The organism is Sphingobium yanoikuyae, assembly GCF_013001025.1.
Taxonomy (GTDB): Bacteria; Pseudomonadota; Alphaproteobacteria; order Sphingomonadales; family Sphingomonadaceae; genus Sphingobium; species Sphingobium yanoikuyae_A.
This window is the reverse complement of record NZ_CP053021.1, coordinates 1175301-1290643: the sequence shown is the minus strand read 5'-3', so window position 1 is coordinate 1290643 and position 115343 is coordinate 1175301. Positions and strand designations below refer to the sequence as shown.

Below are 115343 nucleotides of genomic sequence, written 5' to 3'. Positions count from 1 at the left end.
TGCGGCCTCGACGAGATGTTCGACATGGTGCGCGACCAGTTCTTCGCTTTGTCGAACGAGAAGGTCGCGCCCTTCGCCCATGAATGGCATCTCAAGGATGAACTCATCCCGCTGCCGCTGGTCCAGGAACTGGGCGAGATGGGCGTGTTCGGCATGACGATTCCAGAAGAGTTTGGCGGCCTTGGCATGGGCAAGACCGCGATGTGCGTCGTGTCGGAAGAATTGTCGCGCGGCTGGATCGGCGTCGGCAGCCTCGCCACCCGGTCGGAAATCGCCGCCGAACTGATCCTGACCGGCGGCACCGCCGAGCAGAAGGCCCATTGGCTGCCGCAGATCGCCAATGCCGCGATCCTGCCGACCGCCGTCTTCACCGAGCCTGACACCGGCTCCGACCTTGGCGCACTGCGCACCCGCGCGACGCTCGCCGACGGCGAATATCGGGTCAGCGGCAACAAGACCTGGATCACCCATGCGGCCCGCGCCGATGTGATGACCCTGCTGGTCCGCACCGATCCCGACACCCGCAACTATAGCGGCCTGTCGATGCTGATCGCGCCCAAGCAGCGCGGCACCGTCGACGTCCCCTTCCCCACGCCCGGCATGAGCGGCGGCGAGATCGAGGTGATCGGCTATCGCGGCATGAAGGAATATGAGATCGGCTTCGACGATTTCCGCGTGCCTGCCGCCAATCTGCTCGGCGGGGTCGAGGGCCAGGGCTTCAAGCAGTTGATGGCGACCTTCGAAAGCGCCCGTATCCAGACCGCCGCCCGCGCCATCGGTGTCGCTCAGGCAGCGCTCGACATCGGCCTTTCCTATGCGCTCGACCGCAAGCAGTTCGGCCGGCCGATCTTCGACTTCCCGCGCGTCGCCAACAAGCTGGCGATGATGGCGGCGGAGATCATGGGCGCGCGCCAGCTCACCTATTTCGCCGCCCGGCGCAAGGATGAGGACAAGCGGTGCGATCTGGAAGCCGGCATGGCCAAGCTGATCGGCGCGCGGGTCGCCTGGGCTGCGGCCGACAATGCGCTGCAGATCCATGGCGGCAACGGCTTCGCCACCGAATATCAGGTCAGCCGCCTGCTGGCCGACGCGCGCATCCTCAACATTTTCGAGGGCGCCGGCGAAATCCAGGCCCAGGTCATCGCCCGCCGCCTGCTCGACGAAGCCAATTGAAGGATCGGCCCTTCCCCGCCACCGGGGAAGGGCCGATCCATTCCCCTCAGAGCCGTTCCACGATCGTCACATTGGCCATGCCGCCGGCCTCGCACATGGTCTGGAGGCCATAGCGCGCGCCACGATCGTGGAGGGCACTGACCAGCGTCGCCATCAGCTTGGCGCCCGATCCGCCCAACGGATGGCCCAGCGAAATCGCCCCGCCATGCACGTTGAGCCGCGCCGGATCGGCGCCCAGCGCCTTGGCCCAGGCCAGCGGCACCGGCGCGAACGCCTCGTTCACTTCATAAAGATCGATCTCGCCCAGCGTCATGCCTGCCCGCGCCAGCGCCCGCTCGGTCGCCGGGATCGGCGCCTCCAGCATGATGACCGGATCATGACCCAGCACGGTCATTTCATGCACCCGCGCCAGCGGCGTCAGGCCATGGGTCTTGAGGCCCCGCTCATTGACGATCAGCAGCGCCGCGGCGCCATCGCAGATCTGGCTGGCATTGGCGGCGGAAATCACCCCGCCCTCGGTCAACAGCTTGACGCTGGCAATCTTCTCCAGGCTGGCATCGAAGCGGATGCCTTCATCCACCTTGTGGACCAGCGTTTCGCCCTCGGCGGTCTCGACCTCCAGCGGCACGATCTCCGCATCGAACTTGCCGGCCTGCGTCGCCGCCGCCGCGCGATGATGGCTCTCCAGCGCATAGGCGTCGAGCGCGGCACGGTCGAAGCCATATTTGCGCGCCATCATCTCGGCCCCGCCAAACTGGCTGAACGGCGTGTCGGGATAGCGCGCCTCGATCCCCGGACTGCGATAGGTGCCGAACCCATGTTTGGCCGCCAGCGTCCAGGGCAGCCCCATCGGCACGCGCGTCATGCTCTCGACACCGGCGGCGATCACCACGTCCTGCACGCCCGCCATCACCGTCGCGGCGGCGAAATGCAGCGCCTGCTGCGACGATCCGCACTGGCGGTCGACATGGGTGCCGGGCACGGATTCGGGCAGGCCGCTGGCCAGCACGGCGTTGCGGGCGATGTTCGCGCCCTGCTCGCCGCCGGGACAGGCACAGCCCATGATGACATCCTCGATCGCGGCCGGATCGATCCCGCTGCGGCCCACCAGTCCCGCCAGCACGCGCCCGGCCAGATCCGCAGGATGCACCCCCGCCAGCCTGCCGCCCCGCTTGCCACCGGCGCTGCGCGCCACGGCCGCAATATATGCCTCCGCCATCCGACTCCTCCAATTATATACCTAGATGCAATTTTATTGCCTTACCCCGCCCGTTCAGCAGAACCAAGGCAATTATGCACCAACGGAAAATATTTGGAGATGCTCGGGCAGGTCGACATCGTCGGCGAGACCGGGTCGCCGGATGACCGATACGCGATGTCCGGCTCGTTCGGCTTCCCCGACATGGGCAGCACAACTCTTCGGCCCGAAGCGCAGCGGAATGAGGCCGGGCCACTTCAGCAGCAGCGCGTTCGTCCCCTGCCCCTCACGATCGGTGGCGATCACCACATCGGCGGGTTCCTGCACCATCGCGCGCAGGTCCGCGGCCGCCAGCATCGGCAGGTCCGCGCTCAGGATCAGCACCGGGCGATCGGCCGGCAACGCCTGCATCGCCGCCATCAGCGCCGGCACATGGCCGGGTTCCCGCTCGGCCAGGACAGTCGCGCCCCGCTCGGTCGCGAAACCGCGCACCTCCGGGCAGGCGCTGACGACATGCACGGCCGAATCCGGGATCGCATCGCGCGCCACTGCCAGCACATGCCCCAATAATTGCCGGCACAGCGCCGCCCGATCCCGTGGCCCCAGAACCTGCGCCAACCGGCTCTTGCCCTGCGCGAAGCTCTTGGCCGGGATCAGGATGGACAGGGTCATGGCGCCGCGCGCCGCAAGGCTGCCGCAAAATCGATCATCTGAGCGGCCAATGCCCGCTGCTGATCGACATTGCGCATCAATATGTCGGCACTGCGCACCGCCAGACCATCGTCGGACCAGCCCGCCGCATCGGCACCGTCCACCATCAGCCCGTCGATCAGCCCGTCATAATGGCGGGCGATCGTCGCCGGCGTCGTCGGCAGGCCCAGTTCGGTCATGATCTTGGCCGCCGGCCCCTTGACCGCCTGTCCCGCGATGAACGGCGACAGCGCCACGCACGGCACGCGCCGCGCTGCCAGCCGGTCCCGCACGCCGGGCACCGCCAAAATCGGGTCGATCGACAGGATCGGGTTGGACGGACAGAGAATGATCGCCTCCAGCGCGGGATCATCCAGCGCCGCCAGCAGCCCGGCGCTCGGCCGCGCCGCTGCTGCGCCGTCGAACCGGATCGATTTGAAGCGCGGCCCGCATTGATGGCGCACGAAATAATCCTGGAAGGCCATTTCGCCCTGGTCGGTATCGATCATCGACCGGACCGGATCGTCGCTCATCGGCACGATCGCGGGCCCGATGCCCAGCCGCGCGGCGATGTCGGCAGTGACCGAAGACAACGTGCCCTCGCGCAGCAAGGCGGTGCGCAGCACATGGGTCGCCAGATCCCGATCGCCCAGGTTGAACCAGCTTTCGCCGCCCAGCCGCCTTGTCGCGTCCATGAAGGCCCAGCTTTCATCGGCCACGCCCCAGCCCCGCACGCTATCGTTCATGCCCGCCAGCGCATAGGTGACGCTGTCGATGTCGGGCGAGATATGCAGGCCCATATGGACAAAATCATCGCCCGTGTTGACGGCAATGGTCAGTGCGCCCGGCGGCACGACGCCGGCCAGGCCATTGGCCAACTTGGCGCCGCCGACGCCCCCGGCCAGGGCCAGCACGCTCATGGGAACAGGTCCATCGCCGGTTCGCGGATCAGTTCGGCCGCGCTGCCCTCATTGCGGCCCCGCGCAATGCCGCGCGCCACGACGATCGGCCGGCCTTCCCCGGCCTGCCCCATGATCAGCGAGGCGGCGGCCGCCACCTCGTCGGCCAGGCCCAGTTCGCTGGTCTGCAACGGCCGGCCATGCAGGTCCGGCGCGCCGCGCAGGTCGAGCAGGCCGCTCATTCCGGCCACGCCGATCGCCACGCCGCAGGTGCCCTTGCGCCAGGCCCGGCCCAGGCTGTCGATGATGACCACCGCGATATCGATCCCCAGGGCATCACGCACCGCCTGCCGCAGCGCCGCAGCGCTGCCATCGGGATCGAGCGGCAGCAGCAGCGCGACGCCATCCCCATCTTGCGCGATGTTGGACTGGTCGATCCCGGCATTGGCCAGCACCAGACCCAGCCGATGGCGCACGATCAGTACGCCCGGCCGGACCCGCATCAGCTTCTCGCTCTCCGACAGGATCAGTTCGACCAGCCGGGGATCCTTGTGGCATTGCGCTGCCAGGTCGATCGCCTCCTCCGAGGGCGACACGCTGGCCAGCGGCACTGCGCGTCCCTCCGCCTTGGATATGATCTTCTGCGCCAGCACGACGATGTCGCCATCCTGCAGCGGCAGGCCATTGGCATGGCAGGCCGACAGCAGCATGGCCGACAAATCGTCGCCCGGCGCAACCATGGGAACCCCGTTCAGGGCCGATAATGTGACGGCGGCCGGTGCGACTATCATGGATGCAGCTTACACTCCGGTGATGCGAATACCCGATCCGGGTACCTTGTACCGCCGATTGAGCGCAATCAAGACCGACGTAAGTCCTTCTGCAACAACCGAATTGCACAAGGGGCCGGCATTCCAGGCGCGCAGGCCGATTTCCTGCGCCAGTGCGACCACCTGATCCGCCGCCTCGCTGTCGTCGGCGCAGACCAGCACGTCGCACTCGATCTCCTCGTCCAGCTTGGTCAAATGATGCGCGCTGATATTCTGGAAGGCGGACACGACGCGGACGCCCTCGCCCAGCATCTTCTGCACCGCCTCGACCGCCGATCCGCCCTCGGGCAACTGCACCCGGCTGACCTTGGGCGGCACCAGCGGCACGGTCACGTCGATCAATATCTTGCCCGCCAGCGCGTCGGCGACATCCTTCACCGTCGATTGCTGCGCAGCATAGGGCACGGCCAGCACGATGATGTCGGCCTGCGCCGCCGCATCGGGATTGGCCGCGCCGACAACCGAACTCCCGCCCAGCGTCGCGTTCATCGCGTCGGCCGCTTCCTGCGCCCGCTCGGCGGTCCGGCTGCCGATGATGACCTTGTGCCCCTTGTGCGCCCAGCGCAGCGCCAGGCCGCCACCTTCCTTGCCGGTCCCGCCAAGCACGGCGATCGTCGCCAAAGCCTCATTCTGCATATTCAAACCTCTCCTGGTTCGTATCGGCCTCGCGCCGCCGCTTGCGCGGGGGCGTCAGGACCATGGGTGTCAGTTCCGCCGCGGTCATTCCGCGTGCGTGAATGTCTTCGCTTACGCCGCCATAGGCGGTGCTGCGCTGCCGGGGCGTGCGGTCGATCGACCGGATCAGCGCCTCCGTCGCGGCGGGCGGCATTTCCTGGCCATGCTGGGTGCCGGCCGCGCGCGAGATGCTCTCGTTCATCAGCGTGCCGCCCAGGTCATTGGCGCCGCCCTCCAGGCAGGCCTTCACCCCTTCCGGCCCCAGCTTGACCCAGCTGGTCTGGATCGACCGGATATGCGGGTGCAGCGCCAGCCGCGCGACCGCGTGCATCAACCGCACCTCGCGGAAGGTCGGGCCATGGCGCGACTGGCCGCGCACGCCCATCGGCGCCTCCATATGGACGAAGGGCAAGGGCACGAATTCGGTGAAGCCGCCGGTCCGCCGCTGCAGGTCGCGGATGCGGATCAGGTGCCTTGCCCAGTGGCGCGGCGTGTCGACATGGCCGAACATGATCGTCGCGGTGGTGGTGAAGCCGACGCGATGCGCGGTCTCGATCACCTCCAGCCATTGCGCCGTGTCCAGCTTGTCCGGGCAGATGATCGCCCGCACCTCGTCATCCAGTATCTCGGCCGCCGTGCCGGGCAGCGTGTCGAGCCCCACCGCCTTCAGCCGGCGCAGGAAATCCTCGACCGGCAGGCCCAGCGTCGCCGCCCCCTGCCACACTTCCAGCGGGGAAAAGGCGTGGATGTGCATCTCGGGCACCGCCGCCTTTACCGCGCGGGCCAGGTTCAGATAGGTGTCGCCGGTATAATGGGGGTGGATGCCACCCTGCAGGCAGACTTCGGTGCCGCCCCGCTCCCACGCCTCGCGGGTGCGGCGCACCACTTCCTCCAGGTCCAGGTCATAGGGCTTGCCGCGCAGCGCCTCCGCCTTGTCGCCCTTGGAAAAGGCGCAGAAGCTGCATTTATAGGCGCAGATATTGGTGTAGTTGATGTTGCGGTTGACGACATAGCTGATCGTGTCGCCCATCTCCTGCATCCGCAGCGCGTCCGCGCTGGCGCAGACATGCTCCAGGTCGGTCTCGCGCGCGGTGAACAGCGTCTCGATCTCGGCTTCTTCCAGCAGCGCCCCGGTCACCGCCCGGTCGACGATCGCCACGATCGCGGGATCGACGGGCAGCGCCGACGGGCGCGTGACGCGCGGCTCCAGCGCGATGCCCGGCGACCAGCTATCCTCGCGCGCAAAACCCATTGCATCGGCATGGGCCAGCACATGGCGAACCATCGCCTGGTCCTGCCAGCGGTCATTATCCTGCGCATAGGCCGGATAGACCGGCAGCCGGGCGACCAGCATCCGCCCTTCGCCCTCGGTCGCGGCGCGCAGCCGCTCGACCGCCGGCCAGGGCGCTTCCGGGTTCACATGGTCGGGCGTCACCGGCGACACCCCGCCCCAATCGTTGATCCCCGCCGCCATCAGTCGGGGGAAGTCCGCCGCCGACAGGTTGGGCGGCGCCTGGATATTCATCTCTGGCCCCAGGATCAGCCGCGCCACCGCAATCGTCCACAGCAGATCGTCCATGTCCGGTTCGGGCGCATTGGCCATCACCGTGCGTTCCTTCGCCCGGAAATTCTGGACGATCACTTCCTGGATATGGCCATAGCCATCCTGCAGGTCGCGGATCGCCTCCAGCGCCTCGATCCGTTCCTCGCGCGTCTCGCCGATGCCGATCAGGATGCCAGTGGTGAAGGGAATGGCCAGTTCACCCGCCAGCCGGGTCGTCTCCAGCCGCGCCGCCGGTTCCTTGTCGGGCGAGCGATAATGGGCGCCGCCCTTGCGGCAGAGCCGGTCGGACACCGACTCCAGCATCAGCCCCTGCGACACCGACACCCGGCGCAGACCGGCCATTTCCTCGCGGGTCATGACCCCGGCATTGATGTGCGGCAGCAGTCCGGTCTCGTCACGCACCAGCGCCGCCATTTCCGCCAGATAGGACAGGGTGCTGTCATGGCCCAGCCGCGCCAGTTCCTCGCGCGCGGCAGCAAAGCGCAGTTCCGGCTTGTCGCCCAGCGTAAACAGCGCCTCAGTGCAGCCCGCCGCCTTGCCGGCGCGTGCCACCGCCAGCACTTCCTCGCGCGTCATATAGGCATTCTCGCCCGGCCGGGGCGGCTGCGAGAAGGTGCAATAATGGCAGAGATTGCGGCATAGCTGGGTCAGCGGGATGAATATCTTGCGCGACCAGCTCTGCACCCGGCCATGGCCTTCGTCGCGCAGCGCCGCCGCCTGCGCCATCAGTTCGGCCAGCGGCATCGCCAGCAGCTCTGCCGTGCGCGCGTGCTCCGCTTCGCCAATCCTTTCCGTAACTGCCATCATCCCGCTCCGCTTGTTTCGTCTTCTATGTTCTGATTGTGATTGCGCCCCGGTTCAACCGACAGGGCCGGGTCGATCCGCAATAGCGCCGTCGCGTTGCCCCAGTTGCCTGAGCATCGCCGCCGGAAGATCCGCCGGCGCCTCCAGCAGCGCCACCAGCGTCTGCAGGAAATGCTCGACGCTCGCCTCGCTGCCCCACATCGGATGCGCCCGGCTCTCGTCGGCCAGCGCGCGCTGCCGGGCCGACAGCACGGCGCTCAGATACGCCCCCATGAACACGAAGCGCTGGTTCTGCAGCGCCACCGGCAAATCCGCCATCATGCCCCGCAAATGGTCCAGGCACCGGCCATAGGCATTGTTCCAGGCCGGATCGATCGCATCCAGCATCATGTCGCGATGGGTCATGGCAAAGATGACGATGAACTGGACATAATGGCTATCGGGCAGCGCCAGCACCGGCCGCACCAATATCTCCACCACTTCGCGGATCGTGCGCGGCCCACCCTGCGCCTCCAGCCCGTCGAGCGCCGCATTGCGCTCCCGCTCCAGCGCCATCGCCCCATCCATCACCAGCGCCCGGACCAGCGCCTCCTTCGACCCGAAATAGTAACTGACGGCACCGTGATTCTTCTGCCCCGCCGCCGCCGCAATCTCGCGCACGGTCACGCCATCGACGCCCTTTTCGGCGAACAGGCGCAACGCCACCTGCTTGATCTGCTCGGCAGCGGATCCGCGGGTGGCATCTTCGGCCTTGGCGAGTTGAAGTCTGACCATGAGTGCAATTTCTCATTGCAATGATGGTTCGTCAAGTGCATTATCCAATTGACCTAATCGACGGCTAACAGTCGAAAAAAGCGAGGGATGCCTAAGTGGAATCAGCGGTCGACATCGAGTCGCTGGCGACGTGGATGACGGATCAGGGGCTTGGCGCCGGTCCGATCGACAACGTGACGCCGCTTGCCGGGGGGACGCAGAATATCCTGCTGCGCCTGACCCGCGACGGCCGCGACTATATCTTCCGCCGTCCGCCGGCGCACCCCCGCCCCAACAGCAATGAAACGATGCGGCGAGAAGCACGGCTGCTGCGCGCCATCGCCGGCACCAATGTTCCCCATCCCGCGCTGATCGCCGATTGCGGTGATGAGGATGTGCTGGGTGTCGCCTTCTACCTGATGGAGCCGGTCGATGGCTTCAATCCGGTCGGCCAGTTGCCCATGCCCCATGCCGGGTCGCCCGCGGTGCGCCACGCCATGGGACTGGCCCTGGTCGACGGCATCGCCGCCTTGGGCGCGCTCGATCATCAGGCGCTCGGCCTTTCCGATTTCGGCCGGCCCGACAATTTCCTCGGCCGCCAGGTCGATCGCTGGCGCAGCCAGCTTGCCGGCTATGGCGAATTTTCCGACTGGACCGGGCCGCAGGCGCTGCCCAGCGTCGACGCCATCGCCGCCTGGCTGGAACGGCACCGCCCGGCCGATTTTACCCCCGGCATCATGCATGGCGACTATCATCTCGCCAATGTCATGTACCGCCCCGACAGCGGCGATCTTGCCGCGATCATCGACTGGGAACTGGCGACGATCGGCGATCCGCTGCTGGACCTGGGCTGGGTGCTCGCCACCTGGCCCGACGGCAGCGGCGCCAGCACCGTGTCGGTCACGCCGTGGGAGGGTTTCCCGACGCCCGCCGAACTGGTCGCGCGCTATAGCGCCGGCTCCGCGCGCAATCTGTCGGCGGTCGACTGGTATCATGTACTCGCCTGCTACAAGCTCGGCATCCTGCTGGAGGGCACCCATGCCCGCGCCTGTGCCGGCAAGGCGCCACGCGACACCGGCGACCGGCTCCACAGCCGCGCCATCCACCTTTTCGACCGCGCCCAGGCGCTGATCCGCTGACATGCAGGAAGGATGTTCCCCCTTGGGCAATGAACTGGACTTCACCGGAAAGACGGTGCTGGTGGTCGGCGGATCGAGCGGCATCGGCAATGGCATGGCCCAGGCCTTTCTGAAGCGCGGCGCCCACGTCCATGTCTGGGGCACGCGTGCCAGCGCCGCCGATTATGCCGGCGAGGAAGGATCGGATCTGGACGGCATCGGCTATACCCAGGTCGATGTCAGCGATCCCGCCGCGATCGCCGCCGCACCCGCCCCTTTCGATGCGCTCGATATCCTCATCCATTCGCAGGGCGCCGTCCTCTATCGCCGCCAGGAGTTCGAGGTCGACGGCTGGAACAAGGTGATGGCGGTCAATCTCGACTCCATCCTCCACATCTCCAACCGCTTCAGGGATGCGCTGGCCGCCACGAAAGGCGCCGTCATCGTCGTCAGCTCGATCGGCGGGTTCAAGGCAACCTTCGGCAACCCCGCCTATGCCGCGTCCAAGGCCGGCGCCGTCAATCTGGTCCGCGCGCTCGCCATCGCCTGGGCGGGCGAGGGCATCCGCGTCAACGGCATCGCCCCCAGCCTGGTCGATACCAAGATGACCAAGGTGACGATGGACAATGACGAGCGGCGCGATCGCGCGCTGTCGCGCATCCCGCTCGGCCGCTTCGGCTCGGTGGAGGAGATGGCGGGCGTCGCCCTGTTCCTCGCCTCCCCCCTCTCCACCTACATCTGCGGGCAGACGCTGATCGTGGACGGCGGCCTCACGCTGACCTGATCCCCTGGCCGCCTTCGCCCCATTTCCCAAAAGGACCGATCGCATGGATTTCGAATATTCCGACAAGGTGCAGGCGCTGCGGGCGCAGCTCACCGATTTCATGGACGCCCATGTCTATCCGATCGAGAAGGAACGGGATCATTTCCACCATGATCCCGCCCATCTGTGGCAGCGCTGGCCGGGCACCGAGACGATCAAGGCCAAGGCGAAGGAAGCGGGCCTGTGGAACCTGTTCCTGCCGCATGAATATGGGGCATGGAGTCCGGGCCTCACCAACCTCGAATATGCGCCGCTGGCCGAACTGATGGGCCGGGTGATCGGATCGTCGGAATATTATAACTGCTCCGCGCCCGACACCGGCAATATGGAGGTGCTCGCCCGCTACGGTACGCCCGAGCAGCAGGAGAAGTGGCTCAAGCCCCTGCTCGCCGGCGATATTCGCTCCTGCTATGTCATGACCGAGCCGGGCGTCGCCTCGTCCGACGCCACCAATGTCGAAACGACGATCGTCGCCGATGGCGACCACTATGTCATCAATGGCCGCAAATGGTGGATTTCGGGCGCGCTCGATCCGCTGACCAAAGTCTATATCCTGCTCGGTCGCACACCCAATGCGGACCGGCCGCGCCACCAGCAGCATTCGCAGATCCTGATCCCGGCCGACACGCCGGGGATAGAGATCGTCCGCCCGCTCGACGTGATGAACGCCGTCCATTCGCCCGGCGGCCATGCCGAAATGGTCTTCAAGGATGTGCGCGTGCCCAGGGAAAATCTGATCCTGGGCGAAGGACGCGGGTTCGAGATCGCCCAGGGCCGCCTGGGGCCGGGGCGCATCCACCACTGCATGCGCCTCATCGGCCAGGCCCAGCGCGCGCTCGAATATATGGCCCGCCGCGTCGACAGCCGCGTCGCCTTCGGCCGCAAGCTCGCCGATCAGGGCAGCATCCGCCAGGATATCGCCTTGTCCTTCTGCGAGATCGAGCAGGCCCGTCTGCTGACGCTCAAGGCTGCCGACGCGATGGACCGCCACGGCAACAAGGTCGCCAAGGATCTGATCGCCGCGATCAAGATCGTCGCCCCTCGCATGACCCAGACGGTCGCCGACCGGGCGATGCAGGTGTTCGGCGGCATCGGCATGGCCAGCGACTTCCCGCCTGCCGCCGCCTTCATGAATGCGCGCTACCTGCGCCTCGCCGACGGGCCGGACGAAGTCCACATGGCCCAGCTCGGCAAGCTCAAGATCGCCGAACTCAACGCATTGCCGCAACGCTGAGAGACGCAAAAGGGCGAAGGGAAGGATCATGCTGATGACCAGCCAGGAGAGAGCCCCGGACGGCGGCGATACCCAGCAACTGGGCACCGCCTGGTGGATGGTGGCCGTGCTGTTCGGCCTCTATGTCCTGTCCTGGGTCGACCGGCTGATCGTGTCGATGCTGGTCACGCCGATCAAGGCGCATCTGCTGCTCAGCGATGTCCAGGTCAGCATGATCACCTCGACCTCCTTCGCCATCTTCTACGCCATTTTCGGCCTGCCGCTCGGCTGGGCGGCGGATCGTTATTCGCGCCGCTGGATCATCTTCGGCGGCGTCGCGCTCTGGGCCGTCGCCACCACCGCCTGCGGCTTCGCGCAAAGCTATGAGGCGCTGCTGGTCGGCCGCATCTTCGTTGGCGTGGGGGAAGCGGCGCTGCTGCCCGCCGCTTATTCGCTGATCGCCGACGCCTTCCCGCCGCGGCTGCTGACCCGCGCCACCTCCACCTTCCAGATGGCGGGCAAGGTCGGCTCTGCGACAGCATTTGCCCTAGGCGGCGTCGCCATCGCCTTCGCCGCCGCGCATAGCGGCATCCATATTCCCTTCCATGGCCCGGCCCAGCCCTGGCAGCTGGTGATGATGATGGTCGGCGTGCCCGGCCTGCTCATCGCCCTGCTGGTCTTCACCTTCCCCGAACCGGGCCGCCGCGGCGCGACCAGGGCCGCGCGCCCGGTCGCGGAAAAGGGCGCGATCGCCGGATTCGTGCGCCAGAACTGGCGGCTGCTGGCGCTGATGCTGGTCGGCACATCCTGCCTTGCCATGTGCGGCTATTCGATGACCAACTGGGTGCCCGCCTATATCGAACGGCATTTCGGCTGGAAGCCGGTGCAATATGGCGTGGCGTTGAGCCTGATGAACATCGTGTCGGCCGTGTCGCTGGTGATCAACGGCTGGATCGTCGACCGCCTGTTCACGCGCGGCATGACGGACGCCCATCTGCGCTTCTACAGCTGGCTGATCCTCGGCTTCCTGCCGGTGATCGCCTATATGTTCTTCGCCACCAACGTCTATGTCTTCCTGGTCTGCTACTGCGTGGCGCAGTTCATCACCGTGCCCTTCATGGTCTATGTCTCCTCGATCATGGGGCTGATCGCGCCGGCGACGATCCGCGCGCGGATGCTGGCCTTCTTCCTGTTCGTCTTCACCATATTGGGCCTGGGCGCCGGCCCGGCGATCGTCGCTGCGCTCACCCAATATGTCTTCCGGTCGGAAGCCGCGCTGGGCCAGTCGCTGGCGGTGGTCGTCACCTTCTGCTCGGTCGTCGCCCTGCTCTCCTTCCGCATGGCCCTGCGCTACCTCGCCCCCACCATCGCCGCGCGTGCCATCCACGCGCCGGCCGCCTGAAAGGACGCTGCATGTCTCTCACCCTCCAGGCTGTCGCGCCCGACCGTCGCACCGACATGGCGCTGACGGACGAGCGTGTCTCGCTCGACTGGCTGCAACTGGATGACCTGCTGAACCGCGCTGCCAACGCCTTGAACGGCCTTGACCTGCACGAACGCCGGGTCGCCGTCTTCGCGCCCAACAGCGTCGAAACCGTGATCGCCTATGTCGCCTGTCTGGAGGCCGGCATTTCCAGCGTCCCGGTCAGCTTCCATCTCACCCCGTCCGAAGCTGCCTATATCCTCAAGGACAGCGGCGCCGTCGCGCTGCTGGTCGGCCCCGAAACGATGGAGGCGGGCCTCGCCGCCGCGGCCGAGGCGGGCGTCGCCACCGTCATCGGCTGGCGCTGCCCCGATCGCGAAGGCGTGATCCATTGGGAAAACTGGCTCGCCGCCGCCTCGACCGCCGAGCCCGACCCGAACGTCGCTCCGCTGCCTCATCTCCATTATACCTCCGGCACCACCGGCCGGCCCAAGGCGACCGAGACCCCGCCGCAATATTTCCCGCGGGTCGCCACGGTCCAGGCGCTGGCGGAAACGGTGCGCGCCCGCATCACGCCATCGCCCGGCATCGCCGTCGGCCCGCTCTACCATACCGGCCCGCTCGGCATGGCGCGCAACGTCTTCGGCGGCATGAGCCTCATCACGGTCGAGCATTTCGACGCGGAAAGGGCGCTGGCGCTGATCGAGAAATATCGGGTCGCCGGCTCGGTCATGGTTCCCACCCATTTCCAGCGCATGCTCGCCCTGCCGGAAGAGGTGCGCGCCAAATATGACGTCTCCAGCATCCAGCGCCTCGCCCATACCGGCGCGGCCTGCCCCCGCGCCGTCAAGCAGGCGATGATCGACTGGTTCGGCCCGGTGCTGGTAGAGGCCTATGGCGGCACCGAGGCCGGCTCCACCACCTTCATCACCTCGCCCGAATGGCTGGAGCGACCCGGATCGGTCGGCCGCGCCCTCGCTCCGTTCGAAACCGTCATCTATGGCGATGATGGCACGGTTCTGGGCGCCAACGAAGTTGGCCAGGTCTATTTTCGCGACACCAGCGGCCATGGCATCGTCTACCGCGGCGACCCGGAGAAAACCGCCGCCGCCCATATCGCACCCGGCATCTTCACCCTGGGCGAAATGGGCTATGTCGATGATGCGGGCTATCTCTTCATCACCGATCGCGTGTCCGACATGATCGTGTCGGGCGGGGTCAACATCTATCCGGCGGAATCCGAACATGTGCTGCTGCGCCATCCCAAGGTGGCCGACATCGCCGTGGTCGCCGCCCCCAATGCGGAAATGGGCGAGGAAGCCCGCGCGCTGGTGATCCCGCGCGATCCGGCCGATCCGCCGAGCGCCGACGAACTCAACGCCTTCTGCCGCGCCAGCCTTGCCGGCTATAAATGCCCGCGCGGCTACGAGATGGTCGATGACATCGGCCGCACCATCATGGGCAAGGTCAACAAGAAGGCGCTGCGCCAGCGCTTCTGGCCGTCCGACCGGACGATCGGGGGCTGATCTTCATGCGTCTTGCGTCCCTCACTCTGCCGTTTCTGGCCCTGCTCGCTGCCTGCGCGCCCTCCGGCCAGGCCCGGCGCGACGGCACCGACTGGCCCGGCTATGGCGGCATCGATGAAAATCACTACAGCCCGCTGAAAGACATCAACGACCGCAATGTCGACCGGCTCGGCCTCGCCTGGTATCAGGATATCGACGGCGGCGGCTCCAGCCTGACCGCGCCGATCGCGGTCGACGGCATCCTCTATTATGCCTCGGGCTACAGCATCGTCCACGCGGTCGACGCCGCCACCGGCCATGAACTATGGACCTATGACCCGCAAAGCTGGAAGGTCGCCGACCAGAAGATGCGCGGCGCCTGGGGCAGTCGCGGCATCGCCTATGACAATGGCGCCGTCTATGTCGGCACGATCGACGGCCGGCTGATCGCCATCAATGCCCGCACCGGGCACAGGCTCTGGTCGACCCAGACCATCGGCAAGGATGACGAGCGCTATATCAGCGGCGCGCCCTGGGTGTTCAACGGCAAGGTCTTGATCGGCCATGGCGGCGCCGATTTCGCCCCGATCCGCGGCTATGTCACCGCCTATGACCAGAAGACCGGCAAGCAGCTCTGGCGCTTCCACACCGTGCCCGGCGACCCGAAGCTCGGCTTCGAGAATAAGGCGATGGCGATGGCCGCCAAGACCTGGACCGGCGAATGGTGGAAATATGGCGGCGGCGGCACCGCCTGGAACGCCATGGCCTATGACCCCAAATATAACCGCATCTATATCGGCGTCGGCAATGGCTCCCCCTGGAACCAGAAGATCCGCAGTCCGGGCGGCGGCGACAATCTCTTCCTCTGCTCGATCGTCGCGCTCGACGCCGACACCGGCGAATATGTCTGGCACTATCAGACCAATCCGGGCGAGACCTGGGACTTCAACTCGGCGATGGACATGGAACTCGCCCGGCTGAAGATCGACGGACAGGACCGCGACGTGCTGATGCACGCGCCCAAGAACGGCTTCTTCTACGTCATCGACCGCGCCACCGGAAAGCTGATCTCCGCCCGCAATATCGTCCCGGTCAACTGGGCCAGCGGCATCGACGTAAAGAGCGGCCGGCCGATCGAAAACCCCGCCGCCCGCTATCCCGGCGGCAAGGCGGCGATCGTCTATCCCTCGCCCTTCGGCGCCCATAATATCGAGGCGATGTCCTTCAATCCGGGCAGCGGCCTCGTCTATATCCCGACGATGGACCAGGGCCGCGTCTATATCGACCCCGCCGAGCCACTAAAGGGCTGGAAGCATCTCGATGGCCAGCGCATCAGCGTTGGCACCGGCGCGCCGCCGCCCAGCGTCACGCCCGATCGCCCCGCTACCAGCTTCCTGCTCGCCTGGAACCCGGTGACGCAGAGCGAGGCCTGGCGCATCCCGATGCCCGGCCTGCGCGGCGGCGGCGGCACCGCGACCACCGCCGGCAACCTGCTGTTCCAGGGCAATGCCGGCGGCAAGTTCGTCGCCTATGCCGCCACCAGCGGCAAGCCGCTCTGGTCGTTCGACGCCCAGACCGCGGTGATGGCCCAGCCGATCAGCTATCGCGCGCGCGGCCGGCAATATGTGACGGTGATCGCCGGCTCCCGCTTCCCCAGCGCCATCGGCCTGCCGCGCGAATGGAATTACCGCACCCAGCAATGGCGCGTCCTGACCTTCGCCCTCGATGGCAAGGCCGCGCTGCCGAAAGTCGATCCCGTCGACATGCCGGTGATCGACGATCCCGCCTTCGCCGTCGATCCGGCCAAGGCCGCCATCGGCGCCACCGTCTTTGGCCAGCGCTGCTCCATCTGCCATGGCGCCAACGCCGTGTCGGGCGGCGCTGCGCCGGACCTGCTCCAGTCGGGCGTCCCGCTCGACACCGCCAGCATGAAGGATGTGCTGCACAACGGCATCCTGCGCGAACGTGGCATGCCGCGCTTCCAGGAACTGACCGACGACGAGATCGCCGGGCTCCAGCATTATTTCCGCCAACGCGCCCGTCAGGTGCTGGCCGCGCAGTCCGCCGGCCAGCCGGGTGCCCAAACGCACAGAGGCTTGAATGAAGGTCAATGACGTCGTCACCTATGCGGTGGAAGGCTCCATCGCGGTCATCACGGTCAACTCGCCGCCGGTGAACGCCCTCTCCAACGCCGTGCGCCAGGGCGTCGCCAGCGCGGTCGAGACCGCCATCGGCGATCCGGCGGTCGGCGCCATGGTGCTGATCTGCGAAGGCCGCACCTTCTTTGCCGGCGCAGACATCACCGAATTCGGCAAGCCGCCGGTCGAACCCACGCTGCGCAACCTGCAACTGGTGGTGGAGAGCGCCACCAAGCCGGTGATCGCTGCCATCCATGGCACGGCGCTGGGCGGGGGCCTGGAACTCGCGCTCGTCGCCCATTATCGCATCGCCGTGCCCTCGGCCAAGTGCGGCCTGCCCGAAGTCAATCTGGGCCTGCTGCCCGGCGCCGGCGGCACCCAGCGCCTGCCCCGCATCGTCGGTGTCGCAAAGGCACTGGACCTCATGACCGCCGGCAGCCCGGTCTCGGCGAAAGCCGCCAAGGATATGGGTCTGATCGACGAGCTAGCGACCGAAGGCCAGTTACGCGCCGACGCCATCGCCCTTGCCCAGCGCGTGCTCGATGAAGGCCGCCCGCTGCTCAAGGTCCGCGACCGCACCGAAAAGCTGGACGAGGTACGCGGCAAGCCCGAAATCTTCGCCGATTTCCGCAAGGCCAATACCCGCAAATTCCGTGGCTTCAACGCCCCCGAAGCGATCATTCGCTGCGTCGAGGCCTCCTTGGACCTGCCCTTTGACGAGGGCATGACCTTCGAGCGCCAGTTGTTCAACGAGCTTCAGGCCGACAGCCAGTCCGCTGCCCAGCGCCATGTCTTCTTCGCCGAGCGTCAGGCCGCCAAGGTCGACAGCCTGCCCGCCGACACCGCCGTCCTGCCGATCGCCAAGGTCGGCGTCATCGGCGCCGGCACCATGGGCGGCGGCATCGCGATGAACTTCGCCAATGCCGGCATCCCCGTCACCCTGGTCGAGACCAACGAGGACGCGCTGTTCCGCGGCCTGCGCATCATCCGCGGCAATTATGAGACGACCGCCAGGAAGGGCAAGATGAAGCCCGAGGATGTCGACACGCGCATGGGCCTGCTCACCGGATCGATCGCGATGGAAGATCTGGCCGATTGCGACCTCATCATCGAAGCGGTGTTCGAGCAGATCGACGTCAAGCGCGAGGTGTTCGCCAAGCTCGACAGGATCGCCAAGCCCGGCGCCATCCTCGCCACCAACACCTCCTATCTCGACATTGACGACATCGCCGCCGCCACCAGCCGGCCCGACAGCGTCGTCGGCCTCCATTTCTTCTCGCCGGCCAATGTCATGAAGCTGCTGGAAGTGGTCCGCACCAAGGACACGAAGCCGGAAACCATCGCCACCGCCATGAAACTCGCCAAGACGATCGGCAAGATCGGCGTGCTGGTCAGCAATGGCTATGGTTTCGTCGGCAACCGCATCCTCGCCGCCCGCAATGTCCAGGCGGACCAGTTGATCCTCGAAGGGGCCACGCCCTGGGCGGTCGACAAGATACTGTACGACTTCGGCTTTGCCATGGGCCATTTCCAGATGCGCGACCTGGTCGGGCTCGATGTTGGCTGGAACCCCAAGACCACCAGTTCCGCCAATGTCCGCGAAATCCTCAACGAAATGGGCCGCCACGGACAGAAGACGAAGGGCGGCTTCTACGACTATGACGACAACCGCAAGCAGACCCCCTCGCCGGTCGCGATGCAGGTGATCGAGGATTTCGCCGCGAAGCAGGGCATCACCCGCCGCGACATCAGCGACGCGGAAATCCAGGATCGCATCCTCTTCGCCATGGTGAATGAGGGCGCCCGCATCCTCGACGAAGGCATCGCCTCGCGCGCGTCCGACATCGATATCGTCTGGATCACCGGCTATGGCTGGCCGAAATATCGCGGCGGCCCGATGTTCTGGGCCGATCTCCAGGGGCTTCCCACCGTCCTCGACCGACTCCGGGCACTGGAGGCTGCACATGGCGCCGCCTTCACCCCCTCCCCGCTGATCGAGCGACTGGTGGCACAGGGCAAGGGGTTCAAGGACGCATGATGAAGGGCAACAAGATCGCCATCACCGGCATTGGCGAAACCGCTTTCCTGCGCAAGGGCGAGGAAACGGTGATGCAGATGATGACCCGCGCCAGCCTGGCCGCGATCGCCGATGCGGGCCTCACTCCCGCCGATATCGACGGCCATGTCAGCAACAAATATGTCGGCCATCCGTCGGAGGAGGTTGCCCATGCGATCGGCGCCGCGACCCGGCGCTTCACTGCCGTTGCCGACACGGCGGGCGGCACCGCCACCACGGGTGACGCGCTGCGGCTGGCGCAACTGGCGATCGAGGCCGGGCTCGCCCGCCATGTCCTCGTCCCCTATGCCATCCGCTCGACCAAGCCGGGCGGCGTCTATGGCTTCCACGCGCGCGAGCCGCAGAAGGCGGGGCTGGAAATGCCCGCCGGCTTCTTCGGCCAGCCCACCTATTTCGCGACCATGGCCAATCGCTATGCCCATGAATTCGGCATGAGCGAGGAGGAACTGGCCTCGGTCTCGATGACCTACCGCGCCTGGGCGGCGCTGACCCCCAGCGCCCAGAAGCGCGATCCGATGGACCTCGACGCCTATCGCCAGACGCCGATGATCTCGACCCCGCTGCGCGTCGCCGACTGCTGCCTCACCACCGATGGCGGCGGCGCCTATGTGGTGAGCGCGGTGGAGGCCGCCCGCGACCTGCCCCATCCGGTGATATCGGTGCAGGGCCTCGGCATCGGCTATAACAACTATCCCCATGGCGTGCTGTTCACCCAGAAACCCTGCACCTTCGACTATCCCGGCTGGGACTCGGCGGCGCAGGCCTATGCCATGGCCGGCGTCGATCCCAAGGATCTGAACCTGGCTCAGGTCTATGACGGCTTCTCCATCTCGGCGATCGTCCAGACCGAGATGCTGGGCCTGTGCGATCGCGGCGAAGGCGCGCGCTTCTACGCTGCCGGCCATGCGAAGCCGGGCGGCCGGATGCCGGTCAACACCAGCGGCGGCCATATGTCGGGCGGCTATGTCCCCGGCATCAACCTGCTGATCGAGGCGGTGCGCCAGCTGCGCGGGCAGGAGGGCGATCGTCAGGTGCCCGATGCCCGCCTCTGCGCCGTCGCGGGCCTGGGCGGCAATAATCATTCCACCACCATCCTTGCGAGGGACTGACCATGGGCATTCCCATCTATCCCGTCCATCTGGAAGACCCGCTGTTCCAGGGCTTTTACGACGGCCTCGATGCCGGCGAACTGCGCATCACCGCCGACGCCGAAACCGGCGAATGGGTCTGGTATCCACCCGAGGTCGTTCCCGGAAAACCCGATGCCGTGCTGGAATGGCGCCCGGTTTCGGCCGAGGGCAAGGCCTATAGCTTCACCACCGTGATCCGCAGCCTGCTGCCCGGCGACCACAAGGCTGAGGTCCCCTACACCGTCATCCTGTTCGAGCCCGACGATGCGCCGGGCGTGCGGATCGCGGGCATATTAGTCGATGATGAAGGCGTCGATCCGGCCTGCGGCATGAGCCTGCGCTTCCGCCCGGTCGAGGCGGGCGATCACCGCATCGCCGGCTTCGCGCCGGTGCGCTGAAGATGGCCGCTGACAGGGCGGTCGACCGGCGCACGGCCCTGCTCGGCGGCGCGGCACTCGCGCTCGCCGGCTGCACCCGCGCCGGCCCGTCGCGTGCCTCCACGGTCCCGGCGCCCCTGACCCCGGCCGATTTCAGCCTGGTCATCGACGGGCTCGACCATGCCGAGGGCGTCGCCAGCGCCCCCGACGGCCGCCTGTTCCTGTCCAACAGCGGCGGCGCGATCGGCGTTCTGGCGCCCGGCCAGCCGCTGCGGCAGGTTGGCGCCCCGCTCGCCGCCAATGGCGTCGCCGTCGATGCGCAGGGCCGCGTGATCGTCGCGAATATGGGCCTGCTCAAACAGCAGCCCGGCCCGCTCCAGCGCATCACGCTTGAAACCGGCGCGGTCGAAACGCTCGTTTCGGAACTGGAGGGGCGCCAGTTGGTCGCCTCCAACGGCCCCGCCACCGCGCGGGACGGCAGCATCTATTGCACCCACAGCAGTTGGGGTCCGGTCGCCAATATCGGCACCACCACGCCGGCCGGCTTCATCTACATGGTCCGGCCCGACGGCAGCGCCGCGATCGTCGCGCGCGACCTGCGCGGGGTCAACGGCCTCTGCCTCGACCGGGACGAACGCCATCTCTATGCCTCGCTGACGGCCGAAGGGCGCATCCGCCGCTGGCACCGCAACGCCGACGGCACCCTTGCCGACCCGCAGGATTTCGGCCCGCAACTCGGCACCGTCGTCCCCGACCAGACGGTCAAGGCCATCCTCGCGCTGCCGCCGCAGGAAAAGGCGGCGCTGGGTTATTGCGACGGCATCGCCTTCGACATGGCCGACAATCTCTGGATCACCCTGCCCTTTTCCAACCGGCTGGTCGCGCTGACGCCGCAGGGCCGGCAGATCGACATCCTGCATGATCCCGTCGGCGAAAAGATCGCCATGCCGACCAATCTCTGCTGGGGCGGGCCGGATCGGCGCACCCTCTATGTGGTCTCGCGCGGCAAGGGCATGATCGTCCAGGCCCGCACCGCCATCGCCGGCGCCCCACTCGCCAACTGGCCGGCCAGCTGACGCACCACTTTCCTACATGGCGCTTTTCTGCTCCATACTCCGCGATGGAATTGCCGATCTGCTTCAATGCCATGCGTGACCCAAGGGGCGCGTTCGTGTCGCGTCACAGACGCGCGGGCGTGACCCCAATGTCGCGTGACTGTCGCGTCGGCGTGACTTTGGCGGCGCGTTTGCGCCGCAAAACGCCCAAATTCTCGATGATCAACGGTGTGAACTTCGCGGCAATGACCTGAGCCTGACCCTGTGATGACCCGATCAGGCCATCTCGATCACCACCTTGCCCTGCGCCTTGCGATCCATGATCCAGCGGATCGCTTCCCGGCTCTCGTCAAAGGCGAACCGCGCGCCGATCGCCGGCCGCAATCCGCCCTGTTCATACCAGTCATAAAGCTGCGCCATATTGGCGGCATGGATGTCCGGCTCGCGCCGGCTGTGCATCCCCCATGTCACGCCGACGATCGACGCCGTCTTCACCAGCGGCAGGTTCAACGGGATCGCGGGAATGGTCCCGGCGGCAAAGCCGACCACCAGATAGCGCCCGTCCCAGCCCATGGTGCGAAAGGCCGGCTCGGCCAGATCGCCACCGACCGGATCGAAGATCACATCGACGCCGCGCTCCCCGGCCAGCGCCTTCACCGCCTGCTTGATGTCGACCTGCGCATAATTCACCGTCTCGTCCGCGCCATGCGCCCGCGCCAGATCCAGCTTTTCCGCGCTGGAGGCCGCCGCGATCACCCGCGCACCCATGCGCTTGCCGATCTCCACCGCCGCCAGTCCCACGCCGCCCGCCGCGCCCAGCACCAGCAGCGTCTCGCCGGCCTGCAACCGCCCGCGCTGGCGCAGCCCGTGCAGCGCCGTCGCATAGACCATGGTGAAACCGGCCGCGACGTCGAAGCCCATCGCATCGGGAATGATGCTGGTGCGGAAAGCCGGCGCCACCGCCTGCTCGGCAAACGCGCCCTGGAACGGGATCGCCGCCACCCGGTCGCCGATCCGAAAACCGCTGACGCCCTCGCCGATCGCATCGACCACGCCTGCCGCCTCGCCGCCGGGGATGAAGGGCAAGGGCGGCTTGGTCTGGTAGAGATTCTGGATCATCAGCGCGTCGGGGAAATTGACGCTCGCCGCCCGCACCGCCAGCCTGATCTCGCCCGGCCCCGGCTGGGGCACGGGTACATCACGGAACGCCAGTTGCTCGGGCGCGCCATGCGCCTCGCACATCAGCGCCCGCACGGATCAGCTGCCCAGAAACTGCTGGCGCATCTTGTAATAGTCGTCGCTCGGATATTTCTCGCTATGCTGTCCCGCCGGCCAGTCGGCATAGGACGTCTGCGCCGGTTCGGGCGGCGAGGTATAGTCGGACAGGCCCCGGCGACGGATGATCTTCCACACCCCGTTTCGCCGTTCCAGATCGTCGAGATAGCGGCCCTGGAAGAAGACATCCTCCTCGCCCCCGCCTTCCTTGCGGTCGCGCCGATGCTGCGCGAAATAATAGCATTCAGAAAAAGCCTTGTCCCCCTTCACATCGACCGAGACATTGGTGATGTGGTGGCAGGCATATTTCAGCGTCGACACGATCTTGAACGCGAAGCCGACGAAATCGGACGACTTGCCCTCGAACTTGCCATGCTTGTGCGTCGATTCCGGCCAGAAGAGCGATCGCAGCAGCGCCTCGTCCGCCCGGTCATTGGCCCGCGCATAGGCATAGAGGAGTTCGGTGATCGCCTGCCTGGACTCGATGATGTCCAGCCGCTGGGCCATGTCCATGCCGCTTGCCTTTCCCCTGGGCGCGGCGGCCGATGCTTCGGCAGCCGCGGCCATGCCGATCGGCAGCGCCAGCATGGCGGCCAGCGTGCCGCGACGATTGCGTTCTTCCATGCTCATTCTCCCGGATTTTCCAGCAGGCCCGGCTCGGCACGCAGGCGCGGCAGCACTTCCTTCTCGAACAGGCGCAGGCTGCGCCACGACACTTCGGGGTCCAGCCCGCCCAGCAGCGCGTGGAAGGTGACGGCGGTGCCCCGGCCCAATCCTTTCAGATATTCAAAACATTCGTCGGGCGTCAGCACCTTGATGTTAGGCATCGCCTTCAGCCCCTCGATCGTCTCGGCGGGCTGGTAGCGTGTCTGGCCGGTGCCGCGCTCCTTGGCCCATTCGGCATAGGCGTTGGTCGCATAGGCGACATGCGGCGCCACCAGCGGCCAGTCGCGGTCCGGATCGTCGGAGACATAGAGGAAGCTGGCCGCCGGCTTGCGCAGTTCCTCGGGCGGCGGGAAGCCGGCCTTTTCCCGCTCTTCCTTGTAGAGGGTGAAGAGGTCGGGATGGCCGGGGAAATATTGATAGCCACCCTTGGCCGCGCGGATCGCCGACTTGTCGGTCGACCCGCCCATGTAGATTTTCGGGCCACCCGGGCTCGCCGGGGCCGGCGTCACCCGCACGGTGCGCTCGCGAAATTCAAAAGGCTCACCTGTCCAGGCCTGCTTCAGCGTGGCCATCGCCTCGTTCATGATCGCCAGCCGCTTGCTGATGTCCTTGCCGAACATCTCGAACTCATGCGGGCGATAGCCCATGCCGGCGGTCAGCCACACACGGCCGGGCGCGATATTGTCCAGCACCGCCAGATCCTCGGCCAGCCGCAGCGGATCGTGCATGGTGACGACCAGTGCCGACAGATGCGCGACGATATTCTCCGTCGCGCCCAGGATCGACGCCGCCTGCACCATGGAGGACGGGCAATAGCCGCCCTCCGCACCATGATGCTCGGCCAGGAACACCTGCGTGAATCCCAGCTTGTCGGCCCATTGCGCCTGCTTGATCGCAGTGCGGTAGAGCACGGGATGCGGCGCGCCGAAATCCGGCCGGTTCATGTCGTAACGAAGGTTCAACTGCACCCTTTGGGTTCCTCTTCCCGATTATCTGTTGTTGGTTCAGGCGGCCGAGACGCGCGACTGGATACGGCCGGTCACGTCCGCCGCCTGCATCGCCTTGCCGCTGTCGATCAGCGCGTCGATCGCGTCCGGCGCATAGCCGATCTCGGCCAATATCTGCCGCGTATGCTCGCCCAGCCGCGGCGCGGACTTGCGCGCATGGCCCGGCGTATCGCTCAGATGGATGAAGCTGCCGAACTGGCGGACATGGCCATACATGGAATCGAAATTCTCGATCACCCGATTGCTGGCCATTGCCCAGTCCTGCCACAGCGCCTCGCGCACCCAGCTTTTCGCCGCCGGTATCTCGCACGGTACACCCGCCGCATCGAGCAGGGCGAAGGCCTCCGCGCTCGTCTTGTCGACAAACCAGGGCTCCAGCGCCGCGAGCAGCGCCGCGTCATGCAGCGACCGTTCCTTTGGCGAAGCAAAGCGCGGATCGTCGACTAGCCCGGCCTGACCGACCGCCTGCGCCAGCGCCGCGAAGCGCCCGTCCTGCCGGCAAGCTATGCAGATCCAGCCGTCGCTGGTGCGATAGAGCCGGTCGAGCGCACTATAGCCCGCCTGATCCTTGTCGAGGCGGAAGCCATAGACGACCTGCTTGTCGGCATCCAGGAAATGCTCGGACGTGGTCCACAGACTCGAATGGAGCTGGGGTATCTCCATATAGTCGCCGACGCCGCTGATCGCGCGCCGCTCCAGCCCCATCAATATGCCCGCCGCACCCAGGAAGCCGTTATTATAATCCTCATTGCCGAACACCGACCGGGTCGGCGGATTGCCCGCGCCGCCCCCTTCGTAAAGCAGGCCGGTCCAGCCCGACACCAAGGGCGCGAAGCTCTTGAGCAGCGACTTTGGCCCCTTGGAGCCATAGCCGGGCAGATAGACATAGAGCAGGCGCGGATTGATCTTCGACAGCGCCTCATAGCCGATGCCCAGCTTGTCGGCCTTGCCGGGGCGCAGATTATGGGTGACGACATCGGCCTCAGCCACCAGCTTCAGCGCCGCTTCCAGCGCCTCGGGCTGCTTCAGGTTCAACACGATGTCGCGCTTCCCGCGCTGTGCCGCGTCGAAACAGTCGGGCAGCGGCCGCATCTGGTCGCCGTCGGGCGTCTCCACCTTGATGACGTCGGCGCCCAGGTCCGACAGCAGCCGTCCGCCAAAGCCCACCGCGAAGAAGGAGGAGAAGTCCACCACCTTGATGCCTTCGAGCGGCCGGTCGAGCGGCTTGCCCGCCGCCGCCAGTTCGCCCCGCTTGCGCGCGATCAGATGGGCGAGCGCGCCATTGTCTGCGCCGATCGCCGGCGCCGGGCGCGGCGCGGCGCAGGGCGTGCGATCGAACCGCACGGCCGGTGCGGCCTGATAGATGGTGCCGAATTCCGCGTCCGGCAGCGCAATCCGCTGCCCGACAAACTCCACCTGCTCGTCCAGCAGCACTTCGGCCGGTTCCAGCACCGGCAGAGCCGCCACATCGGCCGCCTGGAACAGCGCGATCCATTCGGCGCGCGGCCGCGCCTTGAACGCATCGAAAATCTCGACGCGGGCGATATGATATTCGTCATCGCTCAGCGGTACCGACATTTCCGCCGCGCCCTTGACCACCGAGACCCGGTCGCCAAAGCCCAGCTGGTCCATCGCCGCCTTGAAACCGCCCTGGCCGCCGGTATGGATCTGCAGGAACAGGCCGTCGCCGCATTCGAACATGCCGGTCACCAGCCGGGTCCGGCCAAAGCGGTCGACCGCGCCGGAATCCCCTGCCTTGATGTAGGAAATACCGTCTTCCTGCCACCAATTGTTCATCGGAGACTGGGCCAGCATCGCGTCGAGCAGCGAGGATTCGACCTTCTGCCCCTTGCCGCTCGATCGTCGCGCACGGATCGCCGTCAGCGCGCCGATCACGCCCAGAAACGCCTGACCATAATGAAGCGCGGGATGCCCCAGATAGACCGGCCCTTCGCGGAACGGGCTGGACTTGTCGATCATCGTGCCCAGCAGCGCGGCCGCCAGCCCCTCGCCGCGCGGCCGGTCGGCAAAGGGCGTGTCCGCGCCATAGGCGGTCAGCGCCGACACGATCAGTTCCGGATAGTCGCGCGCCAGGCTCTCACCGTCCAGGCCAAGCGCCTTCGCTTCTCCCTCCTCCAGTGCATGGATGAAGATGTCCGCTCCGCCGAGCAGTCCGCGCAGCGCTGCCCGGTCGTCCGCATCGGCCACGTCTAGCTCGACACTGCGTTTGGACCGGTCCCAGCTCTTGCGGGTCAGCTCATGGGCGAAATAGGCGCCGCCCCTGGGCTCGACCTTCAGCACGTCCGCGCCATGGTCGGCGAGCAGCATGCCCGCGATCGCGACCGGCATTTCGGTCGACAGCTCGATAACGACAAGATGGTCCAGAGGGCCGGGCATCACGCACTCCTGTTTGGCGGTCTGCGCCGCCTCTTGTTCGGATCTGGCCGGTAGTCCGCGGAATCGCGCCTCCGACCTTTCCGTTGAAACAGACACGCTTTTTCCCGGCAGCGCAAGTAATATTGCACTATGGGTTCAAATTCATTCCTTGCCCGTCAGCCGTGCCGGATCATAGCGTGGCCGGTCCATCTGGAAACTGTCGCCGTTGCGCACATACCAGCCACTGCCATGGGTGCGGCCGATCAATTTCATCGCCGGCGTGTCGAAATAGACCCGCTCGCGATCGGTGATGAACTCGTCGCGGATATGCGCCATCACGATCTCGCCGATGATCACCGTCTGCATCGTGCCGATGTCCATCGCCGCGACCTTCCGGCATTCGAAGCTGACCGGGCTGCTGGCGATCAGCGGCGGTGCGACCAGCACCGACGGCGCGGTCTCGATCCCGGCATAGTCGATCTCGCTGACATCGGCCGGCGCATCGACGCTGCAATGGTTCATCTTCTCGGCATCATCCTCGCACACCAGGTTCACGACGAACTCGCCAGTGGCGACGATGTTGGCAGCCGTGTTCTTCAGGCCGCGCGATACCGGCTCCTTGAGCAGGCCCAGCGCTACCAACGGCGGCTCCGTGCCGACGCAGTTGAAGAAGCTGTAGGGCGCGGCATTGACCACGCCCGCTTCGGACCGGGTGGTGATCCAGGCGATCGGGCGCGGGGTGATGGTCGAATTGACGATCTTGTAGCGGGTCGCCATCGGCAGGCTGCGCATGTCGAACTGCATGACTTATTCCTTCGCCCCAGTTGCGCCCTTCGCGGCAGCCTTCGCCGCTGCGCGTGCCTTGAACGCCTCGCGGGCGCGGGGCACCTCCTCCCCCGCCTGGCAGGTATGGCAATAGACCAGTTCCAGCGCATGATTGGCCGACAGGTCGCCGCTTTCCGCCTGATCCAGCAGCCGCTTGGTCAGTTCGACCGCATGGGCGTTGCCGCCGCCAATCGTCGCGCCCAGCGCCAGCGCCTGCGCGACCGCCTCGCCCGGCGGCACCAGCCGGCTGACCAGCCCTAGGCTCAATGCCTCGGCTACCTCCAGCGTCCGCCCCGAAAAGATGATCTCGGCCGCGCGTGCCCGCCCCAATTGCCGGGTCAGGAACCAAGCCGCCCCGCCATCGGGCACCAACCCGAAATCCAGGAATGGCGCACCGAACCGCGCATTGTCGGCAGCGAAGATCATGTCGCAGGCCATCGCCAGGCTCCAGGAAACGCCGAAGGCGCCGCCCTCCACCGCCGCCACGGTCGGGATCGGCAGCGCGCGCAGCCGGCGGATGATCCGCTGCCCCATCTCCAGCCGAGCGGCGAGTCGCAACGCCCCCTCGCCCCGCGCCGGCGGCAGCTTCACGTCGCCGCCATTGCTGAAATAGCCTTCCGCCCCACACAATATCAGCATCCGCGCCGGCGTCGCATTTTCCAGCCGGTCCAACGCGGCCGAAAACTGCTCCCACATGGTGAAGGAGACGGTGTTCTTCGCGCGCGGCCGGTTGAGGGTGATGACAGCCACGCCATCCGCGCGCTGCTCGAACAACAGTTCGGGGTCTTCGCTCGGCGCGCTCATCTCACTCTCCCATGCTGATGCCCATGTCGGGCCTGGGGCATGCCTAGACGAGGCGCGCACCATGATGCAAGGAAATTTGCATCACGGCGCAGATTCAAGCCGCTTTCGTCTTGGTCTTGGGCGACATCGGCAGCGCGTCCATGCCGCGCTCGGCAATGTCCTTGATCAGCGCCTCGACCTCCTTGCGTGCCGCGCCCTTCAGCGAACCAAGCAGGCAGGACAGATAGCTGCTGACCAGCCGGACGATCACCTCGTCATCTGGTATGCGGCCCTGCGCCCAGTCGTTGATGGTCGCATATTCGAAGCGCACCAAATCATCGACCAGCTTGTCGACCTGCACCCAGGGCTGAAGTTGCTTCGTGGCGTCGAGCGCCTCTATCCACTGCTTGTTATGATGGATGGCGGGCGAGTGCATAGCGGTCCAGATGTCGCGGTCGACATCCGAACTGAAATAGAGCGCCATGATCGCCTTGATATAATTACGGATCTTCCGGTTCCGCTGGACGACCGAAATCATGCGTTCAAGATTATGCTGCATCGTGCCGGGCGGGCTCGAATAGACGATGCGGCTGACATATTCGTCGAAATATTCCTGGATCGCGGTGGCGATCATGCGCTCGCGGGTCTGGAAGGCGTTGTAGAGGGTCCGCTTGGCGACACCCGCGCGCTGGCCGATCTCGTTCATGCTCAGCGCCGCGATCCCCTGTTCGGCGATCACCTTGCGCGTTTCCTCCAATATCCGGCGACGGCGTTCGATGATCGCCGGACTGGAATAGGTCTGCGGCCGATCGCCATTTTCCTTGAGGTCAGCCATGTCCTTGTCCGTCGTCAAATTCGCTCATCCTCCCCGAGGCGCGCCCGGCGGGGGCACGTAACCGACGATCATAGCGCAATTGCATGAACGTGCAAATTTGATGCCTCACGGCTGGACTTTGTGCAAGCCCCCGCTCGGCGCAGACAAGGAGCCCCGCCTCCCGATGAAAGGAGGCGAGGCGAAGCAGCATCCGCCACAAGGGGACGGATGCCATGGGAGGTCAGTTTGCCTTGGGCGCGGTTTCCCGCGCGCGCTGGCGGATATAGTGGCGCAGCCCTTCCAGATCGGCATCGCTCAACTGCTCGAAGGCGCCCATGCCGCGTGTCATCAGCGCCCCGTCATGCACCACCGACTTGAACGTCTCCGCGTCCAGCGGCACCGCCGACTTGCGCAGGTCCGGCGCGGCGCCGCCCGCCATCATGCCTGCGCCATGACAGATGACGCAGCTGCTATTGTAGATGCCGCCGCCGACCTTGGCCTTTGCGGCGTCGACGGTGAAGGCCGGATCATCCTGGATCGGCTCGTCCACCGGCTCGAACTTGGGCAGCGCCTTGGTGCCACCGATCGCGAAGGTCAGCACCCGTCGCTGCTGCTGGCGATAATCCCAGTTGGGGACGTTGGGGAAGCTGCTGCGGAAACCAGTGATCACCGACACATATTGCTTGCCGCCGACCGTGTAGCTGATCGGCGCGGACAATATGCCGTTCTGCGCAGGGAAGGACCAGAGCTTGCGCCCGTCGGTCGCCGAATAGGCGTTGAAATTACCGTCATTCGTTCCCTGGAACAGCAGGCCGCCGCCCGTCGCCATGATACCGCCGTTGAACACGCCAGGTTGCGGCACCGACCAGGCGACCTTGTTGTTGGCGACGTCGAAGGCGACCAGCTTGCTCACCGCAGCGGGCGGCACCAGATTGGCCGGCGGCGCGCCCAGACCGGTATTGACCATCATCCCCGGCTTGTAGGTCCAGTCCTTCACATTGGCCGGATCGACAAACACGCGGCCGCCCTCCATCACTGGAATGTAGCTGAGGTTCGTCTTGGGACTGAACGCCATCGCCTGGACGCCATGCGCGCCATTGGGGAAGGGATACATCATGAACGGCTTGCCGTTCGGATATTGCGCCTCGGGATTGATCTCGGGCCGGCCGGTGACCGGATCGATCCGCTTGGCCCAATTCTGCTTTGCGAACTCGCCGGCCGAAATGAACTTCCCGGTCTCGCGGTCCAGCGCATAGAAGAAGCCATTCTTGGGCGCGTGCATCAGCACCGACCGCATCTTGCCGCCAATCTCGATATCGGCCAGCTCGATATCCATCGCATCGTTGAAATCATGGCTGTTTTCCGGGTTCACCTGATAGTGCCAGGCATATTCGCCGGTCTTCACGTCGATCGCCACGATCGAGGCGAGATAAAGATTGTCGCCGCCGCCGGGCGAACGGATCTTCTGATTCCACGGCCAGCCATTGCCGGTGCCGAGGTAGATGCGGTCATATTTGGCGTCATAGGCCATGGCATGCCACACCGTGCCGCCCCCGCCGAACTTCCACCATTCGCCGGTCCAGGTCTTGGCCGCGGCCTCCATCGCCTTGTTCTCAAAGCCCTTGGCCGGATCGCCCGGCACCACGAACCAGCGCCACGCCTTCTTGCCGGTCTTGGCATCATAGGCGGTCACATAGCCGCGAGTCGGGCTGTAGTCCGCGCCGCCAAAGCCGACCACGATCTTGTCGCCGGCCACCCATGGCGGGCCGGTGATATAGCCGTTTTCCGCCTCGTCGAGCGTCTGGACCGACCAGCGCGGCTTGCCGGTCTTGGCGTCGACCGCGATCAGCCGGCCTTCGCGGGTGGCAGTATAGATCAGCCCGTCCTTATAGGCGATGCCGCGCGTGCCCCAGCCGGCGCGCATCCGCCATTTCGCCTCCGGCTGGCTCGCCACGTCGGGGTCATATTGCCACAGCAGCTTGCCGGTCTTGGCGTCGAGCGCATGGACGACCGACAGGCCGACCGCGAAATAGAGGACGCCATCTATCGCCAGCGGCTGTGTATAGCTGTCATAGGTATCGATGTCATAGGACCAGGCGAGGCCGAGCTTGCCGACATTGTCGGCGCTGATCTGGTCGAGCGCGCTGTAGTGCTGCTCCTTGTCGTCGCCGCCAAAGCTGGACCAGTTGGCGGTCGGACCGCCCGGCGCTGCGCTGTCCGCGCCGCAGGCGACCAGCCCGCTTGCCAGGGCCAGGATCGCCACGGCCGTCGACACTCTTCCCTTCATGTTCTCATCCTTCTCCGTGCGCCCCTGTTCGCGCCTCTTTATATTGCACCTTGGTGCAGATTCATGACCCTGTCAACGCGCCTGCGCGCTTGACAGCGATAATCCTCTCCAACATTATTATGCACCATAGAGCAAAATTGATAAGGGGATGATGGAGATGGTGCAGCGCCCTGTCGCCTGCGCGGCCGCGGCCGTCGCTTTATGGGCAAGCCTTGGAAATGCCGCCCCTTCTTCGGCACCGCCCCGATTGTCCACAACGTCCGGGCCGATCCGCGGCGTTGTGCGCGACGATGTCCGCTTCTTCGGCGGCATTCCCTATGCCGCGCCCCCGGTCGGCGTCAATCGCTGGCGCGCACCGCAACCGGTCCGCGCCTGGAAGACCGAGCGTGACGCTACAGGCTTTGCGGCTGATTGCCCCCAGCCACCGCGCAAAGAGGACGCCGCCTTCCCCCAGGATGAAAATTGCCTGACCCTCAACATCGCCTCGCCCGACCTTGGCGCCCGCAAATTGCCGGTGCTGTTCGTCGTCCATGGCGGCGCCTATTTCGTCGGCTCGGGTCGGGAACCATTCCGCAACGGCATGCCCCCGCTGGTCAAGCAGGGTGTCGTCCTTGTCGCGCCCAATTACCGCATCGGGCGGCTCGGCTTCTTCGCGCACCCGGCGCTGACAAACGAAGCGCCCAAGGCGACGGCCAATTTCTGGCTGATGGATCAGGTCGCGGCGCTGCACTGGGTCCGGCAGAATATCGCCCGTTTCGGCGGCGATCCGGACAATGTGACCATCATCGGCTGTTCGGCGGGCGGCTCCAGCATCAATGCGCTGATGGCGACGCCGATGGCCAGAGGCCTGTTCGCGCGCGCCAGCGCCCATTCGGCCGGCGGCCTGTTCAACGCCAACCGCCCCCTGCCCCAGGCGCAGGAGCAGGGACTGGCCTTTGCCCAGCGCACCGGCGTGACCGGCAATGGCGCGCCATCGCTCGCTGCCCTGCGCAGGCTCAGCGTCGCACAGGTGCTGGCCGGCGACAGCGGCGCGCCGGACTTTGGCGCAACCGTCGATGGCAGCTGGCTCCCTGCTCCCCTTTCCACCCTGTTCGCAAGAGGCCAGATCGCGCATGTCCCGCTGATCAGCGGATCGACCAGCAACGAAGCCAGCATCTTTGGCCTGATGGGCTTTGGCCGGGCCGAAATGGCGCGCCGCTTCGGCATCGATCTGTCGGCCGTGTCCTCCAGCTACGGCCTGTCCGACGAGGCGGAATTGCTGCGCCAGGTGCAGACCGATTTCCTGTTCACCTCGGCGGCGCTCGGCATGACCCAACTGGCGGCCCGCGCCGGCCTGCCTACACGCGCCTATCAGTTCGATTTCGTGCCGCCCGACCAGCGCAGCGCGAAGCCAGGCGCGGACCATTGCGCCGACCGCCTGTTCTGGCTCGGCCAGTCTCCCTCGGCCGATGCGGAAAGCCAGACGCTCGCCAGGACCATGTCGGGCTGGATGCTGAACTATGTGCGCAGCAGCGACCCCAACGGCCCCGGCTTGCCGCGATGGCCCGCCACCCAGGACGGCCGCACTGACCCGCTGGTCATCGGCCAGCATATCGCCGCCACCCCGGACTTCCGCGCCCGCCAGCTCACCCCCTGGTTCGACAAATGGCAGCGGGAAAGCGGTCAGACCTTCGGCTGGACGCCCACGCCATGACCCTTCGGCTGGAGCATGACGGCGCAGTGGCGATCGTGACGCTCGATCGCCCCGACCGGCGCAATGCCTTCACCATGGCGATGCGCGGCGAGATCGCCACGCTGTTCGACAATCTGGCCCAGGATGACGGGGTTCGCGCGGTCGTCCTGACCGGTGCAGGCGGTCATTTCTGCTCGGGCGCCGATACCGGCGAGATGGGTGCCGCCGACAGTGCCGCTTTCCTCAAGCGGATGCGCGCGCTCCACCGCATGATCCGCGCCATCGCCGCCACGCCCAAGCCCGTCATCGCAGCGGTCGACGGCGTCTGCGTCGGCGCCGGCTGGAGCCTGGCGCTCGCCTGCGACCTGATCCTCGCCAGCCCGAATGCCAGCTTTGCCCAGCTGTTCGGCCGGATCGGCTATGCGCCCGACGCCGGCGCCATCTGGCAATTGGCCCGGCTGGTCGGCCCGATGCGCGCGAAGGAAATCGTCTACAGCGGCCGGACGCTCGACGCAGACGAAGCCTTGCAGCTCGGCCTCATCCTCTCGATCGAAGCAGAACGCCCAATCCGAGACGCGGCGATCGAACTGGCGACCCGCATTGCGCAGGGGCCGCCAGTCGCACAGGCGATGAGCAAGCAGTTGTTCGAGGCGACCACGCTATCCTTCGACCAGTTCCTCGACCGCGAGTTCATGGTCCAGCCGCTGCTGGCGACCACCGCCGATCATCGCGAGGGACTGGCCGCCGCGCGGGACAAGCGCGCCCCGAACTTCATCGGCCGATAATCCCTTCATCAGCCTTGCCATCATGATCTCCATGGGGAACGGTGCAGCACGCCCCTGTCAATTTTGCTGTCCATCAGGTTCTTCATGGTCTTCACCGATATCGCCACCCGCACCTACAACCATAATTGGCGGCTCGACCCGATCGTGCGCAGCCTGCTCGACACCGATTTCTACAAGCTGCTGATGCTGCAGATGATCCGGCAGCAGCATCCCGATGTCCAGACCACCTTCAAGCTGATCAACCGCACCCACCATGTGCGCCTGGCCGACATCATCGATGAAGGCGAACTGCGCGCCCAGCTCGATCATGCCCGCTCCTTACGGTTCGGCAAGAAGGAACTGATCTGGCTGGCGGGCAACAGCTTCTATGGCCGGACCCAGATGTTCAGCCCGGATTTCATCGCCTGGCTCGCCGACTTTCGCCTGCCGGAATATGAGCTGCGCCAGGTCGATGGCCAATATGAGCTGCGCTTCCACGGGCTCTGGATCGAGACGATGATGTGGGAGATCCCGGCCCTCGCGATCATCAACGAATTGCGATCGCGCGCGGCGATGAAGGGGCGTGGCCGCTTCGCGCTCGACGTGCTTTATGCCCGCGCCAAGGCCAAGCTGTGGGAGAAGGTCGAGCGCCTGAGCGCCTTGCCCGATCTCGTCATCTCCGACTTCGGCACACGCCGTCGCCATGGCTTCCTGTGGCAGCGCTGGTGCGTCGAGGCGCTGAAGGAAGGACTGGGCGACCGTTTCATCGGTTCGTCCAACGTGCTGCTGGCGATGGATGCCGATCTGGAGGCGATCGGCACCAATGCGCATGAACTGCCTATGGTGCAGGCCGCACTGGCACCGGACGACGCAGCGCTCGCCCGCGCGCCCTATAGCGTGCTGGAACAATGGCAGGCCCATTATGGCGGCAATCTGCGCATCGCCCTGCCCGACGCGTTCGGCACCGCCGCCTTCCTGAAGGACGCGCCGGACTGGGTGGCCGACTGGACTGGTTTCCGCCCCGACAGCGCGCCACCGATCGAGGCGGGTGAGCAGATCATAAGCTGGTGGCAGGAAAAGGGGCGCGATCCGCGCAACAAGCTGCTGATTTTTTCCGATGGCATGGACGTCGACAGTATCGAGGCGACCTATCGCCATTTCCATGGCCGCGTGCGCATGAGCTTTGGCTGGGGCACCAATCTCACCAATGATTTTCGCGGCTGCGCCCCGTTCGAAACCGACGGGCTCGATCCGATCTCACTGGTGTGCAAGGTGGTGGACGCCAATGGCCGCCCGGCGGTGAAGCTGTCGGACAATCCCGCCAAGGCGACCGGTGATCCGACCGAGATCGATCGCTATCTGCGCGTCTTCGGCGGCGACGGACGAAAGGCGGTCGCCGTCCAGGTCTAGCCGCAACGGACATGCACCTTGGTCTCTTCATTGGTCCCGCGCAGCGTCGCCATCATCGCCGGCAGCTGATCCAGCGAGATCGCATTGCTGATAATCGCCTTGGGATCAACATGCCCTTTGTCCATCTGGTCGGCGATGTGCAGGAATTCCGCCATGCGATAGCCGACGGCAAATTGCAGGCTGGCGCATTTATAGGATGCCAGCGCCGGAATGATCGCATCCGGCGCCGTGCAGAAGCCCAGCGACACGATCCGCCCGAATGGCGCGACATGGTTCACTGCCCGCCCCAGCATCCCGTCCACCCCGATAGCCTCGAACACGATCCGGGGCGCGCCACCCAGCGCTTCGATCACCTGCCCCTTTTCCTCGTCGCCAAAAGAGAAGAAGGCATCGGCACCCATGGCGATCGCAAGATCACGCCGCCGGTCGGATCGCGACAGGACCACGATCCGACCCGCTCCCAACCGCCGCGCCCAGTAGATGGCATAAAGCGCAACCGTGCCGCCGCCGAGCACCAGCACCGGGTCGCTAGGACGGATATCGGCAAAGCGCGCGCCATACAGGCTGACGGCCAGCGGCTCGATCAGCGCGCCATCGGCCAGGGACAGGGTTTCGGGCAGGCGCACCGCCGCATCGGCCGGCACCACCGCGAATTCGGCAAAGCCCCGCATCGCGCCGCCCGGCTTTGCGCCGCATAATACCGGATTGCCATGCTCCTGGCAGGGACTGCACTGGCCGCAACCGATCGAGGGCATGACCGCGACCCGGTCGCCAGCACGAAAGCGATCGACACCCGCGCCGACCTCCACCACTTCGCCGGCATATTCATGGCCGATCTGCACGCCGCGGCCATAATCCCACATGCCGCCCCTGGTCATCGACAGGTCGGTGCCACAGATGCCGCAGCGGTGGACGCGGATCAGCAATTCCCCCATCGCCGGTTGTGGGTCGGGCAGGTCGGCAATGACGATCGGCTGGCCATCGCCCGGATAGATGGCCGCCTTCATCGCCTTGTCTCCGCGAGGTCGAAGCGCGCCACATAATCACCGAACGCCGAATGCACCTCTTGCGCACTCATGCCATAGTCGGCGATCGAATAGCGATGAACCCCATGCTGCATCTCGGGCTTGTCCGCGATCCGCTGTGCCATGGCCATGCGTATCGCATCGGGCATCTCCATGCCGATAAAGGCATAGATGCGCTCAAGCACGGCCATGGGCTGCGCATGGAAATCGCCATGGACGATATCGAGCAATTGGCCCGGATGGCGTTCCGCCACCTTTTCCGCCTTGCGCACGGCATGGGACCATTTGGCCGTTTCGCGTGCCAGCATCAGCGCGCCGCGCTCGGCCGGCCGCCCGTCCTCCATCGCGCCATGCCCCGCCATCAGCAGCGACACGAGCGAAGGCAATGCCTTGGCCGGATCGCGATGGGTCTGGATCACCTTTGCATCGGGAAAGACGGCAAAGAGCAGGTCTAGATTTTCGATATGGCCGGGATTTTTGAGCAGCCAGCGCTTGTCCGGGTCGTTGGCGCCGATCAACTGCACACAGCGGCGATAATGGTCATAGCCCGCCGCTTCGCTCTGCGCGCACCACCAAGCGTCATAGCTCGCCGCCGACCAGCCGCAGCTCCACAGGTTGGAAACAAAGGACTGGCGCAGCAGCATGCAGCATTCATGCACTTCCTCGGCCGCGACATGATGCGCGGCCCGCTTGGCTGGCGCATCGACATAGCGCCGCTCCAGCAAGGCGACCGAACGGCGGAAATCGGCATCCTCCTGCCAGCTTTCGACCGGTGGACGCGGACGCGGCGTATCGAGCAGCCAGCTTTGCAGCCCCTGGAAGCGCGGATCGACCGCCATCAACCGATGCAGCGCCGTGGTCCCGGTGCGTGGCACGCCGGTGATGACGACAGGGCTCAGGATCGGCCGGGCATCGAAGCCCGGATGCGCCTTCATCGCCGCGATCGCACTTGCCCGGCCGCGCAGAACGCCCACCACATGGCCCCAGGCGGTGCGCCGCCCCGCCACGGTAAAGCGCGGATCATAATCCATCGACTGGAGCAGCACGCGAAGCCCCGGCAGATAATCGTCGGGGCCAAAATCATCATGGCCGGTTTCGGCCGTCACCAGATCGTGCAGCTGATCGAGCGCGGCGGCGAAGCGTAGCGGCGGTTCATATCCGTTCGACATCATTGGCAATCCCCTCCCTTTCACCAGCGCCGCCGACGCTGGCAGGCCCGCACCCGCAGCCGCAACTCCTCGGCGCGCTGCTGCGGCGTGACGATAGGCGTGTCGGCGGGCAAATGGGTGCGCAACGCGTTCAGCTTCACCCGCGTGATGGTCGGCACCGGCGCGCTGTCGCAATCATACCAGCGGCCATAGATGCCGCCTTCGCGATAGCCGGCCGGATCAAGCCAGTTGGGCACGCCGGGGTCTTCCAGCGCGATGACGGCCCGATATTTGCCGTCACGGCTCAGCTTCGCATAATGGCCGTTGCTGCTGGACAGGCGATAGACATATTCCAGCGCGTTGAAATAGGGGTCGTTGAGCTGGATATTCCAGTAGGGCGCATGGGCCGGGATGTCGGTCTCGATGATCAGCGCCTCATCGGCATCGAACTGGAAGCAGGCTGGCCAATAGACCTGCTTGGCAAGCGCGCCGGGCATCCGCACCGGCTCGAACCGGTTGAAGCCAACCCGCTCCTTCACGCCATTCTGCATCGGATAATAAAGCCGCGTCTTGCGACCAGGAAATTTTGCCATTTCCCGGATGCGCGCGACAATCTCCTCCGGCGAAAGGCGCGGCTTGGGCGGCACCGGATCCAGACATTCGATCGTCAGTTGCGGATCAACCTCGTTCAGCCAGTCATAGCTGCGATAGCGCACCATCAGCCCGCCCGCCTGGGGATCGATCGGCGCCCATTTGCCAGCATAGCCCGCCGGGCGCTGGGCGCTCAGGATCAGTTCGAAATGCTCCCCCGGCTCCAGCCCCAGATCGCTGTCGTCCACCTCATGATGGCCATTGGGTCGGGGCATTTCATCGACCGTGCCGGACAAGGCCCTTTGGGTGGTGAAGCTCAATATCTTGCAGCTGCCCCGATTGCCGGCGATCCGGTAGGTCAGATCCCCGCGGATCGGCGACTGGAGGTAGATATCGTCCGGATTGGGCTGGAGCGTATAGACCGGGTTCCACAAGGGTGCCCAATCGGGATGCTCCGGCGTGGCATGGAAATAGGCGAAATAGGCATAGGACAGGCTGGTCATCGTCTGGCGATAGACGTCGGCGCGATAGGCCGGATCGTCGGGGTGCCAGGTGTCGCCAAGATTGGCGACCGCGCTCTCCAGATCAGTCAGATAGGCCAGGATGTCGGGTTCGATGATCATGATGGCACGCCTCTCCTCTGCCACTGGCGGGCAGCATATAGATAGTATTCACTATCATTCAATTTTAGGAGAGGCCCCGACCCAAGATCGTCGGCGCGATGGATCGCGGTTCAGCGCCGCATGAACCCCATCCAGCGCAGCAGGCAATAGCTGACGCCAGCCGCCCCGGCTGCGACCAGTGTCGCGGTCAGCGTGCCGTGCGACGCACCGGCAAAGGGCATGCCCCCGGTGTTCATGCCGAACAGTCCGGTGACCAGGGTCGCCGGCAGCATCAGCGCAGTGATGATCGACAGGATGTAGAGATTCTGGTTGGTCCGCTGCGCCGCCTGTATGTCCAGTTCGTCGCGCAGCAATCGCAATTGCGCCTGTCCTTCCAATATGTCGGCATCCAGCGCCTGCAACCGCTGTGTCAGCTTCTCGACGGTGGGCAGCAGCACGTCCGGCAATTCCTCGTCCCGCTCCAGCCGCTGGAACACGCCGCGCGCGCCCGACAGCAGGCGATGTAGTTGCGCCAGCCGGCGGCGAATGCCGACCAGGTCGCGCGGCTGGGGCGGATGATGCCCCTCCAGAAAGGCATCCTCGGCGCGCTGGATGTCCGCCGACAGGGTGCGGCTGATATCGGCGATATTCTCGGCAATGGCGCCGACCAGCAGGTCCAGCGCCTGCGCCCCGCCGATAACGCCCTTCGTCCGCTCCAGCCGATGACGCGCGATGTCGGCGCAGCGCAGCGGATGCAGCCGGGTGGTCAGCATCAATGTCGGCGTCAACGCCATGCGCAGCGCGCCCACCCGCGCGGTATCCGCCACATCGAAATCCCGCTCGAAATCATGCAACACGCAGCCGACCGTGTCGCCATCGACCAGCGCCCGCTGATGCGTATCGGGCGACAGGATCAGTTCGCGCACCGCCTCGGGCAGCATCGCCGCCCCCTCGATCCATTGCCGCGTGCCATGATCGGCCAGGTTCAGGTGCAGCCAGCGAAAGCCGCCTGTCATTCCGCCATCGCAATGATCCACCGGCCTGATCGCGTCAGGCGCGAAGTCGAGCCCCCAGATCAGCCCCGGCCCCATGCCCGGAACCGGCAAGATGATGGGGATCAGCGGATCGTTCCGGTCGCCGATATGCCGCTCCTGTCGATCAGAAGATCTGCGCGAAGACCATATATAGCAGCCCTGCGAGCAGGATCGAACAGGGCAATGTCAGCACCCAGGCCATCAGCAGGTTGCGCACCGTCGCCATCTGCAGGCCCGATCCATTGGCCGCCATCGTGCCGGCCACGCCCGACGACAGGACATGGGTGGTCGAAACCGGCAGACCCATATGGTCCGCGCCAAAGATCGTCGCCATCGCCACCAGTTCGGCCGAGGCACCCTGCGCATAGGTGAGATGCGTCTTGCCGATCTTCTCACCCACCGTGACCACGATCCGCCGCCAGCCAACCATGGTGCCCAGTCCCAGCGCAAAGGCGACGGCAATCTTCACCCAGGTCGGGATGAAGCGGGTGCCGGCATCGAGCGAACCCTTGTAAGTCGTCAGCGCCGTCATCTTCGCTTCGGACAGCCCCGCCGCCTTCTCCTTGCCCAGCCGCTTGATCGCTTCGGAGGCCAGATACATGTCGTTGCGGATGTTGGACACGGCAGCGGCCGGCACCTGCGCCAGCGATCCATAATTCATCACCTGCCGATCGACATCGGCGATCAGCACCGACAGCGCCGGCATGGTCGTGTCGGCAAAGCGCTTGTCGGCGATATAGCGCGTGACCTGCGCCCGCGCCTCGGCCGGCTGCATCATGGCGGGCGCGCGCTGGCCTAGCGCCGCCGTGGCGGCAATCGAATTAGCGTGGAATTCGGTGGTGTAGCGCGCCGGCACCGCGCGGTTGAGCGCATAGGCGGTCGGCACCGTGCCGATCAGGATCAGCATGATGAGGCCCATGCCCTTCTGTCCGTCATTGGAACCATGGGCGAAGCTGACGCCGGTGCAGGTGAAGATCAGCAACGCACGGATCCACAATGGCGGCGGCATGCCATTTTGCGGCTCGCGATAGAGCGCCTTGTTGCGGACAAGGACTTTCATCGCCACGAACAGCAGCGCCGCCAGGCCAAAGCCGATCAGCGGCGAAAAGAGCAGCGCCTGGCCGATCTCGGTCGCCTTGCTCCAGTCGACGCCGGACGTGCCGCTCTTGCCGTGCAGCAGCGCATTGGCGACGCCGACGCCAATGATCGATCCGATCAGCGTGTGCGAGCTGGACGACGGGATACCCAGCCACCAGGTGGCGAGGTTCCACATGATCGCCGCGATCAGCAGCGCGAACACCATGGCGAAACCGGCACTGGACCCGACTTGCAGGATCAGTTCGACCGGCAGCAGCGACACGATGCCGAAGGCCACCGCGCCGGTCGATAGCAGCACGCCAAGGAAATTGAAGAAGCCCGACCAGACCACCGCGATATTGGCCGGCATCGCATTGGTGTAGATCACCGTCGCGACCGCATTGGCGGTGTCATGGAAGCCGTTCACGAATTCGAAGCCGAGCGCGATCAGCAGCGCCAGGAACAGCAGCAGGAAGGGCAGATAGGCGGTCGGTGCCACGCCCACCGCCGTCGCATCGCTATAGACGCTATAGACGACATAGATCAGCGCGGCGATGATGGCAGCGCCAAAGCCGATCGAGCCGGCCATGCCCAGCCCCTTGTCCATCTCGGGCCGGCGTGCCCCGCCAATTGCCACGCTTGCATTCATCGAATCGTCCCCGAACGGCAAATAATGTTAACCCTCTAGGTCCGCTGCATGACAGCCGCGTTGCGGTGCTGAAATCGAAGGAAAATTCGCCCCCGGCGCTTGCCCATCGGCAATCCGTCCGCCTAGGGTCGCCCCACACATAAGTTGGAGCGAAGATTTGGACGTCATTTCGGTCGTATTATTCCTGTTGCTGGCTGTCGTCGTCAGTGGCGCCTTGTCGCGCATGATGCCGATTTCCATCCCGACACCTCTGGTCCAGATCGCCCTTGGCGCGATCATCGGCCTGTCGACATCGCACAGGGTCGCGCTCGATCCCGAAATATTCCTGCTCTTGTTCCTGCCGCCTCTGCTGTTCCTCGACGGCTGGCGCATTCCCAAGGATGAACTGCTCAAGGACGCCTCGACCGTGGTCGAACTGGCGCTGGGGCTGGTGCTGACCACCGTCATCGGCATGGGCTTTTTCATCAACTGGATGATCCCGGCGATGCCGCTCGCCGTCGCCTTCGCCCTCGCCGCCGTGGTCTCGCCGACCGATCCGATCGCCGTGTCCGCCATCGCCGCGCGCGTGCCCATTCCCAAGCGCATGATGCACATCCTCGAAGGGGAATCGCTGCTCAACGACGCATCCGGCCTGGTCTGCCTGCGCTTCGCCATTGCTGCGGCGCTGACCGGCAGCTTCTCCGCCGGCGATGCTGCACTCAACTTCCTCTGGCTCGCCTTTGCCGGCATCGCGATCGGCGTCGGGGTCACGCTGGTCGTGTCACGCGCCAAGGCCTGGGTCACGCGTCGCTGGGGCGAGGAAACCGGATCGCAGATCCTGGTCAGCCTGCTGATCCCCTTCGGCTCCTATATCCTGGCCGAACATGTCCATGCCTCCGGCATCCTGGCCGCCGTCGCCGCGGGCGTGACCATGACCTTCGCCGAAATCTCGCGTGAGGCGATGGCCGAAACCCGGATGCGCCGCAATTCGGTGTGGGACACGATCCAGTTCACGCTCAACGGCATCATCTTCGTGCTGCTGGGCGAACAATTGCCCGGCATCCTCGCCGAAGCGAAGCGCACGGTCGCACTGACCGGCCATAGCGAACCCGGCTGGCTGGCGCTCTACACGGTCGCGATCGTCGTCGGCCTCGCTGCGCTGCGCTTCCTGTGGGTGTGGTTGTCGCTGCGCTTCACAATCCTGCGCAACCAGTATCGCGGCGTCGATGGTCCGCGCCGGCCCAACTGGCGGCTGGTGGCGGCGACATCGTTCGCCGGCGTGCGTGGTGCCATCACCCTTGCCGGTGTGCTGACCCTGCCGCTTGCGCTCAACGACGGCACGCCCTTCCCCGCGCGCGATCTTGCCATCTTCCTGGCCGCCGGGGTCATCATCCTGTCGCTGATCCTGGCCAGTGTCGCTCTGCCGCTGCTGCTCAAGAATCTTGACATGCCGGCCGAAGCCAACAAGGCCGCGGAGGAAGATGCCGCCCGCATCGTCACCGCCGAGGCAGCGATCCAGGCGATCGAGCGGCATCAGCATGACCTGGCCGAAACCCATGGCCATGCCGAACGCTATGCCGAGGCTGGTGCCCGCGTGATGGACCTGTATCGCGAGCGGATCGAGGCCTTGGGCGCAGCCGAAGCCGACAGCCTGCGTGCGCAGGGCGCCCTGTTCCGCGATTTCCGCATGGTCGGCGTCGCGGCGGAACGCGCCGCCCTGCTCACCCTATTGCGCAGCCGCAAGATCGGCAGCGAGGTCGGGCGCAAGCTCACCCGTGAGCTTGACCTGTCCGAAGCGCGCCTGCGCGCATGAACGGCGGCGACGCCAACAAGCCGGCCCGGCGGCCGCGCCGATCCTCGGCGGAGGTCGCCAGCCGACTGATCCAGGCGGCGCAGGAGGAATTTCGCCGCCATGGCTATGCCGGCGCGACGACCGCCGCGATCGCCCGCGCCGCCGACACGACCGAAGCGCAACTGTTTCGCAGCTTCGCGTCCAAGGCCGCCCTGTTCCAGGAAGCGGTGTTCCGCCCGCTCAGCCAGCATCTCGAACGCTTCAATGCCGATCATCCGGTGCCGCAGGACGATGCCAGCCGCGCCGACACCGCGCGCCTCTACATCGCCGAACTGCAACGCTTCGTCACCGAGCACGAAGCGCTGCTGCGGGCGATGATGCTGGCTGGCGGCCCGGCGGGGGACAGTGGCAATCCGATCGAGAGCCTGGCTGCCTATTTCGAGCAGGGCGCCGCCGTCCAGTCGGCCCGGATCGAGGGGACGCCGCGCGTCGATCCGCGCCTGATGGTCCGCGCCGCCTTTGCCGCGGTGCTCGCCAACCGGCTGTTTCGCGACTGGCTCTACCCGGCGGGGCTGGCGGACGATGCCAGCATCGACGCAGCGATCGCCGATTTCGTGCTGGACGGGATCAACGCCAATCGCGGCTGAGCGTCCGCCCGCATTTCCAGCCTATGTGTCAGCGCCGACAAAATCCCCGGCCCATCCCATGATAGCAGGCCCTTCTGTCTGCAACGGGAAGGACCGGCGTGCTGGAATATCTGGGAAAGGGCGAGCATCTTCTCTCGCTATGGCTTGGCCTGTTTGTCGCGACCGGGATCGGCGCCGGCATCGTCAGCGGCTATTTCAAGGCACGCAAGATCCAGCCGCGCGGCTTCAAATGGAAGATTTTCCGGAACGAGGCCGGCTTTGCCGTCATCAACCTCGCCATCACCGGCCTGCTGCTCGGCACGATCAAGACCAAGCTGGTCGAAATCGGCGCGATCAGCTTCAATCCGGCGCCTGGCGCCTGGTGGATGATCGCGCTTGAATATGCGCTCTATTTCTTCCTGTTCGACACCTATTTCTACTGGCTGCACCGCTGGATGCACAAGGAACCGGTCTATAGCTGGGTCCACAAGCTGCATCACAAGTCGACATCCCCCAACCTGCTCACCACCCTGTCGGTCAGCCCGCTGGAATCGCTGATCAATGGCGGCTTCGTGCCGCTGTTCCTGACCGTCTTCACCGTCCATGACGCGACCGTCGCGCTGATCGTGCCGACCAACATCATCATGGGCCTCTATGTCCATTCCGGCTATGAGATGCTGCCGCGCTGGTGGAACCGCAGCTGGGCGACCAAATGGTTCATCTCCGCCACCTTCCACGATCAGCATCATCGCTATTTCACCGGCAATTTCGGTGGCTACACGACGATCTGGGACCGGCTGTGCGGCACCATGCGTCCCAAGTTCGAGGCCGATTTCGACAAGATCAAGCAGCGCCGGAAGACGGATGACGCCCCGGTTAGCACCGCCAGCGAAAGTGCCTGATCCATGCGCGACATCGCCCTCCTGCTCGCCCTGCTGCCCGTTGGCGCGGCCCCGCTTCATGCCCAGACGCCGCCGCCGGTCGGCGCGACCCTGATGGCGCCCGGCCTGCCCGTGGCCGATCTCGACAAGGCGCTGCGTTTCTATCAGGTCGCGCTCGGCCTCGTCCCCGCCACCACGCTGCAACATGGGCCAGTGACCGAAGTCATGCTCTGCGCCGATGGCAAGGGCGGCCGGCTGACCCTGATCCTGCTGCACGACAAGGCGCAGAAGGCGCCGCCGACCGACAGCGGCATCGCCAAGATCGTGCTGCGCGTGCCCGACCTGTCGGGTGTTGCATCGCGCATGCAGGCGGCGGGCTATCCGGTCGGCGCGATCCGTGCCTCGGGCAAGGGGCCGGCCATATTGATGATCCATGATCCCGACGGACATGAACTGGAACTGGTCGGCAATCCGCCCGGCTCGGCCTAACGCCGAAGCGATATCTCCCGCATCTGCATGGCCAGACGCAGACTGGTTGGGTTAGCCCAGCGCCCCAAGGAGAGAATGGATGAGCCAGACACCCAAGGTCGCGGTCGTCACCGGCGCCAGTCGCGGCGCGGGCCAGGGCATAGCGACTGCGCTCGGCCAGCATGGCTGCATCGTCTATGTCACCGGCCGGTCGGAAAAGGCCGGTGACGCCCCCCTGCCCGGCACCATCTACGAAACCGCCGCCGCCGTGACGGCCGCCGGTGGTCAGGGCATCGCCGTGCGTGTCGACCATGGCGATGACGAGCAGACCCGCGCGCTGTTCGACCGGGTTCGCGCCGAACAGGGGCATATCGACATATTGGTCAATAATGTCGCCGCCATTCATGACGAACTCACTTTGCCCGGCCGCTTCTGGGAAAAGCCGCTGAAGCTGGCCGACATCATCACCGTCGGCATCCGCAGCTCCTATGTCGCCAGCTATCATGCCGCACCGATGATGGTCGATCGGGGCCAGGGGCTGATCGTCTTCACATCCGGGTCGGGCGCCTCCCATTATGTCTATGGCCCAGGCTATGGCGCGCACAAGGTCAGCCAGGACAAGATGGCGGCCGACATGGCCGTCGACCTGCGCGATACCGGCGTCACCGCCCTGTCGATCTGGATGGGCGCGCTGCGCACCGGACGCCTGCTGCAATTGATCGCGTCGGACCCGGCCAAATATGCCTATCTGGAAAAGATGGTCGAAACGCCCGAGTTCACCGGCCATGTCATCTGGGCGCTGTCGCAGGATCCGGCATTGGCGGACCATGCCGGCCAGACGCTGATCGGCGCGGAACTCGCCGAACATTATGGGCTGCGCGACGTGGGCGATCGCCAGCCGCCCTCCTATCGGCAAAGCTATGGCGTCGCGCCGCTGCCGCAATATGACCGGATCATCCGCTGACCCGATCGGCCAAGCATCGCCATGGCGACGCCCTTTTCAGGTCCGTCCGGCGCCGCGCTGGTTTACACCGAAGTTGACAGAGAGGAGGCCCTCATGAGCGACGACAGTTCCGCCGCCATCCGCGACACGCGCAAGGACTGGATCAGCGAGCATCGCGACATGTATCTGCGATCGGGCGGGGCGCAGGGCCATATCATGGACATCACCGCCGTCGGCGGCCATGGTTTCACCACTCACTGCATGATCCGCTATACCGGCCGCAAGAGCGGCAAGACCTTCATCACCACCCTCATCTATGGCGATATCGGCGGCGAAGTGGTGATCGTCGCGTCCAAGGGCGGCGCCGACCATCATCCCGCCTGGTATCTCAACATCCGCGACAGCGAGACGGTCGACTTCCAGGTCGCGACCCAGGCCTTCCGCGCGACCTGGCGCGAGCCGGAGGGCGAGGAACGCGACCGGGTCTGGGCCTTCATGTGTCAGGTCTTCCCCGCCTATGCCGGCTATCAGCAGTCGACCGACCGCCTGATCCCGCTGGTGATGATGAAGGCGATCGAACCGATCGACGGCTTCAAGGCGTCGGACGCCACCGGCGAACGGCAATATTGAGCGCGGGAGGAGAGCCATGATCAAGCAGATCGTCTTCCTCAGGAAGCGCGACGACCTCTCCATGGACCAGTTCATGGACTATTATGAGAACCAGCATTCGCGCCTGTCGCAGAAGATGGGCGCCAAGCCCGCCCTGCCCAATGCCCAGCGCTATGTCCGCCGCTATGTCACGCCCCAGCCCAACCCGCTGACCGGTGAGATCATTCATCCCGGCTATGACTGCATCATGGAAATCTGGTGGAACAGCCTGGCCGATTATCAGGCCGCGATGAAGGGCCTGTCAGACCCTGCGATGCTCGACATCCGCAAGGCCGACGAACTGCAACTCTTCGCCAGCAACAGCAACCCCGTCTGCCTGGTCGAGGAACATGACAGCCCGATGGGGCCAAATGGCGAGATGATGCAGGTGCAACTGGTGCCGCAGGACTGAAAGGGAAAAGCTGGAGATGGACCTCGAACAGGAAGTCGCCGCGTTGCGCGCCACCGTGCGCGACCTGCAGGACCGGCAGGCGATCCGCGATTGCATCCTGCGCGAATGCCGCGGACGCGACCGGCAGGATGTCGACATCATCAACAGCTGCTGGTGGGAGGATGGCGTGGACGAGCATGGCCCCATCATCACCCGCGCGCCCGACTATGCGGCGCGGGCCAATATGGGCCATGGCAAATTCTTCCTGTCGACGAGCCACAACATCACCAACCATCTATGCGAGATCGACGGCGACACCGCCTATTGCGAAAGCTACACGGTCGGCGGCCTGTTCTGGCAGGATGGCAAGACCACGACGATCGCCATTGGCCGCTATATCGACCAGTTGGAGCGGCGCGGCGGCGAATGGCGGCTGCTCACCCGTCGCTGCACGATCGAGATGACCGCCGACACCGATGCGAGCTGGGTCTATTCCGCCAATGTGAAGGGCTTCCTCAAGCCCCACTGGAGCAGGGAAGACGCCTCCTACCAGCGCCCCGTCATCGCCTCGACCCAGGGCGAACGCTGGTAGCCCGGCGTGGCGAATTTCAGCACTAAAGCGCCCCCGCAGAAAAATTCTGCTTGCTTCACATAAGGTTCATGGACCGGACCTATAGATGTGGCTGTCACTTCTTTCCCCCCTTGGAGTGACACCTCCCTGAACCTCGGCCCCGTCGCATCCCTTGTGCGACGGGGTCTCTTTCTGTTCAGGCCATGGCGCGGGCGACGCCCAGCAGTCCCGCCAGCGTTGCGCCGTCATCGTCCCGCCGCCAGGCAAGGCCAGTCTCCAGGATCGGCGCGTCCTGCAGGTCGAGATAGCGCACCCCGGTTCGCGCCAGGTTGCGCAGCGACGCCGGCACCAGCGCAATACCCATGCCCGCCGACACCAGGCTGATGATCGTCTGCATCTGGATCGCCTCCTGCCGGATCAGCAGGGGCTGCCCCCGGCCGGCCAGATAGCCACTCACCAGATCATGGAAGGCCGGCGCCACCCGGCGCGGGAACAGGATCAGCGGTCGATCCAGCCAGGGATCACCCTGCGCCTGGTCGTCCGCCACCCAGCCCTCCGGCACCGCCGCCACCAGCGGCTCGCGCAACAAGGGCATATAGGCGAGCGCGTCGGGTAGCGCGCCATCGGGCGCGATCAATATGCCCGCATCATTCACCCCGTCGATCAGATCAGCAATCTGCACGTCGCTGGTCGCCTCGGTCAGCGCGATCTCCACCTCCGGGAAGCGGGCGGCATAATCGCGCACCAACGCGGGCAACAGGCTATAGTCGGCGGTGCTCACGAAGCTGAGGCCGATCTGCCCCGCGCTGCCGTCGCGCAGGCGGCGGGCGATGTCCGGCAGCGCGCCCACCGCCTCCACCGCCGGACGGACATGCTCCAGCCATTGCCGGCCAAAGGCGGTCAGCGCGACATTGCGCTTCGACCGGGTAAAGAGCGGCGCCCCCAGCTCCCGCTCCAGCGCCAGGATCGACTGGCTGAGCGGCGGCTGGGTCATGCCCAGGCGCTGCGCCGCCTGGCCGAAATGCAGTGTATCGGCAACAGCCAGAAAATGACGCAGCGGGCGAAGGTCCATGGCAATAAAGTCTCCTTGCGACCTTATATCGCTTCAATAATATATTTCACAACCTTTGTGCAAAGGCGTAGGGGGCAGCCATTGCAGGGAAACAAGATTACAGGAACGGCGTAAAATGCCTCATTATCGTTCACGCACCAGCACCCACGGCCGTAACATGGCGGGCGCGCGCGGCCTCTGGCGCGCCACCGGCATGAAGGACGAGGATTTCGGCAAGCCGATCATCGCCATTGCCAATTCATTCACCCAGTTCGTGCCCGGCCATGTCCATTTGAAGGATCTGGGCCAGCTGGTCGCGCGCGAGATCGAGGCGGCCGGCGGCGTCGCCAAGGAATTCAACACCATCGCGGTCGATGACGGCATCGCCATGGGCCATGACGGCATGCTCTATTCGCTGCCCAGCCGCGATCTGATCGCCGACAGCGTCGAATATATGGTCAATGCCCATTGCGCCGACGCGCTGCTGTGCATTTCCAACTGCGACAAGATCACGCCGGGCATGCTGATGGCCGCGATGCGCCTCAACATTCCGGTGATCTTCGTCTCCGGCGGGCCGATGGAGGCCGGCAAGGCCGACATTCGCGGCAAGACCGTGGCGCTCGACCTGGTCGATGCGATGGTCGTCGCCGCCGACGAAAATTACACCGACGAGGAAGTCGCCGCGATCGAGAAGGCGGCCTGCCCCACCTGCGGCAGCTGCTCGGGCATGTTCACCGCCAATTCGATGAACTGCCTGACCGAAGCGCTGGGACTGTCGCTGCCGGGCAATGGCTCGATCCTGGCCACCCATGCCGATCGCGAGAAGCTGTTCCGCGAGGCCGGCCACACCATCGTCGATCTCGCGCGCCGCTGGTATGAGCAGGACGACGCATCCGCCCTGCCCCGCAACATCGCCTGCCATGCAGCCTTCGAAAATGCGATGAGCCTGGACATCGCGATGGGCGGATCGACCAACACGGTGCTGCACCTGCTTGCCGCCGCGCATGAAGGCGGCGTCGATTTCTCGATGGCCGATATCGACCGGCTGTCGCGCCGCGTGCCGTGCCTGTGCAAGGTCGCGCCGGCCAAGCAGGACGTGCATATGGAGGATGTCCATCGCGCCGGCGGAATCATGGCGATCCTGGGCCAGCTCGAACGCGCCGGCCTGCTCGACACCAGCCTGCCGACCGTCCACGCCACCACCATGGGCGAGGCGATCAACCGCTGGGACATCAGCCGCACCAACAGCGAGGCGGTGCAGGAATTCTTCAAGGCCGCGCCCGGCGGCGTGCGCACCACCCAGGCCTTCAGCCAGAATAACCGCTGGAAGGAACTGGACATGGATCGCCAGACCGGCGTGATCCGCAGCGCCGAACATCCCTTCTCCAAGGATGGCGGCCTGGCCGTGCTGTTCGGCAATCTGGCGCCCGAGGGCTGCATCGTGAAGACCGCCGGCGTCGACGACAGCATCCTGACCTTCCATGGCACGGCCCGCGTCTATGAAAGCCAGGACGCGGCGGTCGCGGGCATCCTGGGCAATGAAGTCAAGGCGAACGACGTCGTCGTCATCCGCTATGAAGGGCCCAAGGGTGGCCCCGGCATGCAGGAAATGCTCTATCCGACCAGCTATCTGAAGTCGAAGGGGCTGGGCAAGGCCTGCGCGCTCATCACCGACGGGCGCTTCTCCGGCGGCACGTCGGGTCTGTCGATCGGCCATGTCTCGCCCGAGGCGGCCGAGGGCGGCCTGATCGCGCTGGTCGCGACCGGCGACCCGATCCTGATCGACATCCCCAATCGCGGCATCCAGCTGCTGGTCGACGATGCAGAACTGGCCAAGCGCCATGAGGAGATGGTCGCGCGCGGCAAGAAGGCGTGGAAGCCGTTCGGCCGCAAGCGCAACGTCTCGCCGGCGCTGCGTGCCTATGCGGCGCTCACCACCAACGCCGCGCGCGGCGCGGTGCGCGACGTCAGCCAGGTCGAAAAGGACTGATGGAAAAAGGCCCGGTCGTTGATCGACCGGGCCTTTTTTTTGCCTATTGCGCCTTGGCCGCTTCGGGCGCCGCGATCGGGCCGCCCTTCACTTCCGGCCCACCCTTCAGATAATGGGCCAGCCAGCCCTGCACCTCGCGGTAGAATTGGCGGCTATCCTCCGGCTTGGTGATCCAGTGCCAGGCATCGGGGAAGATCAGCAGGCGGCTGGGCACCTGCATCCGCTGCAAGGTCGACCAGGTTTCCAGCGTGTTCGCCAGCGGCACGCGGAAATCGCGCTCGCCAGCGGTCAGCAGCATCGGCGTCTTCCAGTCCTTGCCATAGGTGATCGGGCTCTGGTCGCGCCACACCGGGCTGTCGCCCCAGGGCGGACCACCGCTCGCCACTTCGCGTCCATAGTTGAAATCGCTGGTGCCCCACTGGGTCAGCAGGTCGACTTCGCCGGCATGGCTGACGATGCACTTGTAGCGGGTCGTGGTCGCCTCCATCCAGTTGGCGAGATGGCCGCCATAGCTGGCGCCGCCGATACAGGCATTGGCCGTGTCGATGAAGGCATAGCGCTTGCCGGCCTCATCCACCGCCTGGTTGATCTCGTTCGCCGGGCCACGCAGCGGGTCCAGCTTGATCGCCCGCGAGAAGGCCTCGCCATAGCCGGTCGAGCCAGTATAGTCGGTCATCAGCACGACATAGCCGGCGCTGGCGAGCAGGTGATAATTCCAGCGCAGGCCGATCTGGTCCATGTTGGACGATGCCGGGCCGCCATGCATCAGCACCATCAACGGATATTTCTTCGCCGGGTCGAACGCCGGGGGGGTGACGATCATGTTGTGGATGCGCCGGCCCTTGTCAGTGGTGAACCAGAAATGGTCCGGGCTGGCCCAGTCGATCGACGCGGCGAGCGCGGTGTTGACGTTCGTCAGATTCTTGTGCCGCTTGGCCGCCGGGTCGATCCGCACGATTTCCGCCGGGTTCACCGAACTGCCATAGCTGGCGATGATCTGCGTCGACTTGGCATCCGACGGAATGTCGATCCCGGCATAGCCGCCGACCTTGGGCGCGATCACCAGTTCAGGCGTGCCGCCGCTCACGGGTACGCGATAGAGATTTTCCATCCCCGCGTCCGGCACAGTCAGATAGAGGCTGCGGCTGTCAGGCGTCACGGCATAGCTGTCCACCGCGCGATCGAAGCCGCCGGTCAGCAGCGTCGCTGCCCCGCCCGCCGGCCAGGCAACCCGGTGCAGCTTGGCCAGATCATAGACCTCCTGCCCCTGCGTGTTGAACTGGAAGATCAGGCTCTTGCCGTCCGGCGTGAACTTCATGTCGCCATATTCGCCCGGCGTCGGCGTCACCAGCACCGGCTCGCCGCCATCAGCCGGCATGCGATAGAGGCCGAAATTGACGCGGGCATGGGCCGCGTTCCAGCGCTCGGTGGTGGCGGTGAAGATGATCTCCTTGCCGTCCGGGCTCCAGACCGGCGCCAGCGTCATGCCGCCGTCGCTCTGGGCGTTGCCGCCAAAGCCATCGGCCTGCGCCAGCTTGGTGGCGGACAATATATCGCGCGCCGGCGCGCCCTCGGCCAGCGGCTGCATCCACAGGCTCGGCCGCTTGTCATCCAGCCAGTCGTTCCAGTAGCGGATCGGGAAATGCTCATAGACGCGCATATTATATTTGCGCGCCTTGCGTTCCTCGGCCGTCTTCTTGTTGGCGGCGGCGTCCATCGCGCCGGGATAGACCGCGCTTTCGAACAGGATCGCCTGACCATCGGGCCGCCAGATCGGCTTGCCCGCGCCGGTCGGGATGCTGGTCACGCGGCGGGCTTCACCTCCGGCCAGGTCCAGCACATAGATTTGCGCGACATCGTCGCCCTCGCGCTTGGCGGAAAAGGCGATACGGCGGCTGTCGGGCGCCCAGGCCGGATCGCCCTCGCCCGCCTTGGTCGCGGTCAGGCGGCGCGGCGCAGCCGATCCGTCGGCCGGCACGATCCACAGGTCGCTGACCGCGCCATCCTTCTCATAGGATGGTTCGCTGAGCGCATAGACCACCCATTTGCCGTCCGGGCTCGCCACCGGCGCGCCGACGCGCTTCATCATCCACAAGGTTTCGTGGGTCAGCACCTGCCTGGGCTGTGCGATTGCCGGCGCGGCGCAAGCGCCCGCCACCATTGCCGCCGACAGCAGCAAACGGGATATCATTGTCACGGTATCAAACCCCTGTTCTGACATTGGGCCGAACGGCCAGGCCGCATGGTCAGCACGGGTAGCGCAGGATTTCAAGCAACAAGCGCGGCGACAACGGAGATGGCACGCCCCGTCCCACAGGCTGACGCCCCGGTAAAAACCCCCATTTCCAATTTTCCGCCAATCGGCATCATGCGCCGATGACATGCCCACCTCCTGCATTGCCGGTCGACGCGCCGACCAACCTGCTCGATATCCCGTCCGGACATGCGGCCGAGGAACTGTTCGAGGATATAGTGTCGATGCCGGGCGTGCGGATCGAACGGATTATATCCCACGGCCACAGCACACCGCCGGAGCGCCCCTATGTCCAGCATTGGGATGAATGGGTGCTGGTGCTGACCGGGACCGCCGAACTGCTGCTGGAAGGGATCGGCACCTATCGCCTGGAACCGGGGGATCATCGACTGATTCGAGCGGGCATCCCGCACCGCGTCACCCATACGGACGCGCCGACCATCTGGCTTGCCATCCACATCGGCGAAACCTGAAAAACCGGCGGAAAAGGACGAAAATGCGCCCGTTCCGCAAGCGCATGCATATGCACAGATTTTTTTCAGGAATGGCAAAAGCAGCGCTTGCCATTTGGGACAAGCCGCTGCATATGCGCGGCCTGCCCGGCGCAAGCGGGGCTGCTCCCCGATAGCTCAGCGGTAGAGCATTCGACTGTTAATCGAATGGCCGTAGGTTCGAATCCTACTCGGGGAGCCAATTTGGACACTCTGCTTCAGAGCCTCCGGACGGGGCGCTGAGAGCGGGTGCTCCAGGGGAAATTTTCTCAAGCATTGCAAAAGGTTCACGGAACTCGACGGTGAGTTCGCCGTTGGGCCATGTACAGTTCGAAAGTAGCAATTTCAGAACGCTGATTTTGTCACTTGGAGACTGCAAAACGAAGGTTTGATGGGCCTTTCGAGCCAAATCCAGCAGTTCGATGCCATCGCCTATCAAGGCATCATCAACCTCACGAAATCCTTCCAGCCGCTCCAAGCTCTGCATACGCTCATCCCGCCATTCAGAGGCTAGTCGGTCGTACATGTCCGCAGGAATCCTGCCCTCGAGGTGGTCAACATACAGCTTATCCATGCGGACCTGTAGGCGATCAGCCTCCGCCTTCAACCGCATAATTTCTTCATTGCGCCCCTTGTCCTCGTCGCGTTGAGCGTCAACGATCGCACGTTCGATCAACGAGAATATCTCGTCATCGACCTGCAGGCGGGCAAGTTGCTGAGCGAAAGCCTCGACTAGCGTTTCTTCCCGGACATATTTTTCCGGGCATTTCTGCCTGAACCCAGAACAATGATAATAGACATAGCGCTTCTTCTGCATTTGGGCGACAACCGCGCACCCGCAATGACCACAAGTTATGAGGCCTGTGAACGCGAAACGCAGCTGGTCGCCATGAGTGTTTTTTACACTCCGGCGATCCAGCAGCTCTTGAACGTTATTCCATGTCAGGGAACTGACGAGAGGCTGGTGGACGCCTCGGAAGCTTTCGCCTCGCCATTCGATCCGGCCGATGTAAATCGGATTTCGTAACATGTGATGAATTGAGCTGCGCCCAACAATCTGCTTGGTCAGCTTACTTCTTAAGCCAGCATCGCGGATTTTCTCGGTAATTTCAGCAAGCTAATATTCTCCTGTCTCCATCCATTCAAAAAGTTTGATGACAAGTGGTGCAGCTTCAGGATCAGGAATGATAATCCTTTTCCCTGCGGAACCGAGAACGTTGATATATCCCGTCGGCGCGTGCGTCGGCCAAATACCTTGGCTTGCCTTTTCCAAAAGACCCTTTTTTGTTTCTTCAGATAGATTGTCTACGTAATTCTTGACCATCAAAATTTTGATTCCATGAATAAACTTCTCCGAATATTTTGATTCTTTTGATATAATAACACCCCCTTTAACTAGATGTATTTCTATATCCAGATTATCAATTTCCAGATAATCTGTCATATTACGATAAAGTCGATCAACCTTCTCGACCAGCAATATCCTAACACTACGATGATCCTTGAAATATTTTAGCATTGCTGCAAATTCTGTTCGGCCAGTAGATTTTGCCGTTTCCACGTCAATATGCCGACTAACGATGTGATATCCGTTGCGAACGGCGTAATCACGAAGCAGGTTCTCCTGAGCATCTAGCGAAAACCCTTCTCGCTCCTGCTCTGGCGATGACACACGCGTATATAGCAACGCCTTTCGCGTGCCGGTCGCCTGCTCTAGCTTCACCACCTTACGCGAACGCCTGCTTTTCCGTGGCCGTGCCATAAATCACCTCGACAACAACCGGCAGCCGCCTCTTCTTTGTCACCGCGAGAAGCGAACCAACCGACTCAAAACACCCTCAGCTTCGATGACGACGTCAGCGCCTGGACAACTTCGCAGGAGCGTGCAGCCCCCGCTCCTCAGGCAACGACTTCGCTTCCGAAGGCACCTCGCCCCAGCGGACGAGCATCCAAATATAATCAGCTAGATGTCCCAGAAAATTTCGCGCCTCATCATGTGAGACCGCGCGCCCTAAGCGCCCTTCGAAGCAGGTGGCCGCCTCTTGCACCAGCATTGGGGAAAACGCCGCTCGACGAACCGCCCTTCGCTCATCTCGATGGCGAATGTGACCCCTGGTCCGACGCCTGACGTATTTTGCTCCACGAACCGATCGCGATCTGAAGCCTTCTCCATCATTCGACACATCTCGTCTCCCTCATGCGAATTGCATTGCGGGATCCTCATTTATAACCAAGTATAGATCTAGTAAAATAACAGAATAACGTCCAATTCAATAGGACATGATTTGAATATAATTTAATTAAATTGGACGTTGTGGATATATATAGCATGATATACATGCTGAACCATGATCGACAACAACACTTAATGCTGTCATCGATTAAATTATGATCGAAATCCAGAATCCATGTCCAAACGCACAGATGCGAAGTGTTAGAACGCACTTCCATAGGCCTGATAATTTACAGCCATAAATTGGACGTCCGCATCAAAATAATGGGAAGCCCATCACACGGGTTTTCACACACGACCATTCCGTCAGCACTAAAACAAATGGTTCTTAAAAGCCGTGTAATTATAAGTATTAAATCTTATTCTTTGAGAGACAAGGTGAATGCTTGGGTTAAGGGCCACCCAGACCTGCACGCCGATCCTCCCGAGTCGCGAATCGATTCGCGACGGGATGAACCGCGTTTCACGAGACAGATTGACCGCTCTATTGGCCCGATGGAGGCGGGAACGTGACCTCTACATCAGCAAGCAATTCGGCCGGATGCACCTCTAGCGCTATCGCAATAACGCAAAGGGTCCGAAGTGCTAAGTTCTGCGTGCCGCGCTCAATCCGTCCAAAGTATGAACGATCCAGCCGTGCCTTTTGGGCGAAGGCTTCCTGAGAATAGCCTTGCTGCTCCCGAAAACGCCGGATCGTCCGGCCAACTGTCTGCACTACATCCTCAGTCACAGGCGATACTTGCGCGCCCACGGAAAATTCGTCCACGGTTCATAAGAACACGGCTTTTAAGAACCTTTAGATTTTTGATATGCAGAGACAGGAACACTCAGACTCACTGCCAGATATCGCCAGCTGATCATCGACGCGCTTTGCGTGTGCGTCGAATGTTGGCGCTCCTCGGCACTAGGAGACCCAGATGCATCGGAAGTTTGCGGCCCCATTCATGTCGACCGAATACCCTTATCTCGACACGCTCGATTCCACGCACAAACCGGATTTTGTGGATTCATCAGGCCCTGATGACAAAATCGGACTGATCCTTTTCGGTCGAAGACACCACTCTTTGGTCAGCCAAATTTGTTGGGGAACGCTTGATGCCTCTGGAAGCCTGCGCACTGGAATAGTCCGCATCCAATGGCGCGGCCAAGAACCAGCAGAACTAAGCGATAAAGAGAAGCTGAGGATTTATGCCAATGCAGCTCGCGCGCTCAACCGTCGGCTGAAAGATGTGATTGTGGAGAAGATCGAATTCAGCCCAACCCGCAGTCGCGAAACAAGCTTTTACGAAGAGGCTCAGATCAAGCCCAGTTGGAAGCGCATTCATGGTGATGCTTACGCTGTCCTCCGCGAACTTCGGCTCGACGTGGCAAAGGGGGTAGGTTTTGCGCCCTATTTGCGCCCCTGGCAGGCTGACAACGCCGAAGAACGGATTGCCTCACAACTTGCGGCCTATCGCGCCTTGCGCTTATTCCATCGGCGAATGACGAACACCATCGATGAGCACCCCACGAGTCCAAAATATCAGCATAAACGATATGAGGATGTCATACCGGGATGATGGTCGTTAAGGTCGAAATATGGCCAAATGGGCAAAGTGATGCGGCCTTCGAAATCGCTCGCATGGAGATAACGAACGTCAGTGCGCTTGCTGACGTCAGTAATTATTCCGTACGCGTAATGCAGGCGCCCGCGACGCCACTCGGCGTTCCCAGCTTCGATATCAATACGACCGTAGCATCGCATCCTCGTCGGAACGGACCATGGGCCCTGGTCGCGAAAGTACTCGACCAATTGCCTCATGTTGGCCGCCGCCGGGGCGGGAAGCAATCCGATGGATAGGACAGCAAAGCCGTCCCGCCACAAATGTACAGAATTTGACGCTGAACTCGACGAATGGACGCCGGTCGTTTCGACATGTACGTTCGAACCTGCCCTAACTGAGATCCGTATGGTAGGCAAAATATACGGGGACCGGCTGGGGCGATACCCAAACGGTCGATCTATCTGCACTTCCGCTGTTCGAACCGCACGGAGCCGCCTCGTAGAAGGGGCGATCGTGCAGACATGTAACACCCGCTATCGCCTGCTGAACCGAAGCAAACGAGACATCATTCTGTTGGACGAACTCAAATAAAAAGATGCCTCATTCCCGCCAGTAGAAACAAAACTCATAACAGACTGATTTTTCAATTTATTTTCTTTAACCGCATCAGCAATTTTGCGGATTCCAGCACCATCGTCCACGATTTACCATTGCCCCAATTCAAATGGAGGCAATCGATGAAAGCTATTGGATACGCCCGGGCAAATTCCCCAGACACTCTAAAAGATTGCAAAAAATCACTGGCTGATTTCGGCTGTGACGAGATTTTTACTGAGTGTACCAGTGGTTTATCGACGATCATCCAAAACTAGACATCGCATTAAATATGCTTGAATCTCGTGATATTTTTGTTTCCCCAAGAGCAGAACGAATTACTCGCAGCATAGAAACTTTTATCAACATCCAGTACCATATCGAACATTGCGTAGCAAAATTGCAGTTTATTGAAGACAATTCATTGCCATCGCCGATCTGTTCAAAGCATTCTTCTTATATAAGATTAAATATGAAACCAAATTCAGATAAATAATTATCGATTTTTACATATATAAAGCCAAAATGAAATGACGAATCCCTGAACACGTTTTCACACCTCCCTGGCTCTCATGCATCTTGGGGTCGCTACTACGTACGCCGGATTTTCACTTCAGAAAGAGCTCGTTACCCCAGTATCAATATTGCTAGCTTCAGCTTTGTGGCCAGACATGCGGAACATGGCATGGCCACCCGTTCATCGAACGGTCAGCAGATGCGTCCCTCCCGGCTGCTGAGCAAACCCAAGGCGTCGATCCAGAAAACGCCCCATCACCTCGATCGCGGTGAGGCTATGCTGGCTCGGCTTGACCGTTGTGAAGCTGCCGCCGCCTGCAAGCGCGAAGGGTAGCAGCAGCTGATCGGCCAGATAGGGGCCGGCAAAGGCATTGGATTCTAGGAACCCAAGCATACGCCCGACAGCCTTCTTGGACACCCGCTCGGCTGTTACGCCCAGTTGGCCGAAGCCACTGACGATTTCGGTTCCATGCTCGAACTGCGCCTCAAGCAACAGGATGTTGCCCGGCCCCTGATCGTCCGGCAGTTCGCGCACGCAGGCTTCTCGCTCCGACCAACCGAGATCGCGGCGCACGACATTGATCTCGCGCTCCGCAATCTCGAACGGCAGGCCGGCAAACAGCGCCTGACCGCTGACGCCCATCAGAGCTCCGCGCTCCAGACAGTCGATGGGCCGCAACGGCGCCGGATTGATATCAACCTCGATCCGACCGCCACCGCGCGGGTAGAAGCCGTGCCGGACAAGCCGGGCCTCCACCTTCGGACCCATACGATTGATGATCGGCAGGAAGCATTTCGCAATGAAGTCGAACGGCGGCGCGAGCATGTTGTGCGTCCCACCTTCCAGCACCAGCCGTGACGGTTCATCGACGAGCAGCAGCGGCATCAGCACCGTCTGCAGGACAAGCCCCGTCGAACCTGCGGTGCCGACGGCGAAGCGATACTCGCCCGGCACAACGCGGCCCGGCACGAAGCTGAGCGCGGACGAGCCAACATGAAGCCCCTGGCATTCGGCATTGCCGATGGTGCACGAAGCCTCAACCGCGGTCACATGCTGACGCATGAGCCCCGGCTTGGAGCGTTTGCCGCGGACATTCTCGATACGGACGGCCTTGCCGGTGACGAGAGAAAGCGCGCACGCATTGCGCACCACCTGCCCGCCACCTTCACCTTCCGATCCGTCAATGATGATCATAATTCCCCCTGGATATACGTGAAGGGTTACCCCTTCACGCACACCACCTGTTTCAACGTATGGACGATCTCCACCAGATCGGCCTGGGCGGCCATCACGGCTTCGATCGGCTTGTAGGCCTTGGGCGTCTCGTCGATGACGCTCTCGTCCTTGCGGCATTCGACGCCCGCCGTATCGGCGATATGCTCGTCGAGCGAGACCAGCTTCTTGGCTTGAGTGCGCGACATCACGCGCCCCGCACCATGGCTGCAGCTCTCGAACGATTCCGCATTGCCGAGACCGCGCACGATGAACGATTTCGCGCCCATCGAACCCGGGATGATGCCCATCGTGCCCTTCGCCGCGCGCACCGCGCCCTTGCGGGTCACGAGCACATTCTGGCCGAAATGGTTCTCCCGCGTCACATAGTTGTGATGGCAGTTCACCGCTTCCAGTTCAGCGTCAAAAGGTTTGGCGATCTGTCCGCGCAGCGCCCGGATCACATTGGTCATCATCATCCGCCGGTTCAGCGCCGCGAAGTCCTGCGCCCACTTGACCGCCTCGACATAGTCATCGAAATGATCGGTCCCTTCCGGAAAGTAGGCCAGATCCTCGTCGGGCAGGTTGATGAACCACTTGCGCATGTCCTGCTTGGCCAGCTCGATGAAGAACGTGCCGATCGCATTCCCCACGCCGCGCGAACCCGAGTGGAGCATGATCCACACGCGCTGCTCGGTATCGAGGCAAAGCTCGATGAAGTGGTTGCCCGTCCCCAGCGTTCCCAGCGTTCCCAGATGGGTTAGCTGGTTCGTGTTCTTGAACCGCGGATATTTCACCGTGATCCGGTCGAACCGTTCCACGAGCGTCGCCCAGGCGTCCACGATCTCGACCGGCGGTGCCCCCCACGAGCCATGATCGCGCTGGCCACGACCAACCGAACGGCCATGCGGCACCGCCTGCTCGATCGCCGAGCGGATGCCCTCCAGATTGTCCGGAAGATCGCTCGCCATCAGCGAGGTGCGCGTCGCCATCATGCCGCAGCCGATGTCGACGCCCACCGCCGCCGGGATCACCGCGCCCTTGGTCGGGATCACCGAGCCAACGGTCGCACCGATGCCGACATGCACATCCGGCATGGCCGCCACATGCTTGAACACGAAGGGCATCTGCGCCGCCTTGCGGAGCTGCTCGTGCGCCTTCTCGTCGACCGGCACGCCGCGCGTCCACAGCTTGATCGGCTTGCCGCCCTCGACGTGCTGAATATCGTAAGTCCTGCTCTCGGTCATAGCGACCTCCCTGTATAGTAATGGTGCCGGCGACCAGATGTGGCGAGACATTTCCCTGAGCTATCCGGTTTCCCGGAGGCGGGGTCGGACCGCCGACCTCCTGCCCGTGGGCAGGCGCTCTGACCATGTAGTCCCGCCGGCATTCGCCAGCTCAAATTTCTGTGCCATGGCGACGAGGTTTTGACAGACTTCTCTCCATCCTTGCGGACGGTCCCTGTGCTACCGTTACACTACGGACCGATTGGGCGGTCCGGCGGGATTCGAACCCGCATCTGGGGCGTGATAGGCCATGTAGTCTGTCAGGCATTCGCCATGTTTTTTTGCATTTCGGTCACGGCGACGAGAAGTGAGAAAGACCGTCCCGAGGGACCGGCGCTCTATCCAGCTGAGCTACTGTATCGTTGCCGATACAGGCGGGACTTAAACCCGCGACAACCACATTACCAATGTAGTCCTTCTCGGCATTCGCCGTGATAATCTGGTTGGGTCGTGGCGACGAGGTTCGGCAAGACGCGGCCCTTAAGCTACGTGTCGGCGGCGGGGTTCGAACCCGCATCTCCCTTTCGGCACAACTGCCTTCCGGGTGCTTTACTCGTCGGGCCTCCTCTGGTGACATGTAGTCCTGCCAGCATTCGCCACGACCCTGTTTGTTTAGACCTCCACTTGTTCGACGATGCTCACCCAGTCGCGCGTCTCGCCGGAGACGAAGCGCGCAATGGTGTCGAACACCGCGTCGGAGAAGCCTCCGACATTCAATATGTCCCGCCGGCTAGCCGCCTGCGTGGTACCGTAGGGCGCGATGTCGATGCAGACGAGTTTAGCTTGCGGGTTGCGCTTCGCCAGTTTCGTCCATTCCTGCATCGTCGCCGTCGAGCCGATCCGCTGCGCATCGACCCAAGACTCATTGTCCGAGACGATAACCACCAGATCGACCGCCGCCTTTTCCTTGTTGAGGAGTGCGAGAGGCGCCGAGACATTCGTCCCGCCACCGCCGACCGCTGCCAGCTTCGCCGCATTCGCCCCGATCCGGTCGGTAGCTTTCAGCGTCACCGGCACGACCGCCTGCTCGAACGGAATAACCCGCGCCTTACGGTTTGACCGCAACATCGCCGCCGCGACCAGAGCCGCGACATCGATGCAGCGAACCATGGACGAAGCGCCCTTGCGGTAGCCCGTCACCGGCGATTGCATCGACCCAGACACATCGGGGCAGACGACCACGCGGCCCGGCACCTTCGGTACGCACGCCAGAGAGAACTCCAGCGCCTCCTCCAGCGCCGCCTGTACCTTGAGCAGCACGCCGTCGCCGACCTGACCTAATGCCACCATCAACTGATAGGGCATGGGCCGCACGGCACGGAGTGCATCGCAGTCGGCAAGCCGGGCCGCGACCTGATCGGTGAGCCCTTCCACCCCGAACGCACGGTTGCGCGCCAGCGTGTTAAGGTTCATCCGCAACGCCTGCCAGCCCATACGGCCGGCAAGCTCCGCCCACTGCTCCGCGCTCAGCGAATGAGCGGTCAGCCACTCGAAGGGCACCTGCGGCAGCGGCAGCGCCTGATCCTGCTTCCAAGCCTCGAACGCGGCGATCTCGACGGGCAGAGCGGCGACGTCATAGGGACGACCGATCAGCCAGCCATAGAAAGCTTTGCGCTCCGCACCCGCTGGGCGCGGGTGGACCATCTTGACGATGTCCGCCAGGCTCGGCGCAGCGCCGGTCGCAGCGTGCATCAGGTCACGGATCGACGCCTGCTCCAGCCACTGCTGCACCAAGCGCTTCGGCCGCGTGCCGAGCGACGTCCGCCCGACCTGACCTGACCGCATAATCTGAACGAAGCTGCGCAGCATGCGGCCGTTGTTCACGACCTTGCCGAACACCCGAACCGCGAGGTCGGGATCCGCAACCGTCAGATAGGCCGCCAGCAAAGCCGGCATGTCCTTCATCGCGCCGGACGTGCGGGCATAGACCGCAGCCTGGGCGACGAAATATGGATCAACCGCGCGGGCCGCATCCAGCACATCGGCAAGCTGCGTCTCCGCCGCGCCATAGAAATCATCGGCCAGTGTGCCGGTTGCCGCCAACTGGGCGAGCTTCGCCTTCGGCACATAGGCGTAGGCCGGCGCACCCTCCCGGTTCAACGTATCGGCGGGCGGCAGCAGCTTCGCCACGGCGCTCGCAAACAGTCCCTTGTTGGCCATCGTCCAACTCCTCATCTGGTCAGGGCGGCAGGATTTGAACCTGCGGCCTCCTGCTCCCAAGGCAGGCGCTCTGCGCAGACTGAGCTACGCCCTGTGAATTTCCGGCCCTTGGGGCGGCCAGCCCATTCCGACCGCCCCAGTTCCGCCTGCTGGCCGAGTAATCCGCCTCTGCCGACACCAATCCAATTTGCAGGAGGTGTGCCAATCCGCAGGAGGGGGGCGAAGGAAATTCACATATCATTGATATATATAGATATATTTTCTTTTGGCGCAATACAGTCCGCTCAATAGCGATCAAATTTCATATCGAAAAAGATACTCTTTTATCCTATGGTATAAGAATGAAACCGCTGACCGTGATCGGATTCCTTGGCTCCACGCTCGATGCGAGCAAATTCGGGCCTTCGCGCTGGAACAAGTGGCGACCGACGGTCGCACTCACCATGCATGAAGATTTGCGGGTCGATCGACTGGTGCTGCTTCATGGCACAGCCCACCGGCGCCTTGCTGAATATGTCGCGGAGGATATCGCCTCGGTCTCACCCGAGACCCAGGTCGATATGCGCGTACTCGACTTCCGCGATCCGTGGGACTTCGAGGAGGTCTATGGAAAGCTGCTCGATTTCGCACGGGCCGAGCCGTTCGATCCGGACGAGCAGGATTACCTCCTCCACATCACCACCGGCACGCACGTCGCACAGATCTGCCTCTTCCTGCTGACCGAGGCCCGCTATTTGCCGGGGCGCCTTCTCCAGACTCAGCCGGCCAAGCGCGCCGAAGATAGCGGAGCGCCTGGCCGCTGGAGCATCATCGATCTCGATCTGTCGCGCTATGACAGCATCGCCACCCGCTTCGCTGTCGCGAGCGCCGAGAGCACGTCGTTCCTCAAATCCGGCATCGACACGCGCAACGCCGCCTTCAACGGCATGATAGACGAGATCGAGCAAGTCGCGCTGCGGTCCCGCGCGCCCGTGTTGCTCATGGGGCCGACTGGCGCGGGCAAGAGCCAGCTCGCGCGTCGGATCTATGAACTGAAGAAGGCCAAGCACCAGATTGCCGGCTCGTTCGTGGAGGTAAACTGCGCAACCCTGAAGGGCGATAGCGCCATGTCGGCCCTGTTTGGCCACAGAAAGGGCGCCTTCACCGGCGCGGTTGCCGACCGGCCGGGTCTGCTCCGTTCCGCTGACAAGGGCATGCTGTTCCTCGACGAGATCGGTGAACTGGGCCTCGATGAGCAGGCGATGATCCTCCGCGCCATTGAGGACAAGCGCTTCCTCCCCGTGGGTGCGGACAAGGAGGTCGCGTCGGATTTCCAGCTGATCGCCGGCACCAATCGCGATCTGGGCGAAGCAGTGGCAGCGGGGGCATTCCGCGACGACCTGTACGCGCGCCTAAATCTTTGGACCTTCCGTCTGCCCGGCCTCGCTGACCGACGAGAGGATATCGAGCCTAATCTCGACTATGAGCTTGATAGGTTCGCCGAGCGCGAAGGCGATCAGGCCAGTTTCAACAAGGAAGCACGCCAACGCTATCTGACCTTTGCGACGTCCGGGGAGGCAAGCTGGCCGGGCAATTTCCGGGACCTTGCCGCCAGTGTGACGCGAATGGCGACGCTCAGCCCGAAGGGGCGGATCGATGTGGACTGCGTCGACAAGGAAATCGAGCGACTGCGACGGCTATGGTCAGGTCAGGCTGACAACGCCGCAGACATTCTGTCCGAGATATTGAGCGACGAGCAGATTGCCGAACTCGACCTGTTTGATCGCGTCCAACTCGCCGAGACGATCAGGATATGCCGTGGCAGCCGCTCGCTTTCCGAAGCAGGGCGAACCCTCTTCAACGCCTCGCGCGCACGCCGCAGCAGCTCGAATGATGCGGATCGCTTGCGAAAGTATTTGGGACGCTTCGAGCTGGAATGGTCCGTAGTAAGCAATCAACGCTGAGGCATCGTCCATGCAATTCGGTAGCCTGCGGTTTGCTGAGGACAGCGAGATGCTACATGGTGCGGCTTTGCACTCGAATAAAAGCTGAACCTCATGTCTCGCTGGCGCCCACAATTCGAAGCGGCTTTAACCATGTTGGCGCAGATCAGCGCGGCGATGGATGCAAAGGGATATAGGCCGCCCGTTCTTGTTGGCGGTGGCGCTGTCGAGCTATACACTCAAAGTGCAATCAGCACCGGTGATTTTGATCTTGTCTCATCGCAGCAGATGGCCCTGGAATCGGTGATGGTCGATCACGGCTTTGTTCGACCAAAGGGAGCCGGGCTCTCTTTGAGAGGCTGGATTCACCCCGATCTCAAACTCGGTTTTGAGGTAGTTGGCAGTCGATTGCTCGATGGCTTTGCCGATCAAGATTTTTTGCAAGTGATCGAGATTGGCGAGCACGGCGCTGTTGCCGTCATTTCCGCCGAAGACCTAATTGCTGATCGTATGGGGCAATATGCATCGGGGTCCGCAGACGAAATGCTCGGTCAGGCGAAGGCGCTATTCAAGCTTTCTCAAGGATTGGATCGCGATTATATGGAACGGAGGATCCGAGAAGAGACGGCTCAAGATTATGGCATTCAAGACCTTGAAGACCAAGCGTGAGCCCATCACCCTCGACGCATTAGGCGAAAAGATCGCAACGCGTCGTAACGTCGTGGGCGACGTCAGTCCTCAACGGAATGCTGGCGCGCGCCGCACAGCTTCCAAAACCGCGCTACTAGACCAAATCACCAAAGCAGGTGGCAGCTGGTAATCGGCCGCTCTTCGTCCTGTTTTCATCCCAAGCCGAGATGCACTTTCAACGTCTGATAATCCGGTTTGTTGATTTCCACTGAGAAGTGACCCGGGTTTTCCATCGAGAAGTGACCCGTCTGCGGATTATGTTTCGGGTGTCATGGGTGGGTCAACCCGTGGTTTTCTCCTTTGGGTTCTGGCCTGCTTGGCAGAGCTGTTTTTGAAGCGGAAGCTATCGTTGCCGGTCTCCAGGATGTGGCAGTGATGGGTAAGCCGATCGAGAAGCGCCGTGGTCATTTTGGCGTCGCCGAACACGGTGGCCCATTCGCTGAAGCTCAGGTTTGTGGTGATGATGACGCTGGTGCGCTCGTAGAGTTTGCTCAGTAGATGGAAGAGCAGCGCGCCACCTGAAGCACTGAACGGCAGATATCCAAGCTCATCCAGGATAACGAGATCGGAGTGCAGGAGGCGATTGGCGATCTGACCGGCCTTGCCCTGTGCTTTTTCCTGCTCGAGCGCATTGACCAGTTCGACCGTCGAGAAGAAGCGGACGCGCTTTCGATGATGTTCGATGGCCTGGATGCCCAGCGCCGTTGCCACATGGCTCTTGCCGGTGCCAGGACCGCCGACCAGCACGATATTGTCGGCGATGTCGATGAAGTCGCAGCGATGCAACTGACGCACTAGAGCTTCATTGACCTCGCTACTGGTAAAGTCGAAGCCGGCCAGATCGCGATAGACAGGGAAGCGCGCGATCTTGAGCTGATAGGCCACAGACCGAACCTCCCGTTCTGCTGTCTCGGCTTTGAGCAACTGGGAGAGGATCGGGATGGCGGCTTCGAAGGCTGGAGATCCCTGTTCCATGAGATCGGTGACGGCCTGCGCCATGCCATGCATCTTGAGGCTGCGGAGCATGACGACGATGGCGCCGCTGGCAGGGTCATGACGCATGACGCTTCTCCTTGCGCAGATCATCATAGCGTTCGACATTGGCCATCGGCTCGCTGACCAGTTTGAGCGCCTGGGGCGCCGTCACCGGCGGCGTGGAGATCGGTTTTCCGTCGACCAGCCTATAGAGCAGATTGAGGATATGGGTCTTGGTCGGAACGCCAGCCTCCAGCGCCATGGTGACCGCCGTCAGCACCAGTTGCTCATCATGATGAAGAACCAGCGCCAGTATTTCGACCATTTCCCTGTCGCCGCCGGGATTGCGCAACAGATGTCGCTGCAGACGCTGGAACGCATCGGGTAGCTCAAGGAAGGGCGCTCCGTTGCGCAGGGCGCCGGGTTTGCGCTGCACGACCGCCAGATAATGGCGCCAGTCATAAACCGTATGACCTGGACCGTCGTGAGAGCGGTTGATGATGCGCTGATGTGCGCAGATTGGCTGCCCCTCGGCGACGACCTGGAAGCGATCAGGATAGACGCGCAGGCTGACAGTGCGATTGGCGAAAGAGGCCGGTACGCTGTAGCGATTGCGCTCAAAGTGGATGAGGCAGGTCGGCGATACCCGTTTGCGATATTCCACAAAACCATCGAAGGGCCTGCCCGCAACCATCAGACACTCAGATTCATCGGCCCAGGCATTGGCAACCGACCCGGGTTCGATCCCGTGAGAGATGTCCTCCCATAACGCCTTGCAGCGCTCCTCCAGCCACAGGTTCAGCGCATCAAGGCTCTCGGCCTGCGGCGTGGGTTGCCACAGACGGTGCCGCGCATCCTGGACATTCTTCTCGACCTGCCCCTTTTCCCATCCCGCAGCCGGGTTACAGAACTCGGCTTCGAACAGATAGTGGCTGACCATCGTCAGAAAGCGTGCGTTGACGGTGCGTTCCTTGCCACGCCCGACCTTGTCGACGGCCGTGCGCATATTGTCATAGATACCCCGGCGCGGCACGCCGCCCAGCACGCGGAAGGCGTGATTATGGGCGTCGAACAGCATCTCATGGGTTTGCAGAAGGTAGGCGCGCACGATGAATGCCCGGCTGTAACTGAGCTTGAAGTGCGCGACCTGCAGCTTGGTCCGAACCCCGGCAATGATTGCCCAGTCCTCACTCCAATCAAACTGGAAAGCTTCCCCCGGCGCGAACGACAGGGGCACGAATGTCCCACGCCCGCCAATCTGTTGCTGGCGCCGATAATCTTCGCGCCAGTCCCGAGCAAAAGCGGCAACCCGGTTGTAGGATCCTTCATAACCCAGGCTCACCAGATCGGCGTGAAACTGCTTGATCGTGCGCTTCTGCTTGCGCGATCGGCCCATCTCGCGCCGCAGCCAGGCCGCCAGATGCTCAGCAAATGGATCCAGTTTGCTTGGTCGATCAGGCACCTTGAATCGCGGATCGATCGTCTCGGACCGCAAATATTTGCGGATCGTGTTGCGTGATAGTCCGGTGCGCCGCGCTATCTCCCGGATCGGTAGATGATCGCGAAAATGCCAGCGCCGGATAACGCTCAATAACGCCATGTCCAACACTCCATATACCCTCGCTTGCCAAAGCCAGGGACGAGTTCAACATGGGTCAATTCTTAGTGGAAATTTACGCCCTACCCGGGTCACTTCTCAGTGGAAATCAACAAGCCGCCTTCGGTCTGCCGGTCAGCCCCCGGCGGAATGCGCGCTCCATTGACAGGATCGAGCCGGAGCCCTTCGCGACGGCCATTGTCCAGCCAGTAAATGCGGATGTCGGGATCATCTTCATTGGGAAGGCCAATCGTCCAATAATGGGCGCCGCGCGCGACCTTCGCCAACTCGTTCTGGGCAAAGGCAACCGCTCGGCCTGTGCTATAGTCGCCGTCATGGCCGATCATTCGTGCGGTCCGCTCGGGTTTCATCCATTGGGTGATCGGTCCCTCGAACAGGCAGATCGTACCGGTCAGAAAGATAGCGAAGAGCGCCCAGCAGACCATCAGGCCGCCCCATGTGTGGAGCCATGCCATAGACTGTCGGAGTGAGTGAGGACGGTCGAGCATCTGGTTTTTCATGCGCCAACCTCGGACAAGGCCAGCCCGCTCCCGGCAAGTGCGAGGGTCACTACCGAAAGGATCATCACCCAGCGCCAAAGGCTGCCGAAGGCGAACGACAGGATGATGATCGCCAGGAAGGCGACGAAGCTGGTCAAAGTCGCCATCAGCACGGCCTGTGGTCGCGGCAACGGAAGAACCGCCGCCACGAACACCGCCCAGGCGCAAGCGAAGAGATAACCGCCCAGCAGAGCGGTCATGAGCCGGCCAGCTTTGCCGATCGCCTCATGACGCAGCCCGACCATCAGAAATTATAACGCAAGGTAGCGAGGAAATTTCGCGGGTCGCCGCGATAATAGCCGTAGAAGGTCTGGTCGATCGAGCTGAGATAGTCCTTGTCGAACAGATTGTTGACATTGACCGACAAGGACAGATCATCCGTGAAGGAATAGCGTCCCATCAGATTGACGAGCGCATAACTGCCCTGGCGCGCCGTAACCTGCCCCAGAGTGGTAGAGGGCGTAGTGGTCAGATAGAAGGCGCTCTGCCAGTTCACGCCCCCGCCCACTGTCATTCGGTCGTCGGCGAAGCGATAGCTGGTCCACAGCTTGAACATGTCCTTGGGTGCGGTCGTGGTCAGCCGTGTACTATTCCGGCGTGTGACGCTGTGGCTGAAGCTTGTGCTGACATTCCACCCCGGAATGATCTCGCCCGTCGCCTCAAGGTCAAAGCCTCGCGTGCGCGCACCCTGGACGGCCTGATAGGCAGCCGTTGTCGTACCAGGCACGGTATAGCCGGTATCGACCACCGCAAAATTATCTTGATCGATGGCGAACAAGGCGATGCTGGTATTCAGCGCCCCGTCGAACAAGGCGCTCTTGAAGCCCACCTCATATTGCATGCCTTCGCGCGGCTTCAGCGTTTCGCCATTGCGGTCCCGGGTGCTTTGCGCACGATAGATGGAGGTGATGCTGGCGTAGACGGAGTGGTCCCGCGCCACATCATAGACGATCCCGGCATAGGGCGTCAGGATCGCGCTTTCCTTGTAGGTGGTGAGGCGGTTGTTTCCCTGCGACGCGGGCAGGGTATATTGCAGGTCATAGCTGTAATCATAATTGCTCAGGCGTGCGCCAGCCAGCAGCGACAGGCCATCCAGTGGCTTGAAACGGAAGGTTGCGTAGCCAGCCTTCTGCTTGATGACGGTATCGCCGTCATAGAGCGTACCAGGCGATGTTGGTTCCGCCGTATAATTGTCCCACGTATAGACATTGACGTAGCGCCCCTCGATGCCTGTACCGCGATTGGGCTGATGATAGTTCCGATAGTCCGAATAGCTCAGGCCCGCGACCATCTCATGCTGGCCACCGAGAAGTTCGAAGGAACCCTGCACCATAAGGTCGAGGCCAAGCTGCCGCTGCCGGGTCTGTCCCGATCCGCCATAGAGGCGAACGCCTTCGCCGGTAGTCTTGTCGGGGAAACCCCAGCTGGCATAGGCCGCCATATAGTTGCGGTCGGTATGGAGATAATTGCCGGCAAGACGCATGACCCAGTCACCGCCCAGTTCCTGCCGGATTGAACCGAAAGCATTGAGCACATCCTGCTTGTTGTAGCTCCACTTGGCGGCGGAATTGGCGGAACGAGCAAAAACGGTTCGCGATCCGTCACTGTTCCAGAGCGGCAGGCCCGTTGCGGAAAATGCGGTCGGGTCATTCCGCTGAAAATCGGCGCCGATCGTGACCAGCGTGGACGGCGTGACATCCGCCTCTATGACGCCATATGCGACCTGCTTCTTGTGCTTGTAATAGTCGGTGAAGCTCTCGCCCTGATCATGCGCCAGGACGGCGCGAGCGCGGATCGTCCCGGCAGAATTCAGGGGAGAGGAAATGTCTACCTCACCACGCAGCCGTTCCCAGGACCCGCCGCTCAGCGCTACATGCCCCTGGAATTCGGACGTCGGCCGCTTGCGGACCAGATTGACGGTAGCAGAAGGATCACCCGCCCCAGTCATCAGGCCGACCGCGCCGCGCAGCACCTCGATCCGGTCATAGGTGACAGCATCGCCCAGTCCCTGCGGGGAGACCTGGCTGACAATGTCGAGCGTCGTGGGGATGCCATCATACTGATAGTTTTCGACAGTGTAACCGCGCGCGTAGATGGTGAACCGCTCACTGCCCAAAGGCTGGACGGAAATGCCTGGCGTCTGCTCCAGCATTTCTGCAACACTGGTGAGTTGCTGGTCCTCGATCTGCTGACGGGTGAGCACACTGATGCTCTGGGGCGTTTCACGTGTGGTCAGGTTGAGGCGGGTTGCGGTGTTGCTCGGCCCCTTCATCGCATAGGAACGGGTGCCTTCGGTTGCTCCGGAATCGCTCGTCAGGCTGACTGGCACACCGTCGCCCCCTGATCCTTCGCCGGCAACGCGTACTGGACCGAGCGCGATTGCGCCATCTGCCGATCGCGGGGCGGGCTCCAGACGCACGGATGTAGTCGCGGTAAAGCGGAAGGTAAGGCCTGTACCGGTCAGAAGCTTCGACAGGGCTTCGGGGGCACTCATCCCGCCGGAGACCGCAGTGGCGGTGCGGCCGCGCACGTCGGCAGAATCGTAGCCAACCTGTACACCAGACTGACGGGTAAATTGGCGAAGCGCGTCTTCCAGCGGCCCCGCCGTGATCTGAAAACTGCGACCTTCGGCTTGCGCCTGCGCTGCGCTTGGGACCAAGGTCACGCCCAGCGTCGTCCCGGCCAGAAGAATTGAGTGCGCAATCGCGCGGCAAGAGCGAGCGACGGATGGCGTAAGCGACATGGGATTCCCCCGAGACAGTCAAAATGGGCTGCCCCCGCGGCTGCCCGTACATGCCCTTGCGACGCATTTGCATCACATGGTTGCAGCTATGACTTTTCTCGGAGCGGCTTGCCCCAGCGATGCCTGAAAAAATTTCAGTCGGCCGATGCGCCCCGCACAAACAACACTCCGCCAGGGAGGCGCGTAATTTCCAGTCCACGCATTTGGGCGAGGGTCGTAAGTGCATCGTCAGGTTGATCGGTGGTGAATGTGCCGCTGACCGGCTCCAGTCGATCCATGGTGCTCCAAATGAAGACTGGAGTCTTGCGATAGCGAGCAATTGCCCGGATCGCCGCAGATACCTCCATGTCGCGTATCAACAATTCTCCTGTGCGCCAGGCAGCTATGTCGTCCGTTGGCAAGCCTGCGGTCTGCTGAACTGCCACTCCACTATCATAGTGGGCGTGCTGGCCCGCCTTCAGAACCAGCGGCGTTCCCTGGATCGATGAGGTCAGCTTGACCGAACCATCGGTCACACCAACATTGACGCCGTCATCGCCCCGTTCGACCTCGAACGCTGTGCCGATATCCTGTGTAACCCCGCCCAGGGCAGCCACGCGAAACGGCCTTGCATCATCATGACGCACGTTAAACCATGCCCGCCCTGCCAACAGCGTGACATCACGCCCCGATGCTTTGAAATCAACCGCGATGGCAGAGCCGCTATCCAGCACCGCTTCCGACCCATCTACCAATGCTACACGGCGTATTTCGCCAGTGCTGGTACGATGATCGGCGCGCATCATGAGAGCCAGTTGCGGCCCCGCCATGAGCGCAATCAACGATGCTGCAACCGCGCCGACGAGCATACGCCTCTTCCCAAAATGCAGCCGGCGTACAGGTCTTCCATTCCGCCTACGTGGCATTGCGCGTACGGAGAACGCACCTTCGACGCCATCAAGCCGTCGCCAGAGGGCCCGCTCGCGACGGAATATCTGCTCATTGTCGGACAAGCTCCGCCACTGCCGGAAGTCCGCCATTTCCGTCTCAGTGATTTCTCCCGATGCCAGTCGTGCGATCCAGTGATGCGCCTGCGCGCCAGCCTCATCAGGAAGCATAGGAGTTTGCGGATCGATCATCGGGTCTCCAGAGCCATCTCATGCGGCTCGACAGTATGACTGATCGCGGCGCCCTTTGCCCAAGGTGTGCATAAAAAAAACGTCATTCGACCCGACCGTCGCGAGCAGCGGCCAATATGGCCAGGGCCCTCTTGATGTGATTTTCGACCGTCGTGCTACTGATCCCCAGCCGATCAGCGATTGCCCTCTGGGGAATAGCCTCGAACCGGTTCATCCTGAATATCCGGCGCGTAGGCTCAGGCAGCCGCTCAGCTGCGTCTGCAACACGGCGAAGCGCATCCACCGACACCAGGGCATCCTCGAGCGAAGGCTCGTTGTCCTCATCCCACAATGTCGAATGCGCCTCAGCATGGAGGGCAAGCCGCCGGGCCTCATTCTTGCGATGATCCCGCGCAAGATTGGCTGTCAGTCGGAACAGATAGGCCCGCTTATTCAGAATAGGTGGATCATCTTCGACCTTCTGCACCCGAAACCACAGGCTTTGCGCCACATCCTCGGCCGCTGGCTCGCTGCCGACGATACGTTTCGCTAATCGTAATAGCGACGGACGTTCTGCCAGCAGCAGGCGTGTCAGTGCTGTCGCGTTCGAGGACATGAGCCCGCGCATAGAGTTTGTGCGACTGACTCGCAATAATGGAGGAGTGGATTTCTTCCACGGCGCCACATAGGCCGCCAAGGCAACATGGTCGGCCGCTTCCGACCTCGACCCTTCCAAGACGTTCAGCGGCCAAGTCGGGCTTCCTGCAAGCTGTCATTCCTGAACTGCTCGCGTCGACTGCCTTCGATCAATCACGGTCTCGTCAAAACTGTGACCTTCCCCATGACGATCGCAAAGTGTCGCGCGTCGATGGGTTGAGACGCGCAAAATCTAAGCACATCAAGGCTGAGCGCGTCGTAACCGGAAAAAGGGGCATCGATGATACGCGCATTTACGCTGAAGACGATTTCCATGTCGCTGCTGACCTGCTCGGTCGCGACACTAACGATTGCCGACATGCCGGCCTATGCTGCGGCGACAGCCGATGCCGACAATGACGGTGAGATCATCGTGACCGCGCAGAAGCGCGTCGAGCGGCTGCAGGATACGCCGGTACCGGTCACTGCGCTCAGCGCCAGCGCGCTGGTCGAACGCAATCAGACCCGTCTGCAGGACTATTTTGCTCAGGTTCCGGGTCTCAGCCTGAACGCCCAGGGCGACGGTACGACCGTCATTATCCTGCGCGGCATCGCGACCGCCAATTTCGGCAACCCGACGGTCGCCGTTTCTGTCGATGACGTGCCCTATGGCAGCAGCACAGCGCTCGCTGGCGGCCAGTTGCTCCAACCCGACCTTGACCCCGCGGACCTGCAACGGATCGAAGTGCTGCGCGGCCCCCAGGGCACGCTTTACGGCGCCAGCAGCCTCGGCGGCCTGATCAAATATGTCACCACCGATCCATCGACCACGGAGCTTTCGGGCCGGGTCCAGGGCGACTTCAACGCGACGCAGGACGGCGGCATCGGTTATGGCGTGCGCGATTCGGTCAATGTGCCGATCAACGAGAAGTTCGCCCTGCGTGCCACCGGCTTCTCCCGCCGCACCGCCGGCTATGTCGACAATGTCTTCACCGGCAAGGATGACGTCAACGCCCTCGACGCACGCGGGGGCCGGATCTCGCTGCTCTGGAAACCGACGGAGACACTGTCGATCAAGCTCGGTGCACTCCACCAGTATAGCCATGGCCATGGTGCTTCGCTCGTCACCACTGACGTCAACAAGCGGCTGACCCTCGGCGATCTGAACCAGTCGCTCCTGCCCGGCAGCGGTTCGTTCAAATCGAAGAGCACGCTGTTCACCGGCAATATCGACCTCGACCTCGACTGGGCCGACCTCAAGTCCGTGACCGGCTATGGTCGGAACAGCTATTTCTCAGGCTCAGATTACTCGCGCCTCTACGCGTCGTTCACGCCGAGTTCGGTGCTCTACAACGACATGAAGACCCGCAAGTTCACCCAGGAAATCCGCCTGTCGTCCCCTGCGGACCAGACGCTCGAATGGCTGGTCGGAGGCTTCTACACCCATGAACGCAGCCCCGTGACCCAGATTCTCGACGCGGTCGACGGCACCACGGCCGCGACCGCGTCAAATCTCCTGACCGCCTATTTCCCGACCACCTATAATGAAATCTCGGTCTTCGGCGACGTGACCTATCATGTGACCCAGGCGTTCAACGTCCAGGTCGGCGCACGTTACAGCCACAACAAGCAGGGCTATGACGAGGTCGACACCGGCCCGCTCGGCGAGGCTGCCCCCGGCGTGCCCTTCGTTACCTCGGCATCGTCCAAGGACCATGCCATCACTTTCCTGGTCGTTCCCCAGTACAAGTTCAGCCGCCACGCTCCAACGGCAATACTGCCGGAGAACAGCCGGTGGTTCTTCACGGTTTGGCGCGCGCACGCCTCGTCGCACAGGCAGAGACGGCGTTCATAGGCCGTAAGCGCCGCATCGACAGCGCTACTGCAGGACGCGCTTATGCGGCTTATGGCGCCATCTATATCTGCTCCTCGCTTGTATGTTATGGCTGATGGAGGGCGTCAGGCCCGTCCGACACGTCATCGTGGGTGCTGCGGTTTCCTTCGCGGGCGTGTGCATCGCTATATTTGGGGCACACTCGATGGCTGCCTGAGGTCAGCTTATCAACTGTGGCGCCCCTAATCAGACCGGCGGCTAAGTCCCAAGACCCTTCCCCCTGTACCATCCGCTTACACCCTAGCTGGCTATCTCAAGTAGCCCTGCCCGACTGTCTGACACGGTACCTGCCATAAGCCACTTTTTCGAGCATGCCCTCCTCGCACATCCACGCCAAATATTGCCGCGGGACACCGATATCCGTGAACTCTTTAGCGCGCACTTCGTCTTTTCCTTGAGCAAACGCTAGGGCGCGATCCCTAAGCGAAGGCTTCGGACCACCAGCCAAGCGAATCCGCTCAGCACGGTCGCGAACACTTTTCCGAATTCCATAAGTTGGCGGTCTTGGCGGAGCCAACGGAGCGTCTTTAGCGAAAATCTCTTCCTCCACCTTTTCCGCAGTAGATTCCCCAGAATTCAAAGCCCGATAGAAGGAAATCGTTTTCCGGGCCTCTTGTGAAGAAAGCCACAAAGCCGGTGGGAATGTGTCCAATCCGGGGAGCCACTATTTCAGCCCTTGGCAAGGCCGGGCTGGCTCCAGACAATCCGAAATTCAGCGCATCGCACGATTGCGGCACGCACAGCGCACAAATGCATTGCGGGCCGGAACCTCTCGGCCCGGCCCGCATGAAGTCATGGTCACGCCCGAAGGCGCCGTGCGATCAGCGCGATGCGAACTGACGGCCGCGCGTCGATGCCACGGCCCAGCGCTGCGGCGTCGCGTTCGGCGCGCCTTCCCGCACGAAACACTGGCCGTGCTGCGCCTTGATCGACTGGCACAAAGTCTGCGCATCCGCACGGCTGCCAAAGCCGCTGATCGCGATCCGGTGGAAGGTCCGGCCATTGACGGTCGCCTGGCTGGTCAGCACCGGGAAGGCAGCGATGCGTCCGTTGACGCGCGCCATGCTCGTCCATTTTTCCTTGGCGACGGCCGGCGAATCGAAAGCACCAAGCTGGACGACCCAGGCGCTCGCCCCTGTGGTCACCGGCTTGATATAGGCAACCTGCTGCATCCGCGCCGCCGGGCTGGCGAGCGGGGTAGCCTTGCCCTTGGCCGGCTTGGCCTTGGCCGCCGGGCCTTCGACGACGAAGTCGCGCTTGGCGGCGACGCGCACCGGCGCCGGCTTGGGCGCAGCCTTGACCGCGGGTGCGGGCGTGGACGCCGGCACGGCGGTTTCGATGATCCGGGTGTTGAGCGCGGATGCGGCAGGCGCCGGCTCAGCCGCCGCCATCTCGATCGGCGAACCGCTCGGCAGGTCCAGCACCGGTGCCGGCTCGGTCGATGCGGCTGCCAAAGCCACCGGTGCGGCATCCGGCGCAGCGGGCGCCAGCGCCAGCACCGCCGGCTGGCCCTGATCGGCGCCGTTGACGGTAACGCCCATCAGCGCGGCGACGCGCTGCGGCGCCAGTGCCGGGTCGGCCATGCCAGCCCATTGGGCGATACGCTGATTGGCGGCAAGCGGCGCCAGATCCAGCCCGGCGACCAGCCGCGCATCCTTCCAGCGACCGGCCAGCGCATAGGCATAGGCCAGGTTCTGGCGGGTGCGGGCATTGGCCGACGGATCCTGGATCGCGGCGGACAGGATGCGGACGCCTTCGGTCGGATCACCGGCCATCGCCAGCGCCAGGCCATAATCGCCCGCCGGCACATTGTCGGTATTGGCCGCCAGCAGATCGCGCGCGGCGTCATTCTTGGCCAGCGCCACCTCGACCAGCGCCAGGCTGACGATGGTACGCGAATCGCGGTTGCCCAGCGTCATCGCGTCGGTGAAGGCCGTCTCCGCCGAAACGAAGCGGCCATCCAGCACATAGGCACGGCCCAGCAGCTGGCGATATTGCGCATTGTCGGGCGCCGCCTGCACGGCCGCTTCCGCTGCCTGCACGGCCTTTGCGCCGTCGCGAGCGGCCAGCGCCTTTTCTGCCGCCTCGGCCGGCTTGCCGGGATTGGCGTGCTTGACCGCCGCCGATCGCGGATGGAATGCCGCGCCGGTGCAGCCGACCATCGTCGTCGCCACCATCAAGGAGGAAACGGCCGCCTTGCCAAATGCCGTTCGTTTCATGACCTTACCCACCTATAATCAAAGATCGCCGCGTCAGTGCGGCAATTGCTGGGCGAGCCGATCAATCTCGGGCAGCCCTTCGAGGAAAGCATCCAGTGCTTCGGTAACAACCTGTTGCGCCGACCGGCCGGTCACCGCCGCCGCCAGACGCAGCTTGAGATGACGGCCCGCGTCCAGCCGCAGCGTGAAAGCCGCCTTGCGTGCGTTGTCGACCGCCATCGCCTTGGACGGCGCGGCGCGCACCGGCGCCGGCTTTGCCCGCATCGGCTTGGCAGCCATCACCAGTTCTGCCGGTTCCGGCTCGGCTTCCACCGTCTCCGGCAGAACGACCTGCGCCACGCGCTCGGCCAGTTCCTCGCGTTCGGTCACGACCGCCGGCACCGGAACCGGCGCAAGCACCGCGCTCATCGGCGTCAGGCCGGTGGCAACGGGCGCGGTCGGCGCGGCAGGCTCGTCATCGTGCATCGGCACGTCGAAACCCATGTCGTTCCAGCCCAGATCGTCGGACACCATGCCGCCATTGGTCGGGCGGCCAAAGCCCAGCATCGGGCGTCGCATCGCCGGCGTGGCGGCGCCCTTACGCGCCAGCAGGCCAGACGTCAGGGAAGCGATCGGTTTGGCTTCAGCCATGATAGCCCCCTTATCTTACTGCACGACGCGGCGGCCGAAGCCACCACCGGCGGGACGCGAAGCAGCGGCGGTGCCGACGCTGTTCTGGGGCACGGAAAAGACCGTGCGGCGGAAATTCTTTTCCAGGCGATCGGAGATATAGCTCCACAGCCCGGTCACTTCGGCGGCCGACTTGCCCTTGGGATCGACCTCCATCACCGTGCGGCCGTCGATCATCGAGGCTGCGAAATCGGTGCGATGGTGCAGCGTCACCGGCGCCACCGTACCATGCTGCGACAAAGCGACAGCGGCTTCGGAGGTGATGCGCGCCTTGGGCGTCGCGGCATTGACGACGAAGATCAGCGGCTTGCCGGCGCGCTCGCACAGGTCGACCGTGGCACCGACGGCGCGCAGGTCATGCGGGCTCGGACGGGTCGGCACGACGATCAGTTCGGCAACCGAAATCACGCTCTGGATCGCCATGGTAATCGCCGGCGGCGTATCGATCACGGCCAGCTTGAACCCCTGCTGGCGCAGGATTTCGAGGTCGGCGGCCAGCCGCGCAACCGTGGTCTGGGCAAAGGCGGGATATTCGGCCTCGCGCTCGTTCCACCAGTCAGCCAGCGAACCCTGGGGATCGATGTCGATCAGCACGACCGGACCGGCCCCGGCCAACTGGGCCTGTACGGCCAGATGACCGGACAGGGTCGTCTTGCCCGATCCGCCTTTTTGCGATGCCAATGCCAATATGCGCACGCGCCTTCCCCCAGGTAAATCCAGTTCCGAAACGATTTGGCATGGCGCCGCCTAAAATTCGGTTAACTGGTCTGGCAACCTTGTTGAGGATCACCTATCCCCGGTTTCACATCATGGATCCGGCAATGCTAAGAAGACGTTAACCTTGTTTGACGATAGTGCCGGACGAATATTCCGGTCTGGAGCATGGATATGAAGCCTATCTGGGGAGCCGTTGCGTTCGGCACGCTATTGACGGCCGCCTTGCCGGCGCTTGCCGATGTGAAGGCCGGCGTCGATGCCTGGCAGCAGGGCGATTATGCCAAGGCGATCGCCGAATGGCGCCCGCTCGCCAATGCCGGCGATCCCGATGCGCAGTTCAATCTGGGTCAGGCCTACAAGCTTGGCCGCGGTGTTCCGGCCGACCTCAGCAGTGCGGTCGACTGGTATCGCAAGGCGACGGCGCAGGGCCATGCCCGCGCCGAGGATAATCTGGGCCTGCTGATGTTCCAGCAGGGCGATCGCGCCGGGGCCATGCCCTATCTGCAGCATGCAGCCGCCCGCGGCGAAACCCGCGCGCAATATATTGTCGGCACCGCCCTGTTCAACGGCGACATGGTCGGCAAGGACTGGGTCCGCGCCTATGCGATGATGACGCGCGCCTCCGCCTCCGGCCTGCCACAGGCAACCACCAGCCTGCAGCAGATGGACAAATATATCCCCGCCGACCAGCGCAAGCAGGGCCTAGCCCTGGCTTCGTCGATGGAAGCGCAGGAAAAGAGCCTGGCCAGCGCCAGCCTGACCCTGCCGGCGACAGCGGCACAGCCCCGCTCGGCTTCTCCCGCCCCGGCTCCAGCAAAGCCAGCGCCCGCACCCGTGGTAACGCAGGTCGCGGTTGCCAAGCCGCAGCCGGCCGCGCCCAAGCCCGCGCCGGAGGCAGCCAAACCGGCCCCCTCCAAGCCCGCGCCACCCAAGCCCGCGCCGTCCAAGATGCCGGCACCGGCCGCCGGCGGCGACTGGCGCGTCCAGCTTGGCGCGTTCGGCGACGAAGGCCGCGCCCGTGCGTTGTGGAGCCAGTTGACCCGCAAGGTCAGCGGCCTCTCCGGCTATCAGCCCTATCTGGTCAAGGCCGGCAGCATCACCCGCCTTCAGGCCGGACCGATCGCCAGCAGCGCCGACGCCTCGCGCCTGTGCAGCAGCATCAAGGCCGCTGGCGCGGACTGCATGCCGAAGAAGAATTAGGCACCCTAGCGCGGGCGCCTAATCCGCGCCCGCGCTCGCCAGCATCCAGGCGCGAAAGCGCGCCAGTCCCGGATGGCCGCCAAGCCCCGTGGGATAGACCAGATAATAGGCCTGCTCGCTCGACAAGGGGCGATCGAACGGGATGACCAGGCTGCCCGCCTCCAGTTCCGGCCGGATCAGGAAGCTGGGGATCAGCGCGACGCCCGCCCCCGCCACGACCGCCTGCGCCAGCATCAGGAAATGCTCGAACGCAGGCCCCGGCGGCAATGGCCCCGCCTCGACGCCCGCTGCCACGAACCAGCGCGCCCAGGCGTCCCGCCGCGAACTTTGGCTCAGCAGCGGCTTGCCCAGCAGATCAGCCGGCGACCGCAGCACATTGGCCGCCAGCCAGTCCGGCGCGCAGACCGGCACCATCTGTTCGCGAAACAGATAATCCTGCGCCACGCCGGGCCATTCCTCCGGCAGGCCATAATGGATCGCCGCGTCGAACTCCTCCTGCGCGAAATCGAACGGGTCGGATCGCGATGCGAAATCCACCACCAGATCGGGATGCAGCGCGCTGAGGCCCGGCAGGCGCGGCGCAAGCCAGCGCATGCCGAAACTGGGCAGGGTCGCAATCCGCAGCGCCCCCTGCGCCCGCCGCGCCGCCACCCGCCGGGTCGCCCGCCGGATCCTATCGAGCGCCGGGCGGATCTCCTCGGCATAGGCCTGCCCTGCCTCGTTCAGTTGCACTCGCCGTCCGACCCGGTCGAACAAAGGCGTCTGCAACCAATCCTCCAGCAGTGCGATCTGGCGGCTGACCGCGCTCTGGGTCAGCCCCACCTCCACCCCGGCGCGCGAGAAGCTGCCATGGGTCGCGGCCGCATCGAAACTGTTGAGCGCGCTCATCGGCGGCAGCCATTTGCGCGCCCTATCCATTCCCGTTCCGCATCAAGTGATGACAGCTCCCTATTTGCGCGACCCACCCTATCCTGCGATAAGGGCGCTGTCATCGTGGAGCGTTCTTATGTCGTCGCAGAATGAAGGAAGCATCGTCGCCCTGGTTCAGTCGGTGCTGGGCGAAGACGCCGGCAAGGCCGCACTGGACGCGCTGGCGATCGATTCCGCACTGCTCGCGCAAAGCGGCCCGACCGTCAGCCGCGCCGCCTTTGCCATGGCGATGAACGTCATCCTGTTCCACGACCTGCTGGAACGGGTGCCGAGCGGCGCGGCCTATGTCGCCGACACGCTGGCGCGCGGCGGCCGGGTGGTCTTCGACCATGGCGCGCTGCGCACCATCCGCTTTGCCGATGGGCCGACCGGCGCCCTGCCCGCCGGTGAGGATGCCTTCACCCGCATCTTCCTGCCCTTGGGCTATCGCATGGCCGCCCTCTATCCGCTCGATCGCCTCAAGATGACCGGCCGCGCCTATGCCCATGTCGACGCGCCCGAGGCGATCCCGCAATTCTTCCTGTCCGAACTGCATGTCGACCGGTTCGACGCGGAATTTGGCGCGGCCGCGACCCGCATCTTCGGCACCTCGCGCGATCCGCTCGATGCCCCGACCATCGCCCTGCTCGACCGCTATGCCGCCGGCGAACCAGTCGGCTTCGATGACGCCGCCGCCGCCCTGCCCGTCATCGTCTCGGCCTTCGACCGCCAGCATGAACCGCCGGCCTTTGCCGATTATGAGCTGCTCCTCTCCCGCTCCAACGAAGCCGCCTGGATCGCGACCGAGGGCAATGCCTTCAACCATGCGACCGACCGCGTGCCCGATGTCGCGGCGCTGGCCGATCGGCTGAAGGCGGAAGACCGGCCGATGAAGCCCAAGCTCGAAATCTCCGCCACCGGCCGCGTCCGCCAGACCGCCTTCCGCGCCGACAGCGTCGAGCGTCTCTTTGCAGATCGCGATCTGCGCACGGTTCCCGGCTCCTTCTACGAATTCATCAGCCGCGATATCGACCCGGATACCGGCCGGCTGGACCTCGCCTTCGACACCGGCAACGCCACCGGCATCTTCGCCATGACCAGCGCCAAGGCTTGATCGCGGCCCCGGCTTGAGGCAACGCCTCGGCAGAATCGCTGGGAGCCGCAGAGTGAACGACAAGACCATCCCGTCCTGGATATTGACCCTGGTCTGCGCCGATCGCGTCGGCATCGTCGCCGCGGTCAGCCAGTTCCTCGCCGAACGGGGCGGCTTCATCACCGACAGCCAGCAATATGCCGATCGCGAGGCCGGCCTCTTCTTCATGCGCGTCGCGTTCGAGGCGACCGAAACCGGCATGCGCTTCGACACAGCCGGCCTGCGCGACGAATTTGCCGACATCGGCACCCGCTTCGCCATGGACTGGCGCCTGACCGAAGCGGCCGAACGCCCGCGCATGCTGATCGCCGTGTCGAAGGGGTCGCACTGCCTCGCCGACCTGCTTCATCGCTGGCAGACCGGCACGTTGGCGGTCGACATCATGGGGGTGGTGTCCAACCATCCCGACATGCGCCGCATCACCGAATGGCACGGCATCCCCTATCATGAGCTGCCGCCCAATGGCGACAAGGCCGCGCAGGAGGCCGCTCTGCTCGACCTGTTCGATCGCAGCCGGTCGGAATATCTGATCCTGGCCCGCTATATGCAGGTTTTGTCGGAAAATCTGGTCGATCGGCTGGCCGGCCGCTGCGTCAATATCCATCACAGCTTCCTGCCCGGCTTCAAGGGCGCCCGCCCCTATCACCGCGCCCATGAGCGCGGCGTCAAGCTGATCGGCGCAACCGCCCATTTCGTCACCGCCGACCTCGACGAAGGCCCGATCATCGAACAGGCGGTCGAGCGCGTCGACCATCGCGCCACCGCCGTCGACATGATCCGCATCGGCCGCGATATCGAGGCCCAGGTTCTCGCCCGCGCCGTTGGCTGGCTCGCCGACCGGCGCGTGCTGCGCAATGGCGGCAAGACGGTGGTGTTCCGCTAGAAAGGCCGAGCGGCCCAACATCCGTTCGGTTCGAGCCTGTCGAGAACCCTACACGGCCCTTCTCGACAAGCGCGAAGCCAACGGCCGTTAAAGCCCCAGCCGCGCCCAGAAATCGCCCGGCGCCAGCACAGCCTCAGCGCTGCGGTTGCGCTCGACGCGCGACCAGCTGCTATGGGGTATATGGATTTGCGGGGTCTGGTCCTGCCGCTGCTGGCGGACACGGTCTTGCTTATGGGTCATCGTCTTCTCCTTTTGCGGGAGGAACACGAAACCGGGCGTTGTCGCTTGGGTACCGTGCGCTTTAGCCGTTGGTAACGCGGAGCAAGCTGACATCCTTCAAAAGCCGCGGAGCGAAACGCTCGGCACTCTATCTACCTATCAAATAGAGAAAGGCAAAATAGCTTATCTTGTGCCGCGACCATCCGGGCTTTGCCCGGACGGTCCGCGATCAGCCCAATTGCTCAGCCCAGCCGCGCGGCATGCCAGCGCAGATGATCGTCCATGAAGCTGGAGATGAAATAATAGCTATGGTCATAGCCGTCGCGCAGATGGAGCATCAGGTCGATGCCCGCCGCGTCGCAGGCCGTGCGCAGCAATTCGGGGCGTAGCTGCCCCTCCAGGAAGCTGTCTCCCGCGCCCTGATCCACCAGCAGCGCATCGATCCGCGCTCCATCCTCGATCAGCGCGACCGCGTCATGCTTGCGCCACGCGGCCCGGTCCGCGCCCAGATAGCCGCCCAGCGCCTTCTCGCCCCAGGGCACCTGCCCCGGCGCCACGATCGGCGCGAAGGCCGACACGGCACGATAACGATCGGGATAGGTCAGCCCGACGGTCAGCGCGCCATGGCCGCCCATGCTGTGCCCCATGATCGACTGGCGATCCATGTCGGCGGGGAACTGCTCGGCGACCAAGGCCGGCAATTCCTGCGTCACATAGGACCACATGCGATAATGGGCGGCATAGGGCGCCTGCGTCGCGTCGACATAGAAGCCCGCGCCCAGGCCAAAGTCCCAGGCGCCGTCCGGATCGTCGGCCACGCCCTCACCCCGCGGTGAGGTATCGGGCGCGACGAAGATCAGGCCCAGTTCCGCGCAGGCCCGGCGGAACTCGCCCTTTTCGGTCACATTGGCATGGGTGCAGGTGAGGCCGGACAGATACCAGACCACCGGCAGCTTCGCGCCGGGTGCATGCGGCGGCACGAAGACGGAAAAGGTCATCTCCGTCCCCGTCTCGCGCGAGGCATGGCGATAGACGCCCTGGACGCCGCCAAAGGCCCTGTTGGTCGAAACCGTTTCCACCCGTATTTCCTTCCTCAGCCGATCCGATGCAGGCCGCACAGCTTGTTGCCGGCGGGATCGCGCAGATAGGCGAGATAGAGCTTGCCGAAGCCGCCCTCGCGCACGCCCGGCGGATCTTCGCAAGCCGTGCCGCCCGCCGCGACCCCGGCCGCATGCCAGGCATCGGCCTGCTCGGTCGATGTCATGCGGAAACCGATCGTGCCGCCATTGGCGTGGCAGGCCGGCTCCCCGTCGATCGGTTTTGTGACCATGAACAGCGCGCCGTCATGCATGTAGATCAGCCGCCCCTTGTCGTCCTGCATCGCCGGCTTGCCGCCGACCGCACCGAACAACGCGTCATAAAAGGCGCGCGAAACGTCGAGATCATTCGATCCCACCATCACATGGCTGAACATGGTCACTCTCCAGTTGGGTTATCGGGTCAGAAGACGACGACGCTGCGGATACTCTCGCCCGCATGCATCAGGTCGAAACCCTTGTTGATGTCCTCCAGCCCCATGACATGGGTGATCATAGGATCGATCTCGATCTTGCCGGTCATGTACATGTCGACGATCTTGGGCACGTCGGTGCGGCCCTTGGCCCCGCCAAAGGCCGTGCCGCGCCAGTTGCGACCCGTGACCAGCTGGAACGGACGAGTGCTGATTTCCTTGCCGGCCTCGGCCACGCCGATGATGATGCTGGTGCCCCAGCCGCGATGACAGGCTTCCAGTGCCACGCGCATCACTTCGGTGTTGCCGGTGGCGTCGAACGTGTAGTCCGCGCCGCCATCGGTCATCGCGACGATCGCGGCGACCACCTCCTCGCGGCTCATGCCCCTGGAGTTGAGGAATTCGGTCATGCCGAACCTGCGGCCCCATTCCTCGCGATCGGGATTGATGTCGACGCCGATAATCTTGTTCGCACCGGCCAGACGCGCGCCCTGGATGACGTTGAGGCCGATGCCGCCCAGGCCGAAGATCACGACATTGTCGCCCACCTGCACCTTGGCGGTGTTGATCACCGCGCCGACGCCCGTGGTGACGCCGCAGCCGATATAGCAGCTGCTCTGGAACGGCGCGTCCTCGCGGATCTTGGCCAGCGCGATCTCGGGCAGGACGGTGAAGTTGGAGAAGGTCGAGCAGCCCATATAATGGAAGATCGGCTGGCCCTTGTAGGAAAAGCGGGTCGTGCCGTCGGGCATCAGCCCCTTGCCCTGGGTTGCGCGGATCGCGGTGCAGAGGTTGGTCTTGCCGCTCAGGCACGACTTACACTGGCGGCATTCCGGCGTGTAGAGCGGGATGACATGGTCGCCCGGCACCAGGCTGGTGACGCCAGCACCTACTTCGCGGACGATGCCCGCACCCTCATGGCCCAGGATCGAGGGGAAGATGCCCTCGCTGTCGAACCCGTCCAGCGTATAGGCGTCGGTATGGCAGATGCCGGTCGCCATGATCTCGACCAGGACTTCGCCCGCCTTGGGGCCTTCCAGATCGACTTCGACGATTTCGAGGGGCTTCTTCGCTTCGAAGGCGACGGCGGCGCGGGTTTTCACGGCGGGCAACTCCCATGACTGGCGTGAACGGGCGCCCCGAGGACGCCCTGTTAAAAGCATTCCCGGCGTTCATATCGGTTCCGGCAGCAATTGCCAGCCGATACCGCTGTCAAAAGGAGAGGAAAATCCAGCAGGATCCGAAAAAAACAAAGCGCATACAGCGACTTGCATCGCCAAATGGATCGCCCTGCCTTTCCCGGTCGCGCCCTGTTTAGAAGGACACGTTGTAAATGAACCAGCCCAGGATCAACAGGCTGCTCACCAGACAGATACGATCGCCGAAGACATCAATTCGAGACATCTGACACATCCTTCACCCAAAAGACGATCTGCGCCGCCTGTTGAGGAAGAATACATCAGATAAATGGACGTGGGAACAGCAATCTCACGACAAAACGTGCCGCCAGGGCGATCAATGGAAATCGCAACATCTTGAAATTTTCGCTGCAGCGCACAGCGATCATTCAACTAATCGAACGATGCCAAAAAGCCGAATAGTGGCAGGCACTTACCGCGGCTCAGCGAAATGCTGCACCGCGGTGGCGCAGGAAGGAGGCCGTCGCCTCCTCCGGCCCGCGATAGGCTTCCTGAAACTCGGCGCTCCAATATTTCAGGTCGTCGAGGTCGATTCGCGCGCCCGATACGGCGCAGAGCACGAACTGCCCCGGCCGTACCACGTCGAAATGCGGCGTGTCATATTGCAGCACCGCCAGCCCTTGAATATCCGCCGCCATCAGTCGCCGGTCAGGATGCGGTCGACCAGCTGCTTCACGGTCGGCACGAACCCGTTCGAATAGAAGGGATCCTGCTTGAAGCGATAGGCGGCATGGCCGGCGAACAGCAGATTCTTGTCCAGGTCGCCGCCATGGACCGATTCCTGCAGCGACTTCTGGATGCAGAAGCTGCGCGGATCAGCCAGGCGACCGGTGGAGTTGGTTTCGCTGTCCATCCAGCTGGAGAAGCTGCACTGCGACAGGCAGCCCATGCAGTCGGTCTGGTCCTTGCGGATTTCCGCCTTCTCTTCCTCGGTCACGAAGACGAGCGTGTTGTCCGGCGTCTTGAGCGCGGAGGTGAAGCCTTGGCCCACCCATTCGCGCGCACGCAGCAGGTCGCCGACCGTCACCCAGAAATTCTTGCCCTTCACGCCCGCGTCGAGCTGATGGGTATGATCGCCCGCCTGCTCGGTGCTGAACGGGATCTGGCGGTCCGACCGCGCTTCGAGCGAGCGCAGGAAGGGATTGCGGATCGCCGAGCTGTAGAAGCCGGTGGGCGAGAATTTGTGCAGCAGCACGTCGCCCGGTTCCAGCTGCATCAGCCGGTCCTTCCAGTCCTGCGGGATCGGGCTTTCCTGGGTCAGCAGCGGACGGGTGCCGAACTGGAACATGATCGCGCCCAGCTCGGGATTGTCGATCCAGTCGTTCCAGTCCTTGAGCGCCCAGACGCCGCCGGCCATGACGATCGGCACGTCGTCGGAAATGCCACCTTCGCGCATCGTGGCGCGCAGGTCGCGAACGCGCGGATAGGGGTCCTGCGGCGCGCGCGGATCTTCCGCGTTGGACAGGCCGTTGTGGCCGCCGGCCAGCCAGGGATCTTCATAGACCACCGCGCCCAGCCATTCCGACGCCTTGGAATATGCGCGCTTCCACAGCGCACGGAAGGCCCGGCCCGACGACACGATCGGCAGATAGCTGACATTGTAGGAGGCAGCGATTTCGCTGAGCTTGTAGGGCATGCCCGCGCCACAGGTGACGCCGGCGACCATGCCCTTGGTCTTTTCCAGCACGCCGTGCAGCACGCGCTGCGCACCGCCCATTTCCCACAGCACGTTGATGTTGATCGCACCCTTGCCGCCGGCAATCTCATAGGCGCGCTTCACCTGCTCGACGGCACCATCGATGGCATAGGCGATCAGTTCCTCATGGCGGTCGCGGCGGGTGCGGCCATGATAGATTTGCGGGATGATATTGCCCATGGAGTCATAGCTGTCGGCATTGACCGCAGATACCGTGCCGATGCCCCCGGCAGCCGCCCAGGCGCCCGAACTGGCATGGTTGGAAACAGCAACACCCTTGCCACCTTCGACCAGCGGCCAGACTTCACGGCCACCATAGACGATGGGTTTCAAACCCTTGAACAACGACTTCTCCCGCGAAATGAACCGGCCTCCCCAGACCGGTTGAAATGTCGTCCTATAACAGTTTTTGTCAGGGATGACGAACTGTAGGGCGCCCTAGCGCAAAATGTGGGGGCTGGCCAGAGCCTCGCCATATAATGCGGCATAGGCGTCGACCATGGTCTTTTCGTCATAATCGCGCTGCGCCCGCGCCCGGTTTGCCGCCCCCAATGCGGCGCGCAATTCCGGGTCGGCGGCCAGCGTCCCCAGCGCGTCGGCCAGCCCCCTCTCGTCCGCCACGACAAAGGGACGATTGGCCGGCGCCACCATATTGGCGACATCGCCGACATCGGTGGACGCCACCGGCAGCCCGGCCGCCATTGCCTCCACCAGCGAGATCGGGAACTGCTCGCTGTCCGACGACAAGGCAAAAATGTCGAACAGGCCGACGAAGCGCCAGGGATCGGTCATGAACCCGGCCAGGCAGATATCGTCCAGCCCCTGCGCCGCGGCCTCGGCCAGGATCGCGTCGCGCTCCGGCCCCTCGCCCACCACCACCAGTTGCAGCCGTTCGCGATGGGCCGCCACCGCGCGCACCAGTCGCGGGATATTCTTAACCGCGCGCAACCCCGCCAGCGTGCCGACCAGCAGCTTGCCCGGCGTGCGCACCAGCCCCGGTATCGCATCCGGTGCCGGCGCCTGCGCATAGCGCGCCACATCGATGCCGTTGCGGATCAGATGCACCTTGCCGGCCGGCTGCTTCCACGCCTGATGCGCGATCTGCTCCAGCCGGGCCGAGGGCACGACCAGCGCCTGCGCCCGCCCCAGCGCCATGCGCCGATAGAGATTGCGCTGCGGCTTCAGCCCCGCCGCCTCATCGGCGTTGAAGCCATCCTCATGATGGATCAGCGGCGGCAGGCGCATCGACCGGGCGAACAGCCGGTGCGCCATCACCCCGTCCATCGCCCCCCAATTATAGCCCAGCACCAGGTCATAGCCGGACAGGAACTGCGCGATCGCGCGGAACCGCGCCAGCCCCGGCCGCCCGGCAAAGGGCGGCGCTTGGGGAAAATCGACCGGCACCTGCGGCGCGATCGCGCTGCGGGCACCGAGCGCCTCGGGCGCGGCGCTGACGATGCTGTGCCGCGCCTTGTCGCCCCAGATGTTCATCAGCCGGATCGCGCGGGCTTCCTTGCCGCCCAGCGTGAAGCTGCCATGGATATGCAGGATGCGCGGCGGATCGCCCCGCCTCACGCCGCCGCCATCAACCACGCAGCACGCGCTCCAGCAAACGGTCGATCCCGGCCGCGGCCTCCGGCTCGTCCAGTGCCGGCGCATGGCCGACATCGGGCACCGTCACCAGTTCCGCGCTTGGCCCCACCTCGCGCGCCATCCGCTCCGCCGTCGACGCACTCAGCAGGTCCGATCGGCCGCCACGCAGCAACAGGGTCGGAATGCCCTGAAACGCCGCCATCACCGGCCACATGTCGACACCGGCCTCGCCGCCCGGCGCGCGCAGCGGCTCGGCGATGCGCATGTCATAGTCGAGCACGATCCGCCCGCCGCTGTTCAGCCGATAGAGCCGCTTGGCCATCGCCAGCCACTGCTCCAGCCCATAGGCCGGATAGACATCGCCATTCGCCTCCTCCAGCGCGCGGGCCGCATGGACCCAGCTCGGGTGCGACTGGCCGACGCCGACATAGCCGCGAATCCGCTCCAGCCCCGCCTCGTCCAGCGTCGGGCCGACATCGTTCAGCACCGCGCCCGCCAGCCATTCGCGATGGGTCGCCGCGATCAGCATCGTGATGATCCCGCCCAGCGACGTGCCGACCGCCACGAAGCGGGTGATCGCCAGATCCGCCAGCAACCGGCCGATATCCTGCAAATAGGTGAGCGGCACATAGCTCATCGGATCCTTGGCGTAGGCGCTTTCCGCGCGCCCCCGCATATCCGGGCAGATCACCCGCCACTCGCCCGCCAGCCGCTGCGCCAGCGGCTCGAAATCGCGCGCATTGCGGGTCAGCCCCGGCAGGCACAGCACGGGCGGCCGCCCGTCCTCGCCGCCCGCATAGTCGCGATAATGCAGCCGCAGTCCATCCGGGGACCACCAATATGCGTCACTATAGCCGGTCAAGCTTGATCCTTCCGCCCATGCTCCCCCATATCGCCGCATGGACAACAAGCCGCAAGCCGCCAATTACCACCCCGCCACGGAAATCACCGCGCTGATGCCCGACATCGCCGATCCGGTGCATGCTGCGGACTTTCCACAGACCCTGTTGCGGTTCCGCAATGACCGCGCCGCCGCCACCGTCGGCCTCGATCATCTGAGCGACGCCGAATGGATCGCCCATTTCGGCCGCTTCGCGCCCCTGCCCGACACGCTCCCCCAGCCGCTTGCCCTGCGTTACCATGGCCATCAGTTCCGCCATTATAATCCCGATATCGGCGACGGCCGCGGCTTCCTCTTCGCCCAGATGCGCGACGCGGACGGCCGCCTGCTCGACCTTGGCACCAAGGGATCGGGCCAGACCCCCTATAGCCGCTTCGGCGATGGGCGCCTGACGCTCAAGGGCGGCGTGCGCGAGATTTTGGCGACCGAGATGCTGGAGGCGCTGGGCGCCAACACGTCGAAGACCTTCTCGATCATCGAGACCGGCGAAGCGCTGGAGCGCAATGACGAACCCTCGCCCACGCGCGGCGCGGCGATGGTCCGCCTCAGCCATTCGCATATCCGCATCGGCAGCTTCCAGCGCGCCGCCTATATCGAGGATAATGGGCTGCTCGAAAAATTGACCGACTATGCCCTCACCCGCCTCTATGGGGAACAACCCGGCGACAACCCGCCCGCCCAACTGCTCGGCCGCGTAGTCGATCGCACCGCCGACCTGGCCGCCAGCTACATGGTCGCCGGCTTCGTCCATGGCGTACTCAACAGCGACAATATCAATGTGACCGGCGAAAGCTTCGACTATGGCCCCTGGCGCTTCACGCCGCTCTGGGACGCGGGCTTCACCGCCGCCTATTTCGACCATGCCGGCCTCTACGCCTTCGCCCGCCAGGCCGAGGCGATCCACTGGGACGTCGCCCAGCTCGCCGTGTCGCTGCGGCCGCTTACCGAAGGCCCGCCGCTGATCGAACAGCTCGAACGCTTCCCCGCCCTCTATGCGCAGGCGATGCAGCGCCGCTTCTGCTGGCGCCTCGGCGTCCTGCCGGGTGCGGACAGTGCCGCCATGACCGAAACCGCCGTGCGCGCGATGATGACCACCGCGACGCCGATCGATACATTCTTTCACGACTGGCGCGGCGGCACGCCCCGCAATCCGGCGCGTTACAGCGAACCCATCTGGGCCGAACTGCGCGACACGCTGGCCGACCACCCGCCCGTCCCTGGCGCCCGCGACCACGCCTATTGGTCGGACGCGGCGCCCTGCTCCATGCATATCGACGAGGTGGAAGCGATCTGGAGCGCGATCGACCAGTCCGACGACTGGTCCCCGCTCCACGCCAAGGTCACCGCCATCCGCCGCATGGGCGAAGCGCATGGGGCAGCGCCGGCGCTGCCGTGAGAAAGGCCCAGACCCGGCAAAGCAAGTGTCACCACACCTGATCGCGTGGCGGAATGGGGTGGAGAGCGGACTGCCCGATAATCCTCCCCAAGCTTGCTTGGGGAGGGCGACCGCCGAAGGCGAGAGAGGTGCGTTTGCGGCATAGCCCCTCCGTCAGCGCTGCGCACTGTTCAATGGAGACACGTGTCTCCATTGAACTCCCCAAGGCAAGCTTGGGGAGGAATTAGAAACGTCCGCTGCGGGTGGATTTGCGACAGTCAGCTTTTGGAGAGAGGAGCGACGATAGCTTACCTTGGACAGTAAAAATCAAGCGGCAACAATCGTCGATAGCGAGCGTGCGCCGGAAGTGGCATCGTCATCATCATGATCATGCGGATTACACTTCTCGCGATTGTTTTTGGATTCGGCGTCTCTCCAATCTCCAACTCCTCGCCTACCTCAGCGCGCCTCTGCCCATCGGACCCAAAGCTCGCCACGCTGCTCGCTGGGTCCAGCATTGTGCTTATCGGCAAGATGGATGTGTCGAAGCAACGACTTACCGAGGAAGCGGCAAAGCCGTCACCGGGGTATCTGGACATCCCTATAAAGGTCGAGAGCGTCGTGAAAGGCGAAGGCATGAGCAGTGCGACTGTCCGCTTCTATCCGCAGGATGCCACATACAAGCCATCTAATGCTGCAATGCTTGGCTTAGCGGGCGAACCGGCCATCCTATTTCTTAACCGAGGAGATGATGGTCCTGTTAGCCTATACTTCGCTGGCTATACGCCGGACGCATTGAAGCGGGCGACTGACCTGACGGTCGCCGCTACACGCGCCGAAGCTTCACGGCAGGCGAAGATCGTCGCATCGTGGCGGGCCAATACCACGCTTCCCCACTTCGCGAAGGTGCGCGCGCTCATCGCCAGTCTCGGTCAAGTCGATGGCGATCGGCAACAGCATGTATTCGACCAGCTTGAAGCGTTGGGTAATGTAGCAGTGCCTGCTATCATTGCGCAGATGGATGATCGTCGCCATCTACGCACGCAGGCGATCTCCCTCGTGAACCACGCCCCAGACGCGTTCGAGGGGATGCGTCACTACGGGCCAGAGCAGGTCGTGGATGGACTTGATGCGGTGCTCAATCAAATCACCGGCGAGAGCTTCGGATCAATTGTGAACGGCGGCTCGAGTCGTCAACGCGACGCATTGGTTGCCGGCTGGAGGGTCTTCGCCGCCGATCTTGCATGTAAGCAGGACAAGTAACGCCCGGCTGTTGCGATCCCTCAATAAGCTTTATTGGCTAGATTTGGTGATGCAGCCTTCAATGTGCCACCTGAATGAGTGTCCGGTTTCAGCGATACGGAAGATTTTGGGGAGTGGCCAAGAATGGTCGCTTCCAGACCGCCTAACTCAGCTGTCCTACTCCGCCTTTCTCTGATCTACCCTTGGAAATGGATCAATCACACGATCTTCACGCCATCTCGCGGTCGCTCCGCAACCGCCTGCTGGCGCACGGGCGTCGCTTCACTGTCGCCCCACTGTCGCGTCACCGAGGCGTGGTGATGACCCGATTTCGATGCGCGTGTCGCTTCACAGGCGCGCCGTCGGCGCGTCGCAGGAGCATCACCGGTGCTTTTCCCCGAAATCAGCCTCACGACACTGTGAACTTCGACTGTCGCGTCGATTTCCGGTCGAGACCCGCCATCAATTTTCAGAAAGAATCCGGATCGGTCCGGCCAATTACCGCAGCTCGCAGCAGCGTAACACGGAAAAAGCGTCCCGCCTTTGCCCCGGAAGGCGGGACGGGACGCTCCATCGGTCGCAGGCCGCCCCGTGATAACCATGCGCGGGCCGCGTCCGTCGAACCAACGACATCGGGGCGACGCCGTTCCGGCGTTGATCGCGGGTCTGGCGCGACCTGCCGCAAAATCCGCCCCATCTGGGCAGCCTCCCGGCTTCCTCTCGCCGGGAGGCACTGCGCCTCAGCGCCGGGCAAGCTGGACGGCCGACTTGCGGCTGATGGTCAGGCCCGCGTCGGCCCAATCCTGCCTGCTGCGGCAATCGACGCGCGGCACCAGCGTGCTCGGCTGCACTTCGCGGAAGCAGTAGCGGTCGGTTTTCTCTTCATAGCTGACGTTGCCAAACTTGCCCACGGGCTGGGCGAAGGCCGGCGTGGCGGCAACGGTCATGGCGGCAGCGGCGGCGATGATGGCGATGGTCTTCATGAGCAAATTCCTTCCCTGATTTTGATGGATCGGTGGTGCCGGCGCTCAGCGCTGGGCCAACTGGACGGCCGGCTTGCGGCTGATGGTCAGGCCCGCGTCGGCCCAGTCCTGCTTGCTGCGGCAATCGACCAGCGGGATGCGTGAATTGGCGCGCGTTTCGCGGAAGCAGTAGCGGTCGGTCTTTTCTTCATAGCTGACCTTGGCGTTGCCAAACTTGCCTTCCGGCTGGGCGAAGGCCGGCGCGGCAGCAACGGTCATGGCGGCAGCAGCGGCGATGATGGCGATGGTCTTCATGAGCAAATTCCTTCCCTGAAATCTCGTTCCGCGACCCCGATCGGGTCGTGCCAGGAGCATTGCAGGGGCCGTGCCAATTTGCCGAAAGCCCGGAAAATCGGACTCCAGTTCGCGCAGATCATATTTATCGCACGAAAATTACACCAACAGTCGGCGTTATATTTTTATATTTGGCATTTTTCGCGCAACGCAATCCACCACAGCTTCGCCACGCATCAGGAAAGCTTTATTGTCAATCAAATCAGTAGTGATAAAATCACCCCATAGATTTGGAGGTGCAGATGACGATTCACACCCTGTCGGATGACCAGACCCCCACCATCCTGACCGTGCCCGGCCTGATGAACAGCGGCCCTGGCCATTGGCAAAGCCTTTGGGAACAGTCGCTTCCCGACTGCCATCGGGTCGAACTGGGCAGCTGGGACGCGCCCCATCGCAATGCCTGGATCACCAATCTGGGCCATGCCATCGCCCAGGTAAACGGGCCGGTGATCCTGGCCGCGCACAGCCTTGGCTGCCATGCGGTCGCCTGGTGGGCAGCGTTCGAAACCGGACAGTTGCGGGACAAGGTGGCCGGCACCCTGCTGGTGGCGCCGCCGGAAGTGGACAGCGGCGCGGTCGACCGCCGCCTCGTCGGCTTCGGCCCCACGCCCAAGGGGCTACTCCCCTTCCCCTCGATCGTCGTCGCCAGCCGCAACGATCCCTATATCGACTTTGCCAGCGCCCGGCGGCTCGCCCAATTCTGGGGCAGTCAGTTCGCCGACGCGGGCGAAAGCGGCCATATCAACGCCGCGTCGGATCTGGGCGAATGGAATTTCGGCCAGTTCTTGCTCCACCGGCTGACCGATCGGACGGCGCCGAGCGATCTTGCAGCAGTCCGCAACGAAGAAGCCCGGCGCAGCGCCGAAATGTCGATCCGCTACGGCTTCTGATCGCCGCCGTCAGGCAGCTGCGCTGTCCTATTCGACGGCAGGATGATACAGGATCGATCCGGCATGGGCGCCCGCCCTGACCGGATCGACCCAGCATCATAAAATTTCCAACTTCGGTTCTTAAATGTCGAAATATGCGGGAAATATGGGAAGTTAAGCGGAACATTTCCTATTGGCCGAACGTAGAAGAGCACCCTCCATGCCCCGCTCTTCCTTCGTTAACCATTTTCGGCCATATCCTGCACCATGTCCGCCGCGCTGACGTCCCATGAACCCGCGACCGGCGCCCTGCTATGGCAGGGCGAAAGCGGCGACGTGGACGATATCGTCGCCCGCGCCCGCTCCGGCTGGCCGCGCTGGGCCGCACAGCCGGTCGCCTTCCGCATCGAGACGCTGCGCCGCTTCGTCAATGTTGTGCGCGCCCATGAGGAGGAACTGGCCGACCTGATCGCCCGCGAAACCGGAAAGCCGCTATGGGACGCCCGGACCGAGGTGACGGCGGTCATGGCCAAGATCGACACATCGGTCGCCGCCTATTCCGAACGCACCGGCCAGCGCCGGCTGGAAGCCAATCTGGGCGCCCGCCAGTCGGTGCGGCACAAGCCCCATGGCGTGATGGCGGTGCTTGGCCCCTATAATTTTCCGGCCCACCTGCCCAATGGCCACATCATCCCCGCGCTGCTGGCGGGCAATGCCGTCATCTTCAAGCCGTCGGAAAAGACCCCGGCGGTCGGCGAGATGCTGGTGCGCTTCTATCATGAGGCAGGCGTCCCGACCGATGCCGTCCAGTTGCTGCTCGGCGGCGCGGAGGAAGGCAAGGCACTCGCCGCCCATGCCGATGTCGCGGGCATATTGTTCACCGGATCGGCCCAGACCGGCATCGCCATCAACCGCCAGTTCGCGACCCAGCCGGGCAAGATCCTCGCGCTCGAAATGGGTGGCAACAATCCGCTGGTCGTCTGGGACACGCCGGAAATCGGCGCCGCCGCCGCGCTGGTCATCCAGTCCGCCTTCCTGTCGAGCGGCCAGCGCTGCACCGCCGCCAGCCGGCTGATCGTGCGCGACGCGATGGCCGACGCCCTGATCGCGGAGGTCAAGAAGCTTGCCGACCGGCTGATCGTCGATCACCCCCATGCCGATCCGCAGCCCTATATGGGGCCGGTCATCGACAATCCGACCGCCGATGGCCTGACCGAAAGCTTCCTCTATCTGATGAGCCATGGCGGCCGGCCGATCAAGCATATGGTCCGGCCGCAAAAGGGCCTGCCCTTCCTGACGCCCGCAATCATCGACGTGACGGCGATGAAGGAACGGCCCGATGTCGAACTGTTCGGCCCGCTGCTCCAGATCGTGCGCGTGCCCGATTTCGAAACCGCCATCGCCGAAGCCAATAGCAGCCGCTACGGCCTGTCCGCCTCGCTCGTCGGCGGCAGTCCCGAACAATATGCGCAATTCTGGGGCAATGTCCGCGCCGGCGTGATCAACTGGAACCGGCCCACCAATGGCGCGTCGGGCATCGCCCCGTTCGGCGGCGTCGGCGTATCCGGCAACCACCGGCCCAGCGCCTATTATGCCGCCGATTATTGCGCCTATCCGGTCGCATCGGCCGAGATCGAACAGCCCCGCGCCACCATCGGCATCGGGCTCAAGGACATAGACGTCAGCGCCATGGGCGATTGACAACCCGGCTACTGGACAAAACTTTTCCTAAGCCCCTCCATATCCATTCTGAATTGAAACTCCGTCGCCCTTTCGCCATGTGGCGAGCATGGCTGACATTGCACCTGCTACCGTCCACCTGGTGGGCGCGGGACCGGGCGACCCGGAACTGCTGACCATCAAGGCCGTGCGCCTGATCCGCGACGCGCGCCTGATCGTGCATGACGGGCTGGTGTCTGACGACATATTGGCGCTGGCCGGGCCGCAGACGGAACTGGTCTCGGTCGCCAAGCAGCGCAGCCGCCATTCCATGCCGCAGGAGGCGATCAACGCCCTGCTGGTCCGCTTCGCCCTGGCTGGCGAGCCGGTCGTCCGTCTGAAGGGTGGCGACCCATTCATCTTCGGCCGTGGTGGCGAGGAAGTGGATGCCTGCCGCGCCGCCGACGTACCGGTCGAGGTCGTGCCGGGCATCAGCGCCGCGATCGGCGCCGCCGCCCAGGCGCAACTGCCGCTGACCCATCGCGAGGCGTCGAGCGCGGTCAGCTTCGTTGCCGGCCAGTGCAAGGGTCTCACGACACAGGACTGGTCGGGCCTTGCGGGAAAAGGCCGCACGCTCGTCATCTATATGGGCGTCGCGACCGCCTCCGACATCGCCGACAAGCTGATGGCCGACGGCGTGTCGCCGGCGATCCCGGTCGCGGTGCTGGAAAATGGCACGCGCGCCGATATGCGCAGCCTGCGCACCCTGCTCGCCGATCTGGGCGACATGGTGGCGCGTGAAGAAGTCAAAAGCCCGGCCCTGATCGTGGTCGGCGACGTGGCAGCCCATGCCCTGGCACGCGATGTGCTGGCGGACTGGGCGGCAAAAGGGGAGAGTATTTCGGAGATGCGTTCGTGAAGATCCTGACGGGCAATGATCTGGTGACCGGTGATGTCATCTGGTGGGCCGGCGATGGCTGGTCGCGCCAGGTCGGCGATAGCGCCGATGTCGGCGAACAGGGCGACGACCTCGTCCGCACCGAGGAAGCGGCGCTGCGCGTCGTCGGCGCTTATGTGATCGACGCGACCGTCACTGACGAGGGCGTGCGCCCGGCCCATATCAAGGACCGTATCCGCGCCCTTGGCCCCACGGTCCGCCCCGACCTCAATTTGAAACCGAATGACGCCGACGCCGGCAACTGGGTGATCTGACATGTATCGCTACGACAGCTATGACCAGTCCATCGTCGACGCCCGCGTCGATGAATTTCGCGACCAGGTGCAGCGCCGCCTGACCGGCGCCCTGACCGAGGATCAGTTCAAGCCGCTGCGGCTGATGAACGGCCTCTATCTCCAGCTCCACGCCTATATGCTGCGCGTCGCCATTCCCTATGGCACGCTGTCGGGCAAGCAGATGCGCAAGCTGGGCGAGATCGCGGCGAAATATGACAAGGGCTATGGCCACTTCACCACGCGCCAGAACCTGCAATATAACTGGATCAAGCTGGCCGATGCGCCCGACATCCTCGCCGAACTGGCGACGGTGGAGATGCACGCCATCCAGACCAGCGGCAATTGCATCCGCAACATCAGTTCCGACCAATATGCCGGCGTTAGCGCCGACGAGGTGGCGGACCCCCGCCCCTGGGCCGAGCTGCTGCGCCAATGGTCGAGCTTCCACCCGGAATTCACCTATCTGCCGCGCAAGTTCAAGATTTGCGTGATTGCCAGCGACGACGATCGCGCGGCGATGCGCCTGCACGATATCGGCCTGAAGCTGGTGTCGAAGGATGGCATCATTGGCGCCGAAGTCTATGCCGGCGGCGGCATGGGCCGCACCCCGATGGTCGCGCCGCAGATCAGGGATTTCGTGGCCGAAGAGGAGATCGTCTCCTATCTGGAGGCCTGCCTGCGCGTCTATAATCGCTACGGTCGCCGCGACAACAAGTACAAGGCCCGGATCAAGATCCTGGTCCATGAGATCGGCGTCGAGGAATATAAGCGCCAGGTCGAGGAAGAGTTCGCCCATATGCGCGAGCTTGGCCTCAACCCGCCGACCGAGGAACTGGACCGCATCCGCGCCTTCTTCGCCAACCCGGCCTATGAAACGGGCCTGAGCGAAGAGATCGACCGTGCCGATCCGGCCTTCGCCCTGTGGGTCGACCGTCAGGTCGCGGCCCACAAGCAGCCCGGCTATGCCATCGTCAATATCAGCCTGAAGCCGTTGACCGGCATTCCGGGCGACGCGTCGGCCGAACAGATCGAACTGGTCGCGTCGCTGGCCGAGCAATATTCGCTCGACGAACTGCGCGTCACCCATGCGCAGAACCTGGTCCTGCCGCATGTGAAGAAGGCCGATCTCTACGCCATCTGGCAGAAGCTGGACGAAGCGGGACTGGCCGAGGCCAATCTCGACCTGATCACCGACATCATCGCCTGCCCTGGCCTTGATTATTGCGCGCTGGCCAATGCCCGTTCGATCCCGCTGGCGCAGAAGATCGCGCAGCGCTTCGCCGACAATGCGCGTCAGGCCGAACTGGGCGAACTGAAGCTGAAGATTTCGGGCTGCATCAACGCCTGCGGCCACCATCATGCCGGCCATATCGGCATTTTGGGCGTCGACCGTAAGGGCGTGGAGAATTTCCAGCTGCTGCTCGGCGGATCGGGCGCGGAGGATGCGTCGCTCGGCCAGATCACCGGCCCCGGCTTCTCCGAAGACGGCGTGGTCGACGCGATCGAGAAGGTCACCGACATCTACCTCGCCGAACGCACCGACGGGGAGCGCTTCCTCGACACCTATCGCCGTATCGGCATGAAGCCCTTCAAGGAGGCGATCTATGGTTGAGTTCCTCTCCTTCCGCGACGGTGAAGCCGCGCAGGAGCCGGCCGTCACGGTCGAATCCTTCACCGGCCAGTCCAACGCCACCGCCGTCCGCATCGAGCCGGGCGAGGATGCGCGCGAACTGCTGCCGCATCTCGATCGCCTCTCGCTGGTCGAGGTGAATTTCCCCGCATATGGCGACGGGCGCGGCTATTCGGCCGCGCGCATCCTGCGGGAATCGGGCTATCAGGGCGAATTGCGCGCGGTGGGCGACGTGCTGGTCGACCAGATCAACGCCATGCGCCGCTGCGGCTTCGACAGTTTCCACCCCGCAAAAGCCCTGGATGACGCCGCCGTGGAGCGCGCGCTCACCCGCTATGCCGACGTCTATCAGAAGACGATCGATGGCCGTCAGCCCGTCTGGGCGAAACGGCATCCGGAGAAAATTGATGGCTGAACCTGCCCGCCAGATCGATGTGATCGATGCCCGCCCCGTCTTTACCCAGGGGGATGCCGATGCGCTCAACGCGCGTTTCGAGGGCGTCGATACGCTGACCATGCTCAAGACCGTGTTCGCGGAAGGCCTCGCCGGCAATGTCGGCGTCGTCTCCTCCTTCGGCACGGAAAGCGCGGTGCTGCTCGATCTGGTGGCCAAGGCCGACAAGGCCATCCCGGTGATCTTCGTCGACACGCAGAAGATGTTCGCCGAGACGCTCAACTATCGTGACACACTCATCGCGCGGCTGGGCTTCACCAACAGCAGCGTAGTCGCGCCCGACGCGGCGGTGCTGGCCAAGAAGGACGAGACCGGCCTGCGCTGGTCCTATGATCCCGACGGCTGCTGCGAAATCCGCAAGGTCGAGCCGATGAAGCGTGCCAAGGCGAGCCTGGATGCCTGGATTTCGGGTCGCAAGGCGTTTCAGTCGGTGACGCGCCAGAACCTGCCGCGCTTCGAAGTCGAGGACGGCCGACTGAAGATCAATCCGTTGGGCGACTGGACCAAGACCGATCTGGAAGCCTATTTCGAGGCCGAACAACTGCCGCGTCACCCGCTGGAGGCGCAGGGATATCTGTCGATCGGCTGCGAACCCTGCACGTCCAAGGTGCTGCCGGGCGAAGACCCGCGCGCCGGTCGATGGCGCGGATGGGACAAAGTGGAATGCGGCATCCATTCGCCGGTAACGCCGATCCCCGTCATCGATCCGGAAGACCCGGCAAACCTGCCCGCCTTCTGATCACACCGGGCGCCCTGCGGGGTGCCCGCCCCTTATCTTATTGTAACATTGCGTAACAAGCGCGGGCGCGCGCTGGACCTGTCGTGTCAGCAGCGCAATACACTCCCCCCTTTCCAACGGGACTTAAGGGAGTCGCCCCATGGATCGTCGTCAATTCCTGCTTTCCTCGGGCGCGGTCGCGCTCGCCACCGCCGCGCCACGCGCCCTGGCCCAGGCGGCCGGCGCCGATGATGCCCGCCTGTCGGCCGCCTTCGCCACCGCCTTCGAGCGCCAGCTCGACCTGTCGCCCGCCATGGTCACCAGCCTCGGCCTCGACAAGGGCGCCCGTTCCGCCGCCAAGAGCCAGCTCGACGACAACAGCAAGTCCGGCACCATGAAGAAGCTGGCCGCCACCCAGGCCGCGATCAAGGAGTTCAAGGGCTATGAGGGCGCCGCCCTGTCGGATGCGCAGCGCCTGAACCTGGAGGTCATCCTCTATTCGCTCGACCAGCAGACGGTCGCGCCGGCCAAGTTCGGCCTCAACAGCGTCCAGCGCCCCTATCGCATCTTCCAGCAAGGCGGCAGCTATTTCCAGACGCCCGATTTCCTGAACACCGCGCACACCATCAACACGGCCGGCGATTGCGAGGCCTATGTCGCCCGGCTCGACGCCTTCGCCCGCAACCTGCGGACCGATACCGCGCTGCAGCGGGACGAGGCCGCGCGCGGCTATCTCGCCCCCGGCTGGTCGCTCGACCTGACGCTTGGCCAGATGAAGAAGCTACGCGGCCAGCCTGCCGCAACCAGCAGCCTGGTCCAGTCGCTGGTGAAGCGCGCCGCCGCCAAGGGCGTGACCGGCGACTGGCAGGCGCAGGCCACCGCGATCGTCGAAAAGTCGATCTATCCCGCGCTCGACGAACAGATCGCCGCGATCGAGGCGTTGAAGCCCAAGACCGCCGCCGGCGACGGCGTATGGCGCACCCCGCGCGGCGACGAAATCTACGCTGCCGCCCTCAAGCAGGCGACCACCACCGACCTTAGCGCCGATCAGATCCACGCCATGGGGCTGGAGCAGGTCGCCGACATCAGCGCCAAGCTGGACGTGATCCTGAACGGCGCCGGCTTCACCAATGGCAGCGTCGGCGAAAAGCTCGCCGCGCTCAATGTCGACCCGGCCCAGCTCTATGCCGACAGCCCGGACGGCCGGGCTGCCCTGCTCGCCCAGCTCAACCGCGACCTCGACGCCATGAAGGCGAAGCTGCCCCAGGCGTTCACGACCATACCCAACACCCCGCTCGAAATCCGCGCGGTGCCGGTCGAGATCCAGGATGGCGCCTCCAACGGCTATTATAACCGCGCCGCGCTCGACGGCTCGCGCCCGGCCATCTATTTCATCAACCTGAAGGACGTCGGCGACTGGCCGAAATATGGCCTGCCTGCCCTGACCTATCATGAAGGCGTGCCCGGCCATCACCTCCAGATCTCGACCGCGCAGACCGCCGGTGACGTGCCGATGCTGCGCAAGGTCGCCTTCATGAGCGCCTATAGCGAAGGCTGGGCGCTCTATGCCGAGCAGCTGGCCGACGAACTGGGCGGCTATGCGACGCCGATCGACCGTGCCGGCTATCTCCAGTCCTTCCTGTTCCGCGCCGCCCGCCTGGTGGTCGACACCGGCATCCATTCCAAGCAGTGGAGCGTCAAGCAGGCGACCGATTACATGGTCGAGAAGACCGGCTTTGCCCGCCCCCGCTGCCAGCGCGAGGTCGAACGCTACTGCACCCAGCCGGGCCAGGCGACCAGCTACAAGGTCGGCCATGGCAGCTGGACCAAGGCCCGCGAAAAGGCGCAGGCGCTGCTGGGCGACAAGTTCGATATCAAGCAGTTCCACGCCGTTCTTGAGGAAGGCGCGATGCCGCTGTCGATCCTGGAAAAGCGGATCGAGGATCGCGCCCGCGCCCTCGCGCAGGCCTGACAAAGGACAAGTGGGTCCGGCCTTTCCTCAAGGCCGGACCCGTTGCATGATTACAAAAGAACAAAGGGGTATCGCCATGCTTCGTGCCGCACAGATTTCCGCTGCCGCCCTGATGATCGCTGCGCTTGCCGCGCCGATCGCCGCCCAGACCGATCCGATGACCCCGGACAAGGTCGATGTCTATGATCCGGCCCGGCCGCAGGCGGACTATGTGCGCAAGGAAGTGATGATCCCGATGCGCGACGGGGTGAAGCTGTTCACCGTCATCGTCATGCGCAAGGGCACGAGACATGGCCCGATCCTGCTGACCCGCACCCCCTATGATGCGGGCAAGGCGACCAGCCGCAACCGCAGCCAGAAGATCGAGGAGATCCTGCCGGTCATGGATGCCGATTTCGTCAATGACGGCTATATCCGCGTCTATCAGGACGTGCGCGGCCTGCACGGGTCGGAGGGCGACTATGTCATGACCCGCCCGCTGCGTGGCCCGCTCAACAAGACCGACGTCGACAATAGCACCGACGCCTATGACACGATCGACTGGCTGGTGAAGAATGTGCCGGAAACCAACGGCAAGGTCGCGATCACCGGCTCCTCCTATCCCGGCTTCACCTCGCTGACGGCGCTGATCGATCCGCACCCGGCCCTGAAGGCCGCCGTGCCGCAGAGCCCGATGGTCGATGGCTGGATGGGCGACGACTGGTTCCACAATGGCGCGTTCCGCAATTTCGGCTTCGGCTACAGCCTGTCGCAGACCGCCAAGAAGGGCGGCGGCGCCATCCCGATGGGCAATGGCGACGAATATACGACGATGCTGAACGCCGGATCGGCCGGCGACTTCGCCCGCGCCTATGGCCTCGATGCCTTCCCCTCGGTCCGCAAGCTGCTCGAACATCCGGCCTATGACGCCTATTGGCAGGAACAGGCGGTCGACAAGCTGCTGGCCAAGCGCACCCTGACCGTGCCGACCATGCTGGTCGTGGGCCAGTGGGACCAGGAGGACAGCTATGGCGCCCCGGCGGTCTACAAGGCGCTGGAACCGCAGGACAAGAAGAATGACATGGTCAGCCTAGTGATCGGTCCCTGGCGCCATAGCGGCGTCAATTATGAGGGCCGCAGCCTGGACGATCTGCAGTTCGAGGGCGATACCGGCCGCCAGTTCCGCGTCGGCACGATGAAGCCCTTCCTCGACCATTATCTCAAGGACAATCCGCCCGCCGGCTACACCATGCCCGGTTCGCTCAGCTACGCGACCGGCATCGACAAATGGGAAACCCGCGCCAAATGGCCGGGCGGCACGCCAACCCCGCTCTATCTGGGCGCCAGCTACAGCCTGTCCTGGGCCAAGCCGGCAGCAGCGGGCAGCGACTCCTATGTCTCCGATCCGGCCAAGCCGGTCCCCTATCTGCCCCGCCCGATCCATCAGGACCAGAATGAGGCCTGGCGCACCTGGCTGGTGAAGGACCAGCGTTTCGTCGATGGCCGCCCCGACGTGCTGACCTATGTGACGCCGGTGCTGGACAAGGAGGTGCATATCGCCGGCCAGCCGATGGTCGACCTGTTCGCCGCCACCAGTGGCACTGACAGCGATTGGGTGGTGAAGCTGATCGACGTCTATCCGGAAGAGAACACCGCCAATCCGGTGATGGCCGGCTATGAACTGCCGATCGGCATCGACATTTTCCGGGGCCGCTACGCCCATGGCTTCGACAAGCCGCAGGCGCTGACTCCGGGCAAGGCGGAAAATTACAAGTTCGGCCTGCCCAATGTGAACCATGTGTTCAAGCCGGGCCACCGCATCATGGTGCAGATCCAGTCCAGCCTGTTCCCGGTCTATGACCGCAATCCGCAGACCTATGTGCCGTCGATCTTCGACGCGAAGCCGGGCGACTACAAGCCAGCGACCCAGAGCGTGCAATATGGCGCGGCGGGCGCCAGCGCGATATGGTTGCCAATCGTCAAATAAGCGGATGGCGTGACGCCGCCGCGATAAAGGGAGGGTATGATGGCGGTTGAACTGAAGATCCTTGCCTGGGCCTGCGTCCTGCTGCTGGTCCATATCTTCGCGGCGGCGCATCTCAAGACGAAACAATATGGCTTGAAATGGAATACCGGGGCGCGGGACGAAAACCTGCCCCCGCTCGATCCGGTCGGCGGCCGGCTGGTCCGCGCCCAGGCCAATTTCCTGGAAACCTTCCCGATCGCGATCATCGTCCTGTTCGGCGTGGTGGTGGCCGGCCGCACCAGCGAATGGACGGCGATCGGCGGCTGGCTGTGGCTGGTGTCGCGCGCGCTCTACCTGCCGCTCTATGGGCTGGGCGTGCCGGTGGTCCGCTCGCTCGCCTATCTCGCCAGCATGGTCGGCCTGTGCATCGTCTTCAAGGCGTTCGTCGCCGGCTGAACCGGGTGGCGGCGGATATATCCGCCGCCATGCCTTCTTATTCGAGGTCTTCGAGGTAAGAGCTGCCCTCAGCCAGATCCGAGAAGCGCGTGATCTTGGCGTCGAACTTCATGCGGATACGGCCGGTCGAACCGTGACGCTGCTTGGCGACGATCACTTCAGCCAGGCCGTAGATGCGCTCCATCTCCTGCACCCATTCCTGATGCTCGGGGCCTTCCTTGTTGCCCGGCTCCTTGGCGGCGACATAATAATCCTCGCGGAACACGAACCAGACCATGTCCGCGTCCTGCTCGATCGAGCCCGATTCGCGAAGGTCGGACAGCTGCGGACGCTTGTCCTCGCGCTGTTCCACCGCACGGCTGAGCTGCGACAGCGCCAGCACAGGGACATGAAGTTCCTTCGCCAACGTCTTCAAACCACGGGAAATTTCCGAAATTTCATTGACGCGGCTATCGCCCGCCTTGCCGCTGCCCTGCAGCAGCTGGAGATAGTCGACGACGATGAAGCCGACATCGTGACGGCGCTTGAGGCGACGGGCGCGGGTGCGCAGCGCGGCGATCGTCAGGCCCGGCGTGTCGTCGATGAACAGCGGCAGTTCCTGCAGATCGCGCGCGGCGCGCGACAGGTTCTGGAAGTCCGCCCGGCTGATCTTGCCCATGCGCAGCGCTTCGCCGCTGATGCCCGACTGTTCGGCCAGAACGCGGGTGGCGAGCTGGTCGGCGGACATTTCGAGGCTGAAGAAGGCGGTCTTGGCGCCCATATTCTTTTCCGGCGGGATGCCGTCATTATGGTCGCGCAGCCAGCGCGACGCCGCATTATAGGCGATATTGGTCGCCAGCGACGTCTTGCCCATGCCCGGACGACCGGCCAGGATCATCAAGTCGGAATTGTGCAGACCACCGATCTTCTCGTTGAGGCTGTTGATGCCGGTGGTGATACCCGACACATGGCCGCCGCTGTTGAGCGCACGTTCAGCCACCTGTACCGCCATGGTGGAGGCCGAAAGGAAGCTCTTGACCGACCCGCTCTCGCCCTCGCCTTCCGACACTTTGTAAAGCGCGACTTCGGCCAGCTCGATCTGCTCGCGCGGATTGACATCCTCACTGGTATCCAGAGCATTATCAACCAGTTCTCGACCAACGTTCACAAGTTGACGAAGTAGGGCAAGGTCATAGATCTGGGTCGCGAAGTCGCGCGCCCCCAGCAGCGCCGCGCCGCTGCCGGTGAGTTGCGCCAGATAGGCCGCGCCGCCCAGTTCCTTGAGCGCCGGATCCTGTTCCAGCATCGGCTTGAGCGTCACCGGATTGGCGATCATGTCGCGCTCGATCAGGCGCATCACCGCCTCATAGATGCGGCCATGTAGTGGCTCGAAGAAATGTTCGGGCTTCAGCTTGAGCTGCACATCCTCCGCGATGCGGTTGTCAATCATCAGCGCGCCGAGCAGCGCAGCTTCCGCTTCGACGTTGCGCGGCAGTTCCAGCCCGCCCTCTTCGGGAGCGGCATTGAGTTTCACGAGTTCGACCATGGGCCCTCATCGCGCCACGACGCGGGTCGCGCAAGGGCGAAGGTTGAAACAACCACATCTCCCCCGCCACAAGTCCCGCTTGCTTTTCGTGGCCCGTCGCCGCACTGACAGCAGACCCGCCATGGCCGATCCGCGCATCATAGACATCAAGCTCGACGAGCGCACCATCTTGTGGCGCAACGCGGATGTCGAGCAGGAACGGCGCATCGCCATTTTCGACCTGCTGGAGGACAATCATTTCGCGCCGGAGCGCGTCCATGCCGACGGCTATGCCGGCCCCTACAAGGTGGTGCTGCGGGTCGAGGAGGGGCGCCTGGTCATCGAGATCAATCGCGCGGACGACAGCCCGCTGGAGGCGATCATCCTGGGCCTGGGCCGTTTCCGCCGGCCGATCCGCGAATATTTCGCGATCTGCGACAGTTATTATCAGGCGATCAGCAATGCCTCGCCAGCGCAGATCGAAACCGTCGACATGGCCCGGCGGGGCATTCACAACGACGCAGCGGACATGCTGAAGGAGCGGCTGGAGGGGAAGATCGCGGTCGATTTCGACACCGCGCGCCGCCTGTTCACACTTATCTGCGTCCTGCACATCAAGGGGTAATATCATCGGGCGTTTGACTTTGGGGGGCTTGCTGGTCCGCTTGGGGGCGGTTCTGGCAATCATCATGGTGCTGGGTTCGGCACTGTGGATCTATGCACGCGGGTGGGCTCCGAACCGTGACGAATATCCGACCCAGGGCGTATCGGTGACATCCGATACCGGCCTGGTCGAATGGGGCACGCTGGCGGCGCAGGGGGCGGATTTCGCCTATATTCGCGCGGCCAGGGGCGCCAGCCTGCGCGACCCGCTGTTCGCCGCCAACTGGCGCGGCGCACGCGGCGCGGGCATGCGCTATGGCGCGGCGCTGGACTATAGCCTGTGCGCCAAGGCTGTCGATCAGGCGACCCAGTTCATGACCACCGTGCCGCGCGACAATGCCGCCCTGCCCCCGGTCATCCGACTGGGGTTCGATCCGTCCTGCTCCACGCGGCCGGGCCGCGATCAGGTATTGTCGGAACTCAACACGCTGGTCAATCTGGTCGAAAGCCATGCCGGCAAGCCTGCCCTGCTCAACATCAGCGCCGATTTCGACGCCCAATATGACATTGCCAGCGGCATCAACCGGACCTTGTGGGTCGACGGCAATTTCTTCGCGCCCGATTATGCCAAACGGCCCTGGGTGATGTGGACAGCCAGCGACATGCGGCATATCGACGGCGTCGACGGACCGATCAGATGGGATGTGGTGGCACCATGAGTGCAGAAGACAAGAATATCGCCGCGCTGGTCGCGGCAGCACGCGGCGCACTGGCCCACGCCCATGCGCCCTATAGCCGCTTTGCCGTGGGCGCCGCCGTGCGCCTGACCGATGGCAGCATCGTCACCGGCAGCAATTTCGAAAATGCGAGTTATGGCCTGTCGCTCTGTGCCGAAACCGTCGCGCTGGCGACCGTCAACGCGCAGGGCCGCCTCGCCGATGTCGCCGAGATCGCGGTCGTCGGTGGCGGCATGGCGGCCGACGGCAGCGTCGGCGGCGAGGCGATCGTCAGTCCCTGTGGCCGATGCCGCCAGGTCATCAACGAGGCCGAACAGATCGCCGGCCGCACCTTGGCCATCTATTGCGTCGCGCCCGAAGGCGACGGCCTGGTCGAACATCGCGTTGCCGACCTGCTGCCCCACGCCTTCGGCCCGGCCGACCTTGGCATCACCCCTGCACAGAAGAGCTGACAGACCCATGTCCATCCTTTCCGACCGCTGGATCCGCAAGCAGGCCCAGTCGAACCGCATGATCGAGCCGTTCGTGGAGAATCAGCGCCGTGATGGCTGCATCAGCTATGGCCTGTCCTCCTATGGCTATGACGCGCGCGTCGCCGACGAGTTCAAGATCTTCACCAATGTCGACAGCGCCGTGGTCGACCCCAAGGATTTCGCCGCCAACAGCTTCGTCGACCGCAAGACCGACGTCTGCATCATCCCGCCCAACAGCTTCGCCCTTGCCCGCACGGTCGAATATTTCCGCGTGCCGCGCGACGTGCTGGTGATCTGCCTCGGCAAATCCACCTATGCCCGTTGCGGAATCATCGTGAACGTCACGCCGCTGGAACCGGGCTGGGAAGGCCATGTGACGCTGGAATTTTCCAATACCACGCCGCTGCCCGCCAAGATCTACGCCAATGAAGGCGCCTGCCAGTTCCTGTTCCTGCAGGGCAACGAGCCTTGCGAGGTCAGCTATGCCGACCGGGCCGGAAAATATATGGGACAGCAGGGCGTGACATTGCCGCGCCTGTGACGCTGTGGCAGCATCGCGGGCCATGAAGCGCACATGGCCCTCCCGATGCTGAAATTCCTGCGCCGATCCAATGACGAGGGCGGGCTGCCTCCAAGCGTGGGGGATGACTGGCGCATCTATGCGATCGGCGACATTCATGGCCGGCTCGACCTGCTCGACCAGTTGCTCGGCATGCTTTCGGCCGACGATGCGCTGCGGCCTGGAAAGCGCCGGGGCCTCATCCTGCTCGGTGATCTGATTGATCGTGGGCCGCATTCGGCGCAGGTGATCGAGCGGGTCCGGGCGCTGCATGGATCGGGCAGCGACATCCGGCTGCTCAAGGGCAATCATGAAGAGATTTTTGTCATGGCTGCGCGCGGCGATCAGGGCGCGGTCGGCTTCTTCCGGCGCATCGGCGGCATGGAAACGCTCGCCAGCTACGGCCTGCCGCTTTCGCTGAGCGCCGACATGGATGATGGGGCGATCGCCCACTGGATGATGAACTATATTCCGCGCGCGGATGTCGATTTCCTCGACAGCTTCGTCGATCATCTGACGGTCGGCGACTATCTGTTCGTCCATGCCGGCATCCGCCCCAGGGTGCCGATGGCCGAGCAGCGACCGTCCGATCTGCGCTGGATACGCGGCGATTTCCTCAACCATGGCGGACGGCATGACAAGATGGTGGTCCATGGCCACAGCATCACGCCCGAGGTCGAGAATCTCGCCAACCGCATCGGCATCGACACCGGGGCCTATTATTCCGGCCGGCTGACCGCGATCGGCCTAGAGGGCGCGGATCGCTGGTTCCTTCAGACCGGCGAAACCTGAGTCCTTCCTGAGCGAGAGCCATGGCCTGGCGCTTTTGTTGCCGGTCCATGGCGGATCGCCCGCCATATTTCGTTCCCATGACCAACGGCAAAAATGCCGATCAGCAGGGGACATATCATGCAGAAACGCCATGTTCTGGCGGGGCTTTCGCTCGCCACATGCCTTGTTGTGCCGACCCAACTGCTTGCCGCCCCTGCGCCGGACACCAGCCTGTCGCAGCGGCACAAATTCTCCATCCCGTCGCAGCCCCTGAGCGGCGCGCTGCGGGCGCTGTCGGCGCAGGCCGGCATTCGCATCCTGTTCCCCTATGATGAAGTCGCCAATATCCGCAGCCGCCGGGTCGAAGGATGGCTGAGCACCGACGATGCGCTCAGCCAGTTGCTGGCCGGCACCGAATTGCGCCGATCCCCGGCCGGCGCCGGCGTCATCGCCCTTATCACCGCGCCCAACCGCAGCGCGGTGCGCCGCCGCCCGCTGGCGATCCAGTTCGCGCAGGCGAGCGGCACCGCTACGCTCGATGGCCTCGCCATGGCGCCTGCGCCGGAGCCGGCCGCCGAATCCGCGCCCATCATCGTCACCGGCACCCGCCAGACGACCCGCACCGTCGCCGAAAGCCTGGCGCCGATCGACGTGCTGGGCGAAAAGGATCTGGAAGCCAGCGGCAAGCAGTCGGTGCGCGACCTGCTGGGTACGCTGGTGCCGTCGATCAATGTGTCGAACAACGGCGCGGGCGCCAGCTGGGCGGTGCGCACTTTGTCGCTGCGCGGCCTGGGCGGCGACCAGTTGCTGGTGCTGGTCAACGGCAAGCGGCGGCATAATACCGCCACCCTGTTCATCAACGGGTCGGTCCAGAATGGCCAGTCGCCGCCGGATCTGGACCTGATCCCCGGCAATGCGATCCAGCGGATCGAAGTGCTGCGCGACGGCGCGTCGGCGCAATATGGGTCGGATGCGATCGCCGGCGTCGTCAACATCATCCTGAAGAACGACACGCAGGGCGGCGCGGCGCTGACCATGGGCAGCACCGCCGACAATGGCGGCTGGCAGGGCCGCTGGCAGATCGACAAGGGCTTCGCGATCGGGCCGGACGGCGGCTATATCCACCTGGCAGGCGAAGGCGTGCTGCAGGACAATACGGTGGTAGACAGCAGTCCGATCACCAGCAATCCCTTCTACCCCACCGGCGACGCGCGCAATGCCGACCCGGACCGCATCCGCGCCAGATATGGCCAGCCGCAGGTGATCGGCGGCAATGCCAGCTATGACGCGATGATGCCCGTAGGCGGCGACATGGAGCTGTACAGTTTCGGCACCTACTCCAAGCGCCATGCGGCCGGCTGGCTGACCTATCGCAACCCCGCGGCGCTCAACAACATCCTGGAGATCTACCCCGAAGGCTATATCCCGCGCATCCACGTCTATGACGAGGATTTTCAGGTCGCCGGCGGCCTGCGCGGCGAGATTGGCGGCGGCATCCATGTCGACCTGTCGAGCAGCTATGCGCAGGACGAGGTCAAATATGCGCAGACCACGTCGCTCAACCCGTCCATGGGGCCGGCCAGCCCGACCCATTTCTATCTGGGCAAGATCCGCTTCGACGAATGGACCAGCAATCTCGACTTCAGCAAGGAGCTCGACATCGGCCTCGCCGGGCCGCTGTCGGTCGCGGTTGGCGCCGAATATAAGAAGAACAAATTCCTGATCGGTCCGGGCGACCCGGAATCCTATATCGATGGCGGCTATGTTTCGCCGGCCGGCAGCTGGCTCGCGGGGGCGACGCGGACCGGGGTCGGGTCGCAGGGCGTCACCGGCTTCCTGCCGGAAGGATCGGGTAGCTGGAGCCGCGAAAACTGGAGCGCCTATATCAATCTGGAAGGCCAGATCGTCGAGGGGCTGGAGTTCGGCCTTGCCGGACGGCACGAGGATTATTCCGACTTCGGCACCACCGATACCGGCAAGGCGTCGCTGCGCATCGAGCCGTTTCGCGGCTTTGCCATTCGCGGCACCGCCAGCACCGGCTTTCGCGCGCCGACGCTGCAGCAGCAACATTATGCCTCCTCCTCCACGATCAACGTCACCGTCAACGGCGTGAACCAGTTGCTGCCGGTGCAGGCGCTGCCGGTCGACGGGGTTGCCGCGCGGGCGCTGGGCGCGCAGCCGCTGAAGCCGGAAAAGTCGACCAACTTCTCCGCCGGCATCGTCCTGACCCCGGCGCCCAATTTCAACGTCACGGTCGACGCCTATCAGATCAAGGTCAGGGACCGCATCCTGCTGTCCGAAACGCTGAGCGGCCCGGTGGTCATGAACGCGCTGGCGGCGGCCGGCATCCAGGGCATTGCCGGCGGCCTCATCTTCTCCAACGCGGCCGACACCCGCACCCGCGGCCTCGACATCGTCAGCACCTATCGGGCGGGGCTGGGCGACCTTGGCACCGCGACGATCAGCCTGTCGGCCAATTTCAACAAGACGATCTTCACTCATATCGACCCGGTCCCCGACGAAATTGCCGCATCCGGGCTGGTGCTGATCGGCCGGGCCAAGCAGGGCGACCTTTCCGAAGGTACGCCGCGCGACAAGCTGATCGGCAACATCCTGTGGGAAAAGGGCGATTTCAACCTGAACCTGCGTGCCACCCGCTATGGTAAAATCTATCAGCGGGCGAGCGCCGCCGTTTATCATACCGAGGATTTTGCCGCCTGCACCGCCGGCAGTGCCGGCTGTACCCTGGGCTATGTCGACGAGAAGCTGAGCCCCAAGACGATCCTCGACCTCGAACTGGGCTACCGGCTGGCGAAGGGCGTCAAGCTGTCGGTCGGCGCCAATAATCTGCTCAACACCTATCCCAACAAATTGAAGCCCGTAAACCGGACGGCCGGGAGCCTCTATAATGCCTATGCCCCCTATGGGATCAGCGGCGGCTTCTATTATGGCCGGCTGAACCTGGAATTCTGACGCGACAGTTGAAAGTTCACAGTGTCGTGCGACGCCAAATCAGCCGTTTTGGCGGCCTGGCGCGCCCGCCACGCCCCTCTGACGCGCCACCGAAGCGACAGTGACGCGACATCGAAGCGACAGTCAGGCGACAGCGAAGCGGCAGTTAGCGCCAGCCCGCCACCTGCGCCGCCCGTTCGCCCTGCGCATCGGCAGGAGCGCCGTCGATCAGGCCGTCGATGGTGGTGAGAAGGCGCGGATCGGCCGAGGCGGCCTGGCGATATTCGCTCGTCTGGCCCTTGCCGGGCACCGCCTGCAGCAATTGCCAGCCGGCATCGGTGCGGCAGGCGACACCGGCCATGGCCGCGCCGTCGAAGCTGCGGCACCACCCCCCGCCCTTGCGCCGGAAGCTGAGGCCGATGCGGACCGGGCCATCCTCCCCAGCCGAGGCCAATTGGCTGTCGAGCGCGGTGGCAAGCGATCCCTGTGCCAGCATTGCGCCGTCCTTTACCGCAATCGGCCCTACCGGCTCGCCCGACATATGGCCGATGCCAAGGCCCAGCAGCAGGCTGGCGGCGATCGCGCCGCCCGTAACCCAACTCCAGCGCCGCGAAGGTCGCGCGATCGGCACCACCGTCGGCGGCGCGAGCATGGCCTGCATCGAGGCAGGCACATCCTCCTGCGCGATCGGCGCGAAATGGCCGGCCAGCCGCGCCCGCAGCCGGCGATGCTGGTCCAGCCGGGCGGCCAACGCCGGGTCTTCCGCCACGGCGCGGTCGACGCGCCGCCGCGTCACCTCGTCCAGTTCGCCATCCACCCAGGCGATCAGCATGGCTTCATCAATGTCGGTCATGCCGCTTCCCCCAATAGTTCGATGAGCGCACCGCGACCGCGCACCAGTCGCGAGGTCAGCGTGCCCATCGGTATGTTCAATATCGCAGCCGCCTCCTTGTAGGACAGCCCTTCCACCAGCACGAGGGCGATCGCCTCGCGCTGTTCGGGCGGCAATGCCTGCATCGCCCGGTCAACGTCGGACAGGGTCATGGCCTGTTCAACCGCCTTGTCCCCCGCATAGCCGACATCGGCTCCCGCCTCTTCCGGCGCGAAGGTTCTGGCGGCCCGCTGGCGCGCGCGGCCCTCATCGATCCAAAGATTGCGCATGATCCGATACATCCAGCTGTCGAGCCGCGTGCCCGGTTGCCACTGGTCGCGGGCGCGCAGCCCCTTTTCCAGTGCGGCCTGGCACAGATCGTCGCCATCGGCGCGATCGTGCGACAGGCTGGCGGCAAAACGCCGCAGCCGGGGCAGGATCGCCAGCAGGTCGCGCTCGAACGACATGGTTTCTCCAAGATATTCTTACAGGGATGAAACGTCCCTGCCCGGCCGTTTCATCCTTCAGAAAGTCCAGCAACCGGAATTTTTTTGACGATGGACGATTTCGACGCTGAAAAGGCCGGCGATGACCGGCGGGAAGAGACAGAGATGAGATGGACGCGCCCGTTGCTGATCGCGGGGCTGTGGCTCGCAGCGCCGGGTGCGCAGGCGCAATTGCTGCCCGCCCCGGCCGCGGGGACGTTGGGGGGCGGCGCGCTGGGCGGGGTCGGCCAGATAGTGCCCGACACGCTCGACCGGCTGGGCAGTATCGTCGACCAGAGTGGACTGGACCGGCTGTCACCGGCACGTCTGGCCGATCGGCTGGCAGCGGCGCGCACGGCGCGGATCGACGCGCTGCTGCGCCAGCATGGCGACGCGGTCGAACTGGACGACCGGCGAGAGCCGGCGCGGCGGGGCATCATCCTGCTGACCGCGGCGGACGCGGCCGCGATCGATAAGCTGCGGGCGGCCGGCTATGGCGTGGAACGGATCGAGGCGGAGGGGATCGACATGGCGATCACCCGCCTGACCGTGCCGGACGGGCAGAGCCTGGCGCGCGCGCTGCGCAATGTGCGCAAGATCGCCCCGCAGGCGCAGGCAAGCGCCGACAATCTCTATTTCCCGAGCGGCGTGGCCACAGAGCGGCGATCGGCTGCACTGGCGGGCCATGGCAGTGTCGGGCGCGGCGCGGCGGGCCTGATCGACGGCGGCGTGGCCGCGCATCCGGCGCTGGCCGGCCCGATCGAGCAGCGCGGCTTCGTGGCCGGCGCGCCGAGGGCCAGCGCCCATGGCACGGCGGTCGCATCCTTGATCGGCGGATATGGCAGCGTGAAGGGCGCCGCGCCGGGCACGCCGCTGCTGGTCGCCGACGTCTATGGCGACGATCCGGCCGGCGGCAGCAGCTTTGCCATCGTCCGCGCGCTGGGCTGGATGGCGGCGCGCGGCGCGAGGGTGGTGACGATCAGCCTGGTCGGGCCGGACAATCCCTTGCTGGCCGGGGCGATCCGGCTGGTGCGCGACAAGGGGGTGATGCTGGTCGCGGCAGTCGGCAATGACGGCCCGGCCGCCCCGCCCGCCTACCCCGCATCCTACCCGCAGGTGATCGCCGTAACCGGCGTCGACGGGCGGGACCGGTTGCTGCCCGAGGCCGGGCGCGCGGCCCATGTCGATTTCGCCGCGCCCGGTGCGGACATGATGGCCGCCGACATGGACGGCGGCCGAGGCAAGGTGCGCGGCACATCCTTTGCGGCGCCGTTGGTGGCCGGGCGGCTGATGGCGGGCGGATCGGTCGAGGCGCTGCGGCGGGAGGCAAAACCCGGTCGCGGCAAGGGTTATGGCGCCGGCATATTGTGCGAGACTTGCAGAAATATGGATTGAATTTCCGTACCTTGCGAGAAAAATTCAGACGTTCGGGATTAAAGCGAAACGCCCCGCC

Annotated in this window: 103 protein-coding genes, 2 tRNA genes and 1 pseudogene (1 of these 106 only partly in view); 53 read left to right on the top strand and 53 right to left on the bottom strand. The window is 64.1% G+C overall.

Going from position 1 to position 115343, the window contains the following annotated elements; genetic code table 11:
* Positions 1–1173, top strand: the 3' portion of a protein-coding gene (locus tag HH800_RS06715) for an acyl-CoA dehydrogenase family protein (RefSeq protein WP_169860585.1). 510 nt of this gene lie to the left of the window's left edge; the window shows 1173 of its 1683 coding nt (coding positions 511–1683); the start codon falls outside the window, past its left edge; its stop codon occupies positions 1171–1173.
* 46 nt (positions 1174–1219) lie between these two features.
* Here HH800_RS06715 and HH800_RS06710 read toward each other — a convergent pair whose 3' ends face one another.
* The 7 genes from HH800_RS06710 to HH800_RS06680 all read right to left on the bottom strand — a co-directional run bounded on the left by HH800_RS06710 (position 1220) and on the right by HH800_RS06680 (position 8607).
* Positions 1220–2392: an acetyl-CoA C-acetyltransferase gene (locus HH800_RS06710; protein WP_169860584.1), complete on the bottom strand. Its 1173-nt coding sequence runs from the start codon at positions 2390–2392 to the stop codon at positions 1220–1222.
* A gap of 72 nt (positions 2393–2464) precedes the next feature.
* Complete coding sequence (gene cofC / locus HH800_RS06705) at positions 2465–3043, bottom strand: 2-phospho-L-lactate guanylyltransferase (RefSeq protein ID WP_169860583.1); 579 nt, start codon at positions 3041–3043, stop codon at positions 2465–2467.
* On the bottom strand, positions 3040–3981 hold the full coding sequence (gene cofD, locus HH800_RS06700; protein ID WP_169860582.1) for a 2-phospho-L-lactate transferase: 942 nt from the start codon (positions 3979–3981) through the stop codon (positions 3040–3042). The genes cofC and cofD overlap by 4 nt, the downstream gene beginning before the upstream one ends.
* Complete coding sequence (gene cofE, locus HH800_RS06695; RefSeq protein WP_169860581.1) at positions 3978–4751, bottom strand: coenzyme F420-0:L-glutamate ligase; 774 nt, start codon at positions 4749–4751, stop codon at positions 3978–3980. The genes cofD and cofE overlap by 4 nt, the downstream gene beginning before the upstream one ends.
* Positions 4752–4760: 9 nt before the next feature.
* Positions 4761–5426, bottom strand: a complete 666-nt coding sequence (gene npdG / locus HH800_RS06690) for an NADPH-dependent F420 reductase (protein WP_125996936.1) — start codon at positions 5424–5426, stop codon at positions 4761–4763.
* Entirely contained in the window at positions 5416–7836 is a 2421-nt protein-coding gene (gene cofH, locus HH800_RS06685) for a 5-amino-6-(D-ribitylamino)uracil--L-tyrosine 4-hydroxyphenyl transferase CofH (protein WP_169860580.1), read from the bottom strand. Before cofH ends, npdG begins: the two co-directional genes overlap by 11 nt.
* A gap of 51 nt (positions 7837–7887) precedes the next feature.
* On the bottom strand, positions 7888–8607 hold the full coding sequence (locus HH800_RS06680; protein WP_169860579.1) for a TetR/AcrR family transcriptional regulator: 720 nt from the start codon (positions 8605–8607) through the stop codon (positions 7888–7890).
* A 95-nt stretch (positions 8608–8702) separates the two neighbouring features.
* Between HH800_RS06680 and HH800_RS06675 the strand changes: the two genes are divergently transcribed.
* Genes HH800_RS06675 through HH800_RS06625 form a run of 11 tightly spaced genes read left to right on the top strand, consistent with a single transcriptional unit; the run spans position 8703 to position 21699 of the window.
* Positions 8703–9725: a phosphotransferase family protein gene (locus HH800_RS06675; protein ID WP_169860578.1), complete on the top strand. Its 1023-nt coding sequence runs from the start codon at positions 8703–8705 to the stop codon at positions 9723–9725.
* Between the two features lie 22 nt (positions 9726–9747).
* Positions 9748–10488: an SDR family NAD(P)-dependent oxidoreductase gene (locus HH800_RS06670; RefSeq protein WP_097385541.1), complete on the top strand. Its 741-nt coding sequence runs from the start codon at positions 9748–9750 to the stop codon at positions 10486–10488.
* A 43-nt stretch (positions 10489–10531) separates the two neighbouring features.
* Positions 10532–11761 carry an acyl-CoA dehydrogenase family protein gene (locus HH800_RS06665; RefSeq protein ID WP_125989359.1) on the top strand — a complete coding sequence of 410 codons (1230 nt, stop codon included), beginning with the start codon at positions 10532–10534 and terminating at the stop codon, positions 11759–11761.
* 34 nt (positions 11762–11795) lie between these two features.
* Positions 11796–13142: an MFS transporter gene (locus HH800_RS06660; RefSeq protein ID WP_235682037.1), complete on the top strand. Its 1347-nt coding sequence runs from the start codon at positions 11796–11798 to the stop codon at positions 13140–13142.
* An 11-nt stretch (positions 13143–13153) separates the two neighbouring features.
* A complete protein-coding gene (locus HH800_RS06655) occupies positions 13154–14689 on the top strand; it encodes an AMP-binding protein (protein WP_169860576.1) in 1536 nt (511 codons plus the stop codon).
* A gap of 5 nt (positions 14690–14694) precedes the next feature.
* A complete protein-coding gene (locus HH800_RS06650) occupies positions 14695–16782 on the top strand; it encodes a PQQ-dependent dehydrogenase, methanol/ethanol family (protein ID WP_169860575.1) in 2088 nt (695 codons plus the stop codon).
* Positions 16769–18844 (top strand): 3-hydroxyacyl-CoA dehydrogenase NAD-binding domain-containing protein, encoded by a 2076-nt coding sequence (locus tag HH800_RS06645; protein ID WP_169860574.1) that lies wholly within the window; start codon positions 16769–16771, stop codon positions 18842–18844. The genes HH800_RS06650 and HH800_RS06645 overlap by 14 nt, the downstream gene beginning before the upstream one ends.
* Positions 18841–19992, top strand: coding sequence for a thiolase family protein (locus HH800_RS06640; RefSeq protein WP_235682036.1), 1152 nt, complete (start codon positions 18841–18843; stop codon positions 19990–19992). Before HH800_RS06645 ends, HH800_RS06640 begins: the two co-directional genes overlap by 4 nt.
* Before the next feature lie 2 nt (positions 19993–19994).
* Positions 19995–20411 carry a Zn-ribbon domain-containing OB-fold protein gene (locus HH800_RS06635; protein ID WP_169860573.1) on the top strand — a complete coding sequence of 139 codons (417 nt, stop codon included), beginning with the start codon at positions 19995–19997 and terminating at the stop codon, positions 20409–20411.
* A 2-nt stretch (positions 20412–20413) separates the two neighbouring features.
* Complete coding sequence (locus HH800_RS06630; protein WP_169860572.1) at positions 20414–21466, top strand: SMP-30/gluconolactonase/LRE family protein; 1053 nt, start codon at positions 20414–20416, stop codon at positions 21464–21466.
* A gap of 44 nt (positions 21467–21510) precedes the next feature.
* The gene (locus HH800_RS06625; RefSeq protein WP_169860571.1) at positions 21511–21699 is read left to right on the top strand and encodes a hypothetical protein; all 189 of its coding nucleotides are present in this window, start codon (positions 21511–21513) and stop codon (positions 21697–21699) included.
* 22 nt (positions 21700–21721) lie between these two features.
* On the opposite strand, the gene HH800_RS06620 is transcribed toward HH800_RS06625, so the two are convergent.
* The 8 genes from HH800_RS06620 to HH800_RS06585 all read right to left on the bottom strand — a co-directional run bounded on the left by HH800_RS06620 (position 21722) and on the right by HH800_RS06585 (position 31478).
* A complete protein-coding gene (locus HH800_RS06620; RefSeq protein ID WP_206379197.1) occupies positions 21722–22699 on the bottom strand; it encodes an NADPH:quinone oxidoreductase family protein in 978 nt (325 codons plus the stop codon).
* Between the two features lie 3 nt (positions 22700–22702).
* A complete protein-coding gene (locus HH800_RS06615) occupies positions 22703–23344 on the bottom strand; it encodes a nuclear transport factor 2 family protein (protein ID WP_169860570.1) in 642 nt (213 codons plus the stop codon).
* Between the two features lie 2 nt (positions 23345–23346).
* Complete coding sequence (locus HH800_RS06610) at positions 23347–24354, bottom strand: LLM class flavin-dependent oxidoreductase (RefSeq protein ID WP_235682035.1); 1008 nt, start codon at positions 24352–24354, stop codon at positions 23347–23349.
* A gap of 36 nt (positions 24355–24390) precedes the next feature.
* Positions 24391–26790, bottom strand: a complete 2400-nt coding sequence (locus HH800_RS06605) for a CaiB/BaiF CoA-transferase family protein (protein ID WP_169860569.1) — start codon at positions 26788–26790, stop codon at positions 24391–24393.
* A gap of 141 nt (positions 26791–26931) precedes the next feature.
* The gene (locus tag HH800_RS06600) at positions 26932–27573 is read right to left on the bottom strand and encodes a flavin reductase family protein (RefSeq protein ID WP_037507092.1); all 642 of its coding nucleotides are present in this window, start codon (positions 27571–27573) and stop codon (positions 26932–26934) included.
* 3 nt (positions 27574–27576) lie between these two features.
* Complete coding sequence (locus HH800_RS06595; protein ID WP_169860568.1) at positions 27577–28398, bottom strand: enoyl-CoA hydratase/isomerase family protein; 822 nt, start codon at positions 28396–28398, stop codon at positions 27577–27579.
* Positions 28399–28492: 94 nt separating this feature from the next.
* Entirely contained in the window at positions 28493–29230 is a 738-nt protein-coding gene (locus HH800_RS06590; RefSeq protein ID WP_010338988.1) for a TetR/AcrR family transcriptional regulator, read from the bottom strand.
* A gap of 202 nt (positions 29231–29432) precedes the next feature.
* Positions 29433–31478, bottom strand: a complete 2046-nt coding sequence (locus HH800_RS06585) for a PQQ-dependent dehydrogenase, methanol/ethanol family (protein ID WP_169860567.1) — start codon at positions 31476–31478, stop codon at positions 29433–29435.
* Positions 31479–31725: 247 nt separating this feature from the next.
* On the opposite strand from HH800_RS06585, the gene HH800_RS06580 reads away from it, so the two are divergent.
* The 3 genes from HH800_RS06580 (at position 31726) to pncB (ending at position 35324) form a co-directional block, all read left to right on the top strand.
* A complete protein-coding gene (locus tag HH800_RS06580) occupies positions 31726–33171 on the top strand; it encodes a carboxylesterase/lipase family protein (RefSeq protein WP_169860566.1) in 1446 nt (481 codons plus the stop codon).
* Complete coding sequence (locus HH800_RS06575) at positions 33168–33935, top strand: enoyl-CoA hydratase/isomerase family protein (RefSeq protein WP_169860565.1); 768 nt, start codon at positions 33168–33170, stop codon at positions 33933–33935. Before HH800_RS06580 ends, HH800_RS06575 begins: the two co-directional genes overlap by 4 nt.
* Before the next feature lie 84 nt (positions 33936–34019).
* On the top strand, positions 34020–35324 hold the full coding sequence (gene pncB / locus HH800_RS06570; RefSeq protein WP_169860564.1) for a nicotinate phosphoribosyltransferase: 1305 nt from the start codon (positions 34020–34022) through the stop codon (positions 35322–35324).
* Here the strand turns inward: pncB and HH800_RS06565 are convergent.
* From HH800_RS06565 to HH800_RS06545, 5 genes are all read right to left on the bottom strand, one after another.
* Positions 35321–36331 (bottom strand): alcohol dehydrogenase catalytic domain-containing protein, encoded by a 1011-nt coding sequence (locus HH800_RS06565; RefSeq protein WP_169860563.1) that lies wholly within the window; start codon positions 36329–36331, stop codon positions 35321–35323. The two genes, pncB and HH800_RS06565, sit on opposite strands and share 4 nt — an antisense overlap.
* The gene (locus HH800_RS06560; RefSeq protein WP_169860562.1) at positions 36328–37521 is read right to left on the bottom strand and encodes a sulfotransferase family protein; all 1194 of its coding nucleotides are present in this window, start codon (positions 37519–37521) and stop codon (positions 36328–36330) included. Before HH800_RS06560 ends, HH800_RS06565 begins: the two co-directional genes overlap by 4 nt.
* A gap of 17 nt (positions 37522–37538) precedes the next feature.
* Positions 37539–38711 (bottom strand): hypothetical protein, encoded by a 1173-nt coding sequence (locus tag HH800_RS06555; protein WP_069338640.1) that lies wholly within the window; start codon positions 38709–38711, stop codon positions 37539–37541.
* A 110-nt stretch (positions 38712–38821) separates the two neighbouring features.
* Positions 38822–39781 (bottom strand): transporter, encoded by a 960-nt coding sequence (locus HH800_RS06550; RefSeq protein ID WP_169860561.1) that lies wholly within the window; start codon positions 39779–39781, stop codon positions 38822–38824.
* Positions 39782–39848: 67 nt separating this feature from the next.
* A complete protein-coding gene (locus HH800_RS06545) occupies positions 39849–41408 on the bottom strand; it encodes an inorganic phosphate transporter (RefSeq protein ID WP_136188357.1) in 1560 nt (519 codons plus the stop codon).
* 199 nt (positions 41409–41607) lie between these two features.
* On the opposite strand from HH800_RS06545, the gene HH800_RS06540 reads away from it, so the two are divergent.
* The 8 genes from HH800_RS06540 to HH800_RS06505 all read left to right on the top strand — a co-directional run bounded on the left by HH800_RS06540 (position 41608) and on the right by HH800_RS06505 (position 47770).
* Positions 41608–43242, top strand: coding sequence for a Na+/H+ antiporter (locus tag HH800_RS06540; protein ID WP_099233419.1), 1635 nt, complete (start codon positions 41608–41610; stop codon positions 43240–43242).
* A complete protein-coding gene (locus HH800_RS06535; protein ID WP_037519842.1) occupies positions 43239–43868 on the top strand; it encodes a TetR/AcrR family transcriptional regulator in 630 nt (209 codons plus the stop codon). The genes HH800_RS06540 and HH800_RS06535 overlap by 4 nt, the downstream gene beginning before the upstream one ends.
* 98 nt (positions 43869–43966) lie before the next feature.
* Positions 43967–44749, top strand: coding sequence for a sterol desaturase family protein (locus HH800_RS06530; RefSeq protein ID WP_169860560.1), 783 nt, complete (start codon positions 43967–43969; stop codon positions 44747–44749).
* Between the two features lie 3 nt (positions 44750–44752).
* Positions 44753–45217, top strand: coding sequence for a VOC family protein (locus HH800_RS06525; RefSeq protein ID WP_169860559.1), 465 nt, complete (start codon positions 44753–44755; stop codon positions 45215–45217).
* A 79-nt stretch (positions 45218–45296) separates the two neighbouring features.
* Positions 45297–46160: an SDR family NAD(P)-dependent oxidoreductase gene (locus HH800_RS06520; protein ID WP_010338974.1), complete on the top strand. Its 864-nt coding sequence runs from the start codon at positions 45297–45299 to the stop codon at positions 46158–46160.
* Between the two features lie 93 nt (positions 46161–46253).
* Positions 46254–46769 (top strand): nitroreductase/quinone reductase family protein, encoded by a 516-nt coding sequence (locus HH800_RS06515; protein WP_037519851.1) that lies wholly within the window; start codon positions 46254–46256, stop codon positions 46767–46769.
* Between the two features lie 16 nt (positions 46770–46785).
* Positions 46786–47199: an EthD domain-containing protein gene (locus tag HH800_RS06510; RefSeq protein WP_161730922.1), complete on the top strand. Its 414-nt coding sequence runs from the start codon at positions 46786–46788 to the stop codon at positions 47197–47199.
* A gap of 16 nt (positions 47200–47215) precedes the next feature.
* Positions 47216–47770 carry a nuclear transport factor 2 family protein gene (locus HH800_RS06505; protein WP_169860558.1) on the top strand — a complete coding sequence of 185 codons (555 nt, stop codon included), beginning with the start codon at positions 47216–47218 and terminating at the stop codon, positions 47768–47770.
* A gap of 175 nt (positions 47771–47945) precedes the next feature.
* Here the strand turns inward: HH800_RS06505 and HH800_RS06500 are convergent, their stop codons facing one another.
* On the bottom strand, positions 47946–48821 hold the full coding sequence (locus HH800_RS06500) for a LysR family transcriptional regulator (RefSeq protein ID WP_169860557.1): 876 nt from the start codon (positions 48819–48821) through the stop codon (positions 47946–47948).
* A gap of 115 nt (positions 48822–48936) precedes the next feature.
* Between HH800_RS06500 and ilvD the strand changes: the two genes are divergently transcribed.
* On the top strand, positions 48937–50790 hold the full coding sequence (ilvD, locus tag HH800_RS06495) for a dihydroxy-acid dehydratase (RefSeq protein ID WP_010338969.1): 1854 nt from the start codon (positions 48937–48939) through the stop codon (positions 50788–50790).
* Between the two features lie 43 nt (positions 50791–50833).
* Here ilvD and HH800_RS06490 read toward each other — a convergent pair whose 3' ends face one another.
* Positions 50834–52981, bottom strand: coding sequence for an alpha/beta hydrolase family protein (locus tag HH800_RS06490; RefSeq protein ID WP_235682033.1), 2148 nt, complete (start codon positions 52979–52981; stop codon positions 50834–50836).
* 185 nt (positions 52982–53166) lie between these two features.
* On the opposite strand from HH800_RS06490, the gene HH800_RS06485 reads away from it, so the two are divergent.
* Together HH800_RS06485 and HH800_RS06480 are read left to right on the top strand one after the other, a co-directional pair.
* On the top strand, positions 53167–53517 hold the full coding sequence (locus HH800_RS06485; RefSeq protein WP_199909659.1) for a cupin domain-containing protein: 351 nt from the start codon (positions 53167–53169) through the stop codon (positions 53515–53517).
* 145 nt (positions 53518–53662) lie between these two features.
* A tRNA-Asn gene (locus HH800_RS06480) sits at positions 53663–53737 on the top strand.
* On the opposite strand, the gene HH800_RS06475 is transcribed toward HH800_RS06480, so the two are convergent.
* The 3 genes from HH800_RS06475 to HH800_RS29575 form a co-directional block, all read right to left on the bottom strand.
* Positions 53723–54643: a recombinase family protein gene (locus HH800_RS06475; RefSeq protein WP_419248225.1), complete on the bottom strand. Its 921-nt coding sequence runs from the start codon at positions 54641–54643 to the stop codon at positions 53723–53725. The genes HH800_RS06480 and HH800_RS06475 overlap by 15 nt on opposite strands.
* 9 nt (positions 54644–54652) lie before the next feature.
* Positions 54653–55261, bottom strand: coding sequence for a recombinase family protein (locus tag HH800_RS06465; RefSeq protein ID WP_169860555.1), 609 nt, complete (start codon positions 55259–55261; stop codon positions 54653–54655).
* A 991-nt stretch (positions 55262–56252) separates the two neighbouring features.
* Positions 56253–56483 carry a helix-turn-helix domain-containing protein gene (locus tag HH800_RS29575; protein ID WP_419248224.1) on the bottom strand — a complete coding sequence of 77 codons (231 nt, stop codon included), beginning with the start codon at positions 56481–56483 and terminating at the stop codon, positions 56253–56255.
* Positions 56484–56712: 229 nt separating this feature from the next.
* On the opposite strand from HH800_RS29575, the gene HH800_RS06455 reads away from it, so the two are divergent.
* Positions 56713–57327 (top strand): hypothetical protein, encoded by a 615-nt coding sequence (locus HH800_RS06455; protein ID WP_169860554.1) that lies wholly within the window; start codon positions 56713–56715, stop codon positions 57325–57327.
* A 1276-nt stretch (positions 57328–58603) separates the two neighbouring features.
* Here HH800_RS06455 and rtcA read toward each other — a convergent pair.
* The 4 genes from rtcA to HH800_RS06435 all read right to left on the bottom strand — a co-directional run bounded on the left by rtcA (position 58604) and on the right by HH800_RS06435 (position 63175).
* Positions 58604–59617: an RNA 3'-terminal phosphate cyclase gene (rtcA, locus tag HH800_RS06450; protein WP_169860553.1), complete on the bottom strand. Its 1014-nt coding sequence runs from the start codon at positions 59615–59617 to the stop codon at positions 58604–58606.
* 26 nt (positions 59618–59643) lie between these two features.
* A complete protein-coding gene (locus HH800_RS06445) occupies positions 59644–60882 on the bottom strand; it encodes an RtcB family protein (RefSeq protein WP_169860552.1) in 1239 nt (412 codons plus the stop codon).
* 651 nt (positions 60883–61533) lie between these two features.
* A complete protein-coding gene (locus HH800_RS06440; RefSeq protein ID WP_169860551.1) occupies positions 61534–63081 on the bottom strand; it encodes a vWA domain-containing protein in 1548 nt (515 codons plus the stop codon).
* A 16-nt stretch (positions 63082–63097) separates the two neighbouring features.
* A tRNA-Pro gene (locus HH800_RS06435) sits at positions 63098–63175 on the bottom strand.
* A gap of 247 nt (positions 63176–63422) precedes the next feature.
* On the opposite strand from HH800_RS06435, the gene rtcR reads away from it, so the two are divergent.
* Together rtcR and HH800_RS06425 are read left to right on the top strand one after the other, a co-directional pair.
* The gene (gene rtcR / locus HH800_RS06430; protein WP_169860550.1) at positions 63423–65024 is read left to right on the top strand and encodes an RNA repair transcriptional activator RtcR; all 1602 of its coding nucleotides are present in this window, start codon (positions 63423–63425) and stop codon (positions 65022–65024) included.
* 132 nt (positions 65025–65156) lie between these two features.
* Positions 65157–65672 (top strand): hypothetical protein, encoded by a 516-nt coding sequence (locus HH800_RS06425; RefSeq protein ID WP_235682032.1) that lies wholly within the window; start codon positions 65157–65159, stop codon positions 65670–65672.
* A gap of 276 nt (positions 65673–65948) precedes the next feature.
* Here HH800_RS06425 and istB read toward each other — a convergent pair whose 3' ends face one another.
* From istB to HH800_RS06390, 7 genes are all read right to left on the bottom strand, one after another.
* Positions 65949–66755, bottom strand: coding sequence for an IS21-like element helper ATPase IstB (gene istB, locus HH800_RS06420; RefSeq protein WP_069338825.1), 807 nt, complete (start codon positions 66753–66755; stop codon positions 65949–65951).
* Positions 66745–68268: an IS21 family transposase gene (istA, locus tag HH800_RS06415; RefSeq protein ID WP_086485527.1), complete on the bottom strand. Its 1524-nt coding sequence runs from the start codon at positions 68266–68268 to the stop codon at positions 66745–66747. The genes istB and istA overlap by 11 nt, the downstream gene beginning before the upstream one ends.
* Positions 68269–68357: 89 nt before the next feature.
* On the bottom strand, positions 68358–68741 hold the full coding sequence (locus tag HH800_RS06410) for a PepSY-associated TM helix domain-containing protein (RefSeq protein WP_169860548.1): 384 nt from the start codon (positions 68739–68741) through the stop codon (positions 68358–68360).
* Positions 68742–68782: 41 nt separating this feature from the next.
* Positions 68783–69070: a hypothetical protein gene (locus HH800_RS06405; RefSeq protein WP_169860547.1), complete on the bottom strand. Its 288-nt coding sequence runs from the start codon at positions 69068–69070 to the stop codon at positions 68783–68785.
* The gene (locus HH800_RS06400) at positions 69070–71490 is read right to left on the bottom strand and encodes a TonB-dependent siderophore receptor (RefSeq protein WP_206379195.1); all 2421 of its coding nucleotides are present in this window, start codon (positions 71488–71490) and stop codon (positions 69070–69072) included. Before HH800_RS06400 ends, HH800_RS06405 begins: the two co-directional genes overlap by 1 nt.
* 212 nt (positions 71491–71702) lie before the next feature.
* Positions 71703–72686, bottom strand: a complete 984-nt coding sequence (locus HH800_RS06395) for a FecR family protein (protein ID WP_169860545.1) — start codon at positions 72684–72686, stop codon at positions 71703–71705.
* A gap of 82 nt (positions 72687–72768) precedes the next feature.
* Entirely contained in the window at positions 72769–73281 is a 513-nt protein-coding gene (locus HH800_RS06390) for a sigma-70 family RNA polymerase sigma factor (protein ID WP_169860544.1), read from the bottom strand.
* 321 nt (positions 73282–73602) lie between these two features.
* On the opposite strand from HH800_RS06390, the gene HH800_RS06385 reads away from it, so the two are divergent.
* Positions 73603–75156, top strand: coding sequence for a TonB-dependent receptor (locus tag HH800_RS06385; RefSeq protein WP_169860543.1), 1554 nt, complete (start codon positions 73603–73605; stop codon positions 75154–75156).
* Between the two features lie 11 nt (positions 75157–75167).
* Positions 75168–75352, top strand: a pseudogene (locus tag HH800_RS29465) (hypothetical protein); the annotation flags it as partial.
* 664 nt (positions 75353–76016) lie between these two features.
* On the opposite strand, the gene HH800_RS06380 reads toward HH800_RS29465, so the two are convergent.
* Genes HH800_RS06380 through HH800_RS06370 form a run of 3 tightly spaced genes read right to left on the bottom strand, consistent with a single transcriptional unit; the run spans position 76017 to position 78779 of the window.
* Positions 76017–77414 (bottom strand): SPOR domain-containing protein, encoded by a 1398-nt coding sequence (locus HH800_RS06380; protein ID WP_169860542.1) that lies wholly within the window; start codon positions 77412–77414, stop codon positions 76017–76019.
* A gap of 33 nt (positions 77415–77447) precedes the next feature.
* The gene (locus tag HH800_RS06375; protein WP_169860541.1) at positions 77448–78044 is read right to left on the bottom strand and encodes a hypothetical protein; all 597 of its coding nucleotides are present in this window, start codon (positions 78042–78044) and stop codon (positions 77448–77450) included.
* A gap of 15 nt (positions 78045–78059) precedes the next feature.
* Complete coding sequence (locus HH800_RS06370; protein ID WP_004212248.1) at positions 78060–78779, bottom strand: ParA family protein; 720 nt, start codon at positions 78777–78779, stop codon at positions 78060–78062.
* Positions 78780–78965: 186 nt separating this feature from the next.
* Between HH800_RS06370 and HH800_RS06365 the strand changes: the two genes are divergently transcribed.
* Positions 78966–80000: an SPOR domain-containing protein gene (locus HH800_RS06365; protein WP_169860540.1), complete on the top strand. Its 1035-nt coding sequence runs from the start codon at positions 78966–78968 to the stop codon at positions 79998–80000.
* Positions 80001–80018: 18 nt separating this feature from the next.
* Here the strand turns inward: HH800_RS06365 and gcvA are convergent, their stop codons facing one another.
* Positions 80019–80918 carry a transcriptional regulator GcvA gene (gene gcvA / locus HH800_RS06360; protein ID WP_169860539.1) on the bottom strand — a complete coding sequence of 300 codons (900 nt, stop codon included), beginning with the start codon at positions 80916–80918 and terminating at the stop codon, positions 80019–80021.
* Between the two features lie 88 nt (positions 80919–81006).
* Between gcvA and HH800_RS06355 the strand changes: the two genes are divergently transcribed.
* Positions 81007–82023 (top strand): DUF1338 domain-containing protein, encoded by a 1017-nt coding sequence (locus HH800_RS06355; protein WP_169860538.1) that lies wholly within the window; start codon positions 81007–81009, stop codon positions 82021–82023.
* 52 nt (positions 82024–82075) lie between these two features.
* Entirely contained in the window at positions 82076–82945 is an 870-nt protein-coding gene (purU, locus tag HH800_RS06350; protein ID WP_169860537.1) for a formyltetrahydrofolate deformylase, read from the top strand.
* 87 nt (positions 82946–83032) lie between these two features.
* On the opposite strand, the gene HH800_RS06345 is transcribed toward purU, so the two are convergent.
* The 8 genes from HH800_RS06345 to HH800_RS06310 all read right to left on the bottom strand — a co-directional run bounded on the left by HH800_RS06345 (position 83033) and on the right by HH800_RS06310 (position 90024).
* Entirely contained in the window at positions 83033–83185 is a 153-nt protein-coding gene (locus tag HH800_RS06345; protein WP_169860536.1) for a hypothetical protein, read from the bottom strand.
* A 221-nt stretch (positions 83186–83406) separates the two neighbouring features.
* Complete coding sequence (gene fghA / locus HH800_RS06340) at positions 83407–84243, bottom strand: S-formylglutathione hydrolase (protein ID WP_169860535.1); 837 nt, start codon at positions 84241–84243, stop codon at positions 83407–83409.
* Between the two features lie 14 nt (positions 84244–84257).
* Entirely contained in the window at positions 84258–84638 is a 381-nt protein-coding gene (locus HH800_RS06335) for a VOC family protein (RefSeq protein ID WP_004212241.1), read from the bottom strand.
* Between the two features lie 26 nt (positions 84639–84664).
* Entirely contained in the window at positions 84665–85777 is a 1113-nt protein-coding gene (locus HH800_RS06330) for an S-(hydroxymethyl)glutathione dehydrogenase/class III alcohol dehydrogenase (protein ID WP_048937047.1), read from the bottom strand.
* A gap of 518 nt (positions 85778–86295) precedes the next feature.
* The gene (locus HH800_RS06325; protein WP_048936921.1) at positions 86296–86511 is read right to left on the bottom strand and encodes a DUF2093 domain-containing protein; all 216 of its coding nucleotides are present in this window, start codon (positions 86509–86511) and stop codon (positions 86296–86298) included.
* Positions 86511–87914: an NAD(P)H-dependent flavin oxidoreductase gene (locus tag HH800_RS06320; protein ID WP_004212237.1), complete on the bottom strand. Its 1404-nt coding sequence runs from the start codon at positions 87912–87914 to the stop codon at positions 86511–86513. The genes HH800_RS06325 and HH800_RS06320 overlap by 1 nt, the downstream gene beginning before the upstream one ends.
* 93 nt (positions 87915–88007) lie before the next feature.
* Positions 88008–89162, bottom strand: coding sequence for a glycosyltransferase (locus HH800_RS06315; protein ID WP_169860534.1), 1155 nt, complete (start codon positions 89160–89162; stop codon positions 88008–88010).
* The gene (locus tag HH800_RS06310; protein WP_169860533.1) at positions 89155–90024 is read right to left on the bottom strand and encodes an alpha/beta fold hydrolase; all 870 of its coding nucleotides are present in this window, start codon (positions 90022–90024) and stop codon (positions 89155–89157) included. The genes HH800_RS06315 and HH800_RS06310 overlap by 8 nt, the downstream gene beginning before the upstream one ends.
* 37 nt (positions 90025–90061) lie before the next feature.
* Between HH800_RS06310 and HH800_RS06305 the strand changes: the two genes are divergently transcribed.
* Both HH800_RS06305 and HH800_RS06300 read left to right on the top strand, forming a co-directional pair.
* The gene (locus HH800_RS06305) at positions 90062–91459 is read left to right on the top strand and encodes a protein adenylyltransferase SelO family protein (RefSeq protein ID WP_169860532.1); all 1398 of its coding nucleotides are present in this window, start codon (positions 90062–90064) and stop codon (positions 91457–91459) included.
* A 363-nt stretch (positions 91460–91822) separates the two neighbouring features.
* Entirely contained in the window at positions 91823–92701 is an 879-nt protein-coding gene (locus tag HH800_RS06300; RefSeq protein WP_169860531.1) for a hypothetical protein, read from the top strand.
* A 719-nt stretch (positions 92702–93420) separates the two neighbouring features.
* On the opposite strand, the gene HH800_RS06295 is transcribed toward HH800_RS06300, so the two are convergent.
* Both HH800_RS06295 and HH800_RS06290 read right to left on the bottom strand, forming a co-directional pair.
* Entirely contained in the window at positions 93421–93663 is a 243-nt protein-coding gene (locus HH800_RS06295; protein ID WP_169860530.1) for a hypothetical protein, read from the bottom strand.
* 45 nt (positions 93664–93708) lie between these two features.
* Positions 93709–93957 (bottom strand): hypothetical protein, encoded by a 249-nt coding sequence (locus HH800_RS06290; protein WP_125989894.1) that lies wholly within the window; start codon positions 93955–93957, stop codon positions 93709–93711.
* A 281-nt stretch (positions 93958–94238) separates the two neighbouring features.
* Here HH800_RS06290 and HH800_RS06285 point away from each other — a divergent pair, with 281 nt between their 5' ends.
* The 10 genes from HH800_RS06285 to HH800_RS06240 all read left to right on the top strand — a co-directional run bounded on the left by HH800_RS06285 (position 94239) and on the right by HH800_RS06240 (position 104935).
* Complete coding sequence (locus tag HH800_RS06285) at positions 94239–94889, top strand: RBBP9/YdeN family alpha/beta hydrolase (protein WP_169860529.1); 651 nt, start codon at positions 94239–94241, stop codon at positions 94887–94889.
* 246 nt (positions 94890–95135) lie between these two features.
* A complete protein-coding gene (gene astD, locus HH800_RS06280; RefSeq protein ID WP_169860528.1) occupies positions 95136–96569 on the top strand; it encodes a succinylglutamate-semialdehyde dehydrogenase in 1434 nt (477 codons plus the stop codon).
* 88 nt (positions 96570–96657) lie between these two features.
* On the top strand, positions 96658–97446 hold the full coding sequence (gene cobA, locus HH800_RS06275) for a uroporphyrinogen-III C-methyltransferase (RefSeq protein WP_169860527.1): 789 nt from the start codon (positions 96658–96660) through the stop codon (positions 97444–97446).
* Positions 97443–97739 (top strand): DUF2849 domain-containing protein, encoded by a 297-nt coding sequence (locus HH800_RS06270; protein WP_037520914.1) that lies wholly within the window; start codon positions 97443–97445, stop codon positions 97737–97739. Before cobA ends, HH800_RS06270 begins: the two co-directional genes overlap by 4 nt.
* Position 97740: 1 nt before the next feature.
* Positions 97741–99372 (top strand): nitrite/sulfite reductase, encoded by a 1632-nt coding sequence (locus HH800_RS06265; protein ID WP_136187059.1) that lies wholly within the window; start codon positions 97741–97743, stop codon positions 99370–99372.
* A complete protein-coding gene (locus tag HH800_RS06260) occupies positions 99365–99805 on the top strand; it encodes a DUF934 domain-containing protein (protein ID WP_004212223.1) in 441 nt (146 codons plus the stop codon). The genes HH800_RS06265 and HH800_RS06260 overlap by 8 nt, the downstream gene beginning before the upstream one ends.
* On the top strand, positions 99798–100583 hold the full coding sequence (locus HH800_RS06255; RefSeq protein ID WP_136187058.1) for a phosphoadenylyl-sulfate reductase: 786 nt from the start codon (positions 99798–99800) through the stop codon (positions 100581–100583). The genes HH800_RS06260 and HH800_RS06255 overlap by 8 nt, the downstream gene beginning before the upstream one ends.
* A 139-nt stretch (positions 100584–100722) precedes the next feature.
* Positions 100723–102534, top strand: coding sequence for a DUF885 domain-containing protein (locus HH800_RS06250; RefSeq protein WP_169860526.1), 1812 nt, complete (start codon positions 100723–100725; stop codon positions 102532–102534).
* A gap of 76 nt (positions 102535–102610) precedes the next feature.
* A complete protein-coding gene (locus HH800_RS06245) occupies positions 102611–104500 on the top strand; it encodes a CocE/NonD family hydrolase (RefSeq protein WP_169860525.1) in 1890 nt (629 codons plus the stop codon).
* A gap of 39 nt (positions 104501–104539) precedes the next feature.
* Entirely contained in the window at positions 104540–104935 is a 396-nt protein-coding gene (locus HH800_RS06240; protein WP_029548059.1) for an MAPEG family protein, read from the top strand.
* Between the two features lie 37 nt (positions 104936–104972).
* On the opposite strand, the gene HH800_RS06235 is transcribed toward HH800_RS06240, so the two are convergent.
* A complete protein-coding gene (locus HH800_RS06235) occupies positions 104973–106460 on the bottom strand; it encodes a replicative DNA helicase (RefSeq protein ID WP_010339984.1) in 1488 nt (495 codons plus the stop codon).
* A 121-nt stretch (positions 106461–106581) separates the two neighbouring features.
* On the opposite strand from HH800_RS06235, the gene HH800_RS06230 reads away from it, so the two are divergent.
* The 6 genes from HH800_RS06230 (at position 106582) to HH800_RS06205 (ending at position 112555) form a co-directional block, all read left to right on the top strand.
* Positions 106582–107064, top strand: a complete 483-nt coding sequence (locus tag HH800_RS06230) for a UPF0262 family protein (protein ID WP_010339983.1) — start codon at positions 106582–106584, stop codon at positions 107062–107064.
* Positions 107065–107128: 64 nt separating this feature from the next.
* On the top strand, positions 107129–107761 hold the full coding sequence (locus tag HH800_RS06225) for a GH25 family lysozyme (RefSeq protein ID WP_161730997.1): 633 nt from the start codon (positions 107129–107131) through the stop codon (positions 107759–107761).
* On the top strand, positions 107758–108231 hold the full coding sequence (locus tag HH800_RS06220) for a cytidine deaminase (protein WP_169860524.1): 474 nt from the start codon (positions 107758–107760) through the stop codon (positions 108229–108231). Before HH800_RS06225 ends, HH800_RS06220 begins: the two co-directional genes overlap by 4 nt.
* A 7-nt stretch (positions 108232–108238) precedes the next feature.
* A complete protein-coding gene (gene dcd, locus HH800_RS06215; protein WP_004212213.1) occupies positions 108239–108793 on the top strand; it encodes a dCTP deaminase in 555 nt (184 codons plus the stop codon).
* Positions 108794–108826: 33 nt separating this feature from the next.
* Positions 108827–109603, top strand: a complete 777-nt coding sequence (locus tag HH800_RS06210; protein WP_169860523.1) for a metallophosphoesterase family protein — start codon at positions 108827–108829, stop codon at positions 109601–109603.
* A 117-nt stretch (positions 109604–109720) separates the two neighbouring features.
* Positions 109721–112555, top strand: coding sequence for a TonB-dependent receptor plug domain-containing protein (locus tag HH800_RS06205; protein ID WP_169860522.1), 2835 nt, complete (start codon positions 109721–109723; stop codon positions 112553–112555).
* A gap of 145 nt (positions 112556–112700) precedes the next feature.
* On the opposite strand, the gene HH800_RS06200 is transcribed toward HH800_RS06205, so the two are convergent.
* Together HH800_RS06200 and HH800_RS06195 are read right to left on the bottom strand one after the other, a co-directional pair.
* A complete protein-coding gene (locus tag HH800_RS06200) occupies positions 112701–113387 on the bottom strand; it encodes an anti-sigma factor family protein (RefSeq protein ID WP_169860521.1) in 687 nt (228 codons plus the stop codon).
* A complete protein-coding gene (locus HH800_RS06195) occupies positions 113384–113872 on the bottom strand; it encodes an RNA polymerase sigma factor (protein ID WP_004212209.1) in 489 nt (162 codons plus the stop codon). The genes HH800_RS06200 and HH800_RS06195 overlap by 4 nt, the downstream gene beginning before the upstream one ends.
* A gap of 90 nt (positions 113873–113962) precedes the next feature.
* Here HH800_RS06195 and HH800_RS06190 point away from each other — a divergent pair, with 90 nt between their 5' ends.
* Positions 113963–115285, top strand: coding sequence for a S8 family serine peptidase (locus HH800_RS06190; protein WP_169860520.1), 1323 nt, complete (start codon positions 113963–113965; stop codon positions 115283–115285).
* The last annotated feature ends 58 nt before the right edge of the window (positions 115286–115343 follow it).

Coding starts and splice junctions, on each gene's coding strand:
- HH800_RS06485 (WP_199909659.1), top strand. CDS start 53,167: ATGACATGCCCACCTCCTGCATTGCCGGTCGACGCGCCGACCAACCTG.
- HH800_RS06365 (WP_169860540.1), top strand. CDS start 78,966: ATGGATATGAAGCCTATCTGGGGAGCCGTTGCGTTCGGCACGCTATTG.
- HH800_RS06445 (WP_169860552.1), bottom strand. CDS start 60,882: ATGACCGAGAGCAGGACTTACGATATTCAGCACGTCGAGGGCGGCAAG.
- HH800_RS06245 (WP_169860525.1), top strand. CDS start 102,611: ATGCTTCGTGCCGCACAGATTTCCGCTGCCGCCCTGATGATCGCTGCG.
- HH800_RS06665 (WP_125989359.1), top strand. CDS start 10,532: ATGGATTTCGAATATTCCGACAAGGTGCAGGCGCTGCGGGCGCAGCTC.
- cobA (WP_169860527.1), top strand. CDS start 96,658: ATGGCTGACATTGCACCTGCTACCGTCCACCTGGTGGGCGCGGGACCG.
- HH800_RS06520 (WP_010338974.1), top strand. CDS start 45,297: ATGAGCCAGACACCCAAGGTCGCGGTCGTCACCGGCGCCAGTCGCGGC.
- HH800_RS06395 (WP_169860545.1), bottom strand. CDS start 72,686: ATGATCGATCCGCAAACTCCTATGCTTCCTGATGAGGCTGGCGCGCAG.
- cofH (WP_169860580.1), bottom strand. CDS start 7,836: ATGATGGCAGTTACGGAAAGGATTGGCGAAGCGGAGCACGCGCGCACG.
- HH800_RS06600 (WP_037507092.1), bottom strand. CDS start 27,573: ATGCAGTTCGACATGCGCAGCCTGCCGATGGCGACCCGCTACAAGATC.
- HH800_RS06405 (WP_169860547.1), bottom strand. CDS start 69,070: ATGGTCGGGCTGCGTCATGAGGCGATCGGCAAAGCTGGCCGGCTCATG.
- HH800_RS06285 (WP_169860529.1), top strand. CDS start 94,239: ATGACGATTCACACCCTGTCGGATGACCAGACCCCCACCATCCTGACC.
- HH800_RS06680 (WP_169860579.1), bottom strand. CDS start 8,607: ATGGTCAGACTTCAACTCGCCAAGGCCGAAGATGCCACCCGCGGATCC.
- HH800_RS06385 (WP_169860543.1), top strand. CDS start 73,603: ATGATACGCGCATTTACGCTGAAGACGATTTCCATGTCGCTGCTGACC.
- HH800_RS06535 (WP_037519842.1), top strand. CDS start 43,239: ATGAACGGCGGCGACGCCAACAAGCCGGCCCGGCGGCCGCGCCGATCC.
- cofE (WP_169860581.1), bottom strand. CDS start 4,751: ATGATAGTCGCACCGGCCGCCGTCACATTATCGGCCCTGAACGGGGTT.
- HH800_RS06650 (WP_169860575.1), top strand. CDS start 14,695: ATGCGTCTTGCGTCCCTCACTCTGCCGTTTCTGGCCCTGCTCGCTGCC.
- HH800_RS06455 (WP_169860554.1), top strand. CDS start 56,713: ATGTCGACCGAATACCCTTATCTCGACACGCTCGATTCCACGCACAAA.
- HH800_RS06235 (WP_010339984.1), bottom strand. CDS start 106,460: ATGGTCGAACTCGTGAAACTCAATGCCGCTCCCGAAGAGGGCGGGCTG.
- HH800_RS06375 (WP_169860541.1), bottom strand. CDS start 78,044: ATGGCTGAAGCCAAACCGATCGCTTCCCTGACGTCTGGCCTGCTGGCG.
- istA (WP_086485527.1), bottom strand. CDS start 68,268: ATGGCGTTATTGAGCGTTATCCGGCGCTGGCATTTTCGCGATCATCTA.
- npdG (WP_125996936.1), bottom strand. CDS start 5,426: ATGCAGAATGAGGCTTTGGCGACGATCGCCGTGCTTGGCGGGACCGGC.
- HH800_RS06490 (WP_235682033.1), bottom strand. CDS start 52,981: ATGATATCCCGTTTGCTGCTGTCGGCGGCAATGGTGGCGGGCGCTTGC.
- HH800_RS06515 (WP_037519851.1), top strand. CDS start 46,254: ATGAGCGACGACAGTTCCGCCGCCATCCGCGACACGCGCAAGGACTGG.
- HH800_RS06250 (WP_169860526.1), top strand. CDS start 100,723: ATGGATCGTCGTCAATTCCTGCTTTCCTCGGGCGCGGTCGCGCTCGCC.
- HH800_RS06560 (WP_169860562.1), bottom strand. CDS start 37,521: ATGATGTCGAACGGATATGAACCGCCGCTACGCTTCGCCGCCGCGCTC.
- pncB (WP_169860564.1), top strand. CDS start 34,020: ATGGTCTTCACCGATATCGCCACCCGCACCTACAACCATAATTGGCGG.
- HH800_RS06210 (WP_169860523.1), top strand. CDS start 108,827: ATGGCCCTCCCGATGCTGAAATTCCTGCGCCGATCCAATGACGAGGGC.
- HH800_RS06380 (WP_169860542.1), bottom strand. CDS start 77,414: ATGAAACGAACGGCATTTGGCAAGGCGGCCGTTTCCTCCTTGATGGTG.
- HH800_RS06500 (WP_169860557.1), bottom strand. CDS start 48,821: ATGGACCTTCGCCCGCTGCGTCATTTTCTGGCTGTTGCCGATACACTG.
- HH800_RS06305 (WP_169860532.1), top strand. CDS start 90,062: ATGGACAACAAGCCGCAAGCCGCCAATTACCACCCCGCCACGGAAATC.
- HH800_RS06640 (WP_235682036.1), top strand. CDS start 18,841: ATGATGAAGGGCAACAAGATCGCCATCACCGGCATTGGCGAAACCGCT.
- HH800_RS06660 (WP_235682037.1), top strand. CDS start 11,796: ATGACCAGCCAGGAGAGAGCCCCGGACGGCGGCGATACCCAGCAACTG.
- HH800_RS06225 (WP_161730997.1), top strand. CDS start 107,129: ATGGTGCTGGGTTCGGCACTGTGGATCTATGCACGCGGGTGGGCTCCG.
- HH800_RS06605 (WP_169860569.1), bottom strand. CDS start 26,790: ATGCCCGGCCCTCTGGACCATCTTGTCGTTATCGAGCTGTCGACCGAA.
- HH800_RS06635 (WP_169860573.1), top strand. CDS start 19,995: ATGGGCATTCCCATCTATCCCGTCCATCTGGAAGACCCGCTGTTCCAG.
- HH800_RS06195 (WP_004212209.1), bottom strand. CDS start 113,872: ATGTCGTTCGAGCGCGACCTGCTGGCGATCCTGCCCCGGCTGCGGCGT.
- HH800_RS06410 (WP_169860548.1), bottom strand. CDS start 68,741: ATGGCATGGCTCCACACATGGGGCGGCCTGATGGTCTGCTGGGCGCTC.
- HH800_RS06525 (WP_169860559.1), top strand. CDS start 44,753: ATGCGCGACATCGCCCTCCTGCTCGCCCTGCTGCCCGTTGGCGCGGCC.
- HH800_RS06510 (WP_161730922.1), top strand. CDS start 46,786: ATGATCAAGCAGATCGTCTTCCTCAGGAAGCGCGACGACCTCTCCATG.
- HH800_RS06575 (WP_169860565.1), top strand. CDS start 33,168: ATGACCCTTCGGCTGGAGCATGACGGCGCAGTGGCGATCGTGACGCTC.
- HH800_RS06645 (WP_169860574.1), top strand. CDS start 16,769: ATGAAGGTCAATGACGTCGTCACCTATGCGGTGGAAGGCTCCATCGCG.
- gcvA (WP_169860539.1), bottom strand. CDS start 80,918: ATGGATAGGGCGCGCAAATGGCTGCCGCCGATGAGCGCGCTCAACAGT.
- HH800_RS06220 (WP_169860524.1), top strand. CDS start 107,758: ATGAGTGCAGAAGACAAGAATATCGCCGCGCTGGTCGCGGCAGCACGC.
- HH800_RS06625 (WP_169860571.1), top strand. CDS start 21,511: ATGGAATTGCCGATCTGCTTCAATGCCATGCGTGACCCAAGGGGCGCG.
- HH800_RS06505 (WP_169860558.1), top strand. CDS start 47,216: ATGGACCTCGAACAGGAAGTCGCCGCGTTGCGCGCCACCGTGCGCGAC.
- cofC (WP_169860583.1), bottom strand. CDS start 3,043: ATGACCCTGTCCATCCTGATCCCGGCCAAGAGCTTCGCGCAGGGCAAG.
- HH800_RS06290 (WP_125989894.1), bottom strand. CDS start 93,957: ATGAAGACCATCGCCATCATCGCCGCTGCTGCCGCCATGACCGTTGCT.
- ilvD (WP_010338969.1), top strand. CDS start 48,937: ATGCCTCATTATCGTTCACGCACCAGCACCCACGGCCGTAACATGGCG.
- HH800_RS06200 (WP_169860521.1), bottom strand. CDS start 113,387: ATGACCGACATTGATGAAGCCATGCTGATCGCCTGGGTGGATGGCGAA.
- HH800_RS06190 (WP_169860520.1), top strand. CDS start 113,963: ATGGACGATTTCGACGCTGAAAAGGCCGGCGATGACCGGCGGGAAGAG.
- cofD (WP_169860582.1), bottom strand. CDS start 3,981: ATGAGCGTGCTGGCCCTGGCCGGGGGCGTCGGCGGCGCCAAGTTGGCC.
- HH800_RS06260 (WP_004212223.1), top strand. CDS start 99,365: ATGGTTGAGTTCCTCTCCTTCCGCGACGGTGAAGCCGCGCAGGAGCCG.
- HH800_RS06390 (WP_169860544.1), bottom strand. CDS start 73,281: ATGTCCTCGAACGCGACAGCACTGACACGCCTGCTGCTGGCAGAACGT.
- astD (WP_169860528.1), top strand. CDS start 95,136: ATGTCCGCCGCGCTGACGTCCCATGAACCCGCGACCGGCGCCCTGCTA.
- HH800_RS06240 (WP_029548059.1), top strand. CDS start 104,540: ATGGCGGTTGAACTGAAGATCCTTGCCTGGGCCTGCGTCCTGCTGCTG.
- HH800_RS06710 (WP_169860584.1), bottom strand. CDS start 2,392: ATGGCGGAGGCATATATTGCGGCCGTGGCGCGCAGCGCCGGTGGCAAG.
- HH800_RS06230 (WP_010339983.1), top strand. CDS start 106,582: ATGGCCGATCCGCGCATCATAGACATCAAGCTCGACGAGCGCACCATC.
- HH800_RS06325 (WP_048936921.1), bottom strand. CDS start 86,511: ATGGCGGCGGATATTCAAGGGCTGGCGGTGCTGCAATATGACACGCCG.
- HH800_RS06300 (WP_169860531.1), top strand. CDS start 91,823: ATGATCATGCGGATTACACTTCTCGCGATTGTTTTTGGATTCGGCGTC.
- HH800_RS06205 (WP_169860522.1), top strand. CDS start 109,721: ATGCAGAAACGCCATGTTCTGGCGGGGCTTTCGCTCGCCACATGCCTT.
- HH800_RS06595 (WP_169860568.1), bottom strand. CDS start 28,398: ATGAGCGCGCCGAGCGAAGACCCCGAACTGTTGTTCGAGCAGCGCGCG.
- HH800_RS06550 (WP_169860561.1), bottom strand. CDS start 39,781: ATGGGGCCGGGGCTGATCTGGGGGCTCGACTTCGCGCCTGACGCGATC.
- HH800_RS06335 (WP_004212241.1), bottom strand. CDS start 84,638: ATGTTCAGCCATGTGATGGTGGGATCGAATGATCTCGACGTTTCGCGC.
- HH800_RS06555 (WP_069338640.1), bottom strand. CDS start 38,711: ATGATCATCGAACCCGACATCCTGGCCTATCTGACTGATCTGGAGAGC.
- HH800_RS06295 (WP_169860530.1), bottom strand. CDS start 93,663: ATGAAGACCATCGCCATCATCGCCGCCGCTGCCGCCATGACCGTTGCC.
- rtcA (WP_169860553.1), bottom strand. CDS start 59,617: ATGATCATCATTGACGGATCGGAAGGTGAAGGTGGCGGGCAGGTGGTG.
- HH800_RS06630 (WP_169860572.1), top strand. CDS start 20,414: ATGGCCGCTGACAGGGCGGTCGACCGGCGCACGGCCCTGCTCGGCGGC.
- HH800_RS06615 (WP_169860570.1), bottom strand. CDS start 23,344: ATGGAAGAACGCAATCGTCGCGGCACGCTGGCCGCCATGCTGGCGCTG.
- rtcR (WP_169860550.1), top strand. CDS start 63,423: ATGAAACCGCTGACCGTGATCGGATTCCTTGGCTCCACGCTCGATGCG.
- istB (WP_069338825.1), bottom strand. CDS start 66,755: ATGCGTCATGACCCTGCCAGCGGCGCCATCGTCGTCATGCTCCGCAGC.
- HH800_RS06345 (WP_169860536.1), bottom strand. CDS start 83,185: ATGACCCATAAGCAAGACCGTGTCCGCCAGCAGCGGCAGGACCAGACC.
- HH800_RS06565 (WP_169860563.1), bottom strand. CDS start 36,331: ATGAAGGCGGCCATCTATCCGGGCGATGGCCAGCCGATCGTCATTGCC.
- HH800_RS06255 (WP_136187058.1), top strand. CDS start 99,798: ATGGCTGAACCTGCCCGCCAGATCGATGTGATCGATGCCCGCCCCGTC.
- HH800_RS06440 (WP_169860551.1), bottom strand. CDS start 63,081: ATGGCCAACAAGGGACTGTTTGCGAGCGCCGTGGCGAAGCTGCTGCCG.
- HH800_RS06655 (WP_169860576.1), top strand. CDS start 13,154: ATGTCTCTCACCCTCCAGGCTGTCGCGCCCGACCGTCGCACCGACATG.
- HH800_RS06545 (WP_136188357.1), bottom strand. CDS start 41,408: ATGGACAAGGGGCTGGGCATGGCCGGCTCGATCGGCTTTGGCGCTGCC.
- dcd (WP_004212213.1), top strand. CDS start 108,239: ATGTCCATCCTTTCCGACCGCTGGATCCGCAAGCAGGCCCAGTCGAAC.
- HH800_RS06355 (WP_169860538.1), top strand. CDS start 81,007: ATGTCGTCGCAGAATGAAGGAAGCATCGTCGCCCTGGTTCAGTCGGTG.
- HH800_RS06585 (WP_169860567.1), bottom strand. CDS start 31,478: ATGAAGGGAAGAGTGTCGACGGCCGTGGCGATCCTGGCCCTGGCAAGC.
- HH800_RS06265 (WP_136187059.1), top strand. CDS start 97,741: ATGTATCGCTACGACAGCTATGACCAGTCCATCGTCGACGCCCGCGTC.
- HH800_RS06425 (WP_235682032.1), top strand. CDS start 65,157: ATGTTGGCGCAGATCAGCGCGGCGATGGATGCAAAGGGATATAGGCCG.